Source organism: Mesorhizobium sp. M0106 (assembly GCF_040322715.1).
In the GTDB taxonomy this organism is placed as follows: Bacteria; Pseudomonadota; Alphaproteobacteria; order Rhizobiales; family Rhizobiaceae; genus Mesorhizobium.
The window spans coordinates 56330-171672 of sequence record NZ_JAMYUA010000001.1 but is presented as its reverse complement, the minus strand read 5'-3'; the positions used below and the strand labels follow the sequence as shown (position 1 = coordinate 171672).

Below are 115343 nucleotides of genomic sequence, written 5' to 3'. Positions count from 1 at the left end.
ATTGCTGGCCGCTTTGGGGGGCGTTGTGGTGGTTGCCGAGATGCCGGCGCCGCTCGCCATTCTCGGCATCCTCTTGTTGTCGGCGGGCACGCTGGTGCTGTCGTTTCGCGGCGGCGCGCATCTGGAGAAATTGAACCTGCGCGCCGTCGGCTTCGCGCTGGGCACATCGATCTTCATCGCCAGCTACACGCTGTCGGACGGCAGCGGCGCGCGGCTGGCCGCCACCGCGTCGAGTTATGCCGCCTGGCTGTTCGTCTGCGATGCGCTGTGGGCGCTGGTGCTATGCGTCGTCTTTCGCGGACCACAGGCGCTGCCGGTGCTGGCGCGCGACTGGAAGGCCGGAATCTATACCGGCGTGCTCAGCGGCGGCGCTTACTGGATCGTGATGTGGGCGATGACCAAGGCGCCGATCGCCTCGGTGGCGTCGCTGCGCGAAACATCGATCCTGTTCGCCATGATGATCTCGGTGTTCGCGCTCGGCGAGAAGATGACGGCATGGCGAGGTGCCGCGGTGCTTAGCATCGTTGCCGGCGTCGTTGCGCTGAGAATGGGATAGTCACGCGATCTCCAGGTCAAACACCATCAGCCCGTCGGTGCCACCTTCGAGCGCCGCGACCAGTTTTGCGCCGGCTCGCTGATGCGCTTCATGCTCCAGATAGGCATCGCGTGCCGCAGCGTCGCGAAAGTCGATGGTGAAGCCGTGCGTGAAGCCGCGGGCGAAGGGTTCCGGGCTGGTATTGGCGCTGAATTCGACCTTGCCCATGCCGTCGATCACCGCCCGCAACGCTTCGAGATCGGCATGGATTGCCGCGCGCTCGGCGTCGGCGACATCGTTGCGAAATCTGACGAAGACACAGTGCCTGATCATTCTTTTGTCCCTCATGCCGCTCGGTTGGTGGAAAACACCGCCGGCGGCAACGGCTCGCGGCCAAGGATCAGATCGGCGCCTTTTTCGCCAACCATGATCGTCGGGGCATTGGTGTTGGAGGAGGGGATGCGCGGCATCACCGAGGCGTCGCAGACGCGCAGGCCCTCGATACCGCGCAGCCTGAGATCTGGCGTTACCACGCTCATTGCATCGTGGCCCATGCGGCAGGTGCCGACCGGGTGATGGTCGGTCTTGGAACTGCGGCAAGCGTAGTCGAACAACTCGTCGCCGCTCTGCAGGTCGGGTCCCGGCAGTACCTCGCGCAGTACATAGGGCTGCAGCGCCTTCTGCCGCATGATCTCGCGCGCCAGCCTCAGCCCCTTGATCGACATGTCGCGGTCATAGGGATCGGACCAATAGTTCGGATCAATCAGCGGGCGGTCGGCCGGGTCGGCACTGTTCAGCCGCACGGTGCCGCGCGAGCGCGGGCGCAGGAAGGCCGAGTTCAATGTCACGCCCGGATTGTTCAGCTTCTCGACGCCGGCCTCGATGCCGGAGCCGAGGCCGAGATGCAGCTGGATGTCGGGAGAGGCGGCGGTCGGATCGGCGTACCAGAAGCCGCCGGTCTCGAACAGGCTGGAGGCTACTGGGCCTTTCTTCAGGAGCAGATACTGCAGGCCGGCCCACGCCGTCCAGTGCAGCTTGGCGTAGTTGTCGTAGGTGTGATCGCCGGTGCATTCGGCGATGACGAACAGGTCGAGATGATCCTGCAGGTTGGAGCCGACGCCGGGCAGATCGTGCACCGGTGTGACGCCGACCGCCTTCAGATGGTCGGCCGGGCCGATGCCCGACTGCATCAGAAGCTTCGGCGAGCCGATAGCGCCGGACGAGACGATCACCTCGCGCTCGGCGCGCAGGACCGTTGGCTGGCCGCCCGGCCTGTCGACGATCTCGACGCCGACGGCGCGGCCCTTGTCGACGACGATGCGTGTCACCAGAACGCCGGTCCTGATGGTGAGATTCTTTCGCTCGCGGATCGGCCGGAGATAGGCGACAGAGGCGGAGGAGCGCTTCGCGTCCTTCTGCGTCAGCTGATAGTAACCGACGCCCTCCTGGGCTACCCCGTTAAAGTCGGGATTGAAGGGGATGCCCATCTCCTGTCCGGCACGGAAATAGGCCTCGCAGATCGGCAGCGGCGCGATCGGGTTCGACACGCCGAGCGGGCCCTGGTCGCCGTGGAAATCGTTGGCATAACGTTGATTGTTCTCGGCGCGCTTGAAATAGGGCAGCACGTCGCGATAGCCCCAGCCGGCAAGACCTTCTTCCTTCTCCCAGGCGTCGTAGTCGCGGGCGTTGCCGCGCGTGTAGATCTGGGCGTTGATCGAAGAGCCGCCACCGATCACCTTGGCCTGCGTGTATCGGAAGACGCGGTCCTGCATGTGCTTTTGCGGCACCGTCGACCAGCCCCAGGCGGCGATGCCCTTGGTCATCTTGGCGAAACCGGCCGGCATGTGGATCAGCGGATGCCAGTCCTTGCCGCCGGCTTCGAGCAGCAGCACCTGATGCGACGGATCTTCGCTCAGCCGGTTGGCGAGTACGCAGCCGGCCGGGCCAGCGCCGACGATGATGTAGTCGGTCATGGCGTCACCTGTTCATAGCCTCGGCACCGACAGCGCGCCGTCGACATTGATGACCGAGCCGGTCGAAAAGCCGAACTTGCCACCGGCGAGTGCTGCCACGGCGGCACCGATATCTTCGCTCTCGCCCCAGCGCATCGCCGGCACCAGCCCGCCGTCGATCAGCCCGTCATATTTGGCGGTCACACCCGCGGTCATGTCGGTGCGGATGATGCCTGGCCGCACCTCGAACACGGCGATGTTTTCGGTGGCAAGCCGCAGCGCCAGGTTCTTCACCCACATCGAAAGCCCAGCCTTGGAGATGCAGTAATCGGAACGTTCCGGCGAGGCCATGGCGGCGCTGACCGAAGTGATGGTGATGATCGATCTCGCACCATCGCTTGGCAGGCCGAGCATCGCTTTGGCGACGGCCTGGCTGAGGAATACGGTGCCGCGCAGATTGATGCCGAGCACCCGGTCGAAATTTTCCGGCTTGAGCTCGAGCAGATCGCCGCGCAGGACAGTGCCGATGCCGGCATTGTTGACCAGGCAGTCGATGCGGCCGAAGGCGCTTGTCGCGGCATCAATCAGCGCTGCGTGGCCGTCGAGGTCGGCGATGTCGCAGCTGACATAGGCGAATTTCGCGCCGCGCCCGGTGATGTCGGCGGCGAGCCCGTCTGCGGCTTCGTCAGCAAGGTCGGCGACCAGAATATCGAAGCCGGCGCTGGCCAGCGCCTCGGCACAGGCAAGGCCGATTCCGCGCGCGCCGCCGGTGACGATCGCTGCCGGGCGGCTCATGTTGCGAGCTCCGTCTTGCGGATATGGTCGGCGACGCGCAGCGCCTGTGCGGCGATCGACAGCGCCGGATTGACGGCGGCCGAATTCGGCAGGAAGCCGGCATCGACGACGAACAAATTGCTGTGGTCGAAGGAGCGGCAGAACGGATCGAGCGGCGAGGTCGCTGGATCGTTGCCCATCTTCACCGTGCCGCATTGGTGCGAGGGCGTGCGCTTGTCAAACGGACGCGACAGGACGATCGGATAGCCGCAGGCGCGGAAATTCTCGCGCATCACCTTGGTCAGTCCGTCGAGCGACTGCATGTTGGAGCGCCGCCACTGCATGACGATGTCCTTGCCGTCGATCATGATGCGGCTCTCGGGATCGGGCAGGTCCTCGCACATCAGATACCAGTCGACGGCGTGGCTGGCCATGAAATCCAGCGCGAATTTGGGCGCGCGCCTGACATTGGCCTTGAGGATGTTGCCGTCGATCTTGCCGAGGAGCTGGACATTGCCGAGCGGCTTGCCGCCCTTGCCGTCGGACAGATAATAATCGTTCAGCATCAGCGTCTTCTGGTAGACGGATTTGTTCCGCCGGCGTGGATCGATCGCCAGCATGGCGCTCGAATTGTGGTTCATGAAGTTGCGGCCGACCTGGTCGGAGCGGTTGGCCAGGCCTTTGCCACCGCCTCTGCCCTGAGGGGTGGGCGAGCGCAGCAGGATGGCGGCGGAATTGACTGCGCCGGCCGATAGGATGACCAGCTTCGGCGCGACTTTCTTCAGCGTACCGTTCTGTCGATAATGGACGGCGATGATCGTCCTCGCATCCGGCGATGCCTCGAGATATTCGACATGGGCGCCGGTCTCGAGCTTGATGTTCTGGTCGGCAAGGGCGGCGGTCAGCGGCCCCGTTTGGGCGTCGACCTTGCCGACGCCGGTGTTGGGAAAAGCGTCCCACGGCGTGCTGCCGTCTTTCAGCCAGGCTTCGATGTCGACGCCGAGCGGCAGCGATGCCGGGTGCAGGCCGAGGCTCTTCAACTCGGCGCGGGCACGCGCGATTGGCGGCTCGTCGGGCACCGGCCCGAAAGGGTAGGGCATCGAGTGGAACGGCTCGGTCGGGTCTTCGCCGAGTGCACCGCGCACGCGGAACAGCTGCTCGGCCCTGGAATACCAGGGTTCGAATTCCTCATAGGAAAACGGCCAGGCCGGCGAGACGCCGCCATAGTGCTCCATCTCCGAAAAGTCTTGCCTGCGGTATCGGATCAGCACCGCGCCGTAGAATTTCGAATTGCCGCCGACAAAGTAGTAATTGCCCGGGTTGAACGGCGCTCCGCCGGCCTCAAGCCACATCTCCTTCGGCCGATAATGGCCGTCGACGAAGATCGCGCGGGTGTCGCGTGTGTGCGGTGTTGCTGGCAGTGGTTCGCCGCGCTCCAGCATCAGGATCGAGGCGCCACCGCCGGCAAGGCCGGAGGCGATCGTGGCGCCGCCTATGCCGGAGCCGATGATGACGATGTCGGGATTTGTCATGGCCGTTAGACGATGCGTTTCTCGGTCGCCGGATCGAAGAACACCGCCTTGGTCAGGTTGAAGGCGAGCGGCGTGACCGTGCCGGGCTGGATTTTGGCATCGGCGCGCAGCCGCGCCACCACCGCCTTGCCGCCGAGATTGGTGACCGCGAACGTATCCGAGCCGGCCGGCTCGATGACCTCGATGTGACAGTCGGCGCGGGCGATGTTCGAGGCGTTGCGTTCGGCACCCTCGGGATCGGTCAGTGCTTCCGGGCGGACGCCGAAGATGATCGGTTTTCCCTGGAATGCCGACAGGCCGGCCGGCGCATTGCCCAGCGGCAGCGAGATCGGCTGGCGCGCCTCGCGCTCCATGACGACGGAGAAGCCGCTGCCGTTGCTGCCGATCGTCGCCGGGATCAGGTTCATCGCCGGCGAGCCCATGAAGTCGGCAACAAACAGGTTGACCGGATTGTTATAGATTTCGGCTGGCGTGCCGAACTGCTGCACCTCGCCGTCGCGCATCACCGCGATCTTGGTGGCCAGCGTCATCGCCTCGATCTGGTCGTGGGTGACGTAGACGATGGTAGTGCCGGTGGTGGCGTGCAGGCGCTTGATCTCGATGCGCATGTCGACACGCAGCTTGGCATCGAGATTGGACAAAGGCTCGTCGAACAGGAACAGCTTTGGATCGCGCACCAGCGCCCGGCCCATGGCGACGCGCTGGCGCTGGCCGCCGGAGAGCTGGCTTGGCTTGCGCTTCAGCAAATGGCCGATCTGCAGGACCTTCGCCACCTTGTCGATCGCCTTCTGGCGCTCGCCGGCCGGCACGCCGCGCATCTCCATGCCGAAGGCGATATTGCCGGCAACCGTCATGTTCGGATAGAGCGCGTAGCTCTGGAAGACCATGGCGATGTCGCGCTTGGAGGGGTGGAGATCGTTGATCGTGCGTCCGTCGACGCGGATTTCCCCTTCGGTGATGGTTTCCAGGCCGGCAATAGTGTTGAGCAGCGTGGACTTGCCGCAACCGGAAGGCCCGACCAGCACGAGGAAGCCGCCCTTTTCCAGGTCGAGGTCGATGCCTTTCAGGATCTCGACCGCTCCGAAACGCTTCTTCAGCCCGTCAATTTCCAGAAAAGCCATGCGATTATCCTTTGACGGCGCCGGCCATCAGGCCGCGCACGAAATAGCGGCCGGCGAGCACGTAGACGAGGAGCGTCGGCAGCGCGGCGATCATCGCCGCCGCCATGTTGACGTTGTATTCGACGACGCCGGTCGAGGTGTTGACGACATTGTTCAGCGCCACCGTCATCGGCATCACGTCGCCTGAGCCGGCATAGGCGGAAGCGAAGAGGAAGTCGTTCCAGATGTTGGTGAACTGGTAGATCACCGTCACCACGATGATCGGCAGCGAGTTGGGCAGCATGATGCGCCGGAAGATCTGGAAGAAGCTGGCGCCGTCGATCTGCGCCGCCTTCACCAGCTCGTTCGGAAACGCTTCGTAATAATTGCGGAAGAACAGGGTGGTGAAGCCGATGCCGTAGACGACGTGAACGAACACAAGGTTCACGGTCGGATTGCCGAAGCCGAAGGTGAGGCCGGTCGCGTTCTGCAGCTTGACGCCGAACCGGCCGAGGCTGCCGAGGATCGTTGCCATCGGCAAGAGGACGGACTGGAACGGAATGAAGCAGGCAAACAGCATCAGCCCGAACACCAGCGTCGCCCCGCGAAAGCGCCACTTCGTCAGCACATAGCCGTTGAGCGCGCCGAGCAGGGTCGAGATGATGACGGCCGGAACCACCATCTTGATCGAGTTCCAGAAATAACCCTTCATGCCGACGCAGGTGAGACCCGAGCAAACCTCGCTCCACGCCCTTATCCAAGGTGCGAAGGTCGGCTCCTGCGGCAGCGCCAGCATGTTGCCGTTCTGGATTTCGTCCATGGTCTTGAACGAGGTCACAAGCATGACGAACAGCGGCATCAGATAGAACAGCGCGAACAGCGCCAGCAGCCCGTAGATGACAATACGGTTGACCGTCCTGGCGCTGATACCGCCAGTGCTCTGGCGAGCAGGAGTGGCCACGGCGCTCATCGCGGCTTCTCCCGAAGCTCGGAATAGAGATAGGGAACGATGATCGCGGTGATGGTCATCAGCATGATCACGGCGCTGGCCGAGCCGACGGCCATCTCGTTGCGCTTGAAGGTGTACTCATACATGAAGTTGGACGGCAGCCAGGCCGAACCGCCCGGCCCGCCGCTGGTCAGCGCGACCACCAGATCGTAGGATTTGATGGCGAGATGCGCGAGGACGATCAAGGCGGACAGGAAGATCGGCCGCAGCAGCGGGATGACGATGCGACGGTAGAGCTGGAAGGTGGTGGCGCCGTCGATCTGCGCCGCCTTCAGGATCTCGCCGTCGATGCCGCGCAGGCCGGCCAGGAACATCGCCATGATGAAGCCCGACGCCTGCCAGACGCCGGCGATGACCACCGTGTAGATGACGAAATCCTTGTTCTTGATCCAGTCGAAATGGAAGCTCGTCCAGCCCCATTGGTGCAGCGTCTGCTCGAGGCCGAGGCCGGGGTCCAGGAACCATTTCCAGGCAACGCCGGTGACGATAAACGACAGTGCCATCGGGTAGAGGTAGATCGGCCGCAGCACACCTTCGCCGCGGATCTTCTGGTCGAGCAGGATCGCTAGGAACAGGCCGAGCGCCAGGCAGATGGAAATATAGAGGAAGCCGAAAATCCCCATATTGGTGATCGACGTGTACCAGGAGGACGGCGGATCGCTTTCGAAAGTCCAGCGCCATAGCCGCTGATAGGCGCGTGGCCCGGTGATCGCATAGGAGGGAAAGGTCTTGGAATTGGTGAAGGACAGATAGATCGTCCACAGGATGAAGCCGTAGACGAAGACGATAGTGGCGGCGAAGCTCGGCGCCAGCACGAGCTTCGGCAGCGCGTCCTGAAGGCGCGAGCGCACCGTGGCGCCCGGACGGGCATCGTGCTCCGGCGTCAGCGTGATACTGGTTTCAGCAACTGTGCTCATCTGTCCATTCCGTATGGCGGGTCCGGAATTCTGCTGTCTCGGGCTCTGCGGCACGAAAGCGTGCCGGTCGGCGCAACCGCAAAACCTCGCCGCAGGGGATCTCCCCGGCTTGCGCCGGGGAGATCATTCACATGGGCGGGTGCCTTACTTGGCGTCTTCGATCGCGCTGACCAGTTGGATCACGGCCTCGTCCGAGGTCTTGATCTGGCCGTGCACGAATTTCGAGACGACATCCTTGTAGGCGTTGGCAACCGCGGGAGGCGCGCCATAGCCCTGCGCCAGCGAACCGAACAGCGTGCCGCCTTCATTGGCGGCCTTCAGGTCGGCCATGCCCTTCTTGCCGCAAGCGTCGAAATCGGTGTCCGGCACGTCGGTGCGGGCCGGAACAGAGCCCTTGACGACGTTGAAGGCCGACTGGAAGCTCTTCGACAGCGTGGCGGTGGCCAGGGCGATCTGGGCGGCTTTGCGGTCCTCCGGAACGTTGAACATGCCGAACATGTCGGAGTTGTAGACGACGCTGCCGTCGGTGCCCGGGAAGCGGTAGCACAGGAAGTCGGTGCCCGGGACCTTCTTGGCGGCGTTGAATTCGCCCTTGGCCCAGTCACCCATCACCTGCACCAGCGCATCGCCCTTGATGACCATGGCGGTGGCGAGGTTCCAGTCCCGGCCCGAGAAGTTCGGGTCGACATAGGTGACGAGCTTGGCGAGATTGTCGAACGACTTCTTCATCGTGTCGGACTTCAGCGACTCCTCGTCGAGGTCGTTGAAGGCCTTCTTGTAGAACTCGGGCCCGCCGGTCGACAGCACGACTGAGTCGAACATTGTCGCTTCCTGCCAGTTCTGGCCGCCCAGCGCGAGCGGGATGACGCCCGCCGCCTTGGCTTTGTCCAGCAACGCAATGAAGTCGTCGAAGGTCTTGGGCTCGGTGCCGCCGATCTTGTCCATCACCGCCTTGTTGATCCATAGCCAGTTGACCGAGTGGACGTTGACCGGAGCCGCGACCCACTTGCCGTCATAGACGGAGAATTTCTGCAGGGCCGCGGGAACGGACTTGTCCCAGCCTTCCTTTATCGCCGTCTCGGTCAGGTCGCCCATGACGCCGGCTGCGGCGTAATCGAGCACGGTATAGCCAAGCATTTGCGAGGCGGTCGGGTAGTTGCCGGCCGCCACCATCGCCTTCAGCGCGGTCATGGCGGCGTCGCCGCCGCCGCCGGCCACCGGCACGTCCTTCCAGGCAAAGCCTTCCTTGGCCAGATCCTGCTTGAGCACGTTCAGCGCGGCAGCTTCGCCGCCCGACGTCCACCAATGCAGCATCTGGACTTCCTTGACGTCTTCGGCATGGGCCGCGAACGCAACGCCCGACGCGAGAGCCGTCCCGATAAGCAGTTTGCGCAACATGTACTTCCTCCCTTGTTGAACTTACACGACCGGCGGATGCCCACCGGGTTCTTCCCAACTCAGCCGACCCACCATCCGGTGCGCTGGCCGCGATGAAACTGGATTGTCTTTTCCTCGGTATAATCCTCGACGGCGCGCTTGCCGAGTTCGCGTCCGAGACCGGACTGCTTGTAGCCGCCGAAAGGCAGTTCGGGGTAACCCTCCATGAACGTGTTCACCCAAACAGTTCCCGAACGCACATTCCGCGCCACCGACATGCAGGTATCGATGCTGGCGCTCCACACGCCCGCCGACAGACCATAGGGCGTGTTGTTGGCGATGTGCAACGCCCTTTCAATCGATTCAAAAGTCAGCACCGAGAGCACCGGACCGAACACTTCCTCGCGCGCAATGGCCATGTCTTCGGTGACGTCGCGAACGATGGTCGGATCAAGATACTGGCCGGCGCTCGAAGCAAGCTGCTTGCCGCCGCTATAGATCCGGCCGCCGCTGTTTTCCGCTGCCGTCACGTAGCCGGTGACCTTGGCCATATGGTCGGCGGAGATCATCGCGCCGACCTTGGTGCGGTCGTCGAGCGGGTCGCCGACAACCACCTTGGCGGTGAGGGCTTTGACGGCGCCGAGGAACTCGTCGGCGATTGCCTCATGGACGATCAGCCGGCTGCCGGCATTGCAGCATTCGCCGGCATTGAAGAAGCCGCCGAACACCGCCGCATCGGCGGCGGCCTCGAGGTCGGCATCGGGAAAGACGATCTGGCCGTTCTTGCCGCCGAGCTCCATCGCGACTTTCTTCAGCGAGTTGGCGGCAGACGCCATGGTCATCCTGCCGACGCGGGTGGAGCCGGTGAACGACACCATCTCGACCAGCGGATGGCTGACCATCGGTGCGCCGACATCGGCGCCCAACCCGGCAAGGATGTTGACGACGCCATCCGGCAAGCCGGCCTGCATCAGGATCTCGCCGAGCACGAAGGTGGAGGCCGAGGTCATCTCGCTCGGCTTGACCACCGCGGTGCAACCGGCGGCGAGTGCGAAGGGCAGTTTCTGGCTGACGATAAGGAACGGGAAATTCCACGGCGTGATGATCGAGACGACGCCGATCGGTTCGCGCAGCACGACGCCGAGCATGGCGTCGCCGAGATTGGCGTAGCTTTCGCCGTGAAGGGTCCGCGCAAGTGCCGCGGCATAGCGCCAGATGTCGACGGCGCCGCCGATCTCGCCGCGCGCTTGCGCAATCGGCTTGCCGGATTCCAGCGCGTCGAGCCGTGCAATCTCGTCCAGCCGCGCCTCGATCAGGTCAGCAGCCTTGAGCAGGATCGCGGCGCGTTCGGCGGCCTTCATGCGCGGCCACGGGCCGGTCTCGAAGGCCTTGTGCGCGGCCTGTACCGCCGTCTCGACGTCCGCCGCGCCGGCTTGCGCATAGCGCGAGACGGTGAAGCCGTGGCCGGGGCTGCTGCGCTCCAGCGTGCGGCCGTCCTGGGCGTCGACGAACCTGCCGCCGATCAGCAGCCGGTAGCTTTGCGGCGCAGCGGCTGCCTCGGCGGGCATGGCGATGTTGAGAGGTGCGTTCATGTGAGTTTCAGGTTCCTAAGATCTTGAGAAGGCCGGCTTCTGCTTGGCATTGAAAGCCTCGACGCCGGCCCTGAGATCGTTTGTCTGCGCGATGAAGCTGCTGGCCAGCGCTTCGGTCGCGGCAGCACTCTCCTCGCTTTCCGCAATGGCAATCATCAGCTTGGCGGCCTCGGTTGCCAGTGGCCCGCGCTCGGCGATCTTGCCGGCCCAGGCCTTGGCTTCGGCGAACGCCTTGCCGGTCTCGACCACCCGGTCGACAATCCCCAGAGCAAGAGCCTCGGTCGCCAGAAACACCTCGCCGCCGAGCGCCATCCGCCGCACTGCCTGCGCGCCGAAGCGGCGCACGGCGCGCTGTGTGCCGGACCAGCCGGGAACGACGCCGATCGAGGTTTCGGGGAACCCCAACTTCACCTGCGTTTCCGCCACGCGAAAGTCGCAAGCCGCCGCCAGTTCCAGCCCGCCGCCCAGCGCATGGCCGGCAAGAACGGCGATCGTGGGCTGCCGCAGCCGCGCCAGCCGGTCGAAGACGCGGTGGCCGTAGCGCACCCATTGCACCTGGAAATCGGCAGCGCTCATTTCTGCCCAAGCCTCGACGTCGCCGCCGGCGCAAAAGCCCTTGCCTTCGCCGCAGACCAGCACGACGCGGACGCCGGTTGCTGTCTCGGCCTCGTCGAGTGCCGCTTCCAGCGCCCGCAGCATCGGAATATCGAGCGCGTTGAATTTCTCCGGCCGGCGCAGCGTGACAATGCCGATGGCGCCGTCGGTTTCAAAGGTTACCAGACGCTCAGCCATGTGCGCCTCCAAGCGACGCGCCGCCATTGAGCGATAGGCCGATCGGCCGGTCCCGGTAGAGCGCATCCGGCGTCACTTTCAGGTCGTTGGCGACGGCGAGCGGGATCTCGGCCTGCGCCAGCACATCGCGCTCGAGGTCGATGCCCGGCGCCAACTCGGTCACCATCAGCCCCGCAGGCGTCAGCTTCATCACGCAGCGCTCGGTGACATAAGTGATGTCTTGTCCCTGCGCGACGGCACGCTTGCCCGAGAAGGAGATATGCTCGACCTCGTCGACGACTTTCTTGACCTTGCCCTCCTGGTCGATGCGGATGCCGCCACCGGCAAGCGACAGCTTGGCGCCGGCGTTGAAGAAACCGGAAAAGACGATCTTCTTCGCCCGCGCGGTGATGTCGACGAAGCCGCCGGCACCGGCGGTGACATGCGGCCGCGCCGAAAGCTTCGAGACATTGACAGAGCCGTGCCGGTCGATCTGCAGGAAGGACAGCAGCGAGGCGTCGAAGCCGCCGGCCTGGAAATAGATGAACTGGTGCGGCGAGGGCATGAAGGCGTCGGCATTCGACGAGCAGCCGAACTTGAAGTCGAGCAGCGGCACGCCGCCGACCGCGCCCTGTTCGATGACCCAGGTGACCTTGCCGTGCTGGCCTTCCTCGAGCAGAATGCGCGGCACATTGGCCGAGATGCCGAAGCCGATATTGACCGCCATGCCGTCGGCAAGCTCCATGGCGACGCGGCGCGCAATGACCTTCTGGACGTTCATCTCGGCGTTGCGAAAGCTCGACAGCGGCCGGAAGATCTCGCCGGAGATGGCCGGATCGTAAGGCGTCAGCGTCGTCTGCAACTGGTCGGGCGCCACCACGATATGGTCGACCAGCACGCCGGGCACGCGCACATCGTGCGGCTTCAGCGTGCCGTTCTCGACGACGCGCTTGACCTGCGCGATGACGATGCCGCCATTGTTGCGGGCGGCCAGCGCCTGTTCGAGGCCGCCGAGATAGGCACCCTCATGCTCATAGGTAAGGTTGCCGCGCTCGTCCGCCGTGGTGGCGCGGATGATCGCGACCTGCGGTACGATCGAGCGGAAATAGAGCCATTCCTCGCCGTCGAACTGCTGCACCGAAACGATCGGCTCGCTGGCGGCAGCATTCATGGCGCAACCCTGATGGCGCGGGTCGGCAAAGGTATCGAGCCCGACCTTGGTCAGCACGCCGGGGCGCTTGGCCGCGGCTTCGCGGTGCATGTCGAACAGAATGCCGGACGGCACGTTGTAGGCGGCGACCGTATTGTCGCCGATCATCTTCCAGATCTGCGGCGGTTCCGACGATGACGGCCCGGACGGATAGGAGCCGCACAAAGTGCGCTTCAACAGGCCGGGCTTGGCTAGATGGTCGATGCCCTTGATGCCGTACATGTCACCGGCGGCGATCGGGTGCAGCGTCGTGATGTCCCTGGGATGGCCTTCGGCGTCGAAGCGCTCGCCGATCGCGGCAAGCACCGCATCCGGGCAGCCGAGGCCGCTCGACGACGACACGGAAACGACCATGCCATCCCTGATCAGGCCGGCAGCCTCAGCAGCTGAAACGAGCTTGCTCACGCGGCGCTCCCGAGCTTCGGGTCGATGGCAACGGCGTTTCCGGACCTGGCCGATTGCAATGCCGCTTCGGCTGATGTCAGCGACCAGACGCCGTCCTCGCCGGTGGCGGACGGCTGGCCCTCGCCGCGGATCGCCGCGTGGAATTCGCGCAGCGAACGGGCATAGAGGTCTTCGCGGTCGAAGCTCAATTCCTCCTCACCCTGTGCCGTGCGAAGCAACACAGAGCCGAGCGGCTTCTGCGTCATCACGTCCTTGGCGATCAGCGAGCCTTCGCTGCCATGCACCTCGAAGCCGCTGCCGGCGAATTTGGTGGTAAAGCCCTCGTGCGACTGGGCGATGACGCCCGATGCGAAGCGCCAGAGGCACATGGCGCCGTCTTCCAGCCCGCCGGCGGCCATGCCGGCCGATTGTGTGAACGCCGAGATCTCGACCGGATCGTCGCCGAGCACGAAGCGCAGCGTGTCGGCATCGTGGACGGTGATGTCGAGCACCACGCCGCCGCCCGCGTCCGGCCTGGTGATGCGCCAGCCCTGCAGGTGTTCCGGCAGATAGACAGAGTGGAAGACGCGCGCGGCGATCGGCCTGCCGATGCGGCCGCCAGCGATCGCTTCGCGCATCGCCCGATGCGAGCCGGCATTGCGCAGATGGTGATTGGTGCCGAGCACAACGCCGGCGGCCCTGGCCGCCGCGACCATCTTGCGCGCGTCGGCGCTGGTCAGCGCCAGCGGCTTTTCGCACAGCACATGCTTTCCCGCCTCGATGGCGGCGAGTGCCTGTTCGAGATGCAATTCGTTAGTGGTCGAGATGTAGACGGCGTCGATATCGGATTTGAGCAGGGCGTCGAGCGTCGAGACCGCCGCCGGAATGCGGTTTTCACCGGCGTAATTGGCGGCGCGCTCCGGGCTGGAGCTCATCACCGCGGCGATCTCGCCGTCCTTCTGCGCGCGGATGGCGCCGATCATGAACTGTCTTGCGATCGTGCTGGCGCCGATCAATCCCCATCGGACGGTCATGCCGCGTCTCCCATTCCTGCACGCCGAGTTCCATTGCGATCGGGGCCGCAGCTTTCCCGGACCACGAGGTTGACGGCGCCGATATGATCCTCGGCGCGCGTGGTGCGCGACTGGATCATCTTCAGCACGACATGGGCGGCGCGCTCGCCGAGGCCGGCGGTGTTCACCGCGACGCTGGTCAGCGCCGGCATATAGTGCTCGGCCTCGGCGACGTCGTCGAAGCCGACGACGGCAAAGTCCGCGCCGGGTTCCAGGCCGCGCTTGCGCAGCGCCAGCAAGACGCCGAAGGCGACCGCATCGTTGAAGCAAAGGGCCGCGGTCGGCGGCGCGGCCATGGCAAGTGCGGTTTCCAGGCAGGCAATACCGCCCTTGCGGCTGGTTTCGCCCTCGAAGACCAGCCTGTCGGCCGGATCGATGCCGAGCGCTTCACAGGCCTCGCGAAAGCCGCCCAGGCGCTCGTGATAGACGACAAGGTCGGACGAGCCGCCGAAGAAGGCCAGCCGGCGGTGGCCCTTGCCGATCAGATGGGCGGTGGCGAGATAGGCGCCGCGATGATTGTCGGGCGTGATCACCGGGATACGGCTTTCGGGAAGCCGGCGCATGACGAAGACGACCGGAACGCCTGCGGTCTCAAGGCGACGGAACGCACCAGGCGTGGTGCCGCGCGCCGGCGACACGACGAGCCCGGCGACACCCTGCTCCATCAACGATTTCAGAACCTCTTCCTGGCGCACCGGGTTTTCAGCCGTATTGGCGATGAAAGGCACGACTCCGGCCGACTGGAAGACGCGCTCCATGCCGACCGCGAGCTCGGCGAAAAACGGATTGGTGAGATCGTTGATGACCATGCCGATGACGTTGGAATGGGCCTTGCGCAGATTGGCGGCGCCGCGGTTGTAGACATAGCCGACGTCCTCGATCGCCTTGCGCACCTTGAGCGCGGTTTCGGGCCGGATCAGCCCGCTGCCTTGCAGCACCAGCGATACCGTCGATTTGGACACGCCCGCCTCACGGGCGATGTCGAGTATCGTTGCCTTGGCCCGGCTGGCCATCCAGATCTGTCCTCCCGGTGGTTTCTTGTGCGATTTTATTGGAACGATCTAATCCCTGCGGCGCATTTGAGTCAATCGCGTTTTTGCGAAGCCGGGAAAAATGCGGCTCGGTGGCGCAATTCTCCGGCAAGCAGGGCTTTCGGCTGCTGCGATGCAGCAATTTTCGCTGCACGAGGCAGGAGTCAAAATATCTTGATTTGTTGGAACGTTCCATTTAACAGGCGTTGGCAAGGGAGAGAGCCATGGACATCACCTTGCCCGGGGAAGGCGCCGGCCGTGTCCGCTGCCGGCTTGTCGGCCAGCCGGTACAGCCTGTGGCCGGCGCTCGCTTCTCGCGTATCGCCTACGCCGCCGCCCATGTCGTTGCCGATCCCCTCGCCATGACCGATCCGTGGTCGAGGCCCGCGGTCGACTGGGACAAGACGATGGCGTTTCGCCATCACCTCTGGGGGCTTGGCTTCCGTGTCGCCGAAGCGATGGACACCTCTCAACGCGGCATGGGTTTCGACTGGGCGAATGCCAAGGAATTGATCCGCCGCTCGATCGCCGAGGCGCGAAGCGTCGAAGGCGCCGATCTTGCGTCGGGCGCCGGCACCGACCATCTGGCGCCGGGGGGCGCCAGCAGGCTAGACGATGTCATCGCGGCCTATGAAGAACAGCTCGGCTTCATCGAAGGGCTTGGCGGCAAGGCGATCATGATGGCCAGCCGGGCGCTGGCGGCGGTCGCCAAAGGCCCCGACGACTATATCGGCGTCTACGACCGCATCCTGTCCCAGGCCTCCGGCAAGGTCATCCTGCACTGGCTGGGCGACATGTTCGACCCCGCGCTGAAAGGCTACTGGGGCAGCAGCGACTTCGAAACTGCGCTGGAGACGGTGGTCGCGATCATCGAACGCCATGCCGGCAAGGTCGAAGGCATAAAGATATCGCTGCTCGATGTCGGCAAGGAGATTGCGCTCAGGGACCGGCTGCCTGAGGGCGTGCTGATGTTCACCGGCGACGATTTCAATTACCCCGAGCTGATCGCCGGCGACGGCGACAGACATTCGCACGCGCTGCTCGGCATTTTCGATGCGATCGCGCCGGTCGCCAATGCAGCGCTGGCAAAGCTGGCCGACGGCGACCGCGCCGGCTATGACGCGCTGATGGCGCCGACAGTGCCGCTGTCGCGCAAAATCTTCGAGGTGCCGACCGAATATTACAAGGCCGGCATCGTCTTCATGGCATGGCTGAACGGCCACCAGGAGCATTTTTCGATGATCGGCGGCATGCAATCGGCGCGCGGCATCCGTCACTATTCCGATGTCTTTCGCCTTGCCGACCAGGCAGGGTTGCTGGCCGACCCCGAGCTTGCCATTGCCAGAATGACAAGCCTCTGCGCGGTAGCGGGCGTCTGATCGCGAGCGCTACAGCGTCCGATCCAAAGGTTGCTTCGGGTGGCTTTGCGATTTGCCTTGTCTGGGCAAATCTGTATGCGGTATGCGTCCGGCAACAGAGAAGCCGATCCGGCGCTCCGCCGGCCAACTGGCATAGGTGCCGTTCTGCATTGGGGTAAGCTGATGACCTTCGACCTTCAGGGCAAGCGCGTTTTCGTGGCCGGACATCGCGGCATGGTCGGCTCGGCCATCCTGCGCAGATTGGCCGACGAGGATTGCGAGGTTATGACCGCCTCGCGCGCCGAGCTCGATCTTCTCGACCAGGCCGGCGTGCGGCGCTGGATGGCCGACCGCAAGCCGGATGCAGTGGTGATGGCGGCGGCCAAGGTCGGCGGTATCCTGGCCAACAACAGGCTTCCCGTCGATTTCCTGCAGGACAATCTCGTCATGCAGAACAATGTCATCGACAGCGCCTTCCGCAACGAGGTGCAGAAGCTGCTGTTTCTCGGCTCATCCTGCATCTATCCCAAATTCGCGGCGCAGCCGATCTCCGAGGACGCCTTGCTGACCGGGCCGCTCGAGCCCACCAACGAATGGTATGCGATCGCCAAGATCGCCGGGCTGAAACTGTGCCAGGCCTATCGGCGCCAGTACGGCGTCGACTACATCTCGGCGATGCCGACCAATCTCTACGGTCCGGGCGACAATTTCGACCTCAATTCCAGCCATGTCGTGCCAGCTCTGATGCGCAAGGCGCACGAGGCCAGGCGCGCCGGCCGCAACAGCCTGGAGGTGTGGGGATCAGGCACGCCGATGCGTGAATTCCTGCATGTCGACGACGCCGCCGACGCGCTGGTCTGGTTGCTGAAGAATTATTCGGGCGACAGCCACATCAATGTCGGCTCGGGAGAAGACATCACCATTGCCGATCTTGCCCGCACCATCGTGTCGGTCGCTGGCGCCGATGCTGCGATAACGTTCGATGCGACGAAGCCGGACGGCACGCCGCGCAAGCTGATGGACGTGTCGCGTCTGTTCGCCACCGGCTGGCGCCCGCGCTACTCGCTGCGCAGCGGTCTGGAACAGACCTATGCGTGGTTTCTGGAGCACGTCGAGACCGGGGATCTCCGCCTCGGCGCGGCCTGAGGCCGGTATTGGCCGGGAACATCAGTCGACGAAAAATACCGACGGCCAATTGAGGGATTATCTGGATGGTGGGCGTGACAGGGATTGAACCTGTGACCCCTGCAATGTCAATGCAGTGCTCTCCCGCTGAGCTACACGCCCATCCGAAGCCGCGCATACACCATTTTTGGTTCGGCACGTCAATAGCGGGAAAAGCGAAAGAATGGCTGGCTTGCCGGGTCGGTCAAGACGCGACAAAAAGCGCGTCAGGCGGCCTGCAGCATCTTTTCGACCTCGTTGACGAGGTCGCGCAGGTGGAACGGCTTCGATAGCACCTTGGCGTCTTTCGGCGCCTTGGAATCAGGGTTCAGCGCGACGGCGGCGAAGCCGGTGATGAACATCACCTTGAGGTCGGGATCGATCTCCGTGGCCCGTCGGGCGAGCTCGATGCCATCCATCTCGGGCATGACGATGTCGGTCAAAAGCAGCGAAAAAGGTTCCTCGCGCAGCCGCTCATAGGCGCTGGCGCCATTGTCGAAATCGCTGACCTGATAACCGGCGCGCTCCAGCGCCTTGACGAGGAACCGGCGCATGTCGTCGTCGTCTTCCGCCAGCAGAATGCGTGCCATCTTGTCCCGTCCGAATCACCCAACCGACAATGCCGTGCGGCAAGCCCGTTAACCATGCTGTATATGAGGAGGTGACGGTAAACATCAAGTGAACGTTGGCCGCACAATCCTGATTTGGCTGGCGCTTCGGCGGCTGGACATGCGGGCGGCGAGGTGGCACTTTCCCATCATGATGCATTGGTATTCCCGGGTTCGTTCAAATTGAAAACGGCAGCCGAGGATTTTTCGGTCGTTCCACCCTTCGAAATCCGATCGGGCGCCGAACAGCGCGTTCCCTTCCTCTTCAACTCGCCGCATAGCGGCCGCTACTATCCGGACCGGTTCATGGCTATGGCCAAGCTGGACCGCAACGCCATCCGCCGCTCCGAGGACTGCTACGTCGAGGAATTGTTCGGCGGCGCCGTCGCGCTCGGAGCGCCGATGCTGGCGGCAAACTTCCCGCGCGCCTATCTCGACGTCAATCGGGAGCCGTGGGAACTCGACCCGCGCATGTTCGCCGAACCGGTGCCGTCATTCTGCAACATCCGCTCGGCGCGGGTGGCCGGCGGGCTCGGCACCGTGCCCAAGCTGGTCGGCGAGGGGCTCGACATCTATTCCGGCCGCTTGCCGCTGGCGGAAGCCGTGGCGCGCATCGAAGCGGTCTACAAGCCCTATCACGAGACGCTGAAACGGCTTTTGACCAGAACCCATGCGCGCTTCGGCTACGCCGTGCTGATTGACTGCCACTCGATGCCGGCAAGCATAAGGGTCGGCGACAGCGGATTGCGGCCGGATTTCATCGTCGGCGACCGTTTCGGCATCTCGGCCGCGGCGGCGTTGACCGAGACGGCGATCGGCCTGCTCACCGGCATGGGCTACAGCGTCGCCCACAACAAGCCCTATGCCGGAGGCTTCATTACCGAGCACTATGGCCGCCCCGTGCGCCATCTGCATGCGCTGCAGATCGAGGTCAATCGCGGGCTCTACATGAATGAGCGGACGTTCCAGAGATCGGCTGGTTTCGACGCACTGGCCGACGATCTAGCGCGGTTTTCGGCCGAACTGATGGCGATGCCCGATCACAATTTCATGGATCTGCCGCTGGCCGCCGAATAGCCGCGGAATCGCGGTACCGCCGCTCATGCGGCAGCGTAAAAAAAGACCGCATCGTTTGCACGACACGGTCGAAGTCTAGGGAGGAAACGCCCAAGGAGGGCATGGACAGGAACCCCTGTCCGAGAACAAACGTATTGTGCGCTGCACAAATGTCAAGGCGCGTTCCGGCTTTTTTAATTCACTGTGAAGTGGAAACTGCATTTCCATGACGGCGGCGTTGCATTCGAGCAACAGTTGGCACCATGCGAAAGGCTCCGAACGCCCTTGTTCGGCATAAATCCGTAGGCAAACGGGTATCTCCAAACATGCTGGAGCGGGAGAATCAGTTGGACATCAACATCGAGTTCATGCGGCGCATTGCGCGTGCCGCCGCAGCCGAGACCTTGCCGCGCTTCCGCAACCAGGGCGCGGTCACCAACAAGGAGCGCGGCAGCTTCGACCCGGTCACCGAGGCCGACCGCGAGGCCGAGCGCGCCATCCGGGCGCTGATATCAGCGCAATACCCCGATCACGGCATTCTCGGCGAGGAACATGGCAGCGAAAACATCTCCAGCCGGCATGTCTGGGTGATCGATCCGATCGATGGAACGCGCGCCTTCATTTCCGGCCTGCCGGTATGGGGCACGCTGGTCGGGCTGACGGTCGACGGCGATGCCGTCGCCGGCATGATGTCGCAGCCCTTCACCGGCGAGTTGTTCTACGCCAATGCCTCCGGCTCGCATTATGAAGGTCCCGGTGGCTCCCGAAAACTCGCTACGCGCAAGACGACGAATCTCGCCGAGGCGACGCTGTTCACCACCACGCCGGCGCTGTTCAAGGGAGACGCGCGCCTGCGCTACGACCTGTTCGAGCAACAGGTCCAGCTCGCCCGTTACGGCACCGACTGCTATGCCTTCGCGATGGTGGCGGCGGGCAGCGTCGATATCGTTGCCGATCCCGGATTGAAACCGTACGACATCGTCGCGCTGATCCCGATCATCGAGAAGGCAGGCGGCGTTGTCACCACCTTCGAAGGCGGGCCGGCGGAAAACGGCGGCGACATCCTGGCGGCGGCGACACCGGAGCTGCACGCAGCCGCGATGGCGGCGCTGCGCGGCTGAGCATCCGGTGCACCCACGCGTCTGTTTTGCGCAAATCCGACGGAAACCGCGGTACGGTCCTAAAGCAAATCGCGTCGCGTTCGAGTGAACTCATGTGACGCGCTTGTTTTATGCATGTTATCGCAAAACCGCTGCGCGACATGCATTAGCTGTCGGCAGGCCAAGCGTCCGAGAGACGCAGGCCCCACAAAATGAGCACGAAAGAGATGAGGCCGGTCGGCGCGGACGAATACGCCACACCTTTGATCACAGCTTCCTGAAAGGCACTTCCGTGGAAGGCTCCGGCCGCCAACGGCATAGTCTCGTTGCCGGCCGCCCAGGCGCTGGCGATCACGTAGGCGGCCAGGATCGCCGAAGCCGAATAGATCAGCAGCCAGAAAGCAATCCGCGACGTCGCCGCGCCGAGATTGAGCCTAGACCATGTGAGGCCTAGACCCAGCAAGAGAACGCCCTCCAGGGCGCTGAGCGTGTGCGCGGACAGTCCGAGCCGCGGTGCGGCGAGATACGGTATTGCAAACCCTTCGAATGACGAAAACAGCAGCAGCGCGACGCCAATCTGCAGTAGCCGATGCCCCTGACGTGACAGCGTATTCGATGCGTTCATGGTCGTTTTTCTCCCGGCGAATGGCCTCCATTCTCTTTGGCAGCAACCTAGCGCTCGATGCCTTAACGGGAATAAGGGGGCACGCTGCGTCGGACAAGCGACCCGTGCGGGCTTTGTTGGCGGGCGCCGGCGAAGCGGTCAAACAGCGTCGCCGGTTCCGGGGATGAAGGCATCGAATGCCGCAAGCAACTGCTCGCGATAGAGGTCGGCTTCCTGGAGAATCTCATGGCGGGCGCCGTCGATCATCACTAGCGAGCCGACGCGCAGACGTCTCGCATAGGCTTCGACTGCCCTGGTCGAGACGACCTGGTCGGCGCCGGCGGCGATAATCAGCAAGGGCACCTGGATCTTGGCCATGAAATCGGGGTCGCTGACGATCAAGGACGCCTCGGTGGCCGCCTTCAGCCAGCGGATCGTCGGTCCGCCGAGCGCCAGCTGCGGATAGGTTTCGTAGATCAGCGTGTTGCGCCGATAGCGCGCCGGGTCGCTGGTCAGCTTGTTCATGGCGAAGGGCACTGATTCCTTCGGTCGCGGACCCCATGCGGCATAGAGCCGGCCAAGGCCGAGAAGGCAGAACAGCGAACAGGTGCGGCGAACGGTTTTTATCGAAACCGGCAGGTCGGGCACGGTGAAGAATGGTGCGATCAGCACCATGCGGCGCACGCGGTTCGCCATTGAGGGCGCGGCGAGCAGCGCGATCACCGCGCCGGCCGAATGGGCCAGTATGTAGTAGGGTCCTCGGCAATCGGGCAGCACGATCTCCTCGAAGAACTGCTCCAGATCGCCGGTATAGTCGAAGAAGCTCTGGACGTAGCCGCGCTGTCGGTCGCCGATCATCCGGTCGGAAGCGCCCTGGCCGCGCCAGTCGAGGGTTGCCACGCCAAAACCCCGGTCGGCAAGGTTGCGAATGGTCTCGAAATACTTCTCGATGCATTCGTTGCGGCCGGTCAGGACGACCACGGTGCCCTTCATCGGACGGCTAACCGCGGCAAACAGACCATAGCGGATCTTCTTGCTGTCGCGCGTGGTGAAGAACCCGCCGGCTGCGTTTTCCGGCAGCGGATTGCCCGGAGTCTCATGGAAAGGCGGCGTCTGGTGGAAGAGATCGGTCATACGGTGTTTGGTTTGGGATCGGTGCCGGCATGGGCGCAAGTTAGGCATAGACGCCCATGCGCCAAAAGCAAAGGAATTCGGGACGCCGGAGGTCGACCGAGGCAGCGAAGAAATAAGGCCGGAAGCAGCCTTGGGCGTACTTCCGGCCTCTGTCGACCCGGGAGGAAGGGACGTTACACCCGGTTCGGCCTCGTCGTGTCGCCTTTTCCGGCGACCTGTTCGTGATCTCGAGAACAGTTTTAGTGCCGCCTGGCTGAACGCTCGCCGAAGCCACGGTTCATCTGCCGTTCATCGGCATCGGGACGTGGGCCGGGACCGGTCGCGTTCGGACGCGGGAAAATCTTGAAATGCCGTCGCCGGCTTCCCAAATTTGTCATGCGGTCGCCAATGTCGGGGCCGCTGGCCAATCCGGAACGCCGTCACGGGTTTCGCACCGGCCATACGCAACCTTGTTGCTCAACAGGAGAACACACCATGCGTCACGTTGATTTTTCCCCGCTCTACCGTTCGACCGTCGGTTTTGACCGGCTGTTCACCATGCTCGATTCGCTTGCGCAGCCGGAAGGCCAGACGTATCCGCCTTACAACATCGAGCGCACGGGCGAGGATGCCTATCGCATCTCGATGGCTGTGGCCGGCTTCTCGGAAGATGAGATTTCGATCGAAGCTCACCGCAATGTGCTGACCGTCAAGGGTGAGCGCAAGGAGGAAGGCAATGGCGAAGGCTCCGAACTGCTCTATCGCGGTATCGCCAGTCGAGCCTTCGAGCGCCACTTCCAGCTTGCCGATCACGTCGAGGTTGTCGGCGCCGCGCTGAAGAACGGCCTGCTCTTCGTCGACCTCAAGCGCAACATCCCCGAAGAGCTGAAGCCGCGCAAGATCGCGATCACCTCGGCTCCGGCCAAGGCCAAGCAGATCGAGGCCAAGACTGCCGCCTAAGCCAGGCAGCTTAACTCCGGGACGCCAACTCCCCGGGAAGAAAGGGCGGTGCAGCAATGCGCCGCTCTTTTGCTGGTGGGCAAGGCTTGCTATCCGGCGAGCAGGTAGCCGAAACGGTCGACCTCGTCGGGCGTGGTCGCGAAGCTGGTGACAAAGCGATAGAGCGCTTCGTCTTCGCCAATGTAGCCGTCGTAGCCGAGCGGCCTGTGCCAGTCGTGGAAGGCCGCCCCTGCCGCTTGCATTCTTTCGGCCTCGGCCTTTTTCATGACTGCGAAGACCTCGTTCGCCTGCGGCAGCCAGGCCAGCCGGGCCGAAGGGGAATCTTCTATCGCCGCGGCAAGCCGTGCCGCCATCGCATTGGCGTGCCGTGCTGTGTCGAGCCATAGCCCACCCCTGAAATAAGCATCGAATTGCGCGGCGATGAAGCGCGATTTCGAGAACAGCTGGGCCGCGCGCTTGCGCAAAAAGGCCAATTCCTTGGCTCGCTCGAGGTCGAACAGCACGATCGCCTCGGCGCACCAACAGCCATTCTTGGTGCCGCCAAAGGAGAGGATGTCAACGCCATGCTTCCAGGTCATTTCGGCCGGCGTCGTTTCCAGCGCGACGAGCGCATTGGCAAAGCGGGCCCCATCCATGTGCAGCGGGAGTCCATGCTGCTTTGCGATCGCCGAAATCCTGGCGATTTCGTTCAGCGTGTAGACGGTGCCGACTTCGGTCGACTGGGTGATCGAAACGGCAACCGGCCGCCCGGAATGGACGTTTTCGGGTGCGAAATGGTCCACCGCCCGTTCCAGATGGCCGGCATCGATCCTGCCGAGTGCGCCTTCGACTGTATAAAGCCGCGAACCGCCGGTGAAATATTCCGGTGCACCGCATTCGTCCTCGATGACGTGCGATTCGCGATGGCAGAAGGAAATGCCGCCTGGCTTGTTATAGGTAGTCAGCGACAGCGAATTGGCAGCGGTGCCGGTGGCGACGAAAAACACCGCGACCTCGCATTCGAAGATTTCATTGAAGCGCTGGTAAACGGCCTTGTCGAGGGCACCGTCGCCATAGGCGGTGGAGAAGCCGTCGGCATGGGCCGACAGACCGGCAGCGATACGGGGATGGGCGCCTGCCCAATTGTCGGAAGCGAAAATCATGCGTCTGCCTATGCTGGGGAAATCGATGCGAGCTTGGCCGCTTTCGCATGCCGGCCGCAAGTGGCAGATGCCGAAAATCCGCTAAAGCCAGCGAAACGCATGAGCGTATATGCAGCGACTGAAGGCTACGCTGACACGGCGTTCCGCGCAATTTTCTGTCGCGAAAGCTTCAAGAATTTTGTGAATCGGTCTTGTGTGCATCCAAAATTTCTGTCATAAAAATTTAGGACAGTAGTGCTGTCTTATTTTGTCGCACAAAACTGGCCGCATTGGCATATGATTGCGCCTCTGCGGCATTGCCGCGAGCGACAGCTAGACAGTCTGGCTCCAGCCTGTACGAATACCATATGCGAACGATGCGGAAAGCCGCACGGTCGGCAAGAATTTCGCAAGACGTGCCGCAAGATTGAAAGGGGAGCCACGCGCTTCCCGACGGAAACCAGCGCCCGAAGGGGACGGAACGGAGGACAGGACGATGACGGACATGACGCCATCTGCGACGAAGGCCGCGCAGACGAAAGCGGCAGCCGTCAAAAATCCGTCCCTGACCAATATTGGGCGAACCAGCACCGGCTATGCCGCGCACGGCCTCTATGATCCGCGCAACGAGCATGATGCCTGCGGCGTCGGCTTCATCGTCAACATGAAGGGCGTGAAGTCGCATCAGATCGTCGAGGACGGCCTTGCCGTGCTCGAAAACCTGACGCATCGCGGCGCCGTCGGCGCGGATCCGCTGATGGGCGACGGCGCCGGCGTGCTGGTGCAGCTGCCGGACCGCTTCTTCCGCGAGGAGATGGCCAAGCAAGGGGTCGAACTGCCGAAGCCCGGCCACTATGCAGTCGGCCATGTGTTCATGCCGCGCGACCCGGAGCTGCAGGCGCATATCGAAGGCATCATCGCCGAGGTGGCGCAACTCGAGGGCCAGCCGCTGCTCGGCTTTCGCGACGTGCCGGTCGATAATTCATCGCTGTCCAAGGCGCCCGACATCGCCGCTTCCGAGCCGGTGCACCGACAGGTATTCCTGGGCCGCGGCGCCGAGATCGAGAACGACGACGATTACGAGCGGCGGCTCTACATCCTGCGCAAGGTCATTTCCGGCCGTATCCACGAAGAGACCAAAGGCGTCGACAACGGCTTCTATGTCGTCTCGATGTCGTCGCGGACCATCGTCTACAAGGGCATGTTCCTGGCCTATCAGGTCGGCGCCTACTACAAGGACCTCACCGACCCGCGTTTCGAGACGGCGCTGATCCTGGTCCACCAGCGCTTCTCGACCAACACGTTCCCGTCGTGGAAGCTGGCGCATCCCTACCGCATGGTCGCCCACAATGGCGAGATCAATACGCTGCGCGGCAACGTCAACTGGATGGCGGCGCGGCAGGCCTCGGTCGATTCCGAACTGTTCGGCAACGACATCTCGAAGCTGTGGCCGATCTCCTATGAAGGGCAGTCGGACACCGCCTGCTTCGACAATGCGCTCGAATTCCTGACGCAGGGCGGCTATTCGCTCGCCCACGCCATGATGATGCTAATCCCGGAAGCCTGGGCCGGCAACAAGCTGATGGGTCAGGACCGCAAGGCCTTCTACGAGTATCACGCAGCCCTGATGGAGCCGTGGGACGGGCCAGCGGCGGTTGCCTTCACCGACGGCCGCCAGATCGGTGCCACGCTCGACCGCAACGGGCTGCGGCCGGCGCGCTACATCGTCACCGATGATGACCGCGTCATCATGGCCTCGGAAGCCGGCGTGCTGCCAGTGCCGGAGGAAAGGATCGTCAAGAAGTGGCGGCTGCAGCCCGGCCGCATGCTGCTGATCGACCTGGACAAGGGCCGCATCGTTTCCGACGAGGAAATCAAGTCGGAGATCGCGACCAGGCATCCCTACAAGAGCTGGCTCGCCAACACACAGCTCATCCTCGAGGATCTGAACCCGGTCGAGCCGCGCGCCCTGCGCAGGGATGTCTCACTGCTCGACCGCCAGCAGGCGTTTGGCTACACCCAGGAGGACACCAAGCTGTTGATGTCGCCGATGGCGACCACCGGCCAGGAAGCCGTCGGCTCGATGGGTACCGACACGCCGATTTCGGCAATGTCGGACAGATCGAAGCTGCTCTACACCTATTTCAAGCAGAATTTCGCACAGGTCACCAATCCGCCGATCGACCCGATCCGCGAGGAGTTGGTGATGAGCCTGGTGTCCTTCATCGGGCCGCGGCCCAACATCTTCGATCTTGTCGGCAATTCGCGCCGCAAGCGGCTCGAAGTGCGCCAACCGATCCTGACGAACGGCGATCTGGAGAAGCTGCGCTCCGTCGGCCACACCGAAGACCGTTTCGACACCAAGACGATCGACATCACTTACGGTTCGAATGAAGGCGCGGCCGGCATGCAGGGCGCCATCGACCGGCTATGCGAGCGCGCCGAGGCGGCGGTCGCCGGCGGCTACAACATCATCATCCTTTCGGACCGTCAGCTCGGCCCGGATCGCATTGCCATTCCGGCACTGCTGGCGACTGCGGCCGTGCACCATCATTTGATCCGCAAGGGATTGCGCACCTCCGTTGGCCTCGTCGTGGAATCCGGCGAGCCGCGCGAGGTGCATCATTTCTGCTGTCTCGCCGGCTACGGCGCCGAGGCGATCAATCCCTATCTCGCTTTCGACACGCTGCTCGACATGCACAAGCGTGGCGAATTGCCGGCGGAGGTCGATGCCTACGAAGTCGTCTCCCGCTACATCAAGTCGATCGGCAAGGGCATCCTCAAGGTGATGTCCAAGATGGGCATCTCCACATACCAGTCCTATTGCGGCGCGCAGATATTCGACGCCATCGGCCTGAAGTCGGACTTCGTGCAGAAGTACTTCACCGGCACGGCGACGCTGATCGAAGGCGTCGGGCTGGACGAGATCGCCGCCGAAACGGTCAGCCGCCACACCGACGGCTTCGGCAACGACCCGGTGCTGCGCAACAGCCTCGAGGTCGGCGGCGAATACATGTTCCGCATGCGCGGCGAGGCCCATATCTGGTCGCCCGACGCAGTGGCGACCTTGCAGCACGCCGTGCGCCAAGGCTCGTGGGAGACGTTCAAGGACTATTCCGCCCAGATCGACAGCGAGACGGCGCAGGCGCAGACCATTCGCGGCCTGTTCAAGATCAAGCTTGCGCAAGAGACCGGGCGTAAGAAGGTCACGCTCGACGAGGTGATGCCGGCGGCCGATATAGTCAAGCGCTTCTCGACCGGGGCGATGTCCTTCGGCTCGATCTCAAGGGAAGCGCACACGACGCTGGCGCGCGCCATGAACGCCATCGGCGGCAAGTCGAACACCGGCGAGGGCGGCGAAGAGGCCGACCGCTATCTGCCACTGCCGGGCGGCGGCAAGAACCCCGAACGCTCGGCGATCAAGCAGGTCGCCTCGGGACGCTTTGGCGTCACGGCGGAGTATCTGGTCAATTCCGACATGATGCAGATCAAGGTCGCGCAAGGGGCGAAGCCAGGCGAGGGCGGCCAGCTGCCGGGTCACAAGGTCGATGCGACCATAGCAAAGGTCAGGCACTCGACGCCGGGCGTCGGCCTGATCTCGCCGCCGCCGCATCACGACATCTATTCGATCGAGGATCTGGCGCAGCTCATCTACGACCTGAAGAACGTCAATCCGGCGGCCGACGTATCGGTCAAGCTGGTCTCGGAAGTCGGCGTCGGCACGGTTGCGGCCGGCGTCGCCAAGGCGCGTGCCGACCACATCACCATATCAGGCTATGACGGCGGCACCGGTGCCTCGCCGCTGACCTCGCTCAAGCATGCCGGCAGCCCGTGGGAGATGGGCCTTGCCGAGACGCACCAGACGCTGGTGCTCAACGGCCTCAGGTCGCGCGTCGCGCTGCAGGTCGACGGCGGCCTGCGCACCGGGCGTGACGTCATTATCGGCGCACTGCTCGGCGCCGACGAGTTCGGCTTTTCGACCGCGCCGTTGATCGCGGCCGGCTGCATCATGATGCGCAAGTGCCATCTCAACACCTGCCCCGTCGGCGTCGCGACACAGGACCCGGTGCTGCGCAAGCGCTTCAAGGGCACGCCCGAGCACGTCATCAACTTCTTCTTCTATGTGGCGGAAGAGGTGCGGGCGCTGCTTGTCGAGATGGGCTACACCCATCTCGACCAGATCATCGGCGACACCGACCTTCTGGAAAAGCGCGAGCTGATCCAGCACTGGAAGGCACGCGGGCTCGACTTCAGCAAGATGTTCTACAAGCCCGATGCGCCGCACGAGGCGGTGCACTGGACCGAGCGGCAGAAGCATCCGATCGACGACGTGCTCGACCGCAAGCTGATCGAACTCGCAAAGCCGGCGCTCGAAGCCAGGCAGCCGGTCAGTATCGAACTGCCGATCCGCAACGTCGACCGTTCGACCGGCGCCATGCTGTCGGGCGAGGTGGCAAAGCGCTTCAAGCACAAGGGCCTGCGCGAGGACACGATCTCGGTCAAGCTCACCGGCACGGCCGGCCAGTCCTTTGGCGCCTTCCTGGCGCGGGGTGTCTCGTTCGAACTGGTGGGCGCTGCCAACGACTATGTCGGCAAGGGCCTGTCGGGTGGCCGCATTGTCATCCGCCCGCCGGAGAACACGAAAATCGTTGCTGCCGAGTCCATTATTGTCGGCAATACCGTGCTCTACGGCGCAACCGAGGGCGAGGCCTATTTCTGCGGCGTTGCCGGCGAGCGTTTTGCCGTGCGCAATTCGGGTGTCGCCGCCGTCGTTGAAGGCGTCGGCGACCATGGTTGCGAATACATGACTGGCGGTATCGTCGTCGTCATCGGCCAGACCGGCCGCAACTTCGCCGCCGGCATGTCGGGCGGCGTCGCCTATGTGCTCGACGAGGCGGGTGATTTCGCCGAACGCTGCAACATGGCGATGGTCGAGCTGGAGCCGGTTCCGGAAGAGGACGACCTGATGGAAAAGCTGCTCCACCATGGCGGCGATCTCGACCATAAGGGCCGTGTCGACATATCCGGCGATATGACCAGCCATGACGAGGAGCGGCTCTACCAGCTGATCTCCAACCACGTCCACTACACCGGCTCGGTACGAGGTCGCGAAATCCTCGACGACTGGGCGACTTTCCGGCCGAAATTCCGGAAGATCATGCCGGTCGAATACCGCCGCGCGCTGATCGAGATGGAGCGGATGCGCATGAACGTGGCGGCGGAATAGATTTGGAAATTGCCGGGAGGCCATGCGTCCCGGCAACCACCTTCATCAACAATCCTGACCTCGGACTGAAGGTTGCCACAGCTGCCTTATGAGGTTAACGGGTGCGTCGCCAGGCGTGCCTTCCGGACAGCAGGGACTGGACTATGGGCAAGGTAACAGGATTTCTCGAGATCGACCGGCAGGTGCACAAGTACCAGCCGGCTTCCGACCGCATCCGGCATTTCCGCGAGTTCACCCTGCCGATGTCGGACAAGGAGGTCGAGAAACAGGCCGCGCGGTGCATGGATTGCGGCATTCCGTATTGCCATGGACCGACCGGCTGCCCGATCCACAACCAGATCCCGGACTGGAACGACCTCGTCTACAATGGCGACTGGGAAAACGCGATCCGCAACCTGCATTCGACCAACAATTTTCCGGAATTTACCGGCCGCATCTGCCCCGCACCTTGCGAGGAAGCCTGCACGCTGAACCTCGAGGATATTCCGGTCGCCATCAAGACGATCGAGCAGGCGATTGCCGACAAAGCCTATGAAACCGGCCATATCCGGCCCTATCCGCCGGAACGGAAGACCGGCAAGCGCGTCGCGATCATCGGCTCGGGGCCGGCAGGCATGGCGGCTGCCCAGCAACTCGGCCGCGCAGGCCATGACGTTCACGTCTATGAGCGCGAGAGCCGGCCGGGCGGGCTGATGCGCTACGGCATCCCCGATTTCAAGATCGAGAAGCATTATATCGACCGGCGCATCGAGCAGATGCAGGGCGAAGGTGTCAGCTTCCATTGCGGCGTCAATGTCGGCGTCGACAAGCCGGTCGCCGAACTGCTCGCCGAATATGATGCCGTGCTCTATTGCGGCGGTTCCGAAACGCCGCGCCCGGCCAACATCCCGGGCGACGATCTCGACGGCGTGCACGACGCCATGCCCTATCTGGTGCAGCAGAACAAGCGTATCGGCGGCGAGCCGATCCAGTCGGTCGCATGGCCGTCGCGCCCGATCGTCGCCGGCGGCCAGCATGTCGTCGTCGTCGGCGGCGGCGACACTGCCTCAGACTGCGTCGGCACCGCCTTCCGCCAGGGCGCGGTGCGCGTCACCCAGCTCGACATCCGGCCGCAGCCGCCGGAAAAGGAAGACAAGCTGTCGGTCTGGCCCTACTGGGCGACCAAGATGCGCACGTCATCGTCGCAGGCCGAAGGCGCCGAGCGCGAATTCCAGGTGGCGACGCTTGAATTCATCGGCGAGGACGGCCAGCTGACCGGGGTCAAATGCTGCGAGGTCGACGAAAAGCGCAAGCCAATCGCCGGCACCGAATTCGTCATCCGCGCCGATCTCGCGTTCATCGCCATCGGCTTTGCCGGGCCAGCCGCTCGCGGGCCGGTCTCGGAACTCGACGGGCAGATGAAGATCGTCACCGACAGCCGCCGTTCGAAGAATGTCGAGGCCAATGACCGGGACTACAGGACCAGCGTCGAAAGGCTCTATGCGGCGGGCGACGTGCGGCGCGGCCAGTCGCTGGTCGTCTGGGCGATCCGCGAGGGCCGCCAGGCGGCGCGCGCCATCGACGAGGCGCTGATGGGATCGAGCGTGCTGCCGCGCTGAGCCAGTTCCGAAGAGGTTCTGTTTACTGGCGGATCGCCGTCGTCGTATCGGATGCGGCCGCCGTCGCAGGTTGTGTCTTGGGCGGCCAGGAGAAGTCATCGGCGCGGCCCGGTGAGGCGTCGGGCGCCTTGCCCTCGACGATCAGCCTTTCGCCCGGCAAATTCTTGTCAGCTTTTGCCGGCGGGGCGGCGCCGAGAAGTTCCGAGCCGCCGTCCAGCGCCGGATCGCTGAGCAGCATCGGCGCGGTGCGATCGACAGCTATCGGTGCGGCAGCAGGTGACGGCGCCTCGACGGGAGCGCCGGCCGGGGCAGACGCTGTCACCACGCTTCCCGGCGCGGCCAGCCCAAGGATCTTCATCAGCGGCTTTTCGGTATAGAAGGCGAGCTTGCGCTTGCCGGCCTTCGACATGTTGATGCCGTCGTCGGAGCGCAGGCGCACCGATTGGCCGTTGATGTCCGGTCCGCTGGTGATGAAGGCGCCGTTCTCGTCGACGAACCCGTCCCAGACGTCGACGAATTCGCCGCCGTGGCTTTCGGCGGACGAGCGGAAGATGTCGTTGAAGGCCAGCATGTCGGAGGTCATTTTCGAGACCCGGAAGGCCGGCATGCCAACCCACAGATACGGCACCTTGGTTGCTGCGATGGCCTTGCCGAACGCTTCGGTCCGGCGCTCGTATTCCTTGGTCCAGTTTTCGGATCGCGGCTGCTCGCGCACATCGCCGACGCGCATCTGCTGCCGGTCGTTGGATCCGAGCATGACGACAACGGCTGCCGGTTTTTCGGCGGCGATCAGCGACTTGACCTGGCCTGGCCAGTTGTAGACATCGTCACGCACGAAGCCGGACGATCCGTTGGCACGGATGACGATCCTGACGCCAGTGTTCTCGGCAAAGGCGGCGTCGAGCCCCTCAGCCAGCCCAGACGCCATGAAATCGCCGACCACCAGAACGACGCGTGCATCCGGCGCCTTCTCGGCCACCGGGGTTGTCGGCTCGGCCGGCGGCGGCCGGCGAACTGACCGGGGCTTTCTCAGCTTGGGCCTGGGCTTTGTTCTCTGGAATTCTCTCTGGAATTCGGGCGGCGGCTGCTCAAACCGCTCGCTTCTGCGCGGAAACAACAGGTCGCGCAGCGACCAGCCACGACTTTCCGGCTCCTGCGCCATGGCCGAGGTATGAAAGGCACTGGCTGCGCCGACTGCCAGAACGGCGATCGCCAGAACCACGATCGGCACGCGACGAACGATTAACCGGATGCGCGCAGCCGAAACCAATCACCCTCTCCATCCCGCAACCGGCTCTAGTTCTGCCTGAGCCATTTGAGCACTTCCTTGCTCGGATACCCGTCCTGGGTCAAGCCAGCCTTTGCCTGGAAGGCCATGATGGCGGTTTTCGATCCGTCACCGATCTTGCCGTCGAACTTGCCGTCGTAATAGCCGTGCTCGGAAAGTCGCTTCTGAAGCTCCTGCCTTTCCTCGAAGGAGAGCTTGGTAAACGGTCGCTTCCAGTCCTGCACAAGCCCGCCATAGCCGGCGATTTCGTCGGCAAGAAGGCCCACGGCGAGCGCATATTTGTCGGCATTGTTGTAACGCTTGATGACGGAGAAATTCTTGATCATCAGGAAGGCTGGCCCGCCGCGGCCGCCGGGCAGCTTCAAAGTCGCCGTGTCCGCACCGTTCTTGAACGGCTTGCCGTTGGCACGGGTGACGCCCAGCGCCTGCCATTGCGACAGCGACTTCGAGCCTCCGGGCAGCTTCTTGCCGTCCGGAAGGCTGACCTCATAACCCCAGGTCTTGCCTGCCTGCCAGCCGTTCTTCCTCAGCAAATTGGCGGCTGTCGCCAGAGCGTCGGGAATCGAATTCCAGATGTCGCGCTTGCCGTTGCCGTCCATATCGACCGCATAGGACTGGTAGCTGGTGGGGATGAACTGGGTATGGCCCATCGCGCCGGCCCATGAGCCGCTGAGATGGCTTTCGTCGATGTCGCCGGTCTGCAGGATCTTCAGCGCCGCGATCAGTTGGGTGCGGGCAAATTTCGCTCGCTTCGGGTCGGCATAACCAAGCGTCGCCAGCGAGCGCACCACATTGCGCATGATATTATCGCGCTTGAGGGTTTCGCCGTAGTTAGATTCCATAGACCAGATGGCCAGCAGGATGTAGCGGTCGACGCCGTATCTTGCCTCGATCCTGTCCAGCCAAGGCTTCCATTTCCTTGCCATCTGCTGGCCGACGGCGACCGACTGGTCATGGACGCGGTTGTCGAAATAATCCCAAGCGGGTGCGGTGAATTCGGGTTGAGTACGGGCCTTTTCCAGCACCACCGGGTCAGCATCGTTGATGCCCTTGAATGCCTGGTCGTAGACGGAGCCGGAAACGCCGCTCGCCACGGCGGTAGCACGGAAGCTGGCGACCCATTGGCGGAAGCCGGCATCGGCAAAAGCCGACCCGCTGGGCATGAGCAAGGCAAGCGAGAGGCTGGCGGCCGTCAGGACGCTGGTGAAGCGCCTTGCGGCGTTGCGAACGGACATCTTTTCCTCCTTCTTCATCTCAGGAAGACTATTCATCGCCGAACCCGGTTAGCATTTGGTTTACCATAGGTGCCGTCCGGGGTGAAAAGATGCGTCAATGCTTTACCAGCTGAGATTTCTGACCCGCCGTTCAGTAATCCTCGATTTCGGCATGAAAATGTCTCGAATCGGGATTGCCGAACAGGCATGCAAATGGATAATTGGCACATGAAGAGAGTTCGCAAGGCAGTGTTCCCGGTTGCCGGTCTCGGCACGCGCTTTCTCCCCGCCACCAAGGCCATTCCCAAGGAAATGCTGACGGTCGTCGACAGGCCGGTCATCCAGTATGTGGTCGATGAGGCGCGCGAAGCCGGGATCGAGCATTTCATCTTTGTGACCGGCCGCAACAAGGCGGTCATCGAGGATCACTTCGATGTCCAATTCGAGCTCTACGACACGCTTGCGCAGCGCGGCAAGGACGACCAGCTCGCCCGCCTGCAGCGGCTGCAGCCGGCGCCGGGGCAGACCAGCTTCACCCGCCAGCAGGTACCGCTCGGCCTTGGTCACGCCGTCTGGTGCGCGCGCGAGCTCGTCGGCGACGAGCCCTTTGCGCTGCTGTTGCCCGACATGATCATGCAGTCGGAAAAAAGCTGCATGAAGGACATGGTCGAGCTTTACGCCGAGACCGGCAACAACATCGTCGCCGTGCAGGAATGCGATCCGGCCGAGGCGCACAAATACGGCATTGTCGGCCGCGGCGAGGCCGCGCATCACGGTTTCCGCATCTCCGGCATGGTGGAAAAGCCGAAGACCGGCACGGCGCCGTCGAACCTCTACATCAACGGGCGCTATATCCTGCAGCCGGAGATATTCAAGATACTCGAAGGTCAGGAAAAAGGCGCCGGCAACGAGATCCAGCTCACCGATGCAATGCTGAAGCTGCAGAAGCAACAGCCCTTCTACGGCTACCACTACCGCGGGCGAACGTTCGACTGCGGCTCGCCCGAAGGCTTCGTCGAGGCCAACGTTGCCTTCGCACTGTGGCGCAGAGACATGAATGCCAGCATGGCCGGTGTCATTCGCACGCTTCTCGACGAACTCGCGCCGTCAGAACGCCGCGGCGTAGCCTTGTAGTTTCAACACCGGTTGCCGCGCTGATCGGCTAAAGCGCGCCGCGTTCGACCGGCCTCATGCGACGCGCTTTAGGTTCTTGTTTTACGCAAGTCGTTATCGCAAAACCGCTGCACACTTTTGCGCGACATGCATTTAGCGCTGCAACTTCAAGCCGACGAAGATACTGTTGGCCGTGTAGTCGCGCCCAACCAGGTTGCTGGTCAGTTTTTCAGTCCTGGCGCGGGTGGTGAGCCCGGTGTAGCGGTTCAGCCACCACGTCAGCCCAACCTCGGCGCTCAGCGTCAAATCATGATCGTCGGAGCCGGTATAGTCGCGCCATTCAAGGCCGAGAGCGGCATTTCCGGTCAGGTTGGCGCGGATCTGCCGCTCGCCGGTGAGGCTGCCGGAATAGAGCATGTCGCCGCTTTCGCCCGCATTCGTCGTGTTCTCGGCGGTCGTCTGTGCGGTGAGCCCGATCGTGGTGCCGCGTTCCGGCGACCATTTGAGATCGGCATTGACCGTCGCGCCCGAAATAGCCGGCAGGGCATCGTCGTCGATAGCTTCGCGCAGCCAGCCGACCGAGAACTCGCCGGTAAGCTTCTCGCGGAGATCGAGCTCGACGCCGGCCCGTGCGCCAAGCCTGGTCGAGGAGCGCTGGAAGCCGTTTGGATCGACACGCAAATCATAAGCGCGCCGGCCGATCTCGATTTCGGTGAACGGGGTGATGGCAGGCGAGATCTCGTAACCGGTACGCAAAATGGCCGAGTAGAGCGTCGAGTCGCGGCCCTTCTGCGACAGCGATCCGCCCGACGAAAGCTTGGCGTCGCCAAAGATGTCGTGCTCGACCGCGCCGGTCAGCGCGAAGCGCATCTTGCCGGCATCCTTCTCGACGGCGAGACTGCCGTTCACGGTCTGGCGCACCGGCTGGCCAACGGCGCCGACGACCGCGTCCGGCGCCGAGGCCGATTCGGGCAAGGCCTCATAGCCCAGCTTGGCGATGGCGCGCAGATCATTGTCGAGATCGATGTTGAGTGTGCCGTCGACGCGGCCTTGCGCCTCGTGAATGTCATAGCCGGACAAGGTTTCGCGGAAGATGCCATAGCCCTCAACCGTCGCCGAATTCTCCCGCCAGTCGGAGACGGCGTTGAAGCGCAGCGTCGTTTCCGACAGCAAGGCCGGCTTGCCGAGGCTGCTCGAATCGGCGTTTGTCGAAGACGTCAGGCCTTGCTCGAGCGTCGGCCGGATCACGAAGGAGCCGAGCTTGATGCCGGTGGCGGCGAACGGGTCGTCCTCGTTCTTCTTGTCCTGGCCTTCGATGGCTTCGGTGCGCTCGGCGCCGGGGTCGAGCTTGAGCCTCTCGGCGGAATCGATGGTGACGGCACGGCGGTTGACCGTATCCTGCTCGTCTATGGCGGCGGTATCGGTGTCATCGGTCGCCGCCGCGGCTGTAGTCGCGGTTCTCTTGCGCTTCTGGCTGTCAGCGGTCTCGTCTTCGGCGTTGGCCGCATTGGCGGCGTGTTGCGTCGCGCTTGGCCGCCGTCGGGGGGGCGGAGCAGGGTTGTCGGGAAATGGGTCGCCGCTGGCCGCTGGTTGATCGAAAGTGCCGCCGGTTGTGGCCGCCTCGCCCGTGCCGTCGTCAGGCAACGCCCCTTGGCTGGCCGGGCGGTAGGTAGGCAGCGGCGTATTGTCGTTGGCGGTTGCAGCAGCCTGCGCGGCTTGGGTTCCGGCTATGCTCGATTGCCTGATCTTGTACTGCTGGTCGTCCAGGATCGTCGATTCCGAAACCTCGCCGCGCAGCTCGGTTTCCTGGGCGCAAAGCAGTGCCGGCCGCGACAACGCAAAGACACTGGTTGCCAGCAGCAAAGCGCAGACCGCCTTGCCCTTTCGTCCCATTTTGTTTTGAGGCTGAAACCCGGACATCGGCACCACTGCTTGCGCGGCGCACGCGCGCCATACTTACGAAACCGTAAATGGGGATGGTTAACGGAGCGTTGAGGCATGGCCCGTCAGGAGGTTCGGGACGGCAATTCCGTTGGACACGCGCGCGCCGAAGCGCTAATCGCATCGTCCATGGACGTGAAATCCCCAGACAGGAAGCGGCATGACGGGCAGGCCGCGATTGCCTCGGCGCTGAGAACCGTGGCGACGGAGCAGGCCGGCGTCGCGGCACTGGCAGACGCTCTCGAAAACGGGCTGGCCGAGCCGTTCGCACGAGCCGTCGGCATGGTGTCGCAGATCGATGGCCGCGTCATCGTCACCGGGGTCGGCAAAAGCGGCCATATCGGCTCGAAGATCGCCGCAACGCTTGCCTCGACCGGCACGCCGGCCTTCTTCGTCCACCCTGCCGAAGCCAATCACGGCGACCTTGGGATGATCGCCAGAAACGACGCCATAATCGCGCTTTCGTGGTCGGGCGAAAGCCTTGAGCTCAAGGGCATCATCGCCTATTCGAGGCGCTTCTCGATCCCGCTGGTCGCGGTCACCGCGGGTGAAAAATCGGCTCTGGCGCGCGCGGCCGACGTTGTGCTTCTGCTGCCGCGAGCACCGGAAGCCTGCCCGCACGGGCTTGCGCCGACGACCTCGACACTATTGCAAATGGTGATGGGCGATGCGCTGGCCATAGCGCTGCTCGAGGCACGCGGCTTCACCCCGGACCATTTCCGCACGTTCCATCCCGGCGGCCAGCTCGGAGCCAACCTGACGCAGATCCGCGAGATCATGCATGTCGGCGACAGGCTGCCGCTGGTGTCGTCAGGTACCGGCATGCGCGAGGCAATCCTCGAATTGTCGCGCAAGGGGTTTGGCTGCGTGGCCGTGACTGCCGCGGACGGCAAGCTGATCGGCATCATCACCGATGGCGACATCAGGCGCCATATCGGCAGCGATCTCCTGGCAATGAGCGTCGATCAGGTGATGACCAGAGAGCCGAAAATGGCCGCGCCCGACACGCTTGTTGCGACGGCGCTGCAGACGATCAACGACTCGGCTATCACCAGCCTGATGGTGGTCGAAGGCAGGCGGCCGATCGGGCTCGTCCATCTGCACGACCTGCTGCGCATCGGTGCTGCCTAGCGGGCTTCTAGACCGCCTCGACCGTCAGTTCCAGGTCGGTATCAGCGGCGCCCGTCACGCGCACTTGCGTGCCGGCCGGCAGGTCAGGGCCGGAGACGCGCCACAACGTGTCGCCCAGCTTTACGCGGCCGCGCCCGTCCTTGATCGGCTCGGCAAGGGTCGCCGTCCGGCCGACCATCTGTGCGCCGCGACGGTTGAGCAGGGGCTGGTCGGTTTCATCATGGCGCCCGCCCACCAGCCGCTTGCCGACATAGGCCGAGACCAGCGACAGCGCGAGGAAGGCGAGGACCTGGACTTGCCAGGTCCAGAAACCGGCATCCCAGATGAGCAGTGAGACGACGCCGATCAGCAGCGCGGCAATGCCGATCCACAGCATGAAAATGCCCGGCGCGATGACCTCCATTACCAGCAGGACGAAGCCGAGGACCATCCAGCTCCACGGGCCGAGTTCGGAAACAATGCGGTCGAGCATGGCTGTGGCCTCAGGTTTCGCTCGGACGAACGACCGGCGGGCGGGCAGCCTGTCGTGCGGCACCGGCGGTGCCTTCGCTTCGGAAAACTTCCTTGGCGATTTCGCCAATACCGCCGAGCGTGCCGATCAGCGATGAGGCCTCCATCGGCATCAGCACGAGCTTGCTATTTGTCGCTGAGCCGATCTTGGTCAGCGCTTCGGTGTATTTCAGCGCGACGAAGTAGTTGAGCGCCTGCACGTCGCCTTTGGAAATCGCCTCCGACACCACCTGCGTGGCGCGTGCTTCAGCCTCGGCCGAGCGCTCGCGCGCCTCGGCATCGCGGAAGGCGGCTTCCTTGCGGCCTTCGGCCTCCAGGATCTGCGATTGCTTGAGGCCTTCGGCGGCGAGGATCTGCGCGCGCTTATTGCGCTCGGCCATCATCTGTCGGCCCATCGATTCGACGAGATTGGCCGGCGGGTTGATGTCCTTGATCTCGACACGAGTGATCTTGATGCCCCAGGGATGCGCCGCCTCGTCAACGACGCGCAGCAGGCGCTCGTTGATGGCGTCGCGGTTCGACAAAAGTTCGTCGAGGTCCATCGAGCCCATCACGGTGCGGATGTTGGTCATCGTGAGATTGAGAATCGCATTCTGCAGGCCGGAGACCTGGTAGGCGGCCTGCGCCGCGTTGAGCACCTGATAGAAGGCGATGCCATCGACGGCAACGGTGGCATTGTCGCGGGTGATGATCTCCTGCGTCGGAACGTCGAGCACCTGCTCCATCATGTTCATCTTGGCGCCGACACGGTCGACGAAAGGCACGATCAGGTTGAGGCCTGGGTTCAATGTCTTGGTGTAACGGCCAAAACGTTCGACGGTATAATTATAGCCTTGCGGAATTGTTCGGAAGCCCTTGATAAGCACCAGCACGACAAGGGCGACAAGAACAAGAAGCGCGATATCAAAACCACTGAAACCCATTTGGCTCTCCCCTCAAAGGCCGGCCATGTTGGATATTCCACGCGACCGATTCCCATCAAACACTTAAGTGTGTTTCAGCAATGTTACAATCAGGTGATCACGGATTGCGGGTGCATAGACGGGTGATCTGTTCAGGCCCAGCCGGACAGCTCGCGCCGCACCATCGCCTCGATCACCGCCATGCCCTCGGCACTGTCGTTGAGGCAAGGGATGTGTGCGAACTTTTCGCCGCCGGCATGATGGAAGGTCTCGGACGCTTCCCTGCCGATCTCGTCCAGCGTCTCGATGCAGTCGACGGAAAATCCTGGATTGACGATGGCGACCGATTTCACGCCTTCGCGCCCTAGTCTTTCGACCGTCTTGTCGGTGTAGGGCTGCAGCCACTCCTGCGCGCCGAAGCGCGACTGGAAGGTGGTAATCAGCTTGTTTTCATCCCAGCCGAGCTTTTCGCGCAGCAGTCGGGTCGTCTCGAGGCAATGGGCGTGGTAGGGGTCGCCCTTGTCGGAATAGGGTTTCGGAATGCCGTGATAGGAAGCGATGACAATTTCCGGTTCGAAGTCGAGGCTCGCCAGATGCTTTTCGATCGAACGGGTGAGCGCCTCGATATAGGCCGGCTCGTTGTAATAGGGTGGCACGCTGCGAATGGCCGGGGCGCGGCGCATCTTCATCAGCGCGCGAAACAGCTGGTCGTTGGCAGTCGCAGTCGTCGTCGCCGAATATTGCGGATAGAGCGGGAAAGACAGGATGCGGTCGCAGCCTTGCTCGACCAGTCTCTCGGCCACGCTCTCGGTCGAAGGGTTGCCGTAGCGCATCGCCCAGTCGACGACGACGTTGGGTAGCTCGCCGAGCGCGAGCCCGAGCTTCTCGGCCTGGGCGCGGGTGTAGGTTCGCAGCGGCGACTCGTTGCGCTCCCGGTTCCATATCCTGGCATAGTTGGCCCCTGATTTCTTCGGCCGGGTGGTGAGGACCACGCCGTAGAGGATCGGATACCAGATCGCCTTGTTGAGCTCGATGACGCGCGGATCGGACAGGAACTCCCGGAGGTAGCGCCACATCGGCTTGAAGCCGGTGCCGTCCGGGGTGCCGAGATTGATCAGCATGACACCGACCTTGCCGGTCCTGACCAGAGGGCGCCCTGCCGACGGCGAGGCGGCAGTCTTCTCGGCTTTGATTTCAGCAGGGTTGGCAAGCGCCATGAGGTTCTCCAACACCGCGAACCAACGGTGCCGCGGCGAAAGTAGCGATGCCGCGCTGGTTTTCAAATGCTGCGTCTGGCCGCACCTTATCCCAGAAATGCAACACCCGCCCGGTCTGCCGGGCGGGTGCATTGCGTTCCTGCGGCCGGATTACTTCGAGGCCGCCGGGATCGTCAAGGTTGCGCCGACCGGAAGGCGGCGTGGCTCGTAGGCTCTGTTGGCATCGGAGATTATTTTCCATTTGGTGCCGTCGCCATAAGCCTTCACCGCGAGATCCCAATAGGTATCGCCGGCGACGATTACATGGCTGCTTTGGGCCGGTGCCGGCTCAGCCGGAGCAGGGGTCGCCGGAGCCGGTGTGGCCGGAGCCGCAGGTGCCGCCGGCTGGGCCGGCTCGGCGGGTGCGGGTGCCGGCGCTGTTTCAGCCGGGACGGCCGGCGGCGTCTTGGAAATGTCGCCGGAGCCGGCCGGCATTTCGGGCATTGCCGGCTCAACGGGCTTTGCCGGCGCAGCCTCAGCAGGTTTTGGCGGTTCGGCAGGGTTGGCAGGTTCTGCGGCCGGGGCCACGGTCGCGGCGATCTCGGTGATGCGGCCGTCGAGCTTCGGCGTATAGGGCCGGTGCGCGCCTAGGTAGTCGGCGACGACCTGTTCCAGCCCCGGGCCGTAATCATAGGCGTTCTTGGCCTTCTCGGCGAACACCTTGTAGCCGTCGCCGCCCTGGCGGACATAGTTGTTGGTGGCGACCAGGTAATCCTTGTCCGGCTTAATCGGCGTCCAGGCGCCGCCTTCCATGACCTCGACCGATTTGACGCGTCCGTTAGGCGGCGCCGATTTGTCGAACGCATATTTCAGGCCGGCAACTTGCGGGAAGCGCCCGGCGCCGTCCTCGACCTGGCTGAGGCCGCTTTCGAGGCCGGCAACCAAATCCTTGCCGGAGATCTGGAAGGTCGCCAGAGTATTCTGAAACGGCAGGACGGTGAGAACCTCGCCCATGGTGACGGTGCCCTGGTCGATGGAGGCGCGCAAGCCGCCGCCATTCGAGATGACGATCTCGACACCTTGGCCCTTGACCCGATCGAGGACGGCGTCGGAGACCAGATTGCCCATCTCGCATTCGCGGGCGCGGCAGTTTTCGCGACTGCCGTCGATCGCCTTGGTGGTCTCGGCGACTTCCTTGTTCTTCAAGGCCTCGATCGGCGCGCCGAGTTCCTTGATGCGGGCAAGCACGGCGGGGTCGGGCGTGATCGATTTGTCGAGATGGATGGGATCGCCGCTTGCCTCCTTGACGACGCCGTTGTCGTCGAACACGACCTTGAATTCGCCGAGATATTTCGAATAGGACGCCGCCTGCACGACCGGCACTTTGTAACCGTCCGGATTGTCGACCATCGTCGGATATGGGCCTTCCGCCTTGGGGTCGGTGTTGGACAGCAGCGAATGGCTGTGGCCGCCGACCACCACGTCGACGCCCGGGATCTTGGCGATCACGTCGCGCTCGCGCTTGTAGCCGATATGGGTGACCGCGATGATCTTGTTGACGCCCTCTCGCTTCAGTTTCTCGACCTCAGCGGTGATCGACTTGACGTCGTCTTCGATGGCAATATTCGGGCCAGGGGTGGCAAGCTCCGGCGTGTCGTTGGTGACCGCGCCGACGATCCCGATCTTCTGGCCGCCGACCTCGACCACGATCGACGGCTTGACGCGGTCGCCGAGCTTGGATTGCGCATTGGCCTTCACATTGGCGCCGAGCACCGGAAACTCGATCATGTCGAGAAACGGCGCCAGCGCCGACTCGCCATCGTCGAACTCATGGTTGCCGAGAGCCTCGGCATCGAATTTCATCTGGTTGAGGAATTCGCCTTCGGTCTTGCCTTTGTAGGTCGTGTAGAAGAGCGAGCCCTGTAAATTGTCGCCGGCGCTGAGCAGCAGCACGTTCTGGCCTTCCAGCTTCTTGCGCTCCTGCGCGATCGCGGTGACCAGGCGGCCGGCGCCGCCGACGCATTCGCCCTTGGTCTCCTCCTCGGCCGAGCAGGTCGATTCGTACTTGTTGTTGCTCTCGATGCGGCTATGCCAGTCGTTAATGTGCAGGATGTTGAGCGTGTAGTCGGCAAAGGATACCCCTGCCGACAGGCCAAGCGCCGATGCCGACAGCGCGGCGATGGCAGCAATCTTCTTCATTCTCGTCTCCCGGATAACTTGAGTACAGCGCCGCGCGTCATTTGGGACGCGCAAAGGACGCTGTACCAATTTTTATTTTGCGCATGATCCTTTCCGAAAATCGACTCCGATTTTCGGGGTCATGCGCAGAGGCGTTTAACGCTCTTGTTTGACTGGGATGTAACAGCCCTCTTGGGCTATGTTCACATCGCGTTTCAGTCGATGCAAGCGGAAATCGGCATCAGCTTTGCCGGCGCAAGAAGACGGCGGCTTGAAACCGCCGCCCTTGTGCAAAGTAAATTTGGAATCGGATTTCAGGTGCGCCTGGTCAGCACAAAATTCTGCCCGCTCGCGCTGGTGCAATTGAGCTGGCTGGTGGAGACCATCAGGCAGTTGAAGCTGATCGGCGTCTGGCGGATCAGCGAAGTGCCATGAATCTCGACCGAGGTGCCGCCGGTCATGGTGTAGCTGCCATCGGCAAGCTTCTGGCCGGTGTCGGTTGCGACGGTCGCGAAGCTGCCGCCCTTGAAGGTGGACAAGCCCGTGCCCTGCGCGTCGATCCAGGAGCCTTCAACCCCCTTGGCCGTGATCACCGGCGGCTCGCCTGGGCCGGTTGTCGTGCAGGCCGCCAACGCGACCGTAGCGGCCGCGGCAATGCCAGCCGAAAGCAGTCTTTGCGCAATCGTCATCTTCAAGATCCTCTCCTCTCGCATCGGCCCGAAAATCGATCCGATTTTCGGAAAGCACGATGCGCACATTCAAAGTGCTAGAGCGTACTTTGTGCGTGCAAATGGACGCACGTGGCTCTAGGCCGCCCCTCTTCAATCGCCCGATTTCCGGGCGATTGCAAGCTGGCCGAGTGTCGAGGCAACGCTGCTATCGAACGAGGATGTTGCGGAATTGCCACGGGTCTTTGGTATCGAGATCCTCGGGAAACAGACCAGGCCGATTGTCGAGCGGTGTCCAGTCGGTATAATAGCTCCTGACCGGCCCGAGATAGGGGCCCTGCACGTCGAGGCAGCGCTTGTAATCCATCTCGTCGGCCTCGACGATGCCGGCCTCGGGATTTTCCAGCGCCCAGACCATGCCGGCCAGCACCGCCGACGTGACCTGCATGCCCGTAGCATTCTGATAGGGCGCCAGCTTGCGCGCCTCGGCCAGCGACAGCTGCGAGCCGTACCAGTAGGCGTTCTTGGCGTGGCCGTAGAGCAGCACGCCGAGTTCGTCGACGCCATCGACCAGTTCATTTTCGTCGAGCACGTGATGCACGGGCTGAGCCTTGCCGGCGACACCGAACATCTCGTGCAGCGACAGCACTGCGTCGTTGCAGGGATGATAGGCGTAATGGCAGGTCGGCCGGTATTGCACCTTGCCCTTCTTGCCGCGCAAGGTGAAAAAATCGGCGATCGAGATCGCTTCGTTGTGTGTCACCAGGAAACCGTATTGCGGGCCGGGCGTCGGACACCATGTGCGCACGCGTGTATTGGCGCCGGGCTGCTCCAGATAGATCGCGGCCTTCGAACCGTTCTTGTGGCTTTTGGCGTTCTTCGGCATCCACGCCTCATGCGTGCCCCAGCCGAGCTCGGCCGGCTGCAGCCCTTCCGAAATGAAGCCTTCGACCGACCAGGTGTTCCAGAACACGTTCATCGGCTTGGGCTTCTTGGTGCGCTGGGTGTCGCGCTCGGCGATATGGATGCCCTTGACGCCGGCCTTCTTCATCAGCCTGGCCCAGCCTTCGCGATCGTGCTGCGCGGGTTCCGAGAAGTCGAGGCCAAGATCTGTGGCGAGGTTGACCAGTGCCTGCTTGACGAACCACGAGACCATGCCGGGATTGGCGCCGCAGCACGAGATCGCAGTGGTGCCGCCCGGGTTCTTCGCGATTTCAGTACGTACGGTCTCGCGCAGCGCATAGTTGGTGCGTGAGGCGTTGTCGGCCTTCTCGTCGAAATAAAAGCCGAGCCAGGGTTCGACCACCGTGTCGATATAGAGGACGCCAAGCTTGCGGCAGAGCTTCATCAGCTCAAGCGAGGAAGTGTCGACCGACAGGTTGACGCAAAAGCCCTGGCCGCCGCCATTGGTCAAAAGCGGTGTCAGCAGCTTCTTGTAGTTCTTTTTGGTCACCGCATCCTGCATGAAGGTGATGCCGCGCTCGTCGAGCAATTTGCGGTCGGTGTCGCGCGGGTCGATGACCGTCATGCGCGACTTGTCGAATTTGAAATGGCGCTCGATCAGCGGCAGCGTTCCCCGTCCGATCGAGCCGAAGCCGATCATCACGACAGGGCCGGTGATCTCACCGTAAACGGGCCAGTTTTCATTCGCCATTTATCGATTACTCCCTCAAAAAACGCTTCGGAACAGCGGCTTGGCCGCGGCGCGACAAACCATAGATCAATGTCACAATAAAGCGAAAAGCGGACGGCCGGCCTCACGCCGCGCCATCCCGGGTACGGCTCGACCAGTCTTGCGAATGCAGGCTTGAAGAGGTCATGTGCCTCGGAGACCGGCAGTTCCAGCAGATCGTCGGCGCAGGCCTCGGCTCCGCCTCAGCTGCTATCGACAGTACCAGGATCGCGGCCATGAACGTGACCGGCCTGCCAAGATGCTGGATCATTGTGCCCCCAAGCCACAAGTTACAGTTGTCTTCCGCCGACAGTCACGGTCGGCTGTCAGGCCCTTATAGTCAAGGTGTGCCCCGTTCAGTGCCAGACGCTGCTCAGCGAAAAGACGCTGCCAGCGCCGCCCCGATGCGGATGGCGCATCCGCGCGTTTCAGCGGATTTTTGCCCTCGGCCCGGCTGTGGAGGCTCGAACCACCAGTTCTACCGGCAGAACGACCTGGCGGGGGGCTTCATTGTCAATAACCATTCGGGCGGCAAGCCTGCCTTTTCCGATCACGTCTTGCGCCACAGTGGTCATCGGAGGCGTGGTGCGTGCGGATTCAGCAGTGCCATCGAAGCCAACGACCGATACGTGGCCCGGCACGCCGATGCCGCGGCGAACCGCCTCGTCCAGTATTGTGATCGCCTGCCAATCCGACATGGTCAGGATCGCGGTTGCTTCAGGCGCCCTGTCGAACACCACTGCTCCGGCAGATGGCTCGCCTGGAATCGTCTCGAGGATCGGGACATCGTCGATCGACAAATTCGCCTCCGCCAAACCCTGTTTGAAACCGTCGAGCCTTTCATCGTCGAGCGGGAAGCCGGCCAGAAGCGGGCGCGTTGCCTGTCCGGGCATGTGGACAATCGGTCGCGCCGAAAGGATGGCAAAATGCCGGTGCCCCAGCCCGGTCAAATGCCGGACGGCAGCTACCGCGCCGCTCCAGCCGTCGATCTTTATCGAATTGATGTCGGGACCCGCGTCGCTTTCGAGAATGACGAAGGGCAGACGCCGTCTCTGGACCGAAATTATGAGACCAATATCGGCGCTGTGACCAAGGATCTTCAACGCCACACATGCCACCAATCCGTTGTGGACCCCACACGCCCGGTTTCATGTCGTCTGGCAGGTGCTGAGCTACACCGGTGTGGCGCTGATTGCGCTCGGACTTATCTGGATCAAGGGACAACTCGAAGCCGAGCGGCTCTATCTCGCCGGGGGATTGGCCGCGGCTATGTATGGAGCATTCTTCGCGGCCATGCTCTCGCGGCCGATCTATGGCGGCGTGCTGTATGACGAGAACGGCTATCCGCCGTTCCGGCCGCCGTTTGGACCGGCGGGCTGGCGGTGGGATGTCAACGTCACCGTCTTTACCGCGATGTCCGCGATCCTGCTGCTGGGCCTGGCTGCGATTTAGGGCAATTCCAGGAAAGGTGTGAAACGGTTTTCCGTCCGGGATTGCGCAGAAACAAAGAGATAGAGCGGTTCGGCGTTTCCGTGAGACGATGAACTGCTCTAGGACAGCGCCAGCGCCCTGAGCCACGCGACCAGCCGGTTACGGTCGGCGGTCATCCCCTTGTAGTCGAGCTGTGCCTCGTCCAGCGCCAGAAGTTGTTCGGCCAAGGACGCCGCGAGCGCCGCGCGGTCGGGGTGGCGTTCCAGCACGGCGAGCGGGTCGAGATGGATGCGGATGGTGAAGAGTACGTCGCCCGAAACGGGGAGCTTTCTCAGCGTTTGCCGCTCGACGCGGATAAAGGCATGGGCGTCGATGTCGCCATCCGGGAATCTCGACGGGCGACTGCTGGCGCGGTCGATGCGTTCGAGGTTGGAGAGCGGGTGGTAGAGTGCGTCGCCCGCCTGGATCGACCAGTTGTAGCGCTCGACGGCTTGGCCCTGGAGTCCGTCGAACATGCGGTTGATGAGCTCGGCCGGGCGTGTGCCTGGACCGAAACCCGGTACCGGTGCGTGGATCTGCTGCAGCGGCTTGCCGAATTTTTCGATCAGCGACCATGACGAGGGGAAGCAGAGCGAGCCGGCGGCCAGACGCCAGCCGCTGTCGTCGCGGCGCATCAGGATCAAATCCTCCTGGACGAGCAGCGAGGCGGCGATAAGCGGCGCATCGCTGAAAGAAGCTGGGGTGCCCGAGCCCTCGAGATTGTCGGTGCCGTCGATCACCTCGATCGCATTGTCGGTACGCCTGTGGGTCTCCGGAAAGTTCGCCGCCAGATGCGCACCGAGCAGATCGAGCACTTCGCGCTGGGCGTCGCGCGTTGCTTGCTCCTCGACAAAGACCTTGTCGGGAATTTCCGCGTAAAGCCGGCGTTTCTCGGCAAGGTAGGGCAGCAGATATTCGTCGACCTCGATCCAGCTATCGAGATTGAGCGGCTTCAGCCCGATGGTGAACAGTTTCGACGAGCCGTCATAGGGTGTGTGGGTCGGCGGGCGGAAACTCATGCCTCTTTGTAGGCTTCCAGTGCGGCGGCGGCCATTCTCGCCGTGAATTCGGTGATTTCGTAATCGGCGGCACCTGCCTTGGCGAAGGGATCGTCCGCCAGTCTGGCATCGAGCACCTCGCGTGGACCGCGCGCGATGATGATGCCGCCGGTCCTTGGCCGCTTTGGCCCGGAGGCGACAAAGATACCTTGCGCATAGCAGGCCTTCAGCCACTCGACATGCGCTTGCTGCAAGCGGTCGATCTCGGTCAGCGGCACCTTGTAGTTCAGCGAAACCACGAACATTGTTGTCTCCCGATGCTTCAGCCCAGCCGCGCCGGGATCAATCCGCGCAGCGAGTTGCCGACGAACAGCGCCTTGGCCGATTTCAGTTCGCTCCACGTGTAGACCGCTTCACCGGCGCGGCCTTGATCCAGCAGTTCGCCGCGCAGGACGCCAGGCAGCAGGCCGCAATCGAGCCGCGGCGTGGCCAGCACGCCGTCGCCGAAATCGGCAAAGACGTTGGTGATCGTGCCCTCGCAGATTTCGCCGCGCTCATTGGCGAGCAGCACCTCGTCGGCGCGGCTGGCGAGATATTCGGCGCGGGCGCGCGTATAGGGTTGTCGGCGGCTGGTCTTGTGACGCAGCAGCGTGTCGCTCGAATCAAGCCGCACCCGTGCCAGTTGAAGTGTCCAGACCTTGTCTGCGGCGAGCGGCTCGTAAGGCTGCGCCGAAACCGCGACTTCGCCCTTGCGCGACAGGACGAGGCGTGTGCGCAACGCGATCTGTTGGTGGCCGACCGCATTCATCAGCGCTTCGCCGACCCTTTGCGGATCGCAGGCGAAACCGAGTTCGCTTGCCGAGCCGTAGAGCCGCGCGAGATGGCGGTCGAAACGGAGGAAACCCGAGCCGGGTTCCCAGCGCATTGTTTCGATCAGTTCGAAATCGGCAGTGTTCCCGTCGCGAAACGGGCTTTCAGCAGACACTCCTGGTACTCCTCTTCGGCTGTCGAATCGAAGACGACGCCACCGCCGACATTGTAGACCGCCTCGCCATTGGCAAAGAGCGAGATGGTGCGGATCGCCACGGAAAAACGCATCCGGCCGCCGGGCGCGATCCAGCCTATGGCGCCGCAATAGACATCGCGCGGGCCACTTTCCAGCTCGCGCAGAATTTCCATAGCGCGGATCTTCGGTGCGCCGGTAATCGAGCCGCAGGGGAACAGCGCGGCGAAAATCTGGCGGATGGCGAGGCCGGGCAAGAGTTTCGCCCGCACGCGGCTCACCATCTGGTGGACGGTCGGGTAGCTCTCGATGCGGAAAAGCTCCGGCACATCGAGCGTGCCAACCTCGCTGATCAGTGAAATGTCGTTGCGCAGGAGATCGACAATCATCCGGTTCTCGGCCTGGTTCTTCTCGTCGTTGCGCAAGAACGCTTTCAGGCGATCGTCCTCGGCTTTTGTTGCCCCGCGCGGCGCGGTGCCCTTCATCGGATGCGTCTCGATCATGCCTTCCGCGTCCACCTCGAAGAACAGTTCGGGCGAACGCGACAAGACGATCGGATCGCCGAGCGCGACCAGGGCCCCATACTTCACCGGCTGGCGTTCGGTCAGCGCGTTGAAGGCGACCAGCGGATCGCCCGACCATTGCGCATGGACCGGAAAGGTCAGATTGCCCTGGTAGCAGTCGCCCTTGCGGATGTGGTCATGCAGCCTGGCAAAGCGTTTGGCGTAGTCGTCCGAAGACCAGGCTGCCTTGGCGTCGAAGATTGGGCCGTTGCTAGCCGGCAGATCGCCTGGCGCGACCGTCTCCTCGACCGGCGCATCGAACACGCCGAGGCAGAAAAGCGGGGCGCGGCGGCCGGCCGGCAGTAGCGGAACGAGCTTGGGTTCGAGCAGGTAACCGGCCTCGTAGGAGAAATAACCGGCCAGCCATTTGCCGCCGTCATGTGCAGCCTGCGCGGCTTCCAGCGCCGGCAAAAAATCCGCCTCGCCATGCGCTGCGATTATCTCGGCCGGCCAGTCGAAAACGAGCTGCCGCGCGGTCTCGTCGTTCCTGAAAATTGCAAAGGGCAGGGGCATAAGGCTCGGATGCTGCGGTCGCCAGCGATCGATCTATATGGGGGCTCGACCGTGCGCAATCGAGGGAACGGCGTCTCAAGACGCAAAGGCGCGGCGGCAAAAACAAAAGCGGCGCCAGAGGGCGCCGCCTTGTTCCAGATGCCGCCTGCGGTGGATCAGGTGTTGCTGGCTTCTCCCGCGGTCGGGAAGCGGCGCGCAAATTCCTTTTCGTCGCCGGCGGCAAGCAGTTTCGCCTGCTCAATCCAGCGTTCACGTTCGATACGGCCGTCGAAATTCAACGTCGCCTCGATCCGCTTGACGTCGTCGGGCGTCCAGGCGGCGATCTGGGCATAGGTCGTGACCCCAAGCCCTTTGAGCAGCCGCTCGTTGGTCGGGCCGATGCCGATCAGGCGACGCAGATCGTTGGCGTTGCCTGCTGCCGCGGCTGTTGCCTTGCCGGTCGCGGCTTTCTTTGCCGCTGGCGCGGTCTTGCTTGCCGCCGGCGCAGCCTTGCTTGCCACTGGCACAGTCTTGGGCGCGGTGGTCGCTTTCGATGCGGCCGGTTTCGGCGTTGCCGGTTTAGCGGCAGTTGCGCGCGGCGCAGCCGCGGCTTTGGCCGTTGCAGATTTCTTCGGCGCCGGTTTGGCCGGTGCGGATGTCGACATCAGCCTTGACGGCGCCTGCATCGCGGCTTTGGTCGCGCCGGTCTTGGCGGCTGGCGCCTTGGCTGTTGCCGCCTTCGCGGTTGGCGCCTGGGTGGTTTTCGCCTCGCCCAGCCGGCGTTCGAGATCGGCGCGGGCGCGGCCGCATGCATCCAACTCACCGGTCAGACGGTCGCTATCGGCCCGCAATCTGTCGCGTTCGCTGCGCGTGCGGTCTAGATCGCCGCGCAAACTGTCGAGTTCGCCACGCAGGCGTCCCCAAATGAACCAGCCAACCAACACACCTACCAGGAACGCCAGGAGCATGTAGAAAAAAGTGCCCATTGTCTTTCTCTCTCCAGTCCGATCCGTCCGCCCTGGCCTGTAGAGCCATGACCTCGGCGAAGGACCATTCGATGGTGGTTCCGCAATTTGCAGAACAGCCGGCTTCGATCGAGCCGTCGGCGACCGGTTTGCCCCTGGCCAACAGCCGTTGTCGCATCCGCCGACACGCCATGACCGGTCGGGATTTTCCGACCTGACCCATTCATGCCCGGCTGAGCTTGAGGGCGGACGCTATCATACAGCTTACGGGAATCTAACGGAAAACTTCCATGGAAAGTTATTTAAGAACAAATATCCAAGACAAGAATAGAACCATCGCCAATATGCATTGCAGCTAAACTGTTCTGGAAAACCCGGTCACCCGGTGTTGCGCATCACCCAGTGTTGCGCATCAATTGTCCAGTGCTTCCAGCTCGTCGATCAGTCCGCTGATCACGCCAAGCCCGATCTGCCAGAAGGCAGGGTCGGCCGCGTCGAGGCCGAACGGCGCCAGAAGCTCGGAATGATGCTTGGTGCCGCCGGCGCGCAGCATGGCAAAATATTTCTCCTGAAAGCCGCGCTCGGCGTTCTGGTAGACCGCGTAGAGCGAGTTCACCAGGCAATCGCCGAATGCGTAGGCATAGACGTAGAAAGGCGAGTGGATGAAGTGCGGGATATAGGTCCAGAAAATCTCGTATCCTTCGCGCAGCTTGATCGCCGGCCCGAGGCTTTCCGCCTGCACTTCCAACCAGAACTGGCCGAGCTTGTCGGAGGTCAGTTCGCCGCTCCTGCGCTCGGCATGCACTTTGCGCTCGAACTCGTAGAAGGCGATCTGGCGCACGACCGTGTTGATCATGTCCTCGACCTTCTGGGCGAGCATGGCCTTGCGTTCGCGCTTGTCGGTGGTCTGCTCGAGCAGCGAGCGGAAGGTCAGCATTTCGCCGAACACCGATGCGGTTTCGGCCAGCGTCAGCGGCGTCGATGCCATCAAGGCGCCCTGGCCGCCGGCCAGCACCTGGTGCACGCCGTGGCCGAGCTCGTGCGCCAGCGTCATCACGTCGCGCGGCTTGCCCATGTAGTTGTGCAGCACATAGGGATGCGCCGAAGGCACGGTCGGATGCGCGAAGGCGCCAGGCGACTTGCCGGGTCTCACCGGTGCATCGATCCAGTTGCGGTCGAAGAAAGTTCTGGCGATCTCCGCCATGTCGGGCGAAAAGCGCTGGTAGGCGGAAAGCACGGTGTTCTTGGCCTCGTCCCAGCCGATGACCGCCTGCGGGGTCTCCGGCAGGGGCGCATTGCGGTCCCAGTGGTTCATCACCTCCATGCCGAGCCAGCGCGCCTTCATCGCGTAATAGCGATGCGACAGGCGTGGATAGGCGTCGCGAACCGCGGCGGCGAGTGCATCCACCACGCTGCTTTCGACGCGGTTGGCGAGGTGGCGGGAATCGGCAATGTCCTCGAAGCCGCGCCAGCGGTCGGAAATCTCCTTGTCCTTGGCCAGCGTGTTGGTGACCAGCGTGAAGACGCGCAAATTCTTGCGGAAGGTCGTGGCCAGCGCCTCGGATGCCCGGCGGCGCACCTCGCCGTCGGCATCCTGAAGGCGATTGAGTGCCGGCTCCAGCGTCAGCTCCTCGCCGTCGACGTCGAAGCGCAAATCGGTCATCGTCTCGTCGAACAGGCGGTTCCAGGCCCCGCGCCCGGTGATCGATTTTTCATGGAAGAGCTGCTCGATGCGGTCTTCGAGCTGATAGGGCTTGTCCTTGCGCAGATCGAGCACCCAGGGCCGGTAATGGGCGAAGGCCGGATCGGCGGCGAGTGCGGTTTCGATCGCGCTATCGTCGATGAGATTCAGCTCGAGCGCGAAAAACAGCAGGTGCGCGCTGGCATCGGTCATCTTTTCCTGGATGTCGCCATAGAGCTTGGCGCGCTGCGGATCCGACGTGTTGCCGGCATAGACAAGCCCGGCATAGGAGACGATGCGGCCGATCAGCTCCTCCAGCGCTTCATAGGCCTGAAGCGCCTCGCCAAGCCTGCCGGCGCTGCCACGCCCGGCCTCGGCGGCGAGCGTGCCTTTCCAACGGCTCTCGAAGGCGATGGCATCGACGGCGGCCTTGGCGATGTCGCGCTTCAACTCGGGCGCTTCCATGCCCGAATAGAGATCGGCCAGATTCCATTCCGGCAGGTCGCCAAGCTCCGCCACGCCCTGACCGGGCGCCGCCGCCAGCTTTCGAGCAAAAACCATGCGCATTGCCGATCCTTCCAGACACAAAAATTCGAGGAAACGAGAAGCCGGTCAAATCCTAAGGAATTCATTCACCGGGTTTTTTGAAAGCTTATTTAGAACCCTGTGCCAAGATGATCCATAGGGCGCATTCTCGGGCGGGCACGGTCGGATCAGTCATGGCAGCTTCCATACTCATAGTCGATGACGATCCCGTGCAGCGCAGGCTGCTCGAGGCGGCGGTGACGAAATTCGGCCACACCGCGATCGTCGCCGATGGCGGCGAGGCGGGTCTCGAGTTTGTCGACGGACCCAATGCGCGCGACGTGTCGGTGGTCATCCTAGACCTTATGATGCCCGGGCTCGACGGCATCGGCGTGCTGAAGGCGATGCGCGAGCGTGGCATCCACATTCCCGTCATCGTGCAGACCGCGCAGGGCGGCATCGAAACCGTCGTTTCGGCAATGCGTCACGGCGCCTTCGACTTCGTCGTCAAGCCGGCCTCTCCCGACAGGCTGCAGGCGTCGATCGGCAACGCCCTCAAGGTCGAAGCGCTCGAAGGCGAAGTGAAGCGCTCGTCACGACAGCGTGGCGGCCATCTGACATTCAAGGACATGATCACCCACAGTCCGGCGATGGATCGGGTGATCCGGCTCGGCCGCAAGGCGGCGGCGTCCAACATTCCGATCCTGATCGAAGGTGAATCCGGCGTCGGCAAGGAACTGGTGGCGCGCGCCGTCCAGGGCAGCGGCGACCGCCGCTCGAAACCCTTCGTCACCGTCAATTGCGGCGCCATCCCCGACAATCTGGTCGAATCGATCCTGTTCGGGCACGAGAAGGGCTCGTTCACCGGCGCCACCGAAAAACATACCGGCAAGTTCGTCGAAGCGCACACCGGCACGCTGTTCCTTGACGAAATCGGCGACCTGCCGCTCGACGTGCAGGTCAAGCTGTTGCGCGCCGTACAGGACGGCGAGGTCGATCCGGTCGGCGGGCGCTCGGCCGTCAGGGTCGACATCAGGCTGATCTCGGCAACCCATCGCAACCTGCTGCAGCAGGTCAAGGACGGCAAGTTCCGCGAGGACCTGTTCTATCGGCTGAACGTCTATCCAATCTTCGTGCCGCCATTGCGCGACCGTCGCGACGACATCCCCTATCTGGTGGAGCATTTCATGGAGAAGGTGGCGCCCGCCGATCCGCGCCACCGCCTGCGAGGCATCTCGGCTGCGGCGCTTGCCATGCTGCAGGCCTATGACTGGCCGGGCAACATAAGGCAGCTCGAAAACGCCGTCTTCCGGGCTTCGGTGCTCGCCGACGGCGACATGCTGACCGAAGAAGAATTCCCGCAGATCCGGACGCAAATCGAGGGCACGGTCAATCTCGATTCGGGTATCGCCTTGCCAGCTCCAGGGTGGCCAGCTTCAGGGGGGCCAACTCCAGGGTGGCCAGCTTCCGGAGTGGCTTCGGGCAGCCAGCCGCGCGACAACATATCCGCCGCTGGCGGCATCGCAGCCGCCGACGCCGATGCACCAGCCAAGCCTCGTTTCGGCACGCTGCGGGCGCTCGACGAGCGCGGCAATGTGCGTGCGCTGGCCGACGTCGAACTCGAAATGATCAAGCTCGCCATCGATCACTACAACGGCCAGATGAGCGAAGTCGCCCGCCGCCTCGGCATCGGCCGGTCGACGCTCTACCGCAAGCTCAAGGAATACGGCATCGACCCGGAAACCGGCCGCGTCGAACGGCTCGCTTCCTGAGTCACAGGGCCAGGCCGGTTCTCATCCGGACATCATTCCACGCAACTGCGCGTCGAAATGATGTGTTCGCCACAGTGTTCACGTATTAAGGCGGACGGTAACAGATCGTGTTTCGAGCTGGCGCCAAAACATGATCTAAACCAGCGGTTTACCAAGATATCCTGCGCAATATTTTTGGCGGGATATCGCCACCGTGTTACCGCATTTCGGCTTCAATAAGCGATGATTAACCATTAGGATCGATATTCGGATGCACACACCACGCATCCGTTTGGTCAAATCCGGGGACAAAACGGCAGCCTGCAAGGCCTTTTGATTTGAACAGAATCGAACGACACAAAAACGGGCGGCATTATCACATGAGCGTCTGGCCGAGATGGCTGGCAGCGGTGATTGTTGCCGTCGGGTTCCTTGCAGCGGCGGCAACCGGCGCCAGCGCCGAGACACGTTCGCTGAAGCTCTATCATCTCCACACGCATGAAAAGGCGGAGATCGTCTATAAGCGCAACGGGCGCTACGACCAGGCGGGCTTGCGAAAGATCAACATCATCCTGCGCGACTGGCGTCGCAACGAGCCGACCAAGATGGATCCGCGCCTGCTGGACCTGGTCTGGGAGGCCTATCGGGAGAGCGGCGCCACCGATTACATCCAGGTCGTCTGCGGCTATCGTTCGCCGGCCACGAATTCGATGCTGCGCAGCCGCAGCAGGGGCGTCGCCGAGAAGAGCCAGCACATGCTCGGCAGGGCGATGGATTTCTATATTCCCGGCGTGCCGCTGAAGAAGCTGCGCGACGTCGGCCTCAGGATGCAGGGCGGCGGCGTCGGCTACTATCCCAGCTCCGGCTCGCCCTTCGTGCATATGGATGTCGGCAATGTACGCCACTGGCCCGGCATCAGCCGCCAGGAACTGGCGCGCGTGTTCCCCAACGGCAAGACGCTGCATGTGCCGAGCGACGGCAAGCCGCTGCCTGGCTATCAACAGGCCCTCGCCTCCTACAAAGCCCGCAAGGGCGCCGGCGCGCCGGCCATCGAACTCGCCAGCGCAAGCGGCGGTGCCAAAAAATCCCGTGGGTTCCTGGCAGCCCTCTTCGGCGGTGGCGACGACGAGGCGGACGACAGCGCCGACGTGGCGATGGCCGAGCCGGCGCCAAAGCCCCGTAACGTGAAGCCGGCGCCGTCCGCCAAGAGCAGCAACCTGCCTGGCATTGCCATCGTGGCGCCTCAGGATGCCAAGCGCGCTCAGATTCCGGAAGTCGCCGATGCTCCGGCGCCTGCGCCTGAACCGGAGAACGACACGCCGGAGACGATCATCGCGGCATTGCCTGCGCGCAGCATCCCGCTGCCGGATTTTGCTCCGCGCCCGAAGACGGACGTCGGCGCCCAGCCGCCTGAGAACGTTCCGTTCGGCGTGGCGGATGCGGCTGGATCGACTGAACAGGCGGTGGCGACCGCGCAAGCGCCGGCAAGTGTGGCGCCGGCAAATGTTCCGTTCGGCATAGCAGACCCGTCTGCTGCGGCCGGCCCGGCGCAGGTCGCTGCAAACAACATTCCCGTGCCGAGCTGGCGGCCCGATCATTCGCTGCCGGCCGATCTTTCGCCGGCGGGTCTTGCGCCGCAGGACAAGCAAGTGTTGCTGGCGCTGGCGAGTGCGGCCGAGCGGAGCAACACCGCCACCGACGCATTCTCGGTATTGCCGTCGGCGCGGCCCGACAGTTCAGAGCCCGACGAGGTCAAGGCCGTTCTGGAAAGGGTCAGCGCGACCGACGAATACAAGGTCGCGTCGCTTTCCGAGCAAGCATCGGTGTTCGAGGAACCGGCGAGCGACGACGGGGCATCGAGCGACGGGGCATCGCCGCGCGAGGCCATCGTTGCCCGCCCGGCAGGCTCCGATCCGGCGGCCGTCATCGGAGCGGGCGTGAAGACCACACGCAAGGAACCCAGGGCCACCGCCCGCGACCTGAAGCCCGGCCCCAAGCCGGTGGTGGTCGCCGCCGCGCCGCAGGCCGCCCGTTGGGCGCTGCACAGCGGTGAGTATGTCGCAACCGTTTCAGATGCGACAACGGCGCCGCGCTACGCCTACGACTTCGTCCGTACGGCACCGAGCGAGGTCTATACGATAGGCTTCCAACCGGGCAACGAGATGGCCGACGCAAACCGGTTCACCGGCAAAGCCGTCAAGTTCATGTCGGTTGCCCGCTTCAAGACCGAGTAGGCCGCGCTGGGCAAATATCGTAAAGGCTGCGCTGGCACCCCGCGCGGCCTCCACCGCCGGCACTGGCTTCCTTCATCCAGGGATGCTAACCACTGGTCGGCATTCTCCCGCTTCGTCTAATGGTAGGACAGCGCCCTTTGAAGGCGTGAATCGTGGTTCGAGCCCATGAGCGGGAACCAGCCTGCGAACCAGATCGGCCAGATCGGCGGCGACTTTTGATGCAGAAGATGCTAGCGCCCGAGCTTGCTTGCCGCGCGCGCCAAGGCTTCGATCTCGTCCCATTTGCCGGCCTTGACCAGCTCGTCCGGCGCCACCCAGGAACCGCCGACGCAGATGACGTTGGGCAGGCTGAGGTAGTCGGCGGCGTTCTTGCCGGTGATACCGCCGGTCGGGCAGAATTTCACGTCGGCAAGCGGCGAGGCGAAAGCCTTGAGCGAGGCAATGCCGCCCGACTGTTCGGCCGGGAAGAATTTCAGAAAGCGCAGACCGGCTTCGCGGGCGGCCATGACCTCTCCCGGCGTGATGGCACCGGGCAGCAACGGCACGTCGCTGTCCTTGGCTGCCGCGAGAAGCTCGCGGGTGATGCCGGGGCTGACGATGAACTTCGAGCCGGCGGCCGCCGCCTCGCCGAACTGCCGGGCGTCCAGGATGGTGCCGGCGCCGACGACCGCGTCTTCGACCTCGCCTGCCACCCGGCGGATCGCCTCCAGCGCGTCGGCGGTGCGCAGCGTGATCTCGATCACCGGCAGGCCACCGCTGGCCAGCGCCCGGGCCAGCGGCACCGCGTCGGCGGGATTGGCGATCTTCAGCACCGGTATGACCGGCTGGCCGTTGAGGAGCGACAGGAGCTTTTCGGTCGTGCTGGGCATTCGTCGTCTCTCCTCTGTTGATCAAGTCGACCGGTTAGCAGAAGGCGGTTTTTCTGTCCACGAAACGCGGCGTGTCGCGATGTCACGCGTGGTGTTCGAAACCTTCCGCGATCTGACCGCTCCCGGCTCTGCCTTGATCCGGCTGTCGTGAGCGTTTAGTGGCTTGGTGATGACACTGTCCAGCCAAGCCTTCCGCGTTGCCGCGCTTTACCGCTTCGCCCGGCTCGACACCTTCGAGGCGCTGCGCGCGCCGCTCGCCGCCTTCTGCTGTGCGCGCGGCATCAAAGGCACGCTGCTGTTGGCGCGTGAGGGCATCAACGGCACGGTCGCCGGCAGTGAAACGGCAATCGCCGCGCTCATCGATCATCTCGAATCCATCGACGGTCTCGCCGGCCTCGAGATCAAATACAGCAGCGCCGCAACGATGCCGTTCCACCGCATGAAGGTGCGGTTGAAGCGCGAGATCGTCACCATGGGCGTGGACAATATCGATCCGGCGGCAGGTGCAGGCACCTATGTTGCGCCGGCCGACTGGAATGCACTGATCTCGGATACGGGTACCATCGTCATCGACACGCGCAACGCCTACGAGGTGTCGCTCGGCACCTTCAAGGGCGCTGTCGATCCCGCCACCAGCAGCTTCCGCGAATTCCCGGCCTGGGTCGAGCAGCATCGGCACGAGCTCGACGGGCGCAAGGTCGCCATGTTCTGCACCGGCGGCATACGCTGCGAGAAGGCGACGGCCTATGTGAAGTCGCTCGGTTTGAAGGATGTGTTCCACCTCGAGGGCGGCATTCTGAAATATCTCGAGGACGTGCCCGCCGAACAGAGCCTCTGGCAAGGCGAATGCTTCGTCTTCGACGAGCGCGTTTCGGTATCGCACGGGCTGGTCGAAGGCGAGGCCGAACTCTGCCGCGCCTGTCGGCATCCGCTAGCCGCAGAAGATCGGCTGTCGCCGAGATATGCCACCGGCGTTTCATGCCCGCATTGCTTCGATGCCCGCTCGGACGAAGATCGCGCCCGCTACGCCGAGCGCCAGCACCAGGTCGAGCTGGCGCAAGCACGCGGCGACCGCCACATCGGAAGTTAGCTTCACGTTAAGCAACTTCACGTCAAGCAACAGCAAAACGATCGATGACCCACAGCCGTGTCCCGTCGCTCTGCCGGCGCGCGACCTCGGTGGTGATGGTGCCGTCGGGAAGCCGGGTCGAGGTGAGCGCCAGGTCGCCATTGATGATAGCCGGGCGCTGATCTCCGGACTGAAATTTTCGGCCGGTCGCGGTGATCTCCGCGAACAGCCCCCGGATGGCTTCGCGGCCGAACGTCAGCTGTCCGCCACCGATGTCGATGACTGCATGCGGCTCAAAAAGCGCGGCCATGGCGTCAATGTCTCCGACCCATTGCCGTGAAATCAACAGGCGCTCCAGTTCCTGGGGTCGCGTGCCGGCTGGCGGTCTGTCTCATCGGTCATGCCAGGCTCCTCTCAAGCGACATGCCGCGACATTACTCGAAGTCGAAGCTGGTTTCGACACGTCCGATGTCCACAGCGCCGCGCGTTTTTTGACGCGGATGGAGGCTGCAGCACTATAATTTCCGCGTGAAATCCCAGCAGATGTCGGTGCAACGTCATGCGTGGCAGCGGGCAAAAGGATGCACGCGTCATTGTAATGTCAAACTGCGGGACCTAGGTCTTCGACGTGCAAACCTGCCCGCGCGCCTTTGGCCGGGCCAATTCTGGAGGCATTGATGTTCGATCCCAAGAAGCTCCTCGACGATCTGCTCGGCTCGCAAGTTCCCGGCACCGGATCAACCGTCCGCGACAAGGCCGGGCAGGCGGTGCAGATGGCCAAGGACAATCCGCTTGCCGCCGGTGCGCTGGCTGCGGTGCTGCTCGGAACCGGCCCCGGCCGCCAGGTCACCGGTGCGGCGGTGAAGCTTGGTGGGTTGGCTGCGATCGGTGGCCTCGCCTACAAGGCCTACCAGAACTACAAGAACGGCAACGCGCCGGCCGAGACGCAAGCTGCAGGCGAACCGGAATTGCTGCCGCCGCCGGCCGATACCGCCTTCCATCCGTCGCAAGCGCCGCAGGGCGAAGACGAATTCACGCTGACGCTGGTCAGGGCGATGATCTCGGCGGCGAAGGCCGACGGTCACGTCGATGACGAAGAGCGGCAGAAGATCGCCGGCAAGCTCAGCCTCGCCGGCGTCGGCGCCGAAGCGGAGAAATTCCTGATGTCGGAACTGGAGGCGCCGCTCGATCTGGATGTGCTGATCGCCGGGGCCAAGACCGATGCGCAAAAGCTGGAACTCTACACCGCCTCGCGTCTTGCCATCGATCCGGACACGCGGGCCGAACGCGGCTATCTCGACCTGCTTGCCGGCCGTCTCGGCTTGCCGGATGCGCTGGTCGACCATGTCGAGGCGACGGTGACGGCGGCGAAGGTGCCGGCAGCGGGCAGCACGGCCAAGCCGGTCGCAGCTCGCGCTGGTAGCTCGAAGAGGAAGCCTCGGAGCTCGGCGCCGTTGGCGTTAGCTTCTCGTTAATCCGGTGAGCGCATGATTTCAGCCAGTCGGATCGGCTTTCCTCCTCCCATGCCCGGTTCGGATCAGGGGCGGTCGCCAACGGCCGCCCTTTTTGTGAGCACAGGCTTTGGGCCGGCTTGCCATGGTTCCCGTCATTTGCGATGCCTCATCCCTTTCAGGGAGTACAGCCATGACCGACTATAAAACCGCCATCGTCACCGGCGCCGGCACGGGCATCGGCAAAAGCGTCGCCACGGCGCTGCTCAAGGCCGGCTGGAATACGGTCTTCTGCGGTCGCCGCAAGCCGGTGCTGGAGGATGCGATCGCCGCGGCCGGGCCGACGCAGGCCAAGGCATTGGCCTTCGCCTGCGACATCAGCAAGGCCGATCAGGTCGACGATCTGTTCGAGACGGTGGCTGCGGCTTTCGGGCGCGTCGACCTGCTCTTCAACAATGCCGGCACGAGCTACAAATCGACGTTGATCGACGACATCCCGGTCGACGTGTGGAACGACATCGTCGGGGTCAATCTCACCGGCTCGTTCCTGTGCGCTCGCGCCGCGTTCGGCGCCATGCGCAGGCAGCAGCCGATGGGCGGCCGCATCATCAACAACGGCTCGGTATCGGCCTATGCGCCGCGGCCGGGCTCGGTGCCCTATACGGCGACCAAGCACGCCATCACCGGGCTGACCAAGACGCTGGCGCTGGACGGCAGGCCCTTCGACATTGCTTGCGGCCAGATCGACATCGGCAACGCGCTGACCGACATGGCGCAGGCGATGACGGTCGGCGTGCCGCAAGCCAACGGCACCATTGCCGCCGAAGCGGTGATGGATGTCGAGCGCGTCGCCGATGCCGTCCTCCATATGGCCAGCCTGCCGCTCGACGCGAACGTGCTGTTCATGACCGTGATGGCGACGAAGATGCCGTTTGTCGGGCGAGGGTAGGCAACCGGTCCAGGTTGTATACATGTCGTTGTCCCAAAACCGCTGCGCACTTTGGGCGACATGCACTAGACTAGGCCGTAAACTCATAAATGCGGAATGACCGGGATAGGTGGAAAGCGGGCTTGGGATTTGTGGAAAGCGGTCATGGCACATGTCATGCTTGAATTGCAGTCATAGAGAATGGTTCATGCATGAATTGGGAACAGATAGCATCGGATTTCGCTTGGGACGGCTCCTGGCGAGACATCTACGTTCTGAACACGTCTGAGGCAGATTGGCAGGTCGTCTGGGACATCCTCCTCGAATGGACCCCGCCTGCTAGTTTCAGTGTCTCCGGCAAGATCGAGTCGATGCCATTGGGCGTCGAAGCGGCCCTGGAAAGCGAAACAGGCAGCTTACTGTCTTTTTACGTCGGGCCAATCCAGCTTGCATGTCACTTCTTCAGCGCTGTCGAAATTGAGTTCGACTTCGATCCAAGGCAAGTCAGCGGAAAAACCGAGGTTGAGAAGCTTGACCGCTTTATGCGATTGCTCGGTGACGCTACTGGGAAGCAGATAATTCTTACGCAGGAAAATGATCAAGAGGCTATCATCGCCCGCTACTCTCCCGATCTTGAGAGTGTGGTCTGGACGGCACTTTCATAGCCAAATGTCTGCCTCCGCAGCGGACTTGATCAAAGATTTGCCTGAAGGTGCGATGCTGCTCGCCGACAAGGGCTACGATGCCAACGCATTGCGCACTGCCATCACCGACCAGAACACTTGGGCCAATATCCCGCCCAAAGCCCATCGCAAGGCCCCGATCTGCTTCAGCCCTTCCTATACAAAGCCCGTAACCTGATCGAGCGCTTCTTCAACAAAGCCAAACAGTTCAGTCGCATCGCGACGCGCTACGACAAGCTGGCTGAGAACTTTCTTGCCGCCCTAAAACTCGTCGCAATCCGCATCTGGCCACGTAGCTATGAGTCTACGTCCTAGTCTAGGGCCGGGTGACCGGAAGCGGCACGCCGGCTAAATATAGCGAAATCGGGCGGATTTCGTAGACGGCGGTCGGATTGACGCGGCGAAGGTCGCGCGCAATGTCGATGGCGGCGTCACGGTTGGCGCAGTCGACGACATAGAGCCCCAGCAATTGTTCCTTGGTCTCGGCGAAGGGGCCGTCGATAACCATTCCGGTGCCTGGCCCGCGCAAGGTGCAGGCGTCTTGTGTCGCGCCGAGCCGGGCCGCCGGCCCAAGGGTGCCTTGCCGGTAGAGCCGATCGTTGATCTGGAGAAGATCGGTCATCAGCGCCGCATCCTGCTCAGGCGTCAGTGCCGTAATCGCTTCTTCCTCGTGATAGGCAAGAATGGCATAGAACATCTGGCGTCTCCTTTCGTCGTCCTCACTTCGCCAGGAACGCCTCGATCCGCTCCAGCGCGCGCAGGATGTTCTCCTCGGAATTGGCGTAGGACAGCCTGACATAGCCTTCGCCGAGAATGCCGAAATCGGGGCCGCCGATCAGCGCCACGCCGGCATCCTCGAGCAGCGCCGAGGTGAGCTTCTTGGCCTTCCAGCCGGTCTTGGAAACATTGGGGAAGGCATAGAAGGCGCCTTTCGGCGTAATGCAGGAAACGCCGGGCAAGGCATTCAACCCCTCGACCACGACCTTCCTGCGGCGGTCGAAGGCGCGCATCATCTTGTCGACGTCGTCCTGCGGGCCGTCGATGGCGGCTATGCCGGCATACTGGCTCGGCGCGTTGACGCAGGACCAGCAATTGACCGCCAGCTTGCGCACCTTGTCGTAGAGATGCGCGCCCTTGTCGCCATTCGGCCAGATCGACCAGCCCATGCGCCAACCGGTCATCGCCCAGGTCTTCGACCAGCCGTTGAGCACGATCAGCCGGTCGCGGATTTCGGGGAAGGCGAGCAGCGAGCAGTGCGTCTCGCCGTCATAGGTCATCACGTCGTAGATCTCGTCGGAGAGGATGGCGACGTCCGGGTGCGCTTGCAGCCCCCTGACCAGCTTTTCGATCTCGGCGCGAGGCGTGACGCCGCCGGTCGGATTGGCGGGCGAGTTGAGGATCAGCAGCCTGGTCTTCGGGGTGATCAGCGCCAAGGTCTCCGCAGCCGAAAAGGCAAAGCCGTTCTCCTCGCGCATCGGCACCGGGATGGGGGCAGCACCGGTGAACTCGATCATCGAGCGGTAGATCGGAAAGCCGGGATCGGGATAGAGAATTTCGGCGCCCGGCTCGCCGAACATCAGGATGGCCGCGAACATGGTCGGCTTGCCGCCGGGCAGGATCATCACCGCTTCCGGCGAGACTTCGACGCCGGTGGTGGCCAGCGTGCGGCGTACCACCGCTTCGCGCGTCGCCAGCAGTCCGTTGGCCGGCGTATAGCCGTGATGGCCATCGCGTAGCGCCTTGATCGCGGCCTCGACGATGTGCTGCGGCGTCTTGAAGTCGGGCTGGCCGATGCCGAGATTGACAATGTCGCGGCCCTGGTGGGCAAGTGCCGTGGCACGCGCCAGCACCGCGAACGCATTCTCCTCGCCGAGGCGGTCGAAGGCCGAAATCGTGTGGAGCATTTTTCCCGTCCGTGTGGTTCTTTCAGCGAGCGTGCGTTTTTGTGAGCGTCCGCCCGCAAAAGTCAAACGGATTGGAGTTTTCGGTGTCGGAAAATCTCAAGAATTGGCAACCGCGCCCGCGGCCCGAACGCAAGGTGCTGGAGGGGCGAACTGTCAGGCTGGAGCCGCTCAACGCCGAAAAGCACGGCGACGGCCTGTTTGAGGCCTCGTCGGTGGCCGATGTCGACGGCCGCTTCGCCTGGCTGCCAGACTACCCGCCGGAGAGCCGTGCCGCCTTCCAGCCGTGGCTGGACAAGGCGGAAGCCAGCGAGGATCCCCTGTTCTTCACCGTCATCGACAAGGCCAGCGGCAAGGTCGCCGGACGCCAGACGCTGATGCGTATCGATCCGGCCTATGGCGTGATCGAAATCGGCAACATCTATTGGGGTCCACTGATCTCGCGAAAGCCGGCGGCGACGGAAGCGCAGTTCCTGTTCATGAAGTACGTCTTCGACGAGCTTGGCTACCGCCGCTACGAATGGAAATGCAATAACCGCAACGAGCCGTCGAAGCGCGCGGCGGAACGTTTCGGCTTCAAGTTCGAGGGCATTTTCCGTCAGCATCTTGTAGTCAAGGGCAAAAACCGCGATACCGCGTGGTATTCGATCATCGACAGGGAATGGCCTGATCTGCGCAGAGCCTATGAGGCGTGGCTGGATCCGGCTAATTTCGACAGCGATGGCCAGCAGAGGCGGCGGCTCGAGGATTTTCGCGCTGAGTTCGGCGCCTGACCATGATCCCGAAAAGTGGACGCCGGTTTTCGGATAAGATCATGGTCGAACAAGAAGACAGAGCCTCCATCCCGAGTCTGCCGGGATGGATCAGGCTCTAGCAGGGGCTATAGATGGCGCATACCCACGACCACGCTTCGCAGGGCCACGACCACAGCCATGGCGCAGGTCATGTGCACGGCTCGACCGACAAGAAGCGCGTGCTGATCGCTGCCTGCCTGACCGCCGGCTTCATGGTCGCGGAGACGCTGGGCGCCATCTTCACCGGTTCACTGGCGCTGCTGGCGGATGCCGGCCATATGCTTGCCGATTGCGTCGCGCTCGGCCTTGCCTGGTATGCCTTTCACCTTGCGAGCCGGCCGGCGACCGTGCGCCTCACCTACGGCTTCGGCCGGGTCAAGACGCTGGTCGCCTACACCAACGGCATCGCCATCTTCGCCATCGCGCTGTGGATCGTCTACGAGGCTTGGGGCCGCTTGCAAGCGCCGGCTCCGGTGCTCGGCGGGCCGATGCTGGTCGTCGCGATTGCCGGCCTGCTGGTCAATCTCGGCTCGTTCTACGTGCTGCATGGCGGCGACCGCGGCAGCCTGAACATGCGCGGCGCCATCCTGCACGTGCTCGGCGACCTGCTCGGCTCGGCAGCGGCGATCGTCGCGGCGCTGGTGATCCTGGCGACGGGCTGGACGCCCATCGATCCGATCCTGTCGATCCTGGTCTCGCTGCTGATCCTGTCCACGGCCTGGTCGCTGATGCGCGAGGCAGCCCACGTCCTGCTCGAGGGCGTGCCGGCAAGCCTCGACCGCGACCTGATCGCGAGGGACATCGAAGGCTCGGTCAAGGGCGTGCGCGAGGTGCATCACATGCATGTCTGGTCGCTCGACGGCTCCAGCAACATGGCGACATTGCATGCCTGCCTTAATGACGGCGTCGATGCGCATATGGCGGTCAGCGCGATCAAGAAGCGGCTTGCGCAGGAACATGGCATAGCCCATGCCACGGTCGAACCGGAATTCGGCCGATGTGCCGACAGCCATGAGCATGATGACGAGCACGAGCATGCGCATGACACGGCATCGCACCGCGGCCATTATCACTGACTTCGGGAGTTCCTGGCATTGGCAACGATCGACATGAACTCTCGCCACCCTGGCGCCGCGTGATGGACCGCGACACCCGCAATGCGGCGATCGGCGCCGCCTGGGTTTTGCTGCTGTTCGGCATCGCAGCCTATTATCTTCCAACAGTGATGCTGGCGGTCGGCAAGGTCTCGACGGTTCTTGCCGGCGTCGTCGCGGCGATCTTCATGGTGGCAATCTTCGTCGTGTTCTGGCTGCGTAGCCGCAGCCAGCGCAAAAAGGGAAAGTGACATGCGCATTCTGATTACCGGCGCGGCAGGCATGGTCGGCCGCAAACTCATCGCCAGGTTGGCCAAGGACGGGACGCTCGGCGGCCGCAAGATCGCCGCGCTCGACCTTCACGACATCGTGCCGCCGCAAGCGCCGGTGCTCGAAGGTGTCAGCATTACCCTCCACACCGGCGACCTTGCCGCACCGGGAGCGACGGCAAATCTGGTCGCGCCGCGCCCCGACGTGATCTTCCATCTCGCCGGCGTGGTGTCGGGTGAGGCGGAGGCCAATTTCGATCTCGGCTATCGCGTCAATCTCGACGGCACAAGGGCGCTGTTCGATGCCATCCGCTTGGCCGCCTATACGCCACGCGTCGTCTTCACCTCGTCGATCGCCGTGTTCGGCGCACCGTTTCCCGACATCATTCCGGACGAGTTCCACCCGACGCCGCTGACCTCCTACGGCACGCAGAAGCTGATCGGCGAGGCGCTGCTTGCCGACTATACGCGCCGCGGTTTCTTCGACGGCATCGGCATCAGGCTGCCGACCATCTGCGTCAGGCCGGGAAAGCCGAACAAGGCGGCCTCAGGGTTCTTCTCCGGTATCATCCGCGAGCCGCTGAGCGGCCATGAAGCGATCCTGCCGGTGCCGCGCTCGGTTGTCCACACACACGCCAGCCCGCGTTCGGCGGTGAATTTCCTGATCCATGCGGCTCAGATCGACGGCAGTGCGGTCGGCCCGCGCCGCAACCTGACGATGCCGGGCGTCGCCGTCAGCGTCGGCGAACAGATCGAAGCGCTGGAACGTGTCGCCGGCGCCAAGGCGGCCAAACTGATCCGCGAGGAGCCCGACGAGACGATCTGGGCGATCGTCAAGGGCTGGCCGACGCGCTTCGAGGCGCGGCGCTCGAGGGAGCTTGGCTTTGCCGCCGAAACGAGCTTCGACGAGATCATCCGCGTCCATATCGAAGACGAGTTGGGGGGCAATATCCCTAGTTAAAGCGCCCCGATCGGACGCAACGAGGTCAGGCGCCAGTCAGGCTGGCCGAGAGCAGCAGCAGGCCGAAAAGGAAGACGAAGGCGGCGCCGCCGATCTCGACGAAGGAATGGATGCGGTTGCCCATGCGGCCGTCGCCGGCGAAATACACCGCCCAGTTCTTCGCGGTCACCGCAAGAGTCGCCAGAGCCGAGACGGTGATTGCGGTGCCGAGCGCCATGGCCAGCACCGAAAGGATGCCGCCGAACCACAGCCCATTCAGCAAGGCGAAGCTCAGCACGATCAGCGCGCCTGAACAGGGGCGGATACCGACGGCAGCCACCGCCGACCAGGCCGTGCGCCAATCGAAGCGATCGCCGGAAAGCAGCACCGGGTCGGGCGCATGCGAGTGTCCGCAGGTGTCGCAGACCTCGCCCGCCGCGTGGCTGTGGTGATCGTGCGCAGCATGGGCGTGGTCGTGGGCGCTGTGATTGTGATGGTCATGCGCATGGTCGTGATCGTCATGCGCATCAAGCGCGTGGGAATGTGCCGCATGGGCATGCGCGGAATGCGCATGGCCGGCATGTGAATGGCCGGCATGGGCAGCCGAGAGGCTGTAGCCCGGATTTGCGCCGAACAGGCGAAGGATGGCCGGGCCTGCCTTGCGCCACAGCAGCCAGGCGCCGAACAGAGTGACGAAGACATAGCTCATGATTTCGAGGAACCATGCGGCGTCTGTCATCGAGACAGCAGTGCCGCGCAGTAAGAAATAGGCGACCAGCATCACCACGATCGCGGTCAGCGCCTGCAGCAGGGCCGAGACGAAGGACAGCATGATGCCGCGCCGGAGCGCCACTTCATTGGCCACCATGTAGGACGAGATCACCGCCTTGCCGTGACCGGGGCCGGCGGCGTGGAAAATGCCATAGGCAAAGGACAGGCCGATGAGCAGCCACAACTTGCTACCGTCCTGGCGCATCGCCTTCATTGCGCCGGCAAGCGCATGATAGAATTCCTGCTGGCGCAGATTGATCCACATCAGGATGTGGGCGAACGGGCCGGTGGCGGTTGGAGCCATGCCGTCATTGGTGCCGATGCCGAGCGAGCTCTGGGCGTGGGCGGAGCCGAGGAAGTGCGTCATCACAAAGGCGACGGCCAGAAGGCCGATGGCCAAACGCAGGGACGGTTTCGTCACTGGATCTATCCTTCCGGCTGACAGGTCAGTTCGAGCTTGGTGGCGAAGATCTTGCTCATGTCGGTGCCCGTCGGATCATTGAAGAAGGCATCGGTCAGGGTCTTCTGGTTCTCGGCGATCGCCTCGTCCGGGTTTGGGCGGACAACCTTGCTGGTGCAGGTCGGCGGCAACCCATCGACCTGCAGATTAGCATCCTCGGTGAAATCGATCGCGGTGTAGAAGGTCGGGTCGTAGACGCCGATATCTATCTTGCCGCTCAGTTTGATCGGCACCTTCGGTTCAGATTCAAACAGGATGATCAACTGGTCATTGTCGAAATTGGCCATCAAATGCGGCGGCGGAGTCATTGCCACGTCCTTGCCGTCGACGGTGACGAGCTGGAAATAGTTGAATTCGGCAAGCGAGGCATGGACGGTATCGGCGACATCCTTCAGCTCCTTGTCGTCGAGTTTCAGGTCGGAATTCTTGTCGAACTCCATCATCACCGTGCTCGAAAACAAATCATCGAAGCGCCAGACATGGCGCAATGCCTTCAGAGTTTGGTGATCCGGGCCGAGGACCACTTCGAGGCGGGCTTCAGCGAAGACGTGGGGATGCACCTCAGCCGGTCCGACGGCGGCAAACGTCGCGGTCAAGGCCGAAGCCAGCATCATTGCTTGCCGTTTCAGGTGCATTCTCGGTCGCGATTCAATCGGCTTCGGTGAATTGCCGACAGTTACCAGAAAGCGGGCGAAAATGGGACCGCAACGCGGCTGAAAGCTCATGCGTTGTCCAGCGCCTTGAACCACTGCACCAGGAAGTCGACGAAAACGCGAACTTTTGCAGGCAGATAGCGCCGGTGCGGATAGACGGCAAAAATGCCGCCGCCGGGCAGAATGCGGTCATCCAGCGCAGTCACCAGCTTGCCGCTTTCGATGTCGGGCGCGGCGATGAAATCCGGCAGGATGGAAAATCCCAATCCAGCCACGGCGGCCGCCCTCGCCGCCATCGGGCTGTTGACCTCGATCGGGCCAGAGACCGAAACACTCACCGTATCGGCACCGTCGCCCTTGAACGGCCAATTGGTCAGCCAGCGGCCGTTGGTGTCGATGATGCAGGGCACGCGGGCAAGGTCTTGCGCCCTTACCGGCATGCCGTGCTTGGCGATCAGTTCGGGAGACGCGCAAAGCCGTACCGAAAATGGCGCCAGGCGCCTGGCGATCAGCGAGGAATTTTCCAGCCGCGAAATTCGCACCGCCAGATCGAAGCCCTCCTCGACCAGATCGACGAAACGGTCGTCGAGATGGATGTCGAGGACGATGTCGGGATGCTGCTTGGCGAAATCGATCAGCGACTGGCCGATCGGCGCGTCGGCAAACGTGCGCGGCGCCGACAGCTTGATCCTGCCGCGCACGTCGCCGGAGGATTCGCGCACCGCATCGGCAAGGCTGTCGACCTCGCGCACGATCTCCGAGGCGCGCCGGTAGTAGGTGTGGCCGGCCTCGGTCAGGGAGAACTGCCTGGTGGTCCGATTGAGCAGCAGCGCGCCGAGTTCGTCCTCCAGCTCGCGCACATATTTCGACAATAGCGCCTTGGAGCGGCCGATCTTGCGCGCCGCCGCCGAAAAGCCTTCGGCCTCGACGACATCGATGAAGGCACGCATGCGGGTCAGCGTATCCATGTCATGCGCCTCCTTGGTGGGCTGAAAGGATGCGGGCGGCGAGCGCAATCAACTGCCGGTCGCTGTTCTTCGGGCCGAGCAGCGAAAGACCGAACGGCGCCCCGCCGGTCTTGCCGAGCGGCAGCGTGATCTGCGGAAATCCCGACAGGCCGGAAAGGCAGAGCAGTCTCAGCGCCCGCTCGCGATAGGTCTGCAAATCGTCGAATGACGCGGCCTTGAGCGGCGCGGCGCCCGGAGCGGTCGGAAGCACAAGAACGCCGTCGTCGCCAAGCAGGCCGGCCAGTTCGAGGCGAAACGAAACGCGACGTTCCGTTTCACGTTGCGCGGTTGCCGCGTCGACGGTCGCGCCGTGCTCGAAACGCTCCTTGACACCGGGTCCCAGCATGCGGTCGCCGCCGGCGATCCAGGCGCCGTGACTTTGCCAGGCTTCATAGCCTTGCAGCCTGCGGAAGCACCAATAGAGATCGTCGGTCGAATGCGACAGCGGCCCGACGCTGCGCGGTGCGCCCAGCACCGAAGCGACACTGCGGAGCATGGCGCGATATTCGTCGGCCTCGTGCGGGCCGAGCACGAGGCCGTCCAGCGCAGCGAGAGTGACGGGGCGTCTCAGTTCGTGGGAATGCGGATCGTCGCCGAGCAGCACCGTGCCGACCTTTTCGTAGATGACGATGTCCTTGGCGAACCAGCCGAACGTGTCCAGCGAAGGCGCCAGCGGCATGGTGCCGTCGAGCGGGATGCCGCCATGCGTCGTCCTGAGGCCGACCAGGCCGCAGAAGCTTGCCGGCGCACGGATCGAGCCGCCGGTGTCGGAGCCGGTGGCGATATCGGCGAGCCCGCCGGCAACTGCCGCGGCAGAACCGGAGGACGAGCCGCCGGTGACGCGATCGGGTGCCACCGGATTGACCGGCGACGGGAAATGCGCGTTCAGCCCCAGCAGGGAAAATGCGAGTTCGTCGGTCTGCGTCTTGCCGACGAAGCGGGCGCCCGAATCAAGCAGCGCCTGGACGGCCGGCGCGGTCGCCATGGCCGGTGAAGCGTCCCGGTATTTCTGCGGATTGCCGCAGCCGGTGCGGTAGCCGGCGACGTCGAAGATGTCCTTTACGGCAAGCCGCAAGCCGGCAAGCGGGCCGGATTTCGCATTGGCTACAGGGGTTTGATCAAGGTCGAGAAAAGCGTTCAGCGGGCCGCGAGTGCCTGTCATGCGTTCGATATCCGGATGTGCTTGCCGCAGCATTGTTCTTCTGGTTGCCGCAGCATTGTTCGATGCCACAAATTTTACAACCTGCCATACGATTTTTATTGATTGTGAAATCTTTCGATCTTATATCGCGCTTGCCCAAAGTCGCACGTGCCTGTGGGTGTCCGCCGATCCTCGAATGGTGAGGGTAATCGGTAAGGTAACTGGAGCCAACCCCTCCAGTCGGTTTAGCGGCCAACCGCCAACCGAGGACACCTTGAAGCAACGACGGTGCGGGCCTTTCTGGTGTTCTGCCGGTCGTCCAAAGACCGGGGTTACTGAAGAGGCACACCTTCATTGCCGGCAGTGCGGACGGGTCTCCCATCCAAGCCAAGGCAGACAAAGCGAACCGAGGCCGGGCAAGGCCAAGGTTCACCGCCGCGAGACGGCGCTTCATGGTTCCGGGGTCTCCACCGGCTGGTTCCATGGATTTCCGTCCCGCCTTTGTCCACCGCGTGTTCGCGAGGCCGAGAGCCCGCGTCCGCAAGCCTTTGTGCGCGCCGCAAGGCGCTGATGGAGAGACCCGATGGCTACCCAGCGCATCCTTGACTTTCTCGCCACCCGACGTCCGAACGGTCCGTGCCTCGTCGTCGACCTCGATGTCGTGCGCGACAATTTCCGCGCCTTCGAGAAGGCGCTTCCCGATTCCAAGATCTACTATGCGGTGAAAGCAAATCCGGCGCCGGAAATCCTGCGCCTGCTTGCTGCGATGGGCTCGTCCTTCGACACCGCTTCCGTTGCCGAAGTCGAGATGGCGATGGACGCCGGTGCGCCGGCGGACCGCATCTCCTTCGGCAACACCATCAAGAAGGAGCGCGACATCCAGCGCGCCTACCAGCTCGGCATCAAGCTGTTTGCGGTGGACTGCGTCGAGGAAGTCGAGAAGATCGCCCGCGTCGCTCCCGGCGCCCGCGTGTTCTGCCGCGTCCTGACCGACGGCGAGGGCGCCGAATGGCCGCTGTCGCGCAAGTTCGGCTGTGTGCCGGCGATGGCGGTCGACGTGCTGCGCCATGCCAGGGCGCTCGGTCTCGACGCCCATGGCGTGTCGTTCCATGTCGGCTCGCAGCAGACCGACCTGACCGCCTGGGACCGCGCGCTGGCAGACGCCAAGAAGGTGTTCGCGACGCTCGCCGACGAAGGCATCGTGCTGAAGATGGTCAATATGGGCGGTGGTTTCCCGACCCGCTATCTCAGGGATGTGCCGGTGGCGCAGGCCTACGGCCAGGCGATCTTCTCGGCGCTCAGGAAGCATTTCGGCAACGCGATCCCCGAGACGATCATCGAGCCGGGCCGCGGCATGGTCGGCAATGCCGGCGTCATCAAGTCGGAGGTCGTGCTGATCTCGAAGAAGGCCGACAACGACAATGTGCGCTGGGTGTTCCTCGACATCGGCAAGTTCGGCGGTCTCGCCGAGACCATGGACGAGGCGATCCGCTACCCGATCGTCACCGCGCATGACGGCAGCGAGACGGCGCCTTGCGTGCTCGCCGGCCCGACCTGCGATTCGGCCGACGTGATGTACGAAAAGACGCCGTACCCGCTGCCCCTGTCGCTGACCATCGGCGACGAGGTGCTGATCGAGGGCACCGGCGCCTACACGACGACCTACGCCTCGGTCGCCTTCAACGGCTTCGAGCCTCTCCGATCCTACGTGATCTGAGGGCTCGCAAGAGTTGCTCAGATCATCCCCGGTGGGCCCCTGTCGCCCGCCCGGGCTCGCCTGTGGAACAATCCGCTTGTGAAGGATCGCGGAAATGAACATTGCAGATCTCATCGTTGAAGGCGTGGGAATCTCCCCCCTCGAGGGGGAGATGGCCGCGAAGCGGCCAGAGGGGGTCGGTTCGACTGGACTCGGCCTCCTGCCGCAGATGGAGGCCGGCGCTTCACGCGCGACAACCCCCTCTGTCGCCTTCGGCGACATCTCCCCCTCGAGGGGGGAGATTGCGGTCGTCGCCGAAAGCGCCGCCGACGTCCCGGCGCGCGAGGCTTTGCTCGATCGCGCCATGGGGCCGAAGCGCCGGAAGAAGTCGTCGGAAAAGCTGCGGCGCGGCCGCCGGCCTTCGGAGGGCCTGGCCTTTGTCGCGCGCGATGCGTCGGGCACTGTTGCCGGCACGGTGCGGCTGTGGGACGTGGTGCTGGGCGAGGGCGGCAAGGCAGCGCTGCTGCTCGGCCCGCTTGCGGTCGACCCGGCGCTGAAAAATGCCGGCATCGGCTCGGCGCTGATGCGCCATGCGGTCACTGAGGCCGAGAGGCTTGGCCATGCGGCGATCCTGCTGGTCGGCGACGCGCCCTATTACGAGCGCTTCGGTTTTTCGGCCGCAAAGACCGGCTCGCTGGCCATGCCGGGGCCTTACGAGCGGCACCGCCTGCTGGCGCGGGAACTGGTCGTCGGCGCGCTCGACGGCGCGCAAGGCACGCTGAAGGCGGCAGGGCGCAAGCTGAAGGCACAGAGGCTGCCGCTCGCTGCGTGACGGATCAGAAACAAGCCGCCCATTGCACGGCGGCTTATTTTCATCCCTGACCGGAGTGGATCAGCCGATCAGCTGGCTCAGCGCCATGGCGACGCTCATGTCGCCTTCGACCTTTATCTTGCCGGACATGAAGGCCATGGTCGGGTTGAGGTCGCCTGATATCAGCGAGTCCAGATCGTCGAGCGACAGCTTTATGGTGCAATCGGCCGGCGCATCGGTGGTCGAGACATCGGCGCCGTCGATGACGATGACGCCGTCGCTGCCGGTGTCGAATTTCACCGAGCGATCGAACCCGGCACTCGCCACGCGCGACCTGATGTTGTCGGCAATCTCCTGAACGCTCATGGCGGTTCTCCTCGTCTGCTTGCGTTTGTCGCGCGCCGGCGCTTCGACCTGGCCGAAGCCGCTTGCCTGGTTTTACAGCCACGGCCGCCGGCGCATATAGCTTCGGGTTGACGTTTACGTCAACGCGGTTCCCCGAGATGAAGATGGGCTTTATCGCCGCAGCATCACGCGGGCATGGTTGCCGGTGCTGTCCTTCGCCAAATTCAGGGATGCGGTGCTGGTGCCGAGCATGAACGTGCAATCGGCGGCCGAGACCTTCCAGCGTGCCGGCGCCGAGGAATTGGCGGTGGTCGAGGATTTCACCGATTGCAAGGTGGTCGGGCTGCTGACCGAAGGCCACCTGATGCGGCGCTATGCCGAGGAACTCGACAAGGCGCGGCGGGATCTGTCGGGCGAGGGGTAGCCGCGTCCTGTCCGGATAGCGATGCGACACACATGTCGGCTGCTGCGTAAGGAGGGCTCACGTCAACGGCCCGCTAATCGCCGGCTCCGAAATCCGATTGCGCGAACTGTCTTCTTCCTTGTGGAAGAGTGTCTTGAAGAAAAAAGCGTCGGGAACCGCCTTGATCACTTTTGCGATCACGGCGGTCGCGAGCACGGCAAACGCTAGGCGACCGAGAAGCACGCTCGTAACATCAGCGCCAAGCGTGACGACGACCAACGTATCCTCAATGAGGCTATGGGCAAAACCCATGAACACGCAGGCAAGGAATATCTGACGCGGCTCCGCGCTAGGCGTGCGCGCCTCGCGGATCAGCAGTCCTGCGCCATAGGAAATCCCGAGAAACAGGCCGACAGCGGCGAAAGGTACCGTCTGCTTTTCGATGCCGGCGAGCCGAAAGAGCGGTGCAAGCCCTCTGTTCATCCAATCCAAAATGCCCGACATCTTGAGAAGCTCGATCACCCAGCTCAGCGCAAGCAGAACAACGAGCATGATGCCCAGGGTTTTGAGCGTACCCAGGAGAAAGCCGCCCCAGTCGGTGCTTTCATTCGTCGGCATCCACGCCGGCTTCACCGGTCCTGACAGCCATCCGGTCACGGCGAATATCTGATGCAGAAGGACAGCAAAGACCAAACCCCCGCCAATACGAAGCGCCGCGGTGACCAGGAAGCTCGGCCCGGCCCTCTGAATGATCCGTTGCTCGATCGGAATGGCATGTGCAAACAGCAAGAGAGCCGAAAGAACCGTCATGTCGGCAGTGCTGAGCGCCGAAACCGGAACCAAGGTGAATACGATCACAAGCGCGCCCCAGATCCCGACCAGCAATCCCGTCAGCCAGGCAAAGGCGAGTTCAGGTGGCAACCCCACCTGCAACATGAGCGGGGAGAAGAACGGAGAAATCGCCTGGATGACGCCAAGGTCCTGCAGCAGCCGCGTGGCAATCGCAACCGGAACGATCACGCGAACCAGTTCCCAATAGATTCCAAGCGTCTCCAATGTCTTGCGATAGAAGGCGGCGCAAATTGCCATCATGCTGCTCCATCATCCCTGGAGCCGTCTGAGTAGCGTGAGACGCTTCGCATTTGTGGTCAAAGTTTGCGATTCCGTGCAATAAAATTGCAACGCACCGACGCTGAGCGCGACCGACATGGACAAGATCGACAGAAGGCTTCTCAACCTGCTCCAGGATGATGCCTCACGTACTAACGCCAAACTGGCGGGGTTAATCGGGCTTTCCCCTTCGAGCTGCCTGCGCCGCATACGACGACTGAAGAAAAGCGGTGTCATCAGCCGCGTTGTCGCGCTTCTCGCACCGGCAAAGGCTGGCCGGGGCTTGAAGGCGATCGTCACCGTCGAACTGGAGCGTCATGGCGAGCAGTTTATGCGGGACTTTCTCGAGTTGGCCGCTCAGGAACCGGCCGTCACTCAGGCCTACAGTGTGAGCGGCGAAACCGACGCCGTCCTCATGCTCCGCCTGACGGATATGGAAGAGTTCGATGCGCTGTGCGAGCGACTGTTCCGAGACCGAAGCAACGTCGCGCGATACCACACGATGTTCGTGATCCGAACGGCCAAAGAAGTGACCGCAATTCCACTGTAGTGTTCGGGTTGCGATAGACCTGCCAGGCCGTGAATTCAGCGGCCCGGCGGAGAAACTCTACGAACATTTCAATATGCCGAAAGGGGGTAGTGCAGGCAGCTTGGAGGCAACGCCTCGCGCACGCGAGGACAATCGCCAGCGCCGAATGTCGGAATTGGGCGCCAGCTCGACGCATTTCATGGCGCCTCCCTCACGCCCAGGCATGAAGCTGTCCTTGTTGGCTCAAGGAGAATTTGCATGCGTGGTCATTGCTTATGTGGCGCTATTGCCTTTGAAGTCGATGGCCCGGCACAGGCCTGCGTGGTCTGTCATTGTGAAAGTTGTCGGCGGCAATGTTCTGCGCCGATGACCTCCTATATTGGCGTCTTGAACGGCCAATGGCGATGGCTGGGCAAGCTACCGAAGGTATTCAACTCTTCTCCCGGTGTGGAAAGAACATTTTGCGATCACTGTGGCACGCCGCTGTCCTTCCGCTCAAAGAACATGTCTGATGTCATGCATTTTTTTGCGGCAGCGATGGAGGAGCCAGAAAAATTTGCACCTACGCTGCATGTCGCTTTTGAGGAGAAGCTCCCTTGGTTGAAACTCGCCGACAACCTGCCGACTCGTTTTGGGCCTGACTATACGAAAGACTAGGATCTGCTCGCATCGAGACAAACGGTGGAAGCTGCGGACAGCATCCGGAAGCGAGATGATGCCTCCGTCCGTTCAAACGGCGGTCGAACATTATCGATCGCGGCTGCTCTCGACCTGCTTGAGCGGCAGCAGGTAGGCGATGATCTGCTGATCGCCGAGTGCTGGATCAAAGCCAATAATGTCGGAGGCGAAAAGGTCGTGGGCGAAGCGGGAGCGATCGTAGTTGCGCGACATCTCGAGCCCAGACTATCCGGCTCTATAGTGGAGCGTTACGGCGACCCAGCAGCAGAGCGATGCCCAACGCCGGAAGCGTCGCCGTCGCGACGGCGAAGAAGACGAATTGCAGCCCGGCCGACCCAGCGACCAAGCCGAGCGCCGGACTGCCGAAGCCGAGCGCCACGTCGAGGAAGACGGTGTAGAGTCCCATGGCCAGGCCGCGGCTGCGTGGTGGAAGATGGCTTACGGCCTCGGCACCGAAACCGGGATAGACCAGCGAGTAGCCGAGGCCAGTCAGGCCCGCTCCGATGGCGGCGAGAACGGGCCCGGGCGCAAGCCAGATCAGCATCAGCCCTGCCGCCTCGACCGCCACGAAGATCACGGCGACGCGCGCGCCCCCTAACCTGTCAGGCAGGTGGCCGAAGCACAGCCTTGCCGCGATCAGCGACGCGGCATAAGCGGTGAAGGGAAGCCAGACCGGCTGCCAGCCGCGTTCGGCAAAGAGCAGCGCGCCAAAGGACAGGATTGCGCCATAGCCAAGGCTGCTGAAAGCAGCTCCGACGCCGGGAAGCCAGACCGCTTGCGCCACGCTCGTCCATGACTGTCGCGCGGCGCTCGCGGCGAGGCTGGTGCCACGCATAGGCAGGATGGCAAGCAGCGTCGCAAGTGGCAGGCCGACCGTCGCGAGTGCGATCGCGGCGAAGCCGCTCGCCGCGTAAAGCGCAGATCCGATCGGCGCGCCTAGCGCGAGCGCCGCGAACATCGCCGTGCCCACCCAGGCTATGACCTTTCCGGAGTTCTGTCCGCCCGCAAGGGAGAGGCCCCAGGCGACGCCGCCTGTGATGATGAAGCTCTCAGACGCGCCCAGTACCGCCCGGCCGGCGAAGAGCGCCGATGCGGACGCTACCGGCCGGTCGAGCAATGCCAGCGAGCCGAGGTAAATGAACCCCGCCAGGACAGCGGCAATGAGGCCGACGACGACGGCCCGCTTGCCGCTGCGCCCATCGGCATAATTTCCGGCTCCAATGCGCGACAGCATCGAGGCAACGAACTGGCTGCCCGTCACCAGCCCGACTGCGAAGGGGCCGAAGCCGAGCTGCTGGTGAAGATGCAGCGGCAGGACGGGTAGTGCCAAGCCGATCAGGAGGAAGCCGGCGAAGACAGCCGCCATGATTGGCACCAGTTCCGCCATCGCGCCATTTCGGTCAGAAGTCCGGGCCATTGTGGCCACCGATAACACGTTGACAGCCGGGCTGTTCCGATCAGTAACGTTCGTAGGTCACGCGCCAGCCTTCGGCCGGATTGTCCGGCGTCAGGACCAGTTTGTTGTCCGAGACTTCGAATTTGCGTTTCATGCTCTTCCCGACAAGGTTGCGGACCAGGGAGGACTCGATCGTGATGACGAAGGTCTTGTCCTGGTCGTTGATGGCGACCGGCCCGTAATAGACTTCGTAGCCATTCGCCGTGTAAGGCGTGTCCGGCGCCTTAGCGTCGGGGTTCTGGGCCTGCACCGAGAGGGTGCCGGCCTCGGTGAAGATGACCTGGCCGGAATATGTCACGGGCTTGAGGTTTCCCTCGGCACCGGCCTCGAGCGACCTCATGCGCCATGCGCCAATGATCGGGGACTCTTGGGAGAAAGCCGGCGTGGCGACCGAAAGCGCAAGCGCAAGGGCAGCGATCTTCAATCTCATCGTCATATGTCGTTGTCCTTTTTCTGGTTTGTGGGTGCGGACAGGCCGTCCGCCCAATCTTCGCTTACACCGAAAGCATGACCTTGATGGCGCGCCGCTCGTCCATGGCGCGGTAGCCTTCAGCGACCTCGGCCAGCGGCAGCTTGAGGTCGAAGACCTTGCCGGGCTTGATCCTGCCCTTGAGCACACGGTCCATGAGGTCGGGCAGGAAGCGGCGCACCGGCGCGGGGCCGCCCAGCATGCGCTTCTGGCCGAAGAAGAGATTCTGGCCATCGAAGCTCACGCCATGCGGCACGCCGACATAGCCGATGGTGCCGCCGGGGCGAGAGCAGGCCAGCGCCTGGTCGAAGGATTCCGCCGTGCCAACGCATTCCAGCACCGAGTCCGCGCCGACGTCCTTAGTGAGCCCTTTGATCCGGGCCACACCTTCCTCGCCGCGCTCAGCGACGATGTCGGTCGCGCCGAATTCGCGGGCGAGTTTTTGGCGGCTGGCGTGCCGGCTCATGGCGATGATGCGCTCGGCGCCCATCTCCTTGGCCGCAAGCACGCCCATCAGGCCGACCGCACCGTCGCCGACCACCACCACCGTCGATCCTTCTCGGACCTCGGCTGCGTCGGCCGCATACCAGCCGGTGCCGAGCACATCGGACACAGCCAGCAGGTCAGGGATGAGTTCGGCCGGCGGCACCTCGGCGGTGGCGACCAGTGTGCCATCGGCCAACGGCACGCGGGCGTAAGGCGCCTGCGCGCCCGACATGAACTCGCGCTGCACACAAGACGACTGGAAGCCGAAGCGGCAATGCGGGCAGGTATTGTCGGAGAGGCAGAACGAGCCGACGACGAACTGGCCGGGACGGACCGTGCGCACCTCTGCGCCGACCTCGACGACGATGCCACAATATTCGTGGCCCATATGCATCAGGCCGTTGACCGGCTGCAGCCCGCGATAGGGCCACAGGTCCGAGCCGCAGATGCAGCTCGCCGAGAGCTTGATGATAGCATCCGTCGGGCGAAGGATCCTTGGGTCTTCGACTTCCTCGCAGCGGATGTCGCCGGGCTTATGAAGAACGGTTGCGAGCATTTTGCTTTCCTTTCGTTCAATCGATGTCAGGCGCCGTAGTCGGCGTCGCTGACGTGTTCCAGCCAGTCCACCACCTTGCCGTCTTTGACCTCCTGGAGGGCAATGTGGATCATGGCCGTCTCGGGTGAGGCACCGTGCCAATGCTTCTCGCCGGGTGCGAACCAGACAACGTCACCGAGACGGATCTCCTCGACCGGCCCGCCCTCGCTCTGAACGAGGCCGAGGCCGGAGACGACGATCAACGTCTGTCCAAGCGGATGCGTGTGCCAGGCGGTGCGGGCGCCCGGCTCGAACGTCACCTGCGCGCCCTGCACGCGCGCGGCGTCGAACGGGTTGAACAGCGGATCGATCCGGACCGTGCCGGTGAACCAGTCGGAAGGCCCCTTGCCAGACGGCCTGGTGCCTGCGCGAAGAATATCCATGGTGATCTCCTGTCAGATGCGTTCGATGCGAAGCGGGAACTTGCCGCTTACGTGTAGGGCCTCTTTGCCCGCGTCGAAGCGGCCGAGCCTGATCAGCCCGGGATGGCGGTAGTCGGCGTAGAACATGGCCAGATTGCCCCAGGGCATGAAGTAGCAAAGGTCGTATGGCCGCTCGTTGCCGAACGGGCCGCTGCCCTCCTCGGTCAGCTTGCGCGGCAGATAGGCAATCTTCTCGTTATGCGCGTAGTCGTCGATGGTGAGATCGAGCGGCAGCATGGTGAAGAAGTCGCGCGCCGACGGATTGTCGTAGAGCGTGGCGGTCATGGTCCGGCCATTGAAAATCATCTTGATCTTCATGTCGGTGGGCTCCTGGCTGCCTGGGTCGCTGCCCTGCTGGCTGCGGGCGGCCCGCGGCAGGACCGTTGCCACGAGCGCGCCGCCGAGCAACGCGCGGCGGCTGAGGTCCGGACGGTCGATCGTCATGGCTGCCGTCATGGCTGCGACCTCCGGGCCAAATGCGATGCTGCAAAGGCGGCGAGCGCCGATCCACAGAGCAGCACCGCGCCGAAAGTGAATGCACCCCACCAGCCGACCGTATCGAAGAGCGTGCCGCCGATGGCGGTGCCGCCGGTGATGGCGAGCTGGATGACGGCTACCTGCAACCCGCCGCCGGCCTCCGCGTCGTCCGCCAACGTCCGGCTGAGCCACGTGCCCCAGCCAACGGGCGCGGCCGTGCCGAAGAAGCCCCAGGCAACGAGCAGCAGCGCTGTGGGAACCGGCAAGGCACCGAGGGCGATGAGCGCAGCTGCCAGCGCCGCCATGACCAGCGGGATGACGATGAGGATGCTGAACAGGCGCGTGCGCAAAAGCCGGCCTATGCAGAGGGTGCCGAGCACCCCGGCCAGCCCCATCGCCAGCAGGATCGCCGAAAGCGCGGCGATGTCGAGCCTAGTGACGCTCTCGAGGAAGGGCCGCAGATAGGTGAAGAGCGCGAACTGGCCCATGAACAGCATCATGATCGACGCCATGCCGATGACGACAGGAAGACGGCCGAGGAGCGCCAGCGGATTGCCTGGACGCTTCCTCCGGCGCGGGGGCAGCGCCGGCAGGCTTGTCCACTGCCAGACCAGCGCCAGGAGCCCAAGCGGCACGACGAGGAAGAAAGCGCCGCGCCAGCCGACATAGGCGCCAAGAAAACTGCCCAGCGGCGCGGCGATGATGGCCGCAATGGCATTGCCAGCGTTTAGCATGGCGAGACCCTTCGGAACCATGTCTTGCGGCACGAGGCGCATGACGATCGCGGTCGACATCGACCAGAACCCGCCGATCGCGATGCCGAGCAGCGCCCGGCCGACCATGAGGAACGCGTAGTTCGGCGCGAAGGTGACAGCGAGCCCGGACACGATGAGGAGAAGGGTGAAGCCGGTCACGACCAGTCGGCGGTCGATCCGGCGCGTGAGGCCGGCGACCAGCAGGCTGGTCACGACGGCGAAAGCGCCCGAAATCGAGATCGCCTGTCCCGTGCGGCCCTCGGTGATGCCGAGATCGGCCGCTAGCGGCGACAGCAGGCTGACCGGCATGAATTCCGACGCGATGAGCACGGAAACACACAGCGCCATCGACAACACCGCGCCCCATGCGGCGCGGTCTTCGACAAGCCTTGTGTCGTAGGTCGTTTCCATAATTGACATCCTTGCAAGGCGACTGGGGCAGATCAGCCGCCCATCCCCGTCGCCATGCTGGAAGATATTGCAGAGGAACCCATTCTATTAGACTGAGTAATTCGCATGGACTTATCTGCTTATGATATAAATGTCAGACGGGAGGTGCCCTATGCAGCGCGATGGCATGAAGGATTTGCTCTGGTTCGTGGCGGTCGCCCGGGAGCGCAGCTTCACCAAGGCGGCGGCCAAGCTCGGAACCTCGCAGTCGACCCTGAGCTCGACAATCAAGGAGCTTGAAGCTCGTCTTGGCGTCCGCCTGCTGACGCGTACGACGCGGAGCGTCGCTCCGACCGAGGCCGGCGAGCGACTTTTCCAATCTCTTGTTCCCCGCTTCGAGGAAATCGAAGCCGACCTCGCAAGCCTGGTGGCCTTTCGCGACAAGCCCTCCGGAACGGTCCGCATCACGCTGTCCGACCATGCGCTCCAGACGACCGTCTGGCCGAAGCTGCAGCCCTTGCTCAGCGACTATCCTGACGTGTGCGTCGAACTCTACAGCGACAACGGCATGAAGAACATTGTGGAGGAGCGCTTCGACGCAGGCGTGCGGCTTGGTGAGAGCATCGACAGGGATATGATCGCAGTGCGCATCGGGCCGGATTGGAGGCTCGTGGCCGTGGCTTCGCCGGAGTACTTTTCCCGCCATCCGGTTCCGACCGCGCCCCAGGATCTGGTTAATCATGACTGCATCAATATGCGGCAGGCGACGTTCGGCGGATTATATGCCTGGGAATTCGCCAGGGATGGCCGCGACCTTCGTGTGCGGGTGGAAGGCCAACTCACCTTCAATTCGTCCATTCCCATGATCGAGGCTGCGATAAGCGGTTTCGGGATCGCCTATGTCCCGGAAAACCTCGTCAGCCACCACATCGCCAAGGGATGCCTTAGGCTCGTGCTTGACGACTGGAGTCCACCGTTTGCGGGCTATCACCTCTACTACCCGAGCAGGCGACAGCTCTCGCCTGCGATGGCGGTGATCGTGGAGGCGCTCCGCCATCGCATCTGACCCCAAGACTGCGCCTATGGATCATGAAGCTGACATTGGGAAATGGTAGGTTCTGACCCAAGCCCTTTGACTTCTACGCTGCGGGCGGCTGCTTTCGCCTCAAAGCAGACGTGTAGCTCGCTCGCCTCTATGTCTGTGATTGACACAGAAGCCAGTCATCGAAAAGGAGCCAAACTCGCAGGCTGAACTGGCCAAGAATTCTCATGGATAGCCGAGGTTTTTCTCGAGCCCAGGCCATGTCTTGGTCGTCAATGGGTAGGACAGGGTTGTCCAGTTATCCCCCGGCAAGACGCGGCAGCAGGAATATCTCCGCGCCTTCCGGCAGTTCCTTCGACCACGTATCGCGATAGATCGTCCCGTCGATGGCGACGGCGATGCCGCGATCGATGTATGGCTCGAGGCCGGGATACTGTTCAGCCAGTTTCCTGAACAGCTCCCTTATGTCCTTCGCCTCGATTTCGACCTTGCTCTTGCCTCCGGCGATCGCGCCGAGCGACCCCCAGAGCGTTACTTCGACCATCAGCCTCCCCGTTCCGCCTCGAGCGCCGCCAGGATGCGCGGCGGCGACATCGGGATATGCGTCATGCGCACGCCAGCGGCGTTCGACACCGCATTGGCGATCGCCGCCAGCGGCGGCACGATCGAGGTCTCGCCGACGCCGCGCACCCCGTAAGGATGGTTGGGATTGGGGATCTCGAGAATCTGTGTGTCGATCATCGGCAGGTCCGAGCAGACCGGGATCCGGTAATCCAGGAAGCCAGGGTTCTGCAGCCGCCCGTCCTTACCGTAGATATACTCCTCGTTGAGCGCCCAGCCGATGCCTTGCGCGGCACCGCCCTGGTACTGCCCCTCGACATAGGTCGGATGCACCGCCTTGCCGGCGTCCTGAACGACGGTGTAGCGCAACACCCTGGTGGAGCCGGTCTCGGGATCGACCTCGATATCGCAGATATGGGTGGCGAAGGAGACGCCGGCGCCGTCGGCGACGAGCTCGCTATGGCCGGCAATCGGTCCCCCCGTCTTTCCGGAAGCGGCCGCGATCTCCTTCAGCGACAATGCTGCAAGGTTGCCGTATTTCTCGCCCTTGGCAATCGCGTGACCTTTTTCCCAGACCACGTCGTCGACGGGTATGTCCCACATCTGCGCGGCGCGTTCTCGCAGGATCTTGATGGCGTTGCGAGCGGCGGAGATCGTCGCCATCGAAGACGAGAAGGTGCCGCGGCTGCCGTCCGTCATATCGTTGTAGCCGAGGCTGGAGGTATCGGCGACCACCGCCTTGATTTGCTCATAGGGGATACCGAGCTCCTCCGCCGCCACCAGCGACAGCGACGCGCGGGAACCACCCACATCGACAGTTCCGACGGCAAGGGAGACCGAGCCGTCCATGCCGATGTTGAGGTCGGTGCAGGTCTGGCCACCGAAATTGAACCAGAAGCCGCAGGCCATGCCGCGGCCCTGGTTCTTGCCGAGCGGCGCCTTCATGTGCGGATGGTTCTTCACCGCCTCCAGCGTCGGCCCGATGCCGATCGGGCCGTATACCGGTCCATAGGACGATCTGGTGCCTTCCTGCGCCGCGTTCCTGATCCGGAACTCGACCGGGTCCATGCCGATCTCCTTGGCCAGCTCGTCGACCGCACTTTCCACCGCAAACGCCGCCATCGGAGCCGACGGCGCGCGATAGGCCGCGGTCTTGGGCCGGTTGACCAGCACTTCGTAGCCGACCGTCCTGACGTTCTCGAGCTTGTAGCAGGCAAAGGCCGTCATGGCGCCGATCTCGGCCCACGTGCCGGCATAGGGGCCGCAGCTATAGCGCAGCGTCGCCTCGGCCCCCGTGATCGTGCCGTCCTTGCGGGCGCCGATCCGAACGTCGATCGAGGTGGCGCTGGTCGGGCCGGAGGCGCGGAACACCTCGTCGCGCGTCATGACCAGCTTGACCGGCCGCCCGGCCTTGCGTGACAGCGCCAGTGCCACCGGCTCGGCCCAGACATGGGTCTTGCCGCCGAAACCGCCGCCGATCTCCGAGGAGGTGACGCGCAGCTTCGAGGCTTCCATGCCAAGCAGTTGGGCGCAATGTTGGCGGTAGACAAAATGGCCTTGCGTACAGACCCACAGGTCGGCGGTGCCGTCGGAGCTCACATTGGCCACGCAGGCATGCGGCTCGATATAACCCTGGTGCGTCTGCTCGGTCTTGAAGGAGCGTTCGACGACGAAGTCGGCCTGGCCGAAACCTACATGGATGTCGCCATGGCCGTACTGGGTGCGCTTGGTGACATTGGAAGGCTTGAGGGGCTTTTGCTCGAGGCCTTCGGTGAAGATGGCGTCGTTGACCAGGGGTGCGGAGTGCTTCATCGCCTCGTCGACATCGGTGACATGCGGCAGCACCTCGTAGTCGACCTCGATCAGCTTCAGTGCCTGCCTCGCTGTGCGGGCATCGACCGCAGCGACCGCGGCCACGGCATGGCCGTCATAGAGCGCTTTCTTGCGCGCCATGCAGTTGTCGAGGATGTCGTACATGGCGGCATCGCCGTCGGTGAGGTCGGGCAGGTCGGCCGCGGTGATCACGGCCTTGACGCCGGCGAGCTTCTCCGCCTTCGACGTGTCGATCTTCCTGATCGTGGCATGCGCATGGGGGCTTCTGAGAACGCGCCCGACCAGTTGCCCGGCCATGTTGAAGTCGGCGCCATAGCGTGCGCGGCCCGTCACCTTGTCGACGCCGTCGGGACGGATGGGACGCGTGCCGACAGAGGTGAAATTGCGTCCGGAGTAACGCGGATCGAAATTCATCGTCATGCTCCCTTCATCACGCTGGCGGCGTCCTGAACGGCACGCACGATCTTGTCATAGCCGGTGCAGCGGCAGAGGTTCCCGGCGAGGCCGAAGCGGATCTCCTCCTCGGTCGGATCGGGATTCTTGGCCAAAAGGTCCTTCGCCGCTATCAAAAAGCCCGGCGTGCAGACGCCGCATTGGAGTGCAGCGTGCTCCAGGAATTTCTGCTGCAGCGGATGCAGCCTGTCGCCATGCGCCATGCCCTCGATGGTCTCGACGCGCCGGCCCTCGGCCTCCGCGCCGAGCACCAGGCACGAGCACACCAGCCGATCGTCGAGGATGATGCTGCAGGCCCCGCAGTCGCCGGTGCCGCAGCCTTCCTTGGCGCCCGTCAGCCCCAGGCGATCGCGCAGGACATCAAGCAGCGTCTCGTCCGGCTGGCAAAGGAACTCGACATTGTCGCCGTTGATTGTCGTTGATACTGCCACACCAGCCATCATTTGCCTCCTGCGCGTGCATAGGCGGTCGTGGCGGCCCGCTTGGCCAGCACACCCGCGACTTTCCGTCTGAATTCGATAGTGCCGCGCTTGTCGTCGATCGGGCGGCAGGCACCCGAGCAGACCTTGGCGAGCCTGTCCAGCGTGGCTTCGTCCAGCTTGGAGCCGATGAGAACCTCGGCGGCCTCCTCGACCAGAATCACCGTCGGCGCCACGGCGCCCAACGCCAGACGGGCGGATTTGACGCGACCTTGCTCATCGAGCGTCAAGTTCACGCCGGCGCTTACCACTGCGATGTCCATCTCCGTGCGCGGAATGAAACGCAGATAGGCATCGCCCGAACGCGGTAGACGGCTGTCGAGCAGGATTGCCTCGATGATCTCGCCCTTGGCCAGCGACGTCTTGCCCGGCCCAGTCGGCACCGCTTGCACGGCAATCGTGCGCCTGGTTCCCGGGCCGACGACCACAGCCTTGGCGCCAGCGGCCACCAGCGCCGGCACGCTGTCGGCGGCCGGCGAGGCGTTGCACAGATTGCCGACGATGGTGCAGCGTCCCTGCACCTGCTTCGAGCCGATCAGCTTGGCCGCTTCGACGACGCCGGGCCATGCCTTCTGCAGGGCCGTGTTCTCGCCCAGCACGGCGCAGGGGACCGCCGCGCCGATGCTGAAGCCCTCGGCTGTTTCCCTGATCTCGCCAAGCCCGTCGATCGCCTTGATGTCGACGATCAGGTCGGGTTCGATAAAGCCGCCTTTCATTCTCACCAAGAGGTCGCTGCCTCCGGCGAGGATGGCGGCCGTGCCGGCTGAACCGGCCAACAGGCCGGCGGCGTCTTCAATTGAAAGCGGACGTATGTAACGCATCGTCTCCCCTTAGTGGTCATAGTCACACCAACTGATATAACCGTCTCTCCACAATGGCCATCCTGTTCGTGCATTCGCGGATTGGGCCAGGCGCCGCAAATTTCATTTTGCTCGTCCAACTGGACGCACCGCCAGCCCCTAATGCTCGATCGGTCCCTTCGGCATGACCAGCGCCGTGCCAGCAGTCGTCGGGCGCTCGATCATGCGGCGGACGCGCGCGCAGTCCAGCACCGCGCCGACCCATCCGTAAGTCATCCGTAAGTGCGCTCCCTCTACGTCCTGTTTCGAACCAGGCGACATGTCTGCGCCGTACAGAGAGGGAAACGAACATGAGCACGCTCCTTGCACCAATTGTGATTGGCCCCGTATCGGTCTTGAGTACCTCGGTCCGTATCGATGGGCCGCTTCCCGGCTCGAGCATTTCCCTCCTGGTAAATGGCGTACCCGTCCCTGCGGTAAATGCCGGCGCAACAACCAGTACCTTTGTGCCGGTCGCCGCAGGCTCCCTCAACGTGGGGGATGCATTGACCGCACGCTGGACGCTCGGCGCCGAAACCAGTGATCCAAGCCCGGTCCCGATCGTCGTGCTCGGGTATCCCTCGACGCTAAGCCCATTGGTGTATTTGAGTCAGGTGCACGAGTGCGTCGACTGGGTGCTGATAGGCGCAGCCTATCCTGGCGCCACGGTCGAGATTTTCAACGGCGGCGCATTGATTGGCAGCGATACTGCACGCGGAAATGTCGTACCAGTGCGCATTCGCGGGGCGATCCAGGCCAACGATGTGCTTAGCGCAGTGCAGTCCGTTCAGACGCCTGCCGGACAGGTGAAGAGCAGTCAGACCCCGAGCTTGCCCGCCGAACAGACGCCGTATCGGGAAAATACCATGCCGGCACCAGCAGTCGGCCCGGTTCCTGGGTGCGCGCAAGCAGTACCCGTCAGGGGGTTGGCTCAAGGCGCCACCACGAAGGTCCACTTCAATGGCGACGTGCTGGAATATCCTTTCGTCGGTGCCAACCTCCTGGCGCTGCTTGGCCGTGCCGCGCACAATCCGGATGTCTTCAGCGCCACGCAGCACTTCGAGCGCTGCAATGCATCAAGTCCGTCATCTGCCCCTCCGGTGATCGTCGACGAAACCTTGCCGGTTAGAAAGCCCGTAATCGACGCCTCACAGTACTCCTGCCCGGCAGCCCGTGCTTTGCCTATCTCCAATCTCGAGCCCGGCGCGACATTGACGATCCAACTTGTCGATCCGACTTCGGGTGCAGCTACCGTGCTCGGGAGAATCGGAGTCGGCGAGGATGTGAGTTCCGGCCAATACTGGATTCCCGACGTGTCGGCCCTGATCCCGGCCTCGCCGCCGTTTCCATCGCTCGTCGTCATCCAGGAGCTATGCGGCAAGACAGCCACATCGGATAAGTTGCTGGTGGTAGGGTCTTACCAGGGCAGCGTATTTCCGCCGACCGTCATGGAGCCTGCATTTGAATGTGCAAGCGGCGCTTTCGTCAACAGCGTCGACAACGCGCTCGTACGTTTGTACTCGGATGCGCCAGATTCTCCTGTAATCAGCAAGCCCGTATTCAGTTTTGGCGGCCTCGTCTGGGTCGAGACATTTCGGCCGTTGCGCGCCGGCGAGCACATTCACGCCGAGCTGGAGCTTACTTGTCAGCCCCTCGCGCTTCGGGTCGGGGGCCCGATCAAAGTGTCCGACCTGACCCCACTCAAGACCCCGGATATTCAACAGCCCGTCCGGGTCTTCCAGCGGTTAATTTACGTATCAGGCGTGATTCCCGGGGCGCGCGTGCATGTATTCGTGAACGGGAAGTGGCGCGCCAGCGATACGCCACTTGGTTGGACGACGCTCTTCTTCGGGATTTACGTGGGCGAGCTCAAGGTAGAAGACCAAATTACGGTGATGCAGACATTGTGCACGAAGATGTCTCCGCTCACCAGAGTTCCCGTCAATGTCACCCTCGGGGAAATGCTGCTCTCCGCGGCTCCCCCGTCCCTGATAGCGGGCCAGCCGGCGACGATAACCATCAAAGCAGTCGACGCCGATAACAAGTCCCAATCGGTTGGAGGGACCATATCGCAAGGGGGCGCGGTGGTCGGGGCCACCAACACAGCGTTCACGCTATCTCCGCCGACCGGCCAAGCATCGGTCAGCTTGCAAGTTGCAGCCGTTGGCTACAAGACCGAGACCATCAGTATTCCCCTTACTGCGGCGCCGGTCGTCAAGCCGGCGATGCTGACGATAGCAACGGGTCTCTGGTTCAACGCCACCAAGAAAGAAATCACTGAAATCACCTGGCACCTGCAGGGGCCATCCGGCAGCTTTTCAAAGACCGAAAAGCCGAACGCAGAGCCGGCGTTGGTTCAGTTCGCGTTGCCCAAGCCGGCCGGCGGCGGGTTCACGCCGTTCACTCTCAGCTGCGAGGTCACATTCCAGTTCCAGGATTTCAATTTCATCTCAGGCGTATCTGGGACGAGGTCGAGTGACTTTATCGAGGGAGGCCTCATAAAGCCGTCTCCATCAACCGTCGAGATGTATTGGAGCGGTACCGACCTGACGATTAACTTCCTGGTAAAGTGGATACAGCAGGGCGATTATTTCGTCATAGAGCTCATGTAGTCGAATCGCCAGCGGAAGGGCGTCAGGGTGGCTGGAGCGGTTCATCGTTTCACGGAAACGGCGAACCGCTCTGTCTCTTCCGGACGGAAACCGTTTCACACTTTTCCTGGAATTGCGCTGGAGCGGGATGCGTTCAAATTGAACGGTGCATCCCGCTTTATCTATTTGTTTTAACCGCATTTCTGCGACGTCAAGTGATTCCCTTGGCTGCAAAATGCTTTAATGCTCGATCGGTCCCTTCGGCATGACCAGCGCGGTGCCGGCAGTCGTCGGGCGCTCGATCATGCGGCGGACGCGCGGTGGCTCGTTGCCGCTGTGCAGCGCCCTTATACGCTCGCCGATGACCGCGTCGGCGTAGGTGGCGCGCCGATTGTGGCGGATATATTCGACCCAGGTCGGCGTGTGGTAGTGCTCGATCCATATCGACGGATTTTCGAGATCGCGCGCCAATGTCCAGTTGCGGGCGCCGTCACGGCGGCGGATGCGGCCGCGCTCGGCCATGGTGGCGAGGAATTCCGGCACGTCCTCGTTACGGATAACATATTCGATCATGATGGCGATGGGACCGCTGCGCGGCTTGAGATCAAGCGCCAGATGCGGCTCCCGGAAGCGGTTGAGCGGATCGAGGTTGAGCACAGCCTGCTGCGGCAGCGGCAGCAGCAGGCCGATGGCGCCTCCCGCCAGCATGGCGACGCTGGCCGCCATCAGGGCGGCTTCGGCGCCATGCGCGTCGGCAACGACACCCCAGACCCAGCTGCCGAGCGCGATGCCGCCGAAGGTCGCGGTCTGGTAGACCGAAAGCACGCGGCCGACCACCCAGCGCGGCGTCGACATCTGCACGGTGACGTTGAAGTGCGACAGCGCGGTCACCCAGCAGGCGCCGCCGAGCAGCAGACCGAGCGACGTCTGCCAGGCATTCTCGCTGAGCGCGGCATTGAAGGCGCAGAGCGCGAAGCCGGCGAATGCCATGCGCACCATGGTTTCGCTGGACAGCAGCTGCCGCAGCCTGACGCTGATCAGCGCGCCGCCGACGGCGCCGATGCCGAAGGCGCCGAGCATGATGCCGTAGCTCAAGGCATCGCCCTTGACGACGTCGCGCGCGACCAGCGGCAGCAATGCCAGAACCGCGCCGGCGCTGAAGCCGAAAGCCGAGCTCCTGACCAGCACCTTGCCGATATTGGGCGACATGGCGACGTAGCGCAGGCCGGCGCCCATTGCGGCGCCCAGCGTCTCGCGCGGCAAGGTCGATGCCGGCAGTTCCGGCTTCCAGCGGGCCAGCACGACGATGAGGCCGACATAGCTCAGCGTGTTGACGGCGAAGGCCGCGGCAGCGCCTGCCGCGGCAACGATGATGCCACCGATCGCCGGGCCGACGCTGCGCGTCAGGTTGAAGCCCATCGAGTTGAGCGCGATCGCCGCCGGCACCTTGGTGCGAGGCACCATGTCGCCGACCGAAGCCTGCCAGGACGGGCTGTTGAGCGCGGTGCCGCTGTCGATCAGGAAGGTGAAGGCGAGCAGCGTCCACGGTGTCATCAGGTCGAGATAGGTAAAGACGGTCAGAAGAGCCGAAACAACCAGCATGAAGATCTGCGCGATCAGCATGATTTTGCGCCGGTTGAAGCTGTCGGCGATGGCGCCGGCCAGCAACGCGAAGAGCATGATCGGCAAGGTGGTCGAGGCCTGGACCAAAGCCACCTGGTAGGACGAGGTGGCGATCGTCGTCATCATCCAGGCGGCACCGACGCCCTGGATCAGGCCGCCGAAATTGGAGACGAGGCTGGCGGACCATACCGCACGGAAGATGCCATGCCGGAACGGCGCCAGCGCCGAGACGCTTTCGCTTTCCGGTGTGTCGTCGTTCATAAATGCTTTCCCGGGCTCAAATGCGTTGGTTCTTCCGATGAATCGGGCCCTCAAGCCATGGATTCAAAAAATAGAACATCATTTCGCAAAGGGCGAACGCATTCTGGAAAAACATCATGGTCCAACAACAAGATAGCGATCGCGGAGCCGGTCAGCGCACGCCACTGCGTGCGCCGATTCAGATGCTGGCATGAAGGTAATTCGGCCCTTCAGGCTCCACAGCTCGGACTTGATCAAACTGCGGTCCGTACGTAGGAAAATTGCCAGAAGGAAATTACCGAGGGACTGAAATGAAAGCGCGAGCTCTCAAGGTGATGTCGATTGCCATTCTCATAGTGGCTATACCTCACGTATTTTTTAGACCGCTTGCGAGCATGAGCGACCTGGCTTTAATACAAATATTTACATGTGCTATTTTGTACACATATCTTGTGTTGAACATACTTGGTGACAAATTGTACGAAAAGAACGTAGTATTGTATATTATCGCTTGTCTAATAACTACATTTTACCCATATGAGAACGTATTTTTGATAGCCGGCAGCATATATGGATTTATTGTCCTATTTATTTTTCCTATATCTCTCCTTTTTATACTGAGATCCGTCCGAATCGAACTACGATGATGGTGCACTTTTTGCTGCCCAACCGACAGGCTCTGCGTTCGGATTGATCGCATGCCTCGCCTTGCCCGCATTGTCGTTCGCCGTCTGCCGCACCACGTCACGCAACGGGGTTACGGGCGCACCAAGGTGTTTTCGCGTACGAAGACTACGCACTCTGCAAGAGCCTGCTGGTGGAGCATTGCCCACTAGCCGATCTGATTCCGGAATAGTGGCGGACCATCAAGCTTTGGTGATTGCCGCGCCCCCCAAGGAACGGCTGATTCGGCTACAATCCAACTGCAGACGAATCTGACATCAACGCGATTTGACGGAAACGAATTCAATGAATTGGCGGTGAGCGATGGGCTTTACGGCCGCGAAACCGGGTCGGATCGCAACTGTGCCGTATCGGCGGCTCGCCGATTGCGATAAGCTCCCGGTGCCGGGACGGATGGGCGTCCGCCGGTTTGGGGTGACGCCGGTTGCTTGCCACTGCGCGGCAGAGCGCGGATTTCGCGAGACTGGTTTCGGGGGATGGGGAAATAGTGAGCGATTCATTTCAGGAAGTGACGTCCGTCTCGTGGTTCGGGCGGATCAAACGCGCGGTCGGCGGGTCGTCTTCGGGCTGCTCCTGATCGTGCTGATGGTGATCGGCCTGTTCTGGAACGAGGGCCGGGCCGTGCAGACGGCGCGCTCGCTGGCCGAGGGATCGGGCGCGGTGGTCTCGGTCGGCGCCGACAGCGTCGATGCCGCCAATGACGGCAAGCTCGTCCATGTCACCGGGGCGGTGACGGCGAGCAGCGGCCTTGCCGATCCGGACTTCGGCATTTCGGCGCAGGGGTTGCGGCTGTCGCGCGGCGCCGAGATGTACCAGTGGAAAGAAGAGGAGAAATCCGAGACGACGAAGAAGCTGGGCGGCGGCGAGGAGACGGTGACGACCTACAGCTATTCGAAGGTGTGGGACGACAGCCAGATCAATTCGTCGGAGTTCAAGAAGCCGGACGGCCACGAGAATCCGCCGATGGAGATCCACAGCAAGCAATTCCAGATTCCGGACGGCAAGCTTGGTGCTTTCACGCTCGACCGGCCCGTGCTGGACCTGATCGGCGGCGACAAGACGTTCTCACTGTCTGCCGATCAGTCGGCCGCCATAGACGCCGCCTATACCGGCACCAAGCGGGTCAACATCGTCGACGGAAAAATCTATCTCGGTTTCAACACCACGTCGCCGGCGCTGGGCGACTACCGCATCGGCTACGAACTGGCGCCGCTCGGCGTGGTCAGCGTCGTCGCGCGCCAGACGGGGGGCGGCTTCGAGCCATACCAGACAATCGCCGGCGACCAGTTGCTGATGGTCGACACCGGCAATGTTCCGGCGGAAAAGATGTTCGCCGAAGCGGTCAGCGCGAACACGCTGATCACCTGGCTGCTGCGCGCCGCCGGCGTGCTGCTCCTGGCCATCGGCTTTGCCCTGCTGCTCGGGCCGATCGGCGTCATCCTCGACGTCATTCCTTTGCTCGGCAGCATGGCGCGGATGGGTACCGGCATCATCGCGTTCTTCCTGGCGATCCTGGTCGGGGCGACGACGATGGCCATCGCCTGGTTCTGGTACCGGCCGGTGCTGGCGGCGGGCATCCTGGCAGCGGGCGTCATCGCAGCGGCGGCGGTCTATTACCTCGGCCGCTCGCGCAGGCCGGCTCCGCCGGTTGCGGCGCCGAGCGCGGCCACATGATTTGCAGGCGCCGGCGGTTCTAGCGGTTCATCGTTTCACGGAAACGACGAACCGCCCTATTTCCTGGAATTGCTTCTAGCGGTCCTCGAAGCCGGTCAGCACGCCGACGGCGTTGATGCCGATCTCCTCGACCGCGTAGCCGCCTTCCATGACGAACAGCGTCGGCAGGCCGAGCCTGGCGATGCGGCGGCCGATCCTGGGATAGTCGGGGGTCTTCAGCTTGAACTGGCTGATCGGGTCCTTCTCGAAAGTGTCGACGCCGAGTGAAACCACGACGACGTCAGGAGCATAAGCCGAAAGCCTCGTGCAAGCGTCCTCGAGTGAGGCGTTCCACACGTCCCAGCCGGTGCCGAAGGGCATCGGGTAATTGTCGTTGAAGCCTTCGCCGTCGCCCTCGCCGCGTTCGTCGGCATGGCCGAGGAAGAAGGGATATTCGGTCATCGGATCGCCATGCAGGTTCAGCACCTGAACGTCACCGCGGCGATAGAAGATCTCCTGGGTGCCGTTGCCGTGGTGATAATCGACGTCGAGGATCGAAACGCGCCCGGCGCCATGGTCGCGGAACCATTGCGCGGCGACGGCGGCGTTGTTGATGAAGCAATAGCCGCCCATGAAGGCCGCCCCTGCATGGTGCCCCGGCGGGCGGCAGAGGGCGAAGGCGGAAGGCTCACCGGCCTTGACCAGCGCGGCGGCGGTCAGCGCGACATCATAGGACGACTTGATCGCATCCCATGTGCCTTTGACGAACGTCGCGCCACCGTCGAAGGAGTAGAAGCCGAGCAGCGCATCGATGCCTTTCGGGCGCACGTCGCCGCGCAGGCCGCGCGTCGGCCAGGTGAAGGGAATGGCCGAACCGCTGCGGCCCGATGCTTCCCAGAGCGGCCACACGGTCGGCAGGAAATCGATGTAGTCGCTGGCATGCACCTTCCTGGCGGCGGCGAGGTCGTGGCTTTCCGGCGGCAGGATCGGACCGAGCTTCTCGCTCTCCACCCGCGCCCTGATGAACTCGGCGCGCGACGGCTTTTCAAAGGCCGGCACGATGGCGCCGGCGATCAATTCGACATTGCCGGAATGGCCGGCATGGAAAGGCGAAAAAACAGTCTTCATGAAATTGTTCCGTGGTGAGACGCGGCGACCCTAACCGTCCTGCACTGCCTTTCACAAGGCGCTGGGCCAACCAGCCATGGCTTGCTGGCCCGGCAGCCGGTCGTCTAGCCTGCCGGCAGCGCAACCGACCCGCGGGTAATCATGAGTTCAAATGCCGACCTGATCGTCACCAATGCCCGTGTGCTGACCATGGATGAAGGCAATCCGGCTGCCGAGGCGGTGGCGATAAAGGACGGCAATATCCTGGCGGTTGGCGATCGCCGGACCATAGAGGCGCTGAAAGGGCCGGCCACGAAGATCATCGATGCGCAAGGCGGTTCGGTGGTGCCGGGCTTCATCGAAGCGCATATGCATCTTTTCGGCGGCGCGGCCGAACTCGACAATCTGCACCTTCAGGGCGTGCATGGCTTCGATGCGCTGAGCGACGCGATCCGCGCCTATGCTGCGGCACGGCCGAACGCCAAATTGCTGCTTGGGGCCGGCGTCGACTACACTATCCTCTCCAAGGAAGAGCCGGTCACCCGCCATCATCTCGACCGCATCATCGCCGACCGGCCGTTCGCGATGTCGGCTTCCGATCACCACACGATGTGGGCCAACACCAAGGCGCTGAAGCTGGCCGGCATCCTGCACGGCAAGCAACTCGGCCCCGGCAACGAGATCGTCATGGGCGCCGACGGCCTCGCGGCCGGCGAATTGCGTGAGGGCGAGGCGTTTGGGCCGATCCTCGAGCTTTCCGGGCAGAACCGCGTGCGGCTCGGCCTTGCGACAGGCGGCGAGCCCGAGCCGTACCCTTCCGCAGCCGAAGTCGCGGCCGATCGCGACCTGATGCATCGCGGGCTGGAATGGTGCGCCCGCCACGGCATCACCTCGATCCAGAACATGGACGGCAATCTCTACCAGCTCGAACTGCTTGCCGGTTTGGAGCAGGTAGGGCGGCTGCTCTGCCGCACCAAGATACCTTTTCATTTCAAGAACTTCATGACGCTCGACAAGCTGGAAAAGGCATCGAGCATGGCCAACTCCTACCGATCGGAATGGCTGTCGTCCGGCATGGTCAAGATGTTTTACGACGGCGTGCTGGAAGGCTGGACCGCGGTCATGGTCGACGACTATGCCGACCGGCCGGGCTGGCGCGGTGAGCCGCTGTTCACGCCGGAGCATCTTGCCGAGGTGGCGGTGGAGGCCGACCGGCGCGGGCTGCAGGTCGCCGTGCATTCGATCGGCGACGGCGCGGTGCGCGCGGTCCTCGATGGTTACGAGGCGGCGCAGCGGAAGAACGGCAAACGCGACAGCCGGCACCGGGTCGAGCACATCGAGGTCACCACTGCCGCCGACGTGCCGCGCTTCGCCGAACTCGGCGTCATCGCCTCGATGCAGCCGCCGCACCCGCCCGGCGCCATGGACTTCCCGCTGGAGCCGACGCTTTCACGCATCGGCCGTGAAAGATGGCCGCTGAGCTATGCCTGGCGGACGCTGAAGCAGGCGGGCGCGCATGTCGTCTTCGCTTCCGACTGGCCGGTGTCGCGGATCGAGCCGATCCTGGGCATTCAGGCGGCGATGCTGCGCAAACCTTGGGCAGACGGCGTTCCCGACCAGAGCTTCTCGCTGTTGGAAGCGCTTGCGGGCTATACGGTCGAAGGCGCTTATGCCGAATTCATGGAACACCGTAAGGGCCGGCTGAAACCAGGCTATCTGGCCGATCTGGTGGTGCTGTCGGCCGATATCGAAGCAACTGAACCGGGTTTGCTGCACAAGGTGCATCCGGTCAGCACCATCTGCGGCGGCAAGATCACTTACCAGGGTTGATGGTGGCGCTGACCATGGCACGGAGCTTGCGTTCTGAACCGAGGCCCAGATGCATGGTTGCCAAGCCGACCGGCATATGCTGACAATCGAATGGGAACTGGATCCGCCTTTAAGAGCGGACATGAAAATGGGGTAATGCGTGCCGGATCAACCGGGTAAGAGTGCAATCGAGGTCCGCAGCGTCCGCAAGGTGTTCGGTACCGGGGACGCACAAGTCGCCGCTCTCGACACGGTTTCGGTGTCGATCCGCGAGAACGAGTTCTTCACGCTGCTGGGGCCGTCGGGTTGCGGAAAGACGACGCTGCTGCGGCTGATCGCCGGCTTTGACTTCCCCAGCGAAGGCGAAATCCTGCTGCACGGCCACGACATCGCGCCGCTGCCGCCGTTCAAGCGGCCGGTCAACACCGTCTTCCAGTCCTATGCGCTGTTCCCGCACATGACCGTGGCCGAGAATATCGGCTTTGGGCTGGAGATGCTGGGCAAGCCGAAAGCCGAAATCAAGGCGCGCGTCGCCGAGATGCTGAAGCTGGTCAAGATGGAGGCGCTGAGTGCCCGCCGCACCAGCCAGATCTCCGGCGGCCAGCAGCAGCGCGTCGCACTGGCCCGCGCGCTGGCGCCGCAGCCAAAAGTGCTGTTGCTCGACGAGCCATTGTCGGCGCTCGACTACAAGCTGCGCAAGGAGATGCAGATCGAACTGAAACGGCTGCAGCACCAGACCGGCATCACCTTCATCTTCGTCACCCACGACCAGGAAGAAGCGCTGACCATGTCGGACCGCATCGCCGTGATGTCGGCCGGCAAGATCCTGCAGGTCGGCACGCCCTGGGACATCTATGACAAGCCGGCCGAGCGCTTCGTCGCCGACTTCATCGGCGAAACCAATTTCCTGACCGCGGCCATCACCGGCATCGGCAACGGCAAGGCGCGCGCGACCCTCAAATCCGGCGCAACGATCGACGCGACCGTGGCTGACGGCTTCCAGCCGAAGGCGAATGCGACGCTGGTGGTCAGGCCGGAACACGCCAAGCTGACCGGCGGCAAGGGCGATCTTTCCGGAACCATCGAAAACATCGTCTATTTCGGCACCGACACGCATATTCATGTCCAACTGGACAGCGGCGAAGCCTTCACCGTGCGCCAGCAGAACACGCGCAGCGCAGGCTGCGGTTTCGAGCGAGGCGACAAGGTCGGCGTCTCGATCGGCAACGACGCCGCGCAAGTGCTGAGGGATTGATGGCGAGCGCGGAAGAAGTCGCCAAGGCGGCCGAGCGGCGCGACATCCGCGACCGCTGGCTGCTGTCGGCGCCGGCCCTGCTGATCATCTTCCTGGCAGCGACCGGGCCGTTGCTGATCGTGCTGGTCTATTCGTTCCTGACGCCCGGCCCCTATGGCGACGTGAAGTGGCAATTCTCGCCCGAGGCCTGGACATCGGTGTTCATGGAACGCGACATCTTCGACGACACGCTTTCGTTCGCCGCTGCCCATGTCACTATCTTCTGGCGCTCGATCAAGCTTGCCATCGTCACCACGATCGCCACTTTGGCGCTTGGTTTTCCTACTGCCTATTTCATGGCGACGCGCAGCGAGAAGACGCGCGATCTCTGGCTGTTCCTGATCACCATACCGTTCTGGACCAACTTGCTGATCCGCACCTTCGCGGTGCTGCAGATCATCCGCAACGAGGGGTTGATCAACACGGTGCTGCTCAAGCTCGGCATCATCTCGGCGCCGATCCAGATATTGTTCACCGATACGGCGATCCTGATCGGCATGGCCTATGTCTATCTGCCGCTGATGGTGCTGCCGATCTACGCCAGCATGGAAAAACTCGATTTCCGGCTGGTCGAAGCCGGCTACGATCTTTATGCGACACGCTTCCAGGTGCTCAGGCGTATCATTTTCCCGCTGGTCAAGCCGGGCGTCATCGCCGGCTCCATCCTGGTGTTCATTCCGGCGCTCGGCGCCTACGTCACACCGAGCCTATTGGGCGGCGGCAAGAACATGATGCTCTCCAACCTGATCGAGCTGCAGTTCGGGCAAGGCCGCAACTGGCCGCTCGGCTCGGCCCTGTCCATCGCCGTCATGATCATCGTCATGGTGGCGCTGCTCGCCTATGTTCGTAACACCGGCCGGTCGGAGATGCGTCATGGCTAGCAGCTTCGCAATCAAGCATCAGCCGGGATTCACCGCGATCGCCGCGACCTGCTTTGTCGTGCTCTATCTGCCCATCGTCGTGCTGGTCGTCTATGCCTTCAACGCCGCGACCTCGACGTCAGAATGGGGCGGCATCTCGCTCAAATGGTTCCAGTCGGCGTGGCAGAACACGCAAGTCATCGACGCCACCTTGCGCTCCTTTCAGATCGGCGCCATCGCGGCGATCCTGGCCACCGTCTTCGCCACCATGGCGGCGCTCGCCACCACGCGCACGCCGCCCTATCCCGGCCTGACCTTCAAATATGCCGCCATCAACCAGCCTCTGATGGTGCCGGAGATCGTCACCGGCGTGGCGCTGCTGATCTTTTTCTCGCGCATCAAGATCTTCACCGGCTATTCCGGGCTCGGCTACCTGATCGCGGCACATACGGCCTTTTGCATTCCGTTCGCCTACCTGCCGATCCGGGCGCGGCTGGAGAACATGGACCTGACGCTGGAACGGGCCGCCGCCGATCTCTATGCGACGCCGTGGAAGACGTTCCGCCGCATCACCTTGCCGCTGCTTTGGCCCGGCATTCTGGCCGGACTGATGCTGGCCTTCGTTATCTCGCTCGACGATGTCGTCATCACCGAGTTCGTGAAATCGGGCGGCCAGGACACGCTGCCGACCTACATGCTTGGCCAGATACGTCGAGGGATAACGCCGGAGATCAACGCGATATCGACCGTGTTCCTGCTCTTGTCGGTCGCCATCGTGACGTTGTTTTTCTTCATCAGCAGGAAACGGGACTAGACATGAAAATGGGAGCTAAAACCATGAACTGGAAGACATCGGCGACCGCCATCGGGCTGGCGCTGCTCGCCTCGACGAGCCTTGCTCGCGCCGACGGTGAACTCAACATCTACAATTGGGGCAACTACACCAGCCCCGACGTGATCAAGAAGTTCGAGCAGAAATACAACGTCAAGGTGACCATCACCGATTACGATTCGAACGATACGGCGCTGGCCAAGGTTCGCCAGGGCGGCACCGGCTTCGACATCGCGGTGCCTTCGCAAACCTTCGTGCCGATCTGGATCAAGGAAGGCCTCGTTCAGGAGACCGATCCCGGCAAGATGGAGAATTTCAAGAACGTGGCGCCGGAATGGGCCAATCCCGATTTCGATCCGGGCCGCAAATATTCCGTGCCATGGGCTTGGGGCACGGTGGGCATCGTGGTGAACACCGATGTCTACAAGCGGCCGTCGGACAGTTGGGGCATTATCTTCAACACACCCGACGAACTGAAGGGCAAGGTCAACGTCGTGCCGGAAATGAACGACGTCATGTTCGCGGCGACCAAATATGTCGGCGCCGCGCAATGCGCCAGCGATAAGGAAACGCTGAAGAAGGTGCGTGACACTCTGGTTGCTGCCAAGCCGAACTGGATCGCGATGGAATACAATACCATCGAGAAAATGGGCGCCGGCGATTTCAAGGCGACCAGCGACTGGAACGGCTCGGCCTTTCGCCAGCGGCTGGCGAACCCTAAGATCCACTATTTCTATCCCAAGGAAGGTTTTGGCCTCTGGAGCGACAATGTCATGGTCCTGAAGGACGCCAAGAATGTCGAGAACGCCAAGCTGTTCCAGAACTTCATCATGGATCCGGAAAATGCCGCCGGCCTATCCGCCTTCCACCGCTACGCCAACGGCATTGCCGGTTCCGACAAGTACATGCCGGCCGATATGAAGGATGCGCCGGAAGTCATCATCCCGGAAGACGTCAAGGCGCATGGCGAGCTGCAAAAATTGTGTTCCGAGGAAGTGCAGGCCATCTACAGCAAGATCTGGACCGAACTGCAGAAGTAATCCACATCCGGACGAAACCCGGCGGCAATTGCCGCCGGGCCTTTTCCCGGTGATCGGACTGCCTATGATTTCCTATCGCAACAGCGAACCGGCGCCGCCGATCATGCAGGGTTCGCCGCCGCGGATGGTGCCGCCGAAGCTCGACTGAGACCGGCCGCCATGGAATCGTTGGGCGTTCCAGCACATCCGCGAATTTCTGCCGACCGTCGAAGTCTGGCGCGGCAATGGCCATCGGCATCGCTTCGAGCGCGCCGAGGTCGATCTCGACGCGCTGCCGGTGAGCGACAGCATGGGGCAGCCGACGACGCTCGCCGGGCTGCTCGACGAGACCTATACCGACGGGTTCCTCGTGCTCAAAGACGGCAAGGTCGCCTATGAGCGCTACTTCAACGGCATGACCGAGCGCACGCTGCATTTGTCGCAGTCAATGGCGAAGTCGGTCACGGGCTCGGTGTTCGGCATATTGGTCGGGCGCGGACTGATCGATCCGGCCTTGTCGGCGACGGTCTATCTGCCGGAGCTGGAAGCGACCGGCTGGGCAGGCGCCAGCGTGCAGCATGTGCTCGACATGACGAGCGGGGTGAGCTTTTCCGAGGAATACACCGATCCCTATTCGGACATCGGCCAGGTCGATGTCGCCACCGGCTGGAAGCCGGTGCTCCCGGGCAGCGATCCGGCCTTCCGCTGGCCATCGCATATGTTCGAACTGATCCTCGGGCTCAAGGAAAAGAGCCGGCCGCACGGCGCTGCCTTCGAATACCGCTCGATCGAGACCGACGTGCTTGCCTTCATCATGGAGCGGGTGAGCGGCAAAAGGCTGGCGCAGCTGATTTCGGAAGAGCTCTGGCAAAAGCTCGGCGCGGATGAAAGCGCCTGCTTCACTGTCGACAGCGCCGGTTATGCGGTCGCCGACGGCGGCTTCAACGCCACGCTGCGCGATTATGGCCGCTTCGGCCAGCTGATCCTCGACAATGGAGGCGGCATCGTGCCGGCCGACTGGATCGAGGCGACGCGCAATGGCAGGCATGGACCGGATTTCAGTCCCAGCCTGCCGGAAGGCAGCTACCGCAACCAGTTCTGGATCGAGGACCCGCGCTCGCGAGCGCTGATGTGCCGGGGCGTGTTCGGGCAGCTGATCTATATCGACTGGGATACGAAAATGGTCGTGGTAAAGCTTTCGAGCTATCCGGATTTCACCAACATCGGCTATTCGGTGGCGACGCTGAAGGCCGTGCATGCCATTGCCGCGGCGCTCGCCTGAACCTCAAAGAAATCCGCAGGACCACCATGACCGGCAAGACCGCGTTCGAAACCAGATACGGCTTTGCCCGCAAGCAAGTGCTGCTCGGCAACTGGCGCGAAAGCCCGTTCAGCCGGTGGTCGTTCCAGAATGTCGGCGAGCTGGTGCCGAGCGCTGCCGTGGCGGCACAGCCGGGCAGCAGCGAGGCGCCGGCGCAGGATTTCGGCGGGCTACTTGGCGAAAAGGTCGCTCTTGCAGGCGGCGCGGAGACGGTCGCGGCTTTTCTCAGGCGCTCCGATACCGACGCGCTGACGATCATGAAACGCGGCAAATTCGTCGGCGACTGGTTCGCGCCGCATATGGAGTTTGGGGCGCGCCACATCGTCTTTTCGATCAGCAAGTCGCTGACCGCCATTGTTGCCGGCATATTGGAAGGCGAGGGGATTTTCGATCCGCAGGCACCGGTAAGCCTCTATCTGCCCGAAGCCGCCGGCTCGGCCTATGGCGATGCGCGTGCGCGGCACGTGCTCGACATGAGTGTCAGCCTCGATTTCGAAGAGGCCTATCTCGATCCGGAAAGTGCCTTCGCCCGCTATCGCCGCGCCATGCTGTGGAATCCGGGCGGGGGCACCGAGAGCCTGGCCACTTTCCTCATGACGCTGCAGGGTCTGGCCGAGCCGCATGGCCGGACGTTCCGCTACCGTTCGCCCAATTCCGACCTGCTCGGCATCCTGCTCGAACGTGCGTCTGGCCGGCGCTTCGCCGATCTGATGCACGACAAATTATGGGCGCCGCTCGGCGCCGTCAGCGACGCCTCGGTGACAGTCGACATGGAAGGTGCGGCGCGCACCGCCGGCGGTATTTCGGTGACACCGCGCGACCTCGCGCGCGTCGGCGAGATGATGCGGCAAGGCGGCGCAGCCGATGGCCGCCGCGTCGTGCCGGAAGCCTGGGTGCGCGACACGACCGAAACTGGCGGTGACGCCGAGGCCTGGCGGCGCGGCACGATGGCGTTCCTGTTTCCGCGTGGCCGCTATCGCAACAAATGGTACCAGACGGGCGCGGCAAGCGGCGCCTTCTGCGGCATCGGCATCCACGGCCAGTGGCTTTACGTCAATCCAAAGGCCGAAATTGTGATCGCAAAGATGTCGTCGCAGCCGGTACCGGTCGACGATCCGCTCGATCTGGATATGATTTCTTTCTTCGAGGCGCTGAGCCGGATGGTCTGATCCATCCAGACAGCCCGACCTTTCCTGTGGACCTCTCGCCGGGTTGAAAATGGCGCGGTTGGCGCAGCAGTGCTCTGCGCTTATGGTCGCTGCTCGTTTCGACTAGCGACAGGTACGACATGGCATCCGACATCAAACGCATCGCAACCATCATAGCCGCCGAAATCGGCGCGCGGCCCGAACAGGCTGCGGCGGCGATCGGCTTGCTCGACGACGGCGCGACCGTGCCGTTCGTGGCGCGCTACCGCAAAGAGGTCACCGGCGGCCTCGACGACACGCAGCTGCGCGACCTCGCCGAGCGGCTCGCCTATCTGCGCGAACTCGACGCGCGCCGCGATACCATCCTTGGTTCGATCCGCGAGCAGGGCAAGCTGACCGAGGAGCTCGAGGCAAAGATCGCTGCGGCCGGCACCAAGGCCGAACTCGAAGACATCTATCTGCCTTACAAGCCGAAGCGCCGGACCAAGGCCGAGATCGCACGCGAGCGCGGGCTCGGGCCTCTGGCGGAAGCTATTCTCGCCGACCGTACGGCTGTACCCGCCGAGCTGGCGCTGGCCTACATCAGCGAAGACGTGGCCGACGCCAAGGCGGCGCTCGAGGGTGCGCGCGACATCCTGTCCGAACAGTTCGCCGAGAATGCCGATCTGGTCGGCAGATTGCGGACCTACATGAAGGAACGCGCCTTTCTGCGGTCGCGCGTCGTCGACGGCAAGCAGGAGGCCGGCGCGAAATTTTCCGACTATTTCGACCATGTCGAGCGCTGGGCCAACGTACCGAGCCATCGCGCGCTGGCCATGTTGCGCGGCCGCAACGAGGAGGTTCTGTCGCTCGACATCGAAGTCGATGCCGATGACGCCTCGCCGGTGAAGCCGGTCGAACGGATGATCGCCGACGCCTACGCCATCGGCCGCCAGTTGCCGGGAGACCGCTGGCTGATGGAGGTCGCCGGCTGGACTTGGCGCATAAAGCTGTCGCTGCACCTGACGCTCGATCTGATGCGCGATCTGCGCGAGCGGGCCGAAGAAGAAGCCATCCATGTCTTCGCCCGCAATCTCAAGGATTTGCTGCTTGCCGCGCCTGCCGGCTCGCGGCCGACGATGGGGCTCGATCCGGGCATTCGCACCGGCGTCAAGGTGGCGGTGGTGGACGGCACCGGCAAGCTACTGGCGACGACAACGGTATATCCGTTCCCGCCGAAGAACGATGTCCGCGGCGCGCAGGCCGAACTGGCCAAGTTCATCCGGCTGCACAAGGTCGAGCTGATCTCGATCGGCAACGGCACCGGCAGCCGCGAGACCGAAAGGCTGGTGGCCGACATGCTGGCTGACATGCCTGCCGGGTCCGGGCCGAAGCCGCTCAAGGTGATCGTCAGCGAGGCCGGCGCCTCAGTCTATTCCGCCTCGGCAACGGCGGCGGCGGAATTTCCCGGCCTCGACGTGTCGCTGCGCGGGGCGGTGTCCATCGCGCGGCGCCTGCAGGATCCGCTCGCCGAACTGGTCAAGATCGAGCCCAAGTCGATCGGCGTCGGCCAGTACCAGCACGACGTCGATCAGTACCGCCTCGGCCGCTCGCTGGAAGCCGTGGTCGAGGATGCGGTCAATGCCGTCGGCGTCGATCTCAACACGGCCTCAGCGCCGCTTCTGGGGCGGGTTTCGGGTCTCGGCGCATCGCTGGCCGAGGCGATCGTTGCGCACCGGGACGCGACCGGCCCGTTCGCCAGCCGTCGCGAACTGTTGAAGGTCTCCCGCCTTGGACCCCGCGCGTTCGAGCAATGCGCCGGCTTCCTGCGCATTCCCGACGGCAGCGAGCCGCTCGATGCCTCCGCCGTGCATCCGGAAGCCTATGGCGTGGCCAAGAAGATCGTCGCGGCCTGCGGGCGCGACGTTCGCTCGCTGATGGGCGACAGCGCCGCACTCAAGGCGCTCGATCCGCGCGTCTTCGTCGATGAGCGCTTCGGCCTCCCGACGGTGCGCGATATCCTGGCGGAGCTGGAAAAGCCCGGCCGCGATCCGCGCCCCGGCTTCAAGACCGCGACCTTCGCCGACGGCATCGACGACATCAAGGATCTGAAGCCCGGCATGCAGCTTGAAGGCACTGTCACCAATGTCGCCGCCTTCGGCGCCTTCGTCGATATCGGCGTGCACCAGGACGGACTGGTGCACGTCTCGCAACTGGCCGATCGGTTCATCAAGGACGCGCATGAGGTGGTCAAGGCCGGCGACGTGGTCAAGGTGCGTGTCGTCGACGTCGATATCAAGCGCAAGCGCATCGGTCTGTCGATGCGCAAGGATGGCGACGGTGGCGCACCGAAGCCGCGCGACAATGGCAGCAGGCCGGTGCCGCGCGCGCCCGCGCCCCAACGCCAGCCGGAGCGGCCGGTGCAGCAGGGCGCGTTCGGCGCCGCTTTGGCCGATGCGTTGAAGCGGAAGTAATTTCGCGAGCCGGGCTGCGCCGCTAGGTCAGACGGCGGCGCTCGACATTGATGATCCATCACCAATGCTCATGGATCGGCGAAGCTATTTCGTTTGATTTTTTCAGGACGGGAGCCGATAAGCCGCGCGTTTCAAGATTTCTGTTTCGATGCATGTCGTTATCTCCAAGCTGCCGAACACCCTCGGGTCAGGCCCGCGGGCAAGCTTTGGGCGACATGCATGAGTTTGGGAGACCGAGAGCCATGGCCGCCGACAAGAACGCATTCGTCTGGGATGATCCTTTCCTGATCGAGGACCAGCTTTCGGAGGACGAGCGCATGGTGCGCGATGGCGCCGCCGCGTTTGCCGCCGACAAGCTCGCTCCGAAGATCGAGGAAGCCTATCTCGAGGAGAAGACCGACGCCGGGATCTTTCGCGAAATGGGCGAGGCCGGTCTGCTCGGCATCACCATCCCGGAAGAATATGGCGGGCTCGGCGCCAACTACATCACCTACGGGCTGGTCGCGCGGGAAGTGGAGCGGATCGACTCGGGCTATCGCTCGATGATGAGCGTGCAGTCGTCGCTGGTAATGTATCCGATCCATGCCTATGGCTCGGAAGAACAGCGCAAGAAATACCTGCCGAAGCTGGCGTCGGGCGAATGGATCGGCTGCTTTGGCCTGACCGAGCCTGACGCCGGTTCCGACCCGGGCGGCATGAAGACGCGGGCCGAGAAGACCGCGAGCGGCTACAGGATCTCCGGCTCGAAAATGTGGATTTCCAACGCGCCGATCGCAGACGTGTTCGTCGTCTGGGCAAAGTTGTCCGACGAAAGTGGGGGCGCGCATGACAACCAGATTCGCGGCTTTGTCCTGGAAAAGGGCATGAACGGGCTATCGGCGCCGAAGATCGGCGGCAAGCTGTCGCTGCGAGCCTCGATTACCGGCGAAGTGGTGATGGAAGGCGTCGAGGTCGGCGAGGACGCGTTGCTGCCCAATGTCTCGGGTCTCAAAGGGCCGTTTGGCTGCCTCAACCGGGCGCGCTACGGAATTTCCTGGGGCGCCATGGGCGCGGCTGAGGATTGCTGGCACCGCGCCCGCCAGTATGGCCTCGACCGTAAGCAGTTCGGCAAGCCGCTGGCCGGCACGCAGCTTTTCCAGAAGAAGCTCGCCGACATGCAGACCGAGATCGCGCTCGGCCTGCAGGGCAGCCTGCGCGTCGGGCGGCTGATGGATGAAGGCAAGATGGCGCCGGAGATGATCTCGCTCGTCAAGCGCAACAATTGCGGCAAGGCGCTCGACATCGCCCGCCAGGCCCGCGACATGCATGGCGGCAATGGCATCCAGATCGGTTACCACGTCATGCGCCACGCCCAGAACCTGGAAACCGTCAACACCTATGAGGGCACGCATGACGTGCATGCGCTGATCCTCGGACGGGCGCAGACCGGATTGCAGGCGTTCTTTTAGGTTCAGGTGTTCTCCGCTTCCAGGATGCCCGTGCCTGGTATCTCCGCTCGCAAAGCGGGAGATCGGCAATTTTCGTCGACGATGCCACATTTTGTTCTTGCTTTGTGCCGGCAGCTATGCTACTAATTTCGGTATGGTGCTAATTGGCTCCAACGACCCGTCCGCCGAGGCGGGTTTTTCTTTTCAGCTCTTTTCGACGAAGCATCGCCTGTGCTGCCGATCATCGATATCGGCGGGAAGCGCCCGGTGCTGACCCGCCGGACTTCGGCTCTGCAGCGTTGCAACGTTTTGCCGCCACACTGCGGAATCCCGGGGTCGGCGCTCCGTTTCGTGAGCTATGCAAGCTGCTTGATTTAGGTGCAGCGCAACATCTCTGCTTGGAGAATGGTCAGCATTCGTGTCAGGGTTCAGCGAACTCCTTTTGAAACGCCGACTTCAGGGGCACCATGGCAATTCTGGCAGCCGTCTATCACCTGACCCATTACAAATACGACCGGCCGGTCGTATTAGGCCCGCAAGTCATAAGGTTGCAGCCTGCGCCGCATTCCCGCACCAAAGTGCTCAGCCATTCGCTGAAGGTCGGGCCGGCAAACCACTTCGTCAATTTGCAGCAGGACCCCTACGGCAATTTCCTGGCCCGCTTCGTCTTCCCTGAACCGGTGATGGAACTGAAGATCGAGGTCGATCTCGTTGCCGACATGACGGTCTACAATCCGTTCGATTTCTTCGTCGAACCGTCGGCCGAGACGTTTCCGTTCGAATACCCCGAAGAGATCCGGGACGATCTGACCATCTACCGAACGCCGGAACCGGCGGGGCCGCTGTTGGAGGCATTCCTGAAAACCCTCGCGCGCCACCCGACCAACACCGTCAATTTTGTCGTCGACCTCAATGCGCGGCTGCAGCGCGAGATCGCCTATATCGTGCGCATGGAAACCGGCGTCTTCTCGCCCGAGGAAACGCTGGCCGCCGGCAAGGGATCGTGCCGCGATTCCAGCTGGCTCCTGGTGCAGATACTGAGGAACCTCGGCATCGCCGCGCGTTTCGTCTCCGGCTACCTGATCCAGCTCAAACCCGACCTCGTTGCGCTCGACGGGCCGCCCGGCACGGCGACCGATTTCACCGACCTCCATGCCTGGTGCGAGGTGTATCTGCCGGGCGCCGGCTGGATCGGCTTCGACCCGACCTCCGGCCTGCTCACTGGCGAAAGCCATGTGCCGCTCGCGGCAACGCCGCATTTCCGCAATGCCGCGCCGATCTCCGGCATGGCGAGCTTCGCCAATGTCGCATTCGGCTTCGACATGCGGGTAGACCGCATCGCCGAGCATCCGCGCATTACCAAGCCGTTCTCCGACGAGAGTTGGCAGGCGCTGGACGCGCTGGGGGTCCAGGTCGATGCTGCGCTCCAGGCCGGCGATGTGCGGCTGACCATGGGCGGCGAGCCGACCTTCGTCTCGATCGACGATTTCGAGGCTGCAGAGTGGAACACCGCCGCCGTCGGGCCGACCAAGCGGGAAAAGGCCGATGCCCTGATCCGCCGGCTGCGCGAACGCTTCGCGCCGGGCGGTTTCCTGCATTACGGACAGGGCAAATGGTACCCCGGCGAAAGCCTGCCGCGCTGGACGTTCTCGCTCTACTGGCGCGCCGATGGCGAGCCGGTGTGGAGCGACCCGTCGCTGATCGCGCATGAAAAGAGCGAGGCGGATGTCGGACCGATGCAGGCCGAGAGCCTGCTGACGGCGATTGCCGACGAACTCGGCATCGACAAGACGATGGTCAGCGAAGCCTATGAGGATCCGGCCGAATGGCTGCTCAAGGAAGGCAAGCTGCCTGACAACGTCGATCCTTCCAATTCGAAGCTGGAGGACCCTGAGGAGCGCAGCCGCATGGCGCGGGTGTTCGAACGCGGGCTGACCAAGCCGTCGGGCTATGTGCTGCCTGTCCAGCGCTGGAACAGCCAGGCGTCAGGACCGCGCTGGCGCTCGGAGAAGTGGAAGACGCGGCGCGGCAGGCTGTTCCTGGTGCCCGGCGATTCGCCGGTCGGCTACCGCCTGCCGCTCGGCACGCTGCCTTACGTGCCGCCGGCGCAGTTTCCCTATATCGTGCCGGTCGATCCATCGCTGCCGCGCGGCCCGCTGCCGGCGCGCGAGGCGATCTTGCCCGGTTCTGTTTCTTCGCCGGCTGCGGCCGAACTGGAAGGCGCCGACGAAATGGCGCGACGCCAGCAGGCCGTTTCCTTCACGGCCGCCACCGGCCAGCAGGACCGTGTCGAACAGGAGATCACCGAGATCGGCGGCGCCGTGCGCACGGCGCTTTCGGTCGAGCCGCGCGACGGACGGCTTTGCGTTTTCATGCCGCCGGTTGAAGCGCTGGAGGACTATCTCGAACTGGTCGCGGCGGCGGAGAACGCGGCAAGGGCGATCGGACTGCCTGTGCATATCGAGGGCTACGGCCCGCCGCACGATCCGCGCCTCAATGTCATCCGTGTTGCACCCGATCCCGGCGTCATCGAGGTCAATATCCACCCCGCCGCGAATTGGCAGGACTGCGTGGCGACGACCACGGCGATCTACGAGGAGGCGCGGCAGACGCGGCTTGGCGCCGACAAGTTCATGATCGACGGCCGCCATACCGGCACCGGCGGCGGCAACCACGTCGTCGTCGGCGGCGCAACGCCCAATGACAGTCCGTTCCTGCGCCGCCCCGACCTGTTGAAGAGCCTGGTGCTGCAATGGCAGCGGCATCCGTCGCTGTCCTACCTTTTCTCCGGCCTGTTCATCGGCCCCACCAGCCAGGCGCCGCGCTTCGATGAGGCGCGCCACGATACGCTCTACGAACTCGAAATCGCGATGGCGCAGGTGCCGCATCCGGACAAGGGCGCGGCACCCCTGCCGTGGCTGGTCGACCGGCTGTTCCGCAACCTTCTGACCGACGTGACCGGCAATACGCATAGATCGGAAATCTGCATCGACAAATTGTTTTCGCCGGACGGGCCGACCGGCCGGCTCGGGCTGGTCGAATTCCGCGGCTTCGAGATGCCGCCCAACGCGCGCATGAGCCTGGCGCAGCAATTGCTGGTGCGCGCCATCATCGCCCGGGCCTGGAAGAACCCGCTCGACGGCCGCTTCGTGCGCTGGGGCACTTCGCTGCACGACCGTTTCATGCTGCCGCATTATGTCTGGGCTGACTTTCTCGATGTGCTGGACGACCTCAAGCTGAACGGCTTTGCGTTCCGTCCGGAATGGTTCGACGCCCAGCTCGAATTCCGCTTCCCGTTCTGCGGCGAGGTCCAGCATGCCGGCGTCAAGCTGGAGCTCAGGCAGGCGCTCGAGCCGTGGCACGTGATGGGCGAGCAAGGCGCGATCGGCGGCACCGTACGCTTTGTCGATTCCTCCGTCGAAAGGCTGCAGGTGAAGACCGAGGGGCTCAACCCGGAGCGTCACGCCGTCGTCTGCAACAGCCGCGTCGTGCCGATGAAGGTGACCGACAACCGCGAGATCGCGGTGGCCGGCGTGCGCTTCAAGGCCTGGCAGCCGGCGTCGGGCCTGCATCCGGCGCTGCCGGTCAACACCCCGCTGGTCTTCGACATCTATGACCGCTGGTCGGGCCGCGCAGTCGGCGGCTGCGTCTACCATGTGGCACATCCCGGCGGGCGCAGCTATGACACCTTCCCGGTCAATGGCAACGAAGCGGAGGCGCGGCGGCTCGCCCGCTTCGAGCCGCGTGGCCATACGCCGTCCAGCTATGTGCTGCGCAACGAAGAAGCCTCTGAAGATTTCCCGATGACCCTTGACCTTCGGCGGCCGCAAAGACTCTGATCAGCCATGGCGAAGGGGAATCACAAAAGGCTGCGCAGCAAGCCGCAGACTCACAGTCTGCTGGAGCACTATCAGCCGATCGACGGCGTCGTCGACGAGATGGTCGATGCGTCGGGCAATCCGCGGCCGGCCTGGCGGCACTTCATCGAGGCGCTGGAGGACCTGGGGCCGGAAAAGCTTGCCCAGCGCTTCGCCCGCGCCGACCAATACCTGCGCGACGCCGGCGTCTACTACCGCGTCTATGACAAGGCCGGCGCCAACGAGCGGGAATGGCCGCTGGCGCATGTGCCGCTGCTGATCGAGGAGCAGGAATGGGCTGACATCAGCGCCGGCCTGGTCCAGCGCGCCGATCTGTTCGAGGAGACCATCGCCGACATTTACGGGCCGAACCGGCTGGTCGAGAAAGGCATTCTGCCGGCCGGATTGATCGCGGCCAGCCCGGAATATTTGCGGCCGGTCGTCGGCACCAGGCCGGCCAGCGGCCATTTCCTGCATTTCTGCGCCTTCGAGCTCGGTCGTGGCCCGGACGGCCGCTGGTGGGTGCTTGGCGACCGCACACAGGCGCCGTCGGGCGCCGGCTTTGCGCTGGAAAACCGCGTCGCCACCACGAGGGCGCTGTCCGACATCTACGGCGAGATGCATGTGCACCGCCTGGCCGGCTTCTTCCGTCGCTTCCGCGACGCGCTGATCGGCATGGCCAGGCAAGCCGGCGGCCGTGTCGCCATCCTGACGCCGGGACCGCTGAACGAAACCTATTACGAACATGCCTATATCGCCCGCTATCTCGGCATCATGCTGCTCGAGGGCGAGGACCTGACCGTCTCCGGCGGCAGGCTGATGGTGCGCACGGTTTCGGGGCTGATGCCGGTGAGCGTCTTGTGGCGGCGGCTCGACGCCGCCTTCGCCGATCCGCTTGAATTGCGGCCGGACTCGCAGATCGGCACGCCGGGGCTGGTCGAGGCGGTTCGGCAAGGGGCGATTTCGGCCGTCAATGCACTGGGCTCCGGCCTGATGGAGACGCGCGCGCTGCTCGCCTTCCTGCCCAAGATTTCGCGCGCCCTGCGCAACGAGGAACTGCTGCTGCCGACGGTCGCGACATGGTGGTGCGGGCAGGAGACGGAGCGTGAACATGTGCTCGCCAACATCGATAGCATGGTGATCGGCCCGGCGCTGTCGACGCGGCTTGCCTTCGAGGACGACGGCTCGACCAAGCTCGGGTCAGCGCTGTCGGTCGAGGAACGGGCCGAGCTCGTCGCCAGGATCGAACGGGACGGCGGCGACTTCGTCGGCCAGGAAGCGGTGACGCTGTCGACCACGCCTGTCTATGTCGGCGGCTGGCTGAAGCCGCGGCCGGCAAGCCTGCGCGTCTATCTGGCGCGGACGCCGGAAGGCTGGACGGTGATGCCGGGCGGCTTTGCCCGTGTCGGCTTTTCGCTCGACCCGACGGCCATCGCCATGCAGCGCGGCGGCCAGGCGGCGGATGTCTGGGTGGTCAGCGACAGGCCGGTCGAGCGCGAGACGCTGCTGCCGCAGGAGCACGACAGCTTTACCCGAACCTTGCCCGGCAGCCTGCCCAGCCGCGCGGCTGAGAACCTGACATGGCTCGGCCGCTATATCGAGCGGTCGGAAGACACGGTGCGCATCCTGCGCGCCTACCATGTGCGGCTGGCCGAGACATCCGATCCCGAGATGCCGCTGCTCGCGGATATCAGCGACTATCTCGCGCCGTTCGGCATCGACGTCGAGACGGCAATTCCACTGGGGCTCATCGGCACGCTGGACAGCGCCGTTTACAGCGCCGGGCAGATCCGCGACCGCTTCTCGCCCGATGGCTGGCTGGCATTGAAGGATCTGTCGAAGACCATCCATCAATTTGCCGCGACAGTGGCGCCGGGCGACGACGCGACAAGGGCAATGACGGTCATCCTGCGCAAGCTGGCCGGGTTTTCCGGCCTGCTGCACGAGAACATGTACCGCTTTGCCGGCTGGCGTTTCCTGGAAATCGGCCGCAGGCTCGAACGCGGCATCCAGATAGCCCGCACGCTCGCCCGGCTGACCAGAGCCCAGGCGCCGGAAGGTGCGCTCGACATGATGCTGGAGATCGGCGACAGCGTCATGACCCACCGTCGGCAATATCCGGTGCAGGCGGGACGGCGCACGGTGGTCGACCTTCTGGCGCTCGATCCGCTCAACCCGCGCTCAATCCTTTTCCAGCTCGAACGGCTGAAGGCCGAAATCGCGCTGCTGCCCGCTGTCGGCGCTGAAGGCCATATGTCGCCGGCGGCCAAGGAAATCCTGCAGCTCAACACGTCGATCGCCATCAAGGAGCCCTCGGACATGACGGCCAACGCCCTCGGCGATCTCGCCAATGAAATCGGCGGGCTCTACAACAGCCTCGCCAAAGCCTATTTCGGATAGAGACCGCATGCTCTACGACATCAGGCTTCACCTGCGTTACGACTATGATGCGGCGGCCGGCGGTGGCCGCCATCAGGTGCGCGTGCTGCCGCCGACCATCCCTGGCGTGCAGCGCGTCATCGCCGCTTCACTGTCTTTTGTGCCGGCGCCCAGCGAACGTTCCGACTTTTCCGACTTTTTCGGCAACAGTGTCACCTCGATCGCCTTTCGTGACGCGCATGATGCGCTCGACATCAGGATGAGCGCGCGTGTGTCGGTATCGCGGCCGGAGCCCGGGCTCGACGTATCGCCGGACATACGCCGGCTGAGGGAAGAACTCGGCGCCGTGCACTCGCTGGCGCCGGCTTCGCCGCATCACTTTCTGGCCGCTAGCGATCATGCCGGCATCGACGCGGCAATCACTGCCTATGCGAAAGGCAGTGCCGGCAGTTCGACAGTCGGCACGGCCATGGCTCTGTGCAACCGCATTCACCGCGATTTCACCTATGACGGCGAGGCGACCACCGTGCAGACGCGGGCCAGCGACGCCTTCGGCCTGAAGCGCGGCGTCTGCCAGGATTTTTCCCACATCATGATCGCCGGCCTGCGCGGCCTCGGTATTCCCGCGGGCTATGTCAGCGGGTTCCTGCGCACCATCCCGCCGCGCGGGAAGCCGCGGCTCGAAGGCGCCGACGCCATGCACGCCTGGGTCAAGGTGTGGTGCGGGCGCGATGCCGGCTGGCAGGAATTCGATCCGACCAATGGCATGCGGGCAAGCAACGACCATATCACGGTCGGCTATGGCCGCGACTACTCCGACGTGGCGCCGATCGTCGGCGTGCTGAAAACCACGGGCGGGCAGGTCGGCGAGCAGGCGGTCGACGTCATTCCGGTCGTGCTCGAAAAGGCGTGACGACTCACGTCTTCGTTGCACGGCGACGTCGATAGGCTGTTCTGAAACCAAGAGATCAAGAGGCGTTGGAACCCGCAGCCGGCAAGCGGCTTATCTACGGAAATTCCGTGGAGAGGACATGCTGGACAAATCCGGGTCGTCTGGCCGATCGGCTGTAAGGAAAGCTGCACCAAAAAACGCGGTGCCGCAGAACGGGGCACTGGAGAACGGCGCGCAAGCCTCGGCCGTTCGGGCCTCGCTCAACTATGTCACCGACACTGAACCCGGTATTCGCCGGCTGCGTTCGGGCAAGGGGTTCTCGTACAAAGGACCCGACGGGCGGATTGTCGACGGGGAGGCGCTGGTACGCATCAAGGCGCTCGCCATTCCACCGGCCTGGACGGATGTGTGGATCTCGCCGGATGCCGACGGTCACATCCAGGCGACCGGTCGGGACCAGCGCGGACGCAAACAATACCGCTATCACCCGTACTGGGCGGAGGAGCGTGACGGCGTCAAATATTCGAGCCTGGTCGCCTTCGCCGAAAGCCTGCCCGAACTGCGGCGGCAGATCGACGTCGATTTGCGCCGTCACGGCCTACCGCTGGAACGCGTCGTTGCGGCTATCGTCTGGCTGCTCGACAACACGATGATCCGTGTCGGCAATGCCGCCTATGCCCGCGACAACAAGAGTTTTGGGCTGACCACGCTGCGTGACCGCCATGTCGACATCAAGGGCTCGAGCCTGCGCTTTGCCTTCATCGGCAAATCCGGCAAGGAATGGAGATTGAAGCTTGTCGATCGCCGGATTGCCAAGGTCGTGCGTGGAGCGCAGGACCTGCCGGGCCAAAAACTGTTCCAGTATCTCGACGAGGACGGAAACAGGCATCCGGTGCGCTCAGACGACGTCAACCGCTATATCAGGGAAAATGCCGGAGCGGAGTTCAGCTCCAAGCACTTCAGAACCTGGGGTGGCACCATCCATGCAGCGTCGCTGTTTGCGCAAACCGAACGTCCGGAAAGCCAGGCGCAGCAAAAGAGGGTGATGAACAGTGTCATCGACAAGGTTGCCGATCGGCTTGGCAACACACGCGCGGTTTGTCGCCAATGCTACATCCATCCGGAAGTGTTTCGCGCCTGGTCCGAAGGACGGCTGCTGGACGAAATGGCGGATGCCAACAAAGGCAAGCGCTCGATCGCCGGGCTCGACGACGAGGAGGCCTTGGTCTTGAGATGGCTGAAGGCGAGGGAATGACGCCAGACCGGGGGCGTATTTTTTTTGTCGACGCCATGTCGGCATCGGTCCTAGTGTTTCGTCCTTTGACAGAGAAAAGGACGACCCATGCTCTACGCGATCCTCTGCTATGCCTCTGAAGACGTCGTCTGCTCCTGGAGCAAGGAGCAGGACGACGCAGTCATGGAAAAGCTTATCGGTGTGCAGGAAAAATATGCCCAGGCGGGCCGGCTTGGTCCGGTGGCGCGGCTCTTGCCGACGACCGCGGCGACGACGCTGAGGAAGGTCAAGGGCGAATCGATCGTCATCGACGGCCCGTTTGCCGAAACCAAGGAACAGTTCCTCGGCTTCTACACGCTCGAATGCGCCGATCTCGATGAGGCCGTCGACTTCGCGCGCG

99 protein-coding genes, 2 tRNA genes and 2 pseudogenes (2 of these 103 running past the window's edge) are annotated in these 115343 nt (G+C 63.3%); 46 read left to right on the top strand and 57 right to left on the bottom strand.

What is annotated here, in order from left to right:
* Positions 1-556, top strand: the 3' portion of a protein-coding gene (locus NKJ55_RS00770; RefSeq protein ID WP_023675361.1) for an EamA family transporter. It extends 290 nt beyond the left edge of the window; only the last 556 of its 846 coding nucleotides appear in the window; its start codon lies beyond the left edge, outside the window; the stop codon is at positions 554-556.
* Here NKJ55_RS00770 and NKJ55_RS00765 read toward each other — a convergent pair whose 3' ends face one another.
* The 13 genes from NKJ55_RS00765 to NKJ55_RS00705 all read right to left on the bottom strand — a co-directional run bounded on the left by NKJ55_RS00765 (position 557) and on the right by NKJ55_RS00705 (position 15239).
* On the bottom strand, positions 557-868 hold the full coding sequence (locus NKJ55_RS00765; protein ID WP_352448247.1) for a Dabb family protein: 312 nt from the start codon (positions 866-868) through the stop codon (positions 557-559).
* 11 nt (positions 869-879) lie between these two features.
* A complete protein-coding gene (locus NKJ55_RS00760; protein WP_352448246.1) occupies positions 880-2508 on the bottom strand; it encodes a GMC family oxidoreductase in 1629 nt (542 codons plus the stop codon).
* Between the two features lie 12 nt (positions 2509-2520).
* Positions 2521-3282, bottom strand: a complete 762-nt coding sequence (locus NKJ55_RS00755; RefSeq protein ID WP_352448245.1) for a 3-ketoacyl-ACP reductase — start codon at positions 3280-3282, stop codon at positions 2521-2523.
* Positions 3279-4793 (bottom strand): GMC oxidoreductase, encoded by a 1515-nt coding sequence (locus NKJ55_RS00750; RefSeq protein ID WP_352448244.1) that lies wholly within the window; start codon positions 4791-4793, stop codon positions 3279-3281. Before NKJ55_RS00750 ends, NKJ55_RS00755 begins: the two co-directional genes overlap by 4 nt.
* Before the next feature lie 5 nt (positions 4794-4798).
* A complete protein-coding gene (locus NKJ55_RS00745; RefSeq protein WP_023675366.1) occupies positions 4799-5914 on the bottom strand; it encodes an ABC transporter ATP-binding protein in 1116 nt (371 codons plus the stop codon).
* A gap of 4 nt (positions 5915-5918) precedes the next feature.
* Complete coding sequence (locus NKJ55_RS00740; RefSeq protein ID WP_023675367.1) at positions 5919-6863, bottom strand: carbohydrate ABC transporter permease; 945 nt, start codon at positions 6861-6863, stop codon at positions 5919-5921.
* Positions 6860-7819: a carbohydrate ABC transporter permease gene (locus tag NKJ55_RS00735; RefSeq protein WP_023675368.1), complete on the bottom strand. Its 960-nt coding sequence runs from the start codon at positions 7817-7819 to the stop codon at positions 6860-6862. The genes NKJ55_RS00740 and NKJ55_RS00735 overlap by 4 nt, the downstream gene beginning before the upstream one ends.
* A 144-nt stretch (positions 7820-7963) precedes the next feature.
* A complete protein-coding gene (locus tag NKJ55_RS00730) occupies positions 7964-9217 on the bottom strand; it encodes an ABC transporter substrate-binding protein (RefSeq protein WP_352448243.1) in 1254 nt (417 codons plus the stop codon).
* A 59-nt stretch (positions 9218-9276) separates the two neighbouring features.
* Positions 9277-10788: an aldehyde dehydrogenase family protein gene (locus NKJ55_RS00725; protein ID WP_352448242.1), complete on the bottom strand. Its 1512-nt coding sequence runs from the start codon at positions 10786-10788 to the stop codon at positions 9277-9279.
* A gap of 15 nt (positions 10789-10803) precedes the next feature.
* Positions 10804-11580 (bottom strand): enoyl-CoA hydratase/isomerase family protein, encoded by a 777-nt coding sequence (locus NKJ55_RS00720; protein WP_352448241.1) that lies wholly within the window; start codon positions 11578-11580, stop codon positions 10804-10806.
* A complete protein-coding gene (locus tag NKJ55_RS00715) occupies positions 11573-13174 on the bottom strand; it encodes an acyl CoA:acetate/3-ketoacid CoA transferase (RefSeq protein WP_352448240.1) in 1602 nt (533 codons plus the stop codon). The genes NKJ55_RS00720 and NKJ55_RS00715 overlap by 8 nt, the downstream gene beginning before the upstream one ends.
* Positions 13171-14187 carry a Gfo/Idh/MocA family protein gene (locus tag NKJ55_RS00710; RefSeq protein WP_352448239.1) on the bottom strand — a complete coding sequence of 339 codons (1017 nt, stop codon included), beginning with the start codon at positions 14185-14187 and terminating at the stop codon, positions 13171-13173. Before NKJ55_RS00710 ends, NKJ55_RS00715 begins: the two co-directional genes overlap by 4 nt.
* The gene (locus NKJ55_RS00705) at positions 14184-15239 is read right to left on the bottom strand and encodes a LacI family DNA-binding transcriptional regulator (protein ID WP_352448238.1); all 1056 of its coding nucleotides are present in this window, start codon (positions 15237-15239) and stop codon (positions 14184-14186) included. Before NKJ55_RS00705 ends, NKJ55_RS00710 begins: the two co-directional genes overlap by 4 nt.
* Before the next feature lie 242 nt (positions 15240-15481).
* Between NKJ55_RS00705 and NKJ55_RS00700 the strand changes: the two genes are divergently transcribed.
* Both NKJ55_RS00700 and fcl read left to right on the top strand, forming a co-directional pair.
* Positions 15482-16636, top strand: a complete 1155-nt coding sequence (locus tag NKJ55_RS00700) for a dihydrodipicolinate synthase family protein (protein ID WP_352448237.1) — start codon at positions 15482-15484, stop codon at positions 16634-16636.
* A gap of 162 nt (positions 16637-16798) precedes the next feature.
* A complete protein-coding gene (gene fcl / locus NKJ55_RS00695; protein ID WP_352448236.1) occupies positions 16799-17761 on the top strand; it encodes a GDP-L-fucose synthase in 963 nt (320 codons plus the stop codon).
* Positions 17762-17827: 66 nt separating this feature from the next.
* Here the strand turns inward: fcl and NKJ55_RS00690 are convergent.
* A tRNA-Val gene (locus NKJ55_RS00690) sits at positions 17828-17902 on the bottom strand.
* 104 nt (positions 17903-18006) lie between these two features.
* Positions 18007-18369 carry a cell cycle two-component system response regulator CpdR gene (gene cpdR, locus NKJ55_RS00685; protein WP_006199474.1) on the bottom strand — a complete coding sequence of 121 codons (363 nt, stop codon included), beginning with the start codon at positions 18367-18369 and terminating at the stop codon, positions 18007-18009.
* Between the two features lie 153 nt (positions 18370-18522).
* Between cpdR and NKJ55_RS00680 the strand changes: the two genes are divergently transcribed.
* Together NKJ55_RS00680 and hisN are read left to right on the top strand one after the other, a co-directional pair.
* Positions 18523-19464: an N-formylglutamate amidohydrolase gene (locus tag NKJ55_RS00680; RefSeq protein WP_352448235.1), complete on the top strand. Its 942-nt coding sequence runs from the start codon at positions 18523-18525 to the stop codon at positions 19462-19464.
* Positions 19465-19790: 326 nt separating this feature from the next.
* Positions 19791-20564 (top strand): histidinol-phosphatase, encoded by a 774-nt coding sequence (gene hisN, locus NKJ55_RS00675; RefSeq protein WP_352448234.1) that lies wholly within the window; start codon positions 19791-19793, stop codon positions 20562-20564.
* Positions 20565-20709: 145 nt separating this feature from the next.
* On the opposite strand, the gene NKJ55_RS00670 is transcribed toward hisN, so the two are convergent.
* Complete coding sequence (locus tag NKJ55_RS00670; protein WP_352448233.1) at positions 20710-21168, bottom strand: styrene oxide isomerase; 459 nt, start codon at positions 21166-21168, stop codon at positions 20710-20712.
* Between the two features lie 138 nt (positions 21169-21306).
* Complete coding sequence (locus NKJ55_RS00665; protein WP_352448232.1) at positions 21307-22281, bottom strand: alpha/beta fold hydrolase; 975 nt, start codon at positions 22279-22281, stop codon at positions 21307-21309.
* A 474-nt stretch (positions 22282-22755) separates the two neighbouring features.
* Between NKJ55_RS00665 and NKJ55_RS00660 the strand changes: the two genes are divergently transcribed.
* On the top strand, positions 22756-23220 hold the full coding sequence (locus NKJ55_RS00660) for an Hsp20 family protein (RefSeq protein ID WP_352448231.1): 465 nt from the start codon (positions 22756-22758) through the stop codon (positions 23218-23220).
* Between the two features lie 89 nt (positions 23221-23309).
* Here the strand turns inward: NKJ55_RS00660 and NKJ55_RS00655 are convergent, their stop codons facing one another.
* Complete coding sequence (locus NKJ55_RS00655; protein WP_352448230.1) at positions 23310-24362, bottom strand: threonine aldolase family protein; 1053 nt, start codon at positions 24360-24362, stop codon at positions 23310-23312.
* A 475-nt stretch (positions 24363-24837) separates the two neighbouring features.
* On the opposite strand from NKJ55_RS00655, the gene gltB reads away from it, so the two are divergent.
* Positions 24838-29568 (top strand): glutamate synthase large subunit, encoded by a 4731-nt coding sequence (gene gltB / locus NKJ55_RS00650; RefSeq protein WP_352448229.1) that lies wholly within the window; start codon positions 24838-24840, stop codon positions 29566-29568.
* Positions 29569-29711: 143 nt separating this feature from the next.
* Positions 29712-31166, top strand: coding sequence for a glutamate synthase subunit beta (locus NKJ55_RS00645; protein ID WP_352448228.1), 1455 nt, complete (start codon positions 29712-29714; stop codon positions 31164-31166).
* Positions 31167-31188: 22 nt separating this feature from the next.
* On the opposite strand, the gene NKJ55_RS00640 is transcribed toward NKJ55_RS00645, so the two are convergent.
* The gene (locus NKJ55_RS00640) at positions 31189-32436 is read right to left on the bottom strand and encodes an SGNH/GDSL hydrolase family protein (protein ID WP_352448227.1); all 1248 of its coding nucleotides are present in this window, start codon (positions 32434-32436) and stop codon (positions 31189-31191) included.
* 26 nt (positions 32437-32462) lie between these two features.
* The gene (locus NKJ55_RS00635) at positions 32463-33689 is read right to left on the bottom strand and encodes a lytic murein transglycosylase (protein ID WP_352448226.1); all 1227 of its coding nucleotides are present in this window, start codon (positions 33687-33689) and stop codon (positions 32463-32465) included.
* 207 nt (positions 33690-33896) lie between these two features.
* On the opposite strand from NKJ55_RS00635, the gene galU reads away from it, so the two are divergent.
* A complete protein-coding gene (gene galU, locus NKJ55_RS00630; protein WP_352448225.1) occupies positions 33897-34802 on the top strand; it encodes a UTP--glucose-1-phosphate uridylyltransferase GalU in 906 nt (301 codons plus the stop codon).
* A gap of 132 nt (positions 34803-34934) precedes the next feature.
* Here the strand turns inward: galU and NKJ55_RS00625 are convergent, their stop codons facing one another.
* The gene (locus tag NKJ55_RS00625) at positions 34935-36674 is read right to left on the bottom strand and encodes an outer membrane beta-barrel protein (protein WP_502904443.1); all 1740 of its coding nucleotides are present in this window, start codon (positions 36672-36674) and stop codon (positions 34935-34937) included.
* A 177-nt stretch (positions 36675-36851) separates the two neighbouring features.
* On the opposite strand from NKJ55_RS00625, the gene NKJ55_RS00620 reads away from it, so the two are divergent.
* A complete protein-coding gene (locus NKJ55_RS00620) occupies positions 36852-37853 on the top strand; it encodes a KpsF/GutQ family sugar-phosphate isomerase (RefSeq protein WP_023675389.1) in 1002 nt (333 codons plus the stop codon).
* Positions 37854-37860: 7 nt separating this feature from the next.
* On the opposite strand, the gene NKJ55_RS00615 is transcribed toward NKJ55_RS00620, so the two are convergent.
* From NKJ55_RS00615 to NKJ55_RS00585, 7 genes are all read right to left on the bottom strand, one after another.
* A complete protein-coding gene (locus NKJ55_RS00615; protein WP_023675390.1) occupies positions 37861-38325 on the bottom strand; it encodes an NfeD family protein in 465 nt (154 codons plus the stop codon).
* A gap of 10 nt (positions 38326-38335) precedes the next feature.
* Entirely contained in the window at positions 38336-39286 is a 951-nt protein-coding gene (locus NKJ55_RS00610; RefSeq protein ID WP_352448223.1) for an SPFH domain-containing protein, read from the bottom strand.
* A gap of 131 nt (positions 39287-39417) precedes the next feature.
* On the bottom strand, positions 39418-40482 hold the full coding sequence (gene hemH, locus NKJ55_RS00605) for a ferrochelatase (protein WP_352448222.1): 1065 nt from the start codon (positions 40480-40482) through the stop codon (positions 39418-39420).
* A gap of 150 nt (positions 40483-40632) precedes the next feature.
* Entirely contained in the window at positions 40633-42660 is a 2028-nt protein-coding gene (locus NKJ55_RS00600) for a 5'-nucleotidase C-terminal domain-containing protein (protein WP_352448221.1), read from the bottom strand.
* Positions 42661-42953: 293 nt separating this feature from the next.
* On the bottom strand, positions 42954-43328 hold the full coding sequence (gene omp10 / locus NKJ55_RS00595) for an outer membrane lipoprotein Omp10 (RefSeq protein WP_023720183.1): 375 nt from the start codon (positions 43326-43328) through the stop codon (positions 42954-42956).
* A 187-nt stretch (positions 43329-43515) separates the two neighbouring features.
* Entirely contained in the window at positions 43516-44961 is a 1446-nt protein-coding gene (locus tag NKJ55_RS00590; protein WP_352448220.1) for a homospermidine synthase, read from the bottom strand.
* Positions 44962-45407: 446 nt separating this feature from the next.
* A complete protein-coding gene (locus NKJ55_RS00585; protein WP_352448219.1) occupies positions 45408-46088 on the bottom strand; it encodes a substrate-binding domain-containing protein in 681 nt (226 codons plus the stop codon).
* Between the two features lie 55 nt (positions 46089-46143).
* Between NKJ55_RS00585 and NKJ55_RS00580 the strand changes: the two genes are divergently transcribed.
* Entirely contained in the window at positions 46144-46431 is a 288-nt protein-coding gene (locus tag NKJ55_RS00580) for a hypothetical protein (protein ID WP_352448218.1), read from the top strand.
* A gap of 98 nt (positions 46432-46529) precedes the next feature.
* Here the strand turns inward: NKJ55_RS00580 and NKJ55_RS00575 are convergent, their stop codons facing one another.
* The 6 genes from NKJ55_RS00575 to NKJ55_RS00550 form a co-directional block, all read right to left on the bottom strand.
* Entirely contained in the window at positions 46530-47468 is a 939-nt protein-coding gene (locus NKJ55_RS00575; protein WP_352448217.1) for a heme-dependent oxidative N-demethylase family protein, read from the bottom strand.
* Positions 47465-47752, bottom strand: a complete 288-nt coding sequence (locus NKJ55_RS00570) for a YciI family protein (RefSeq protein ID WP_352448216.1) — start codon at positions 47750-47752, stop codon at positions 47465-47467. Before NKJ55_RS00570 ends, NKJ55_RS00575 begins: the two co-directional genes overlap by 4 nt.
* A gap of 17 nt (positions 47753-47769) precedes the next feature.
* Positions 47770-48432, bottom strand: a complete 663-nt coding sequence (locus tag NKJ55_RS00565; protein WP_352448215.1) for an aminotransferase class IV family protein — start codon at positions 48430-48432, stop codon at positions 47770-47772.
* Positions 48381-49526, bottom strand: a complete 1146-nt coding sequence (locus tag NKJ55_RS00560; RefSeq protein ID WP_352448214.1) for an aminodeoxychorismate synthase component I — start codon at positions 49524-49526, stop codon at positions 48381-48383. The genes NKJ55_RS00565 and NKJ55_RS00560 overlap by 52 nt, the downstream gene beginning before the upstream one ends.
* Positions 49527-49681: 155 nt before the next feature.
* Positions 49682-50491, bottom strand: a complete 810-nt coding sequence (locus tag NKJ55_RS00555; RefSeq protein ID WP_352448213.1) for a helix-hairpin-helix domain-containing protein — start codon at positions 50489-50491, stop codon at positions 49682-49684.
* A 391-nt stretch (positions 50492-50882) separates the two neighbouring features.
* A complete protein-coding gene (locus tag NKJ55_RS00550) occupies positions 50883-52718 on the bottom strand; it encodes a M3 family oligoendopeptidase (RefSeq protein WP_352448212.1) in 1836 nt (611 codons plus the stop codon).
* A 152-nt stretch (positions 52719-52870) separates the two neighbouring features.
* Here NKJ55_RS00550 and NKJ55_RS00545 point away from each other — a divergent pair, with 152 nt between their 5' ends.
* From NKJ55_RS00545 to NKJ55_RS00535, 3 genes are all read left to right on the top strand, one after another.
* Positions 52871-54448 carry a sigma-54-dependent transcriptional regulator gene (locus tag NKJ55_RS00545; protein WP_352448211.1) on the top strand — a complete coding sequence of 526 codons (1578 nt, stop codon included), beginning with the start codon at positions 52871-52873 and terminating at the stop codon, positions 54446-54448.
* Positions 54449-54807: 359 nt separating this feature from the next.
* Entirely contained in the window at positions 54808-56661 is a 1854-nt protein-coding gene (gene mepK, locus NKJ55_RS00540) for a peptidoglycan L,D-endopeptidase MepK (protein ID WP_352448210.1), read from the top strand.
* 105 nt (positions 56662-56766) lie between these two features.
* Positions 56767-56840 (top strand) — tRNA-Gln (locus NKJ55_RS00535).
* Positions 56841-56891: 51 nt separating this feature from the next.
* Here NKJ55_RS00535 and NKJ55_RS00530 read toward each other — a convergent pair.
* Positions 56892-57530 carry a 2-dehydro-3-deoxy-phosphogluconate aldolase gene (locus NKJ55_RS00530; RefSeq protein WP_352448209.1) on the bottom strand — a complete coding sequence of 213 codons (639 nt, stop codon included), beginning with the start codon at positions 57528-57530 and terminating at the stop codon, positions 56892-56894.
* Between NKJ55_RS00530 and NKJ55_RS00525 the strand changes: the two genes are divergently transcribed.
* Complete coding sequence (locus NKJ55_RS00525; protein ID WP_352448208.1) at positions 57520-57681, top strand: hypothetical protein; 162 nt, start codon at positions 57520-57522, stop codon at positions 57679-57681. The genes NKJ55_RS00530 and NKJ55_RS00525 overlap by 11 nt on opposite strands.
* Before the next feature lie 18 nt (positions 57682-57699).
* Positions 57700-58620 carry an oxygen-dependent tRNA uridine(34) hydroxylase TrhO gene (gene trhO / locus NKJ55_RS00520; protein WP_352448207.1) on the top strand — a complete coding sequence of 307 codons (921 nt, stop codon included), beginning with the start codon at positions 57700-57702 and terminating at the stop codon, positions 58618-58620.
* 22 nt (positions 58621-58642) lie between these two features.
* On the opposite strand, the gene NKJ55_RS00515 is transcribed toward trhO, so the two are convergent.
* Positions 58643-58909 carry a Cif family virulence factor gene (locus tag NKJ55_RS00515; protein ID WP_352448206.1) on the bottom strand — a complete coding sequence of 89 codons (267 nt, stop codon included), beginning with the start codon at positions 58907-58909 and terminating at the stop codon, positions 58643-58645.
* Positions 58910-59276: 367 nt separating this feature from the next.
* On the opposite strand from NKJ55_RS00515, the gene NKJ55_RS00510 reads away from it, so the two are divergent.
* The 4 genes and pseudogenes from NKJ55_RS00510 to NKJ55_RS00495 form a co-directional block, all read left to right on the top strand.
* Positions 59277-60074, top strand: coding sequence for a tellurite resistance TerB family protein (locus tag NKJ55_RS00510; protein ID WP_352448205.1), 798 nt, complete (start codon positions 59277-59279; stop codon positions 60072-60074).
* 169 nt (positions 60075-60243) lie between these two features.
* Positions 60244-60999 (top strand): SDR family oxidoreductase, encoded by a 756-nt coding sequence (locus NKJ55_RS00505; RefSeq protein ID WP_352448204.1) that lies wholly within the window; start codon positions 60244-60246, stop codon positions 60997-60999.
* Between the two features lie 191 nt (positions 61000-61190).
* On the top strand, positions 61191-61643 hold the full coding sequence (locus NKJ55_RS00500) for a hypothetical protein (RefSeq protein WP_352448203.1): 453 nt from the start codon (positions 61191-61193) through the stop codon (positions 61641-61643).
* Between the two features lie 25 nt (positions 61644-61668).
* A pseudogene (locus NKJ55_RS00495) lies at positions 61669-61976 on the top strand (transposase); the annotation flags it as partial.
* 1 nt (position 61977) lies between these two features.
* Here the strand turns inward: NKJ55_RS00495 and NKJ55_RS00490 are convergent.
* Positions 61978-62358 (bottom strand): YciI family protein, encoded by a 381-nt coding sequence (locus tag NKJ55_RS00490; RefSeq protein ID WP_352448202.1) that lies wholly within the window; start codon positions 62356-62358, stop codon positions 61978-61980.
* Between the two features lie 22 nt (positions 62359-62380).
* Positions 62381-63565: a pyridoxal phosphate-dependent aminotransferase gene (locus tag NKJ55_RS00485; protein WP_352448201.1), complete on the bottom strand. Its 1185-nt coding sequence runs from the start codon at positions 63563-63565 to the stop codon at positions 62381-62383.
* An 83-nt stretch (positions 63566-63648) separates the two neighbouring features.
* Between NKJ55_RS00485 and NKJ55_RS00480 the strand changes: the two genes are divergently transcribed.
* From NKJ55_RS00480 to denD, 4 genes are all read left to right on the top strand, one after another.
* Positions 63649-64335: a GNAT family N-acetyltransferase gene (locus NKJ55_RS00480; RefSeq protein WP_352448200.1), complete on the top strand. Its 687-nt coding sequence runs from the start codon at positions 63649-63651 to the stop codon at positions 64333-64335.
* A gap of 113 nt (positions 64336-64448) precedes the next feature.
* Positions 64449-65432 (top strand): cation diffusion facilitator family transporter, encoded by a 984-nt coding sequence (locus tag NKJ55_RS00475; RefSeq protein ID WP_352448199.1) that lies wholly within the window; start codon positions 64449-64451, stop codon positions 65430-65432.
* Positions 65433-65494: 62 nt separating this feature from the next.
* A complete protein-coding gene (locus NKJ55_RS00470; protein WP_352448198.1) occupies positions 65495-65701 on the top strand; it encodes a hypothetical protein in 207 nt (68 codons plus the stop codon).
* 1 nt (position 65702) lies between these two features.
* Positions 65703-66680 (top strand): D-erythronate dehydrogenase, encoded by a 978-nt coding sequence (gene denD / locus NKJ55_RS00465; RefSeq protein ID WP_352448197.1) that lies wholly within the window; start codon positions 65703-65705, stop codon positions 66678-66680.
* A 25-nt stretch (positions 66681-66705) separates the two neighbouring features.
* Here denD and NKJ55_RS00460 read toward each other — a convergent pair whose 3' ends face one another.
* The 4 genes from NKJ55_RS00460 to NKJ55_RS00445 form a co-directional block, all read right to left on the bottom strand.
* The gene (locus NKJ55_RS00460) at positions 66706-67860 is read right to left on the bottom strand and encodes a nickel/cobalt transporter (protein ID WP_352448422.1); all 1155 of its coding nucleotides are present in this window, start codon (positions 67858-67860) and stop codon (positions 66706-66708) included.
* Positions 67857-68525: a DUF1007 family protein gene (locus NKJ55_RS00455; protein WP_352448196.1), complete on the bottom strand. Its 669-nt coding sequence runs from the start codon at positions 68523-68525 to the stop codon at positions 67857-67859. Before NKJ55_RS00455 ends, NKJ55_RS00460 begins: the two co-directional genes overlap by 4 nt.
* A gap of 86 nt (positions 68526-68611) precedes the next feature.
* Positions 68612-69511 carry a LysR family transcriptional regulator gene (locus tag NKJ55_RS00450; RefSeq protein ID WP_023675422.1) on the bottom strand — a complete coding sequence of 300 codons (900 nt, stop codon included), beginning with the start codon at positions 69509-69511 and terminating at the stop codon, positions 68612-68614.
* Position 69512: 1 nt separating this feature from the next.
* Entirely contained in the window at positions 69513-70712 is a 1200-nt protein-coding gene (locus NKJ55_RS00445) for an amidase (protein ID WP_352448195.1), read from the bottom strand.
* 562 nt (positions 70713-71274) lie between these two features.
* Between NKJ55_RS00445 and odc2 the strand changes: the two genes are divergently transcribed.
* Both odc2 and NKJ55_RS00435 read left to right on the top strand, forming a co-directional pair.
* Positions 71275-72408 carry an ornithine/lysine decarboxylase gene (gene odc2 / locus NKJ55_RS00440; RefSeq protein WP_352448194.1) on the top strand — a complete coding sequence of 378 codons (1134 nt, stop codon included), beginning with the start codon at positions 71275-71277 and terminating at the stop codon, positions 72406-72408.
* A gap of 208 nt (positions 72409-72616) precedes the next feature.
* Positions 72617-73219, top strand: coding sequence for a GNAT family N-acetyltransferase (locus tag NKJ55_RS00435; protein ID WP_352448421.1), 603 nt, complete (start codon positions 72617-72619; stop codon positions 73217-73219).
* Positions 73220-73279: 60 nt separating this feature from the next.
* Here the strand turns inward: NKJ55_RS00435 and NKJ55_RS00430 are convergent, their stop codons facing one another.
* Complete coding sequence (locus NKJ55_RS00430; RefSeq protein WP_352448193.1) at positions 73280-73564, bottom strand: SCP2 sterol-binding domain-containing protein; 285 nt, start codon at positions 73562-73564, stop codon at positions 73280-73282.
* A 202-nt stretch (positions 73565-73766) separates the two neighbouring features.
* Between NKJ55_RS00430 and NKJ55_RS00425 the strand changes: the two are divergent.
* Positions 73767-73967: pseudogene (locus NKJ55_RS00425) on the top strand (chloride channel protein); the annotation flags it as partial.
* 57 nt (positions 73968-74024) lie between these two features.
* On the opposite strand, the gene NKJ55_RS00420 reads toward NKJ55_RS00425, so the two are convergent.
* On the bottom strand, positions 74025-75035 hold the full coding sequence (locus NKJ55_RS00420) for a nucleoside recognition domain-containing protein (RefSeq protein ID WP_352448192.1): 1011 nt from the start codon (positions 75033-75035) through the stop codon (positions 74025-74027).
* Between the two features lie 118 nt (positions 75036-75153).
* On the opposite strand from NKJ55_RS00420, the gene NKJ55_RS00415 reads away from it, so the two are divergent.
* Both NKJ55_RS00415 and NKJ55_RS00410 read left to right on the top strand, forming a co-directional pair.
* Positions 75154-75606, top strand: a complete 453-nt coding sequence (locus tag NKJ55_RS00415; RefSeq protein ID WP_352448191.1) for an Lrp/AsnC family transcriptional regulator — start codon at positions 75154-75156, stop codon at positions 75604-75606.
* Between the two features lie 237 nt (positions 75607-75843).
* Positions 75844-76242, top strand: a complete 399-nt coding sequence (locus NKJ55_RS00410) for a GFA family protein (RefSeq protein ID WP_352448190.1) — start codon at positions 75844-75846, stop codon at positions 76240-76242.
* 90 nt (positions 76243-76332) lie between these two features.
* Here the strand turns inward: NKJ55_RS00410 and NKJ55_RS00405 are convergent, their stop codons facing one another.
* Genes NKJ55_RS00405 through NKJ55_RS00375 form a run of 7 tightly spaced genes read right to left on the bottom strand, consistent with a single transcriptional unit; the run spans position 76333 to position 81334 of the window.
* On the bottom strand, positions 76333-76476 hold the full coding sequence (locus NKJ55_RS00405) for a hypothetical protein (RefSeq protein ID WP_352448189.1): 144 nt from the start codon (positions 76474-76476) through the stop codon (positions 76333-76335).
* Between the two features lie 22 nt (positions 76477-76498).
* Positions 76499-77680, bottom strand: a complete 1182-nt coding sequence (locus NKJ55_RS00400) for an arabinose transporter (RefSeq protein ID WP_352448188.1) — start codon at positions 77678-77680, stop codon at positions 76499-76501.
* Positions 77681-77720: 40 nt separating this feature from the next.
* Positions 77721-78155 (bottom strand): lipocalin-like domain-containing protein, encoded by a 435-nt coding sequence (locus NKJ55_RS00395; protein ID WP_352448187.1) that lies wholly within the window; start codon positions 78153-78155, stop codon positions 77721-77723.
* 58 nt (positions 78156-78213) lie between these two features.
* Positions 78214-79230: a zinc-dependent alcohol dehydrogenase family protein gene (locus NKJ55_RS00390; RefSeq protein WP_352448186.1), complete on the bottom strand. Its 1017-nt coding sequence runs from the start codon at positions 79228-79230 to the stop codon at positions 78214-78216.
* Between the two features lie 26 nt (positions 79231-79256).
* A complete protein-coding gene (locus tag NKJ55_RS00385) occupies positions 79257-79652 on the bottom strand; it encodes a (R)-mandelonitrile lyase (RefSeq protein ID WP_352448185.1) in 396 nt (131 codons plus the stop codon).
* Between the two features lie 12 nt (positions 79653-79664).
* On the bottom strand, positions 79665-80147 hold the full coding sequence (locus NKJ55_RS00380) for a cyclophilin-like fold protein (RefSeq protein ID WP_502904441.1): 483 nt from the start codon (positions 80145-80147) through the stop codon (positions 79665-79667).
* Positions 80144-81334, bottom strand: a complete 1191-nt coding sequence (locus NKJ55_RS00375; RefSeq protein WP_352448184.1) for an MFS transporter — start codon at positions 81332-81334, stop codon at positions 80144-80146. Before NKJ55_RS00375 ends, NKJ55_RS00380 begins: the two co-directional genes overlap by 4 nt.
* A gap of 151 nt (positions 81335-81485) precedes the next feature.
* Here NKJ55_RS00375 and NKJ55_RS00370 point away from each other — a divergent pair, with 151 nt between their 5' ends.
* Complete coding sequence (locus tag NKJ55_RS00370; RefSeq protein ID WP_352448183.1) at positions 81486-82379, top strand: LysR family transcriptional regulator; 894 nt, start codon at positions 81486-81488, stop codon at positions 82377-82379.
* A 274-nt stretch (positions 82380-82653) separates the two neighbouring features.
* Here the strand turns inward: NKJ55_RS00370 and NKJ55_RS00365 are convergent, their stop codons facing one another.
* The 4 genes from NKJ55_RS00365 to NKJ55_RS00350 are packed head-to-tail and all read right to left on the bottom strand — an operon-like array spanning position 82654 to position 86502.
* The gene (locus NKJ55_RS00365) at positions 82654-82899 is read right to left on the bottom strand and encodes a MoaD/ThiS family protein (RefSeq protein WP_023675441.1); all 246 of its coding nucleotides are present in this window, start codon (positions 82897-82899) and stop codon (positions 82654-82656) included.
* A complete protein-coding gene (locus tag NKJ55_RS00360; protein WP_352448419.1) occupies positions 82899-85163 on the bottom strand; it encodes a xanthine dehydrogenase family protein molybdopterin-binding subunit in 2265 nt (754 codons plus the stop codon). The genes NKJ55_RS00365 and NKJ55_RS00360 overlap by 1 nt, the downstream gene beginning before the upstream one ends.
* A gap of 2 nt (positions 85164-85165) precedes the next feature.
* Positions 85166-85642: a (2Fe-2S)-binding protein gene (locus NKJ55_RS00355; protein ID WP_352448182.1), complete on the bottom strand. Its 477-nt coding sequence runs from the start codon at positions 85640-85642 to the stop codon at positions 85166-85168.
* Positions 85642-86502: an FAD binding domain-containing protein gene (locus tag NKJ55_RS00350; RefSeq protein ID WP_352448181.1), complete on the bottom strand. Its 861-nt coding sequence runs from the start codon at positions 86500-86502 to the stop codon at positions 85642-85644. Before NKJ55_RS00350 ends, NKJ55_RS00355 begins: the two co-directional genes overlap by 1 nt.
* A 329-nt stretch (positions 86503-86831) precedes the next feature.
* Here NKJ55_RS00350 and NKJ55_RS00345 point away from each other — a divergent pair, with 329 nt between their 5' ends.
* Entirely contained in the window at positions 86832-89132 is a 2301-nt protein-coding gene (locus NKJ55_RS00345) for a hypothetical protein (protein ID WP_352448180.1), read from the top strand.
* Between the two features lie 219 nt (positions 89133-89351).
* Here NKJ55_RS00345 and NKJ55_RS00340 read toward each other — a convergent pair whose 3' ends face one another.
* On the bottom strand, positions 89352-90995 hold the full coding sequence (locus NKJ55_RS00340) for an MFS transporter (RefSeq protein WP_352448179.1): 1644 nt from the start codon (positions 90993-90995) through the stop codon (positions 89352-89354).
* A 1185-nt stretch (positions 90996-92180) separates the two neighbouring features.
* Between NKJ55_RS00340 and NKJ55_RS00335 the strand changes: the two genes are divergently transcribed.
* Positions 92181-93332 carry a TMEM43 family protein gene (locus NKJ55_RS00335; protein ID WP_352448178.1) on the top strand — a complete coding sequence of 384 codons (1152 nt, stop codon included), beginning with the start codon at positions 92181-92183 and terminating at the stop codon, positions 93330-93332.
* Between the two features lie 75 nt (positions 93333-93407).
* On the opposite strand, the gene NKJ55_RS00330 is transcribed toward NKJ55_RS00335, so the two are convergent.
* Entirely contained in the window at positions 93408-94439 is a 1032-nt protein-coding gene (locus NKJ55_RS00330; RefSeq protein WP_352448177.1) for a histone deacetylase family protein, read from the bottom strand.
* 141 nt (positions 94440-94580) lie between these two features.
* Here NKJ55_RS00330 and NKJ55_RS00325 point away from each other — a divergent pair, with 141 nt between their 5' ends.
* From NKJ55_RS00325 to NKJ55_RS00260, 14 genes are all read left to right on the top strand, one after another.
* Positions 94581-96248: an amidohydrolase gene (locus NKJ55_RS00325; RefSeq protein WP_352448176.1), complete on the top strand. Its 1668-nt coding sequence runs from the start codon at positions 94581-94583 to the stop codon at positions 96246-96248.
* 139 nt (positions 96249-96387) lie between these two features.
* Positions 96388-97482 (top strand): ABC transporter ATP-binding protein, encoded by a 1095-nt coding sequence (locus NKJ55_RS00320; RefSeq protein ID WP_352448175.1) that lies wholly within the window; start codon positions 96388-96390, stop codon positions 97480-97482.
* The gene (locus NKJ55_RS00315; RefSeq protein ID WP_352448174.1) at positions 97482-98402 is read left to right on the top strand and encodes an ABC transporter permease; all 921 of its coding nucleotides are present in this window, start codon (positions 97482-97484) and stop codon (positions 98400-98402) included. The genes NKJ55_RS00320 and NKJ55_RS00315 overlap by 1 nt, the downstream gene beginning before the upstream one ends.
* The gene (locus tag NKJ55_RS00310; RefSeq protein ID WP_352448173.1) at positions 98395-99195 is read left to right on the top strand and encodes an ABC transporter permease; all 801 of its coding nucleotides are present in this window, start codon (positions 98395-98397) and stop codon (positions 99193-99195) included. Before NKJ55_RS00315 ends, NKJ55_RS00310 begins: the two co-directional genes overlap by 8 nt.
* A gap of 23 nt (positions 99196-99218) precedes the next feature.
* Positions 99219-100253 carry an ABC transporter substrate-binding protein gene (locus tag NKJ55_RS00305; RefSeq protein WP_352448172.1) on the top strand — a complete coding sequence of 345 codons (1035 nt, stop codon included), beginning with the start codon at positions 99219-99221 and terminating at the stop codon, positions 100251-100253.
* A gap of 184 nt (positions 100254-100437) precedes the next feature.
* A complete protein-coding gene (locus NKJ55_RS00300; protein ID WP_352448418.1) occupies positions 100438-101514 on the top strand; it encodes a serine hydrolase domain-containing protein in 1077 nt (358 codons plus the stop codon).
* A gap of 26 nt (positions 101515-101540) precedes the next feature.
* Entirely contained in the window at positions 101541-102722 is a 1182-nt protein-coding gene (locus NKJ55_RS00295; RefSeq protein WP_352448171.1) for a serine hydrolase domain-containing protein, read from the top strand.
* 119 nt (positions 102723-102841) lie between these two features.
* Positions 102842-105154, top strand: coding sequence for a Tex family protein (locus NKJ55_RS00290; protein WP_352448170.1), 2313 nt, complete (start codon positions 102842-102844; stop codon positions 105152-105154).
* Between the two features lie 242 nt (positions 105155-105396).
* Positions 105397-106602, top strand: a complete 1206-nt coding sequence (locus NKJ55_RS00285) for an acyl-CoA dehydrogenase (RefSeq protein WP_352448169.1) — start codon at positions 105397-105399, stop codon at positions 106600-106602.
* Between the two features lie 446 nt (positions 106603-107048).
* Complete coding sequence (locus tag NKJ55_RS00280) at positions 107049-110420, top strand: transglutaminase family protein (RefSeq protein ID WP_352448168.1); 3372 nt, start codon at positions 107049-107051, stop codon at positions 110418-110420.
* A gap of 6 nt (positions 110421-110426) precedes the next feature.
* Positions 110427-112838, top strand: coding sequence for a circularly permuted type 2 ATP-grasp protein (locus NKJ55_RS00275; protein WP_352448167.1), 2412 nt, complete (start codon positions 110427-110429; stop codon positions 112836-112838).
* 7 nt (positions 112839-112845) lie between these two features.
* Positions 112846-113730, top strand: coding sequence for a transglutaminase family protein (locus tag NKJ55_RS00270; protein ID WP_352448166.1), 885 nt, complete (start codon positions 112846-112848; stop codon positions 113728-113730).
* Positions 113731-113848: 118 nt separating this feature from the next.
* Entirely contained in the window at positions 113849-114964 is a 1116-nt protein-coding gene (locus tag NKJ55_RS00265) for a DNA topoisomerase IB (protein ID WP_352448165.1), read from the top strand.
* Positions 114965-115051: 87 nt separating this feature from the next.
* Positions 115052-115343, top strand: the 5' portion of a protein-coding gene (locus NKJ55_RS00260) for a YciI family protein (protein WP_292663532.1). It continues 83 nt past the right edge of the window; only the first 292 of its 375 coding nucleotides appear in the window; it begins with the start codon at positions 115052-115054; its stop codon lies off the right edge, out of view.

Coding starts and splice junctions, on each gene's coding strand:
- omp10 (WP_023720183.1), bottom strand. CDS start 43,328: ATGACGATTGCGCAAAGACTGCTTTCGGCTGGCATTGCCGCGGCCGCT.
- NKJ55_RS00600 (WP_352448221.1), bottom strand. CDS start 42,660: ATGAAGAAGATTGCTGCCATCGCCGCGCTGTCGGCATCGGCGCTTGGC.
- fcl (WP_352448236.1), top strand. CDS start 16,799: ATGACCTTCGACCTTCAGGGCAAGCGCGTTTTCGTGGCCGGACATCGC.
- NKJ55_RS00515 (WP_352448206.1), bottom strand. CDS start 58,909: ATGGCCGCGCTTTTTGAGCCGCATGCAGTCATCGACATCGGTGGCGGA.
- trhO (WP_352448207.1), top strand. CDS start 57,700: ATGACACTGTCCAGCCAAGCCTTCCGCGTTGCCGCGCTTTACCGCTTC.
- hemH (WP_352448222.1), bottom strand. CDS start 40,482: ATGGCGCTTGCCAACCCTGCTGAAATCAAAGCCGAGAAGACTGCCGCC.
- NKJ55_RS00395 (WP_352448187.1), bottom strand. CDS start 78,155: ATGACGATGAGATTGAAGATCGCTGCCCTTGCGCTTGCGCTTTCGGTC.
- NKJ55_RS00365 (WP_023675441.1), bottom strand. CDS start 82,899: ATGGTCGAAGTAACGCTCTGGGGGTCGCTCGGCGCGATCGCCGGAGGC.
- NKJ55_RS00635 (WP_352448226.1), bottom strand. CDS start 33,689: ATGTCCGTTCGCAACGCCGCAAGGCGCTTCACCAGCGTCCTGACGGCC.
- NKJ55_RS00570 (WP_352448216.1), bottom strand. CDS start 47,752: ATGTTCGTGGTTTCGCTGAACTACAAGGTGCCGCTGACCGAGATCGAC.
- NKJ55_RS00415 (WP_352448191.1), top strand. CDS start 75,154: ATGGACAAGATCGACAGAAGGCTTCTCAACCTGCTCCAGGATGATGCC.
- NKJ55_RS00725 (WP_352448242.1), bottom strand. CDS start 10,788: ATGAACGCACCTCTCAACATCGCCATGCCCGCCGAGGCAGCCGCTGCG.
- NKJ55_RS00615 (WP_023675390.1), bottom strand. CDS start 38,325: ATGCTCGACCGCATTGTTTCCGAACTCGGCCCGTGGAGCTGGATGGTC.
- NKJ55_RS00370 (WP_352448183.1), top strand. CDS start 81,486: ATGCAGCGCGATGGCATGAAGGATTTGCTCTGGTTCGTGGCGGTCGCC.
- NKJ55_RS00620 (WP_023675389.1), top strand. CDS start 36,852: ATGGACGTGAAATCCCCAGACAGGAAGCGGCATGACGGGCAGGCCGCG.
- gltB (WP_352448229.1), top strand. CDS start 24,838: ATGACGGACATGACGCCATCTGCGACGAAGGCCGCGCAGACGAAAGCG.
- NKJ55_RS00285 (WP_352448169.1), top strand. CDS start 105,397: ATGGCCGCCGACAAGAACGCATTCGTCTGGGATGATCCTTTCCTGATC.
- NKJ55_RS00355 (WP_352448182.1), bottom strand. CDS start 85,642: ATGGCTGGTGTGGCAGTATCAACGACAATCAACGGCGACAATGTCGAG.
- NKJ55_RS00755 (WP_352448245.1), bottom strand. CDS start 3,282: ATGAGCCGCCCGGCAGCGATCGTCACCGGCGGCGCGCGCGGAATCGGC.
- NKJ55_RS00665 (WP_352448232.1), bottom strand. CDS start 22,281: ATGACCGATCTCTTCCACCAGACGCCGCCTTTCCATGAGACTCCGGGC.
- NKJ55_RS00735 (WP_023675368.1), bottom strand. CDS start 7,819: ATGAGCACAGTTGCTGAAACCAGTATCACGCTGACGCCGGAGCACGAT.
- NKJ55_RS00750 (WP_352448244.1), bottom strand. CDS start 4,793: ATGACAAATCCCGACATCGTCATCATCGGCTCCGGCATAGGCGGCGCC.
- NKJ55_RS00270 (WP_352448166.1), top strand. CDS start 112,846: ATGCTCTACGACATCAGGCTTCACCTGCGTTACGACTATGATGCGGCG.
- NKJ55_RS00500 (WP_352448203.1), top strand. CDS start 61,191: ATGAATTGGGAACAGATAGCATCGGATTTCGCTTGGGACGGCTCCTGG.
- NKJ55_RS00420 (WP_352448192.1), bottom strand. CDS start 75,035: ATGGCAATTTGCGCCGCCTTCTATCGCAAGACATTGGAGACGCTTGGA.
- NKJ55_RS00330 (WP_352448177.1), bottom strand. CDS start 94,439: ATGAAGACTGTTTTTTCGCCTTTCCATGCCGGCCATTCCGGCAATGTC.
- NKJ55_RS00380 (WP_502904441.1), bottom strand. CDS start 80,147: ATGACGGCAGCCATGACGATCGACCGTCCGGACCTCAGCCGCCGCGCG.
- NKJ55_RS00655 (WP_352448230.1), bottom strand. CDS start 24,362: ATGATTTTCGCTTCCGACAATTGGGCAGGCGCCCATCCCCGTATCGCT.
- NKJ55_RS00545 (WP_352448211.1), top strand. CDS start 52,871: ATGGCAGCTTCCATACTCATAGTCGATGACGATCCCGTGCAGCGCAGG.
- NKJ55_RS00475 (WP_352448199.1), top strand. CDS start 64,449: ATGGCGCATACCCACGACCACGCTTCGCAGGGCCACGACCACAGCCAT.
- NKJ55_RS00435 (WP_352448421.1), top strand. CDS start 72,617: ATGGAGGCCGGCGCTTCACGCGCGACAACCCCCTCTGTCGCCTTCGGC.
- NKJ55_RS00505 (WP_352448204.1), top strand. CDS start 60,244: ATGACCGACTATAAAACCGCCATCGTCACCGGCGCCGGCACGGGCATC.
- NKJ55_RS00275 (WP_352448167.1), top strand. CDS start 110,427: ATGGCGAAGGGGAATCACAAAAGGCTGCGCAGCAAGCCGCAGACTCAC.
- NKJ55_RS00700 (WP_352448237.1), top strand. CDS start 15,482: ATGGACATCACCTTGCCCGGGGAAGGCGCCGGCCGTGTCCGCTGCCGG.
- NKJ55_RS00660 (WP_352448231.1), top strand. CDS start 22,756: ATGCGTCACGTTGATTTTTCCCCGCTCTACCGTTCGACCGTCGGTTTT.
- NKJ55_RS00390 (WP_352448186.1), bottom strand. CDS start 79,230: ATGCTCGCAACCGTTCTTCATAAGCCCGGCGACATCCGCTGCGAGGAA.
- odc2 (WP_352448194.1), top strand. CDS start 71,275: ATGGCTACCCAGCGCATCCTTGACTTTCTCGCCACCCGACGTCCGAAC.
- NKJ55_RS00645 (WP_352448228.1), top strand. CDS start 29,712: ATGGGCAAGGTAACAGGATTTCTCGAGATCGACCGGCAGGTGCACAAG.
- NKJ55_RS00340 (WP_352448179.1), bottom strand. CDS start 90,995: ATGAACGACGACACACCGGAAAGCGAAAGCGTCTCGGCGCTGGCGCCG.
- NKJ55_RS00305 (WP_352448172.1), top strand. CDS start 99,219: ATGAACTGGAAGACATCGGCGACCGCCATCGGGCTGGCGCTGCTCGCC.
- NKJ55_RS00265 (WP_352448165.1), top strand. CDS start 113,849: ATGCTGGACAAATCCGGGTCGTCTGGCCGATCGGCTGTAAGGAAAGCT.
- NKJ55_RS00765 (WP_352448247.1), bottom strand. CDS start 868: ATGATCAGGCACTGTGTCTTCGTCAGATTTCGCAACGATGTCGCCGAC.
- NKJ55_RS00720 (WP_352448241.1), bottom strand. CDS start 11,580: ATGGCTGAGCGTCTGGTAACCTTTGAAACCGACGGCGCCATCGGCATT.
- NKJ55_RS00470 (WP_352448198.1), top strand. CDS start 65,495: ATGGACCGCGACACCCGCAATGCGGCGATCGGCGCCGCCTGGGTTTTG.
- NKJ55_RS00555 (WP_352448213.1), bottom strand. CDS start 50,491: ATGGGCACTTTTTTCTACATGCTCCTGGCGTTCCTGGTAGGTGTGTTG.
- NKJ55_RS00705 (WP_352448238.1), bottom strand. CDS start 15,239: ATGGCCAGCCGGGCCAAGGCAACGATACTCGACATCGCCCGTGAGGCG.
- cpdR (WP_006199474.1), bottom strand. CDS start 18,369: ATGGCACGCATTCTGCTGGCGGAAGACGACGACGACATGCGCCGGTTC.
- NKJ55_RS00375 (WP_352448184.1), bottom strand. CDS start 81,334: ATGGAAACGACCTACGACACAAGGCTTGTCGAAGACCGCGCCGCATGG.
- NKJ55_RS00590 (WP_352448220.1), bottom strand. CDS start 44,961: ATGGCGAATGAAAACTGGCCCGTTTACGGTGAGATCACCGGCCCTGTC.
- NKJ55_RS00575 (WP_352448217.1), bottom strand. CDS start 47,468: ATGAGTTTCCGCCCGCCGACCCACACACCCTATGACGGCTCGTCGAAA.
- NKJ55_RS00385 (WP_352448185.1), bottom strand. CDS start 79,652: ATGGATATTCTTCGCGCAGGCACCAGGCCGTCTGGCAAGGGGCCTTCC.
- NKJ55_RS00670 (WP_352448233.1), bottom strand. CDS start 21,168: ATGAACGCATCGAATACGCTGTCACGTCAGGGGCATCGGCTACTGCAG.
- NKJ55_RS00315 (WP_352448174.1), top strand. CDS start 97,482: ATGGCGAGCGCGGAAGAAGTCGCCAAGGCGGCCGAGCGGCGCGACATC.
- NKJ55_RS00345 (WP_352448180.1), top strand. CDS start 86,832: ATGAGCACGCTCCTTGCACCAATTGTGATTGGCCCCGTATCGGTCTTG.
- NKJ55_RS00550 (WP_352448212.1), bottom strand. CDS start 52,718: ATGCGCATGGTTTTTGCTCGAAAGCTGGCGGCGGCGCCCGGTCAGGGC.
- NKJ55_RS00745 (WP_023675366.1), bottom strand. CDS start 5,914: ATGGCTTTTCTGGAAATTGACGGGCTGAAGAAGCGTTTCGGAGCGGTC.
- NKJ55_RS00450 (WP_023675422.1), bottom strand. CDS start 69,511: ATGGATACGCTGACCCGCATGCGTGCCTTCATCGATGTCGTCGAGGCC.
- NKJ55_RS00410 (WP_352448190.1), top strand. CDS start 75,844: ATGCGTGGTCATTGCTTATGTGGCGCTATTGCCTTTGAAGTCGATGGC.
- NKJ55_RS00430 (WP_352448193.1), bottom strand. CDS start 73,564: ATGAGCGTTCAGGAGATTGCCGACAACATCAGGTCGCGCGTGGCGAGT.
- NKJ55_RS00405 (WP_352448189.1), bottom strand. CDS start 76,476: ATGTCGCGCAACTACGATCGCTCCCGCTTCGCCCACGACCTTTTCGCC.
- NKJ55_RS00445 (WP_352448195.1), bottom strand. CDS start 70,712: ATGACAGGCACTCGCGGCCCGCTGAACGCTTTTCTCGACCTTGATCAA.
- NKJ55_RS00290 (WP_352448170.1), top strand. CDS start 102,842: ATGGCATCCGACATCAAACGCATCGCAACCATCATAGCCGCCGAAATC.
- galU (WP_352448225.1), top strand. CDS start 33,897: ATGAAGAGAGTTCGCAAGGCAGTGTTCCCGGTTGCCGGTCTCGGCACG.
- NKJ55_RS00360 (WP_352448419.1), bottom strand. CDS start 85,163: ATGAATTTCGATCCGCGTTACTCCGGACGCAATTTCACCTCTGTCGGC.
- NKJ55_RS00740 (WP_023675367.1), bottom strand. CDS start 6,863: ATGAGCGCCGTGGCCACTCCTGCTCGCCAGAGCACTGGCGGTATCAGC.
- NKJ55_RS00710 (WP_352448239.1), bottom strand. CDS start 14,187: ATGACCGTCCGATGGGGATTGATCGGCGCCAGCACGATCGCAAGACAG.
- NKJ55_RS00560 (WP_352448214.1), bottom strand. CDS start 49,526: ATGCCCCTGCCCTTTGCAATTTTCAGGAACGACGAGACCGCGCGGCAG.
- NKJ55_RS00325 (WP_352448176.1), top strand. CDS start 94,581: ATGAGTTCAAATGCCGACCTGATCGTCACCAATGCCCGTGTGCTGACC.
- NKJ55_RS00310 (WP_352448173.1), top strand. CDS start 98,395: ATGGCTAGCAGCTTCGCAATCAAGCATCAGCCGGGATTCACCGCGATC.
- NKJ55_RS00760 (WP_352448246.1), bottom strand. CDS start 2,508: ATGACCGACTACATCATCGTCGGCGCTGGCCCGGCCGGCTGCGTACTC.
- NKJ55_RS00610 (WP_352448223.1), bottom strand. CDS start 39,286: ATGGGTTTCAGTGGTTTTGATATCGCGCTTCTTGTTCTTGTCGCCCTT.
- NKJ55_RS00295 (WP_352448171.1), top strand. CDS start 101,541: ATGACCGGCAAGACCGCGTTCGAAACCAGATACGGCTTTGCCCGCAAG.
- NKJ55_RS00625 (WP_502904443.1), bottom strand. CDS start 36,674: ATGGGACGAAAGGGCAAGGCGGTCTGCGCTTTGCTGCTGGCAACCAGT.
- NKJ55_RS00510 (WP_352448205.1), top strand. CDS start 59,277: ATGTTCGATCCCAAGAAGCTCCTCGACGATCTGCTCGGCTCGCAAGTT.
- NKJ55_RS00400 (WP_352448188.1), bottom strand. CDS start 77,680: ATGGCCCGGACTTCTGACCGAAATGGCGCGATGGCGGAACTGGTGCCA.
- NKJ55_RS00350 (WP_352448181.1), bottom strand. CDS start 86,502: ATGCGTTACATACGTCCGCTTTCAATTGAAGACGCCGCCGGCCTGTTG.
- mepK (WP_352448210.1), top strand. CDS start 54,808: ATGAGCGTCTGGCCGAGATGGCTGGCAGCGGTGATTGTTGCCGTCGGG.
- NKJ55_RS00730 (WP_352448243.1), bottom strand. CDS start 9,217: ATGTTGCGCAAACTGCTTATCGGGACGGCTCTCGCGTCGGGCGTTGCG.
- denD (WP_352448197.1), top strand. CDS start 65,703: ATGCGCATTCTGATTACCGGCGCGGCAGGCATGGTCGGCCGCAAACTC.
- NKJ55_RS00485 (WP_352448201.1), bottom strand. CDS start 63,565: ATGCTCCACACGATTTCGGCCTTCGACCGCCTCGGCGAGGAGAATGCG.
- NKJ55_RS00530 (WP_352448209.1), bottom strand. CDS start 57,530: ATGCCCAGCACGACCGAAAAGCTCCTGTCGCTCCTCAACGGCCAGCCG.
- NKJ55_RS00455 (WP_352448196.1), bottom strand. CDS start 68,525: ATGCACCTGAAACGGCAAGCAATGATGCTGGCTTCGGCCTTGACCGCG.
- NKJ55_RS00280 (WP_352448168.1), top strand. CDS start 107,049: ATGGCAATTCTGGCAGCCGTCTATCACCTGACCCATTACAAATACGAC.
- NKJ55_RS00490 (WP_352448202.1), bottom strand. CDS start 62,358: ATGTTCTATGCCATTCTTGCCTATCACGAGGAAGAAGCGATTACGGCA.